The organism is Streptomyces sp. NPDC048434 (genome assembly GCF_043200375.1).
Lineage (GTDB): Bacteria > Actinomycetota > Actinomycetes > Streptomycetales > Streptomycetaceae > Streptomyces.
Window position 1 is genome coordinate 63,308 of record NZ_JBICXQ010000019.1, and the last position, 113,505, is coordinate 176,812.

Annotated in this window: 98 protein-coding genes, 1 tRNA gene and 3 pseudogenes (1 of these 102 running past the window's edge); 61 read left to right on the forward strand and 41 right to left on the reverse strand. The window is 71.2% G+C overall.

The annotated features are described in order from the left end of the window. Positions 1 to 140: 140 nt before the first annotated feature. Together ACGFWI_RS22615 and ACGFWI_RS22620 are read right to left on the reverse strand one after the other, a co-directional pair. Positions 141 to 1,049, reverse strand: a complete 909-nt coding sequence (locus ACGFWI_RS22615; RefSeq protein ID WP_393907785.1) for a helix-turn-helix domain-containing protein — start codon at positions 1,047 to 1,049, stop codon at positions 141 to 143. Positions 1,050 to 1,160: 111 nt separating this feature from the next. Next, positions 1,161 to 1,403 (reverse strand): DUF397 domain-containing protein, encoded by a 243-nt coding sequence (locus ACGFWI_RS22620; protein ID WP_393907786.1) that lies wholly within the window; start codon positions 1,401 to 1,403, stop codon positions 1,161 to 1,163. 195 nt (positions 1,404 to 1,598) lie between these two features. Between ACGFWI_RS22620 and ACGFWI_RS22625 the strand changes: the two genes are divergently transcribed. Together ACGFWI_RS22625 and ACGFWI_RS22630 are read left to right on the forward strand one after the other, a co-directional pair. Continuing rightward, positions 1,599 to 2,105: an ATP-binding protein gene (locus tag ACGFWI_RS22625; RefSeq protein ID WP_393907787.1), complete on the forward strand. Its 507-nt coding sequence runs from the start codon at positions 1,599 to 1,601 to the stop codon at positions 2,103 to 2,105. 112 nt (positions 2,106 to 2,217) lie between these two features. Further along, on the forward strand, positions 2,218 to 3,162 hold the full coding sequence (locus ACGFWI_RS22630) for a LysR family transcriptional regulator (RefSeq protein ID WP_393907788.1): 945 nt from the start codon (positions 2,218 to 2,220) through the stop codon (positions 3,160 to 3,162). A 119-nt stretch (positions 3,163 to 3,281) separates the two neighbouring features. On the opposite strand, the gene meaB is transcribed toward ACGFWI_RS22630, so the two are convergent. From meaB to ACGFWI_RS22645, 3 genes are read right to left on the reverse strand one after another with little or no spacing between them, the layout of a single operon-like run. Next, on the reverse strand, positions 3,282 to 4,289 hold the full coding sequence (gene meaB, locus ACGFWI_RS22635) for a methylmalonyl Co-A mutase-associated GTPase MeaB (RefSeq protein WP_393907789.1): 1,008 nt from the start codon (positions 4,287 to 4,289) through the stop codon (positions 3,282 to 3,284). A 10-nt stretch (positions 4,290 to 4,299) separates the two neighbouring features. Continuing rightward, complete coding sequence (scpA, locus tag ACGFWI_RS22640; RefSeq protein WP_393907790.1) at positions 4,300 to 6,531, reverse strand: methylmalonyl-CoA mutase; 2,232 nt, start codon at positions 6,529 to 6,531, stop codon at positions 4,300 to 4,302. Further along, positions 6,531 to 8,441: a methylmalonyl-CoA mutase family protein gene (locus ACGFWI_RS22645; RefSeq protein ID WP_393907791.1), complete on the reverse strand. Its 1,911-nt coding sequence runs from the start codon at positions 8,439 to 8,441 to the stop codon at positions 6,531 to 6,533. Before ACGFWI_RS22645 ends, scpA begins: the two co-directional genes overlap by 1 nt. A 221-nt stretch (positions 8,442 to 8,662) precedes the next feature. On the opposite strand from ACGFWI_RS22645, the gene ACGFWI_RS22650 reads away from it, so the two are divergent. Continuing rightward, positions 8,663 to 9,943 carry a DUF4185 domain-containing protein gene (locus ACGFWI_RS22650; RefSeq protein WP_393907792.1) on the forward strand — a complete coding sequence of 427 codons (1,281 nt, stop codon included), beginning with the start codon at positions 8,663 to 8,665 and terminating at the stop codon, positions 9,941 to 9,943. Positions 9,944 to 9,995: 52 nt separating this feature from the next. On the opposite strand, the gene ACGFWI_RS22655 is transcribed toward ACGFWI_RS22650, so the two are convergent. The 4 genes from ACGFWI_RS22655 to ACGFWI_RS22670 all read right to left on the reverse strand — a co-directional run bounded on the left by ACGFWI_RS22655 (position 9,996) and on the right by ACGFWI_RS22670 (position 13,504). After that, complete coding sequence (locus ACGFWI_RS22655) at positions 9,996 to 10,397, reverse strand: DUF1992 domain-containing protein (RefSeq protein WP_393907793.1); 402 nt, start codon at positions 10,395 to 10,397, stop codon at positions 9,996 to 9,998. Between the two features lie 118 nt (positions 10,398 to 10,515). Further along, positions 10,516 to 11,199: a hypothetical protein gene (locus ACGFWI_RS22660; protein ID WP_393907794.1), complete on the reverse strand. Its 684-nt coding sequence runs from the start codon at positions 11,197 to 11,199 to the stop codon at positions 10,516 to 10,518. After that, positions 11,196 to 12,800, reverse strand: a complete 1,605-nt coding sequence (locus tag ACGFWI_RS22665; RefSeq protein WP_393907795.1) for an ATP-binding protein — start codon at positions 12,798 to 12,800, stop codon at positions 11,196 to 11,198. Before ACGFWI_RS22665 ends, ACGFWI_RS22660 begins: the two co-directional genes overlap by 4 nt. Beyond that, complete coding sequence (locus ACGFWI_RS22670) at positions 12,797 to 13,504, reverse strand: response regulator (protein ID WP_393907796.1); 708 nt, start codon at positions 13,502 to 13,504, stop codon at positions 12,797 to 12,799. Before ACGFWI_RS22670 ends, ACGFWI_RS22665 begins: the two co-directional genes overlap by 4 nt. A 145-nt stretch (positions 13,505 to 13,649) precedes the next feature. Between ACGFWI_RS22670 and ACGFWI_RS22675 the strand changes: the two genes are divergently transcribed. Then, positions 13,650 to 14,423, forward strand: a complete 774-nt coding sequence (locus ACGFWI_RS22675) for a polysaccharide deacetylase family protein (RefSeq protein WP_393907797.1) — start codon at positions 13,650 to 13,652, stop codon at positions 14,421 to 14,423. A 157-nt stretch (positions 14,424 to 14,580) separates the two neighbouring features. Here ACGFWI_RS22675 and ACGFWI_RS22680 read toward each other — a convergent pair whose 3' ends face one another. The 3 genes from ACGFWI_RS22680 to ACGFWI_RS22690 all read right to left on the reverse strand — a co-directional run bounded on the left by ACGFWI_RS22680 (position 14,581) and on the right by ACGFWI_RS22690 (position 17,503). Beyond that, complete coding sequence (locus ACGFWI_RS22680; protein WP_393907798.1) at positions 14,581 to 14,994, reverse strand: SsgA family sporulation/cell division regulator; 414 nt, start codon at positions 14,992 to 14,994, stop codon at positions 14,581 to 14,583. Between the two features lie 344 nt (positions 14,995 to 15,338). Next, positions 15,339 to 16,988: a PH domain-containing protein gene (locus ACGFWI_RS22685; protein WP_393907799.1), complete on the reverse strand. Its 1,650-nt coding sequence runs from the start codon at positions 16,986 to 16,988 to the stop codon at positions 15,339 to 15,341. After that, positions 16,985 to 17,503, reverse strand: a complete 519-nt coding sequence (locus ACGFWI_RS22690) for a PH domain-containing protein (RefSeq protein WP_393907883.1) — start codon at positions 17,501 to 17,503, stop codon at positions 16,985 to 16,987. The genes ACGFWI_RS22685 and ACGFWI_RS22690 overlap by 4 nt, the downstream gene beginning before the upstream one ends. A gap of 131 nt (positions 17,504 to 17,634) precedes the next feature. On the opposite strand from ACGFWI_RS22690, the gene ACGFWI_RS22695 reads away from it, so the two are divergent. After that, positions 17,635 to 18,297, forward strand: a complete 663-nt coding sequence (locus ACGFWI_RS22695) for a TetR/AcrR family transcriptional regulator (protein WP_393907800.1) — start codon at positions 17,635 to 17,637, stop codon at positions 18,295 to 18,297. 150 nt (positions 18,298 to 18,447) lie between these two features. On the opposite strand, the gene ACGFWI_RS22700 is transcribed toward ACGFWI_RS22695, so the two are convergent. Further along, a complete protein-coding gene (locus ACGFWI_RS22700; RefSeq protein WP_393907801.1) occupies positions 18,448 to 18,861 on the reverse strand; it encodes an SsgA family sporulation/cell division regulator in 414 nt (137 codons plus the stop codon). Positions 18,862 to 19,383: 522 nt separating this feature from the next. Between ACGFWI_RS22700 and ACGFWI_RS22705 the strand changes: the two genes are divergently transcribed. Then, on the forward strand, positions 19,384 to 20,454 hold the full coding sequence (locus ACGFWI_RS22705) for a WD40/YVTN/BNR-like repeat-containing protein (RefSeq protein ID WP_393907802.1): 1,071 nt from the start codon (positions 19,384 to 19,386) through the stop codon (positions 20,452 to 20,454). Between the two features lie 392 nt (positions 20,455 to 20,846). Here the strand turns inward: ACGFWI_RS22705 and ACGFWI_RS22710 are convergent, their stop codons facing one another. Next, positions 20,847 to 21,353, reverse strand: coding sequence for a MarR family winged helix-turn-helix transcriptional regulator (locus ACGFWI_RS22710; protein WP_393907803.1), 507 nt, complete (start codon positions 21,351 to 21,353; stop codon positions 20,847 to 20,849). An 82-nt stretch (positions 21,354 to 21,435) separates the two neighbouring features. Further along, on the reverse strand, positions 21,436 to 23,139 hold the full coding sequence (locus ACGFWI_RS22715; protein WP_393907804.1) for an FUSC family protein: 1,704 nt from the start codon (positions 23,137 to 23,139) through the stop codon (positions 21,436 to 21,438). Between the two features lie 496 nt (positions 23,140 to 23,635). On the opposite strand from ACGFWI_RS22715, the gene ACGFWI_RS22720 reads away from it, so the two are divergent. Next, the gene (locus ACGFWI_RS22720) at positions 23,636 to 24,253 is read left to right on the forward strand and encodes a TetR/AcrR family transcriptional regulator (protein WP_393907805.1); all 618 of its coding nucleotides are present in this window, start codon (positions 23,636 to 23,638) and stop codon (positions 24,251 to 24,253) included. Between the two features lie 66 nt (positions 24,254 to 24,319). Here ACGFWI_RS22720 and ACGFWI_RS22725 read toward each other — a convergent pair whose 3' ends face one another. The 4 genes from ACGFWI_RS22725 to ACGFWI_RS22740 form a co-directional block, all read right to left on the reverse strand. After that, positions 24,320 to 24,631: a hypothetical protein gene (locus tag ACGFWI_RS22725; RefSeq protein WP_393907806.1), complete on the reverse strand. Its 312-nt coding sequence runs from the start codon at positions 24,629 to 24,631 to the stop codon at positions 24,320 to 24,322. Positions 24,632 to 25,190: 559 nt separating this feature from the next. Next, positions 25,191 to 25,994: a DeoR/GlpR family DNA-binding transcription regulator gene (locus ACGFWI_RS22730; RefSeq protein ID WP_393907807.1), complete on the reverse strand. Its 804-nt coding sequence runs from the start codon at positions 25,992 to 25,994 to the stop codon at positions 25,191 to 25,193. Between the two features lie 128 nt (positions 25,995 to 26,122). After that, positions 26,123 to 27,004 carry a ketose-bisphosphate aldolase gene (locus ACGFWI_RS22735; protein ID WP_393907808.1) on the reverse strand — a complete coding sequence of 294 codons (882 nt, stop codon included), beginning with the start codon at positions 27,002 to 27,004 and terminating at the stop codon, positions 26,123 to 26,125. Between the two features lie 53 nt (positions 27,005 to 27,057). After that, a complete protein-coding gene (locus tag ACGFWI_RS22740) occupies positions 27,058 to 27,963 on the reverse strand; it encodes an SIS domain-containing protein (protein ID WP_393907809.1) in 906 nt (301 codons plus the stop codon). 345 nt (positions 27,964 to 28,308) lie between these two features. On the opposite strand from ACGFWI_RS22740, the gene ACGFWI_RS22745 reads away from it, so the two are divergent. Further along, entirely contained in the window at positions 28,309 to 29,769 is a 1,461-nt protein-coding gene (locus tag ACGFWI_RS22745) for a sugar porter family MFS transporter (RefSeq protein WP_393907810.1), read from the forward strand. A 149-nt stretch (positions 29,770 to 29,918) separates the two neighbouring features. Here the strand turns inward: ACGFWI_RS22745 and ACGFWI_RS22750 are convergent, their stop codons facing one another. Together ACGFWI_RS22750 and ACGFWI_RS22755 are read right to left on the reverse strand one after the other, a co-directional pair. After that, positions 29,919 to 30,218: a YciI family protein gene (locus tag ACGFWI_RS22750; protein WP_393907811.1), complete on the reverse strand. Its 300-nt coding sequence runs from the start codon at positions 30,216 to 30,218 to the stop codon at positions 29,919 to 29,921. A gap of 170 nt (positions 30,219 to 30,388) precedes the next feature. Further along, positions 30,389 to 31,810 (reverse strand): amidase, encoded by a 1,422-nt coding sequence (locus ACGFWI_RS22755; RefSeq protein WP_393907812.1) that lies wholly within the window; start codon positions 31,808 to 31,810, stop codon positions 30,389 to 30,391. 219 nt (positions 31,811 to 32,029) lie between these two features. Between ACGFWI_RS22755 and ACGFWI_RS22760 the strand changes: the two genes are divergently transcribed. Next, positions 32,030 to 32,734 carry an endonuclease V gene (locus ACGFWI_RS22760; RefSeq protein WP_393907813.1) on the forward strand — a complete coding sequence of 235 codons (705 nt, stop codon included), beginning with the start codon at positions 32,030 to 32,032 and terminating at the stop codon, positions 32,732 to 32,734. Positions 32,735 to 32,782: 48 nt separating this feature from the next. Here the strand turns inward: ACGFWI_RS22760 and ACGFWI_RS22765 are convergent, their stop codons facing one another. Then, on the reverse strand, positions 32,783 to 33,970 hold the full coding sequence (locus ACGFWI_RS22765; protein WP_393907814.1) for a saccharopine dehydrogenase family protein: 1,188 nt from the start codon (positions 33,968 to 33,970) through the stop codon (positions 32,783 to 32,785). 363 nt (positions 33,971 to 34,333) lie between these two features. Here ACGFWI_RS22765 and ACGFWI_RS22770 point away from each other — a divergent pair, with 363 nt between their 5' ends. Next, positions 34,334 to 35,779 (forward strand): sialate:H+ symport family MFS transporter, encoded by a 1,446-nt coding sequence (locus ACGFWI_RS22770; RefSeq protein ID WP_393907884.1) that lies wholly within the window; start codon positions 34,334 to 34,336, stop codon positions 35,777 to 35,779. Positions 35,780 to 35,900: 121 nt separating this feature from the next. On the opposite strand, the gene ACGFWI_RS22775 is transcribed toward ACGFWI_RS22770, so the two are convergent. Beyond that, complete coding sequence (locus ACGFWI_RS22775; RefSeq protein WP_393907815.1) at positions 35,901 to 36,641, reverse strand: MgtC/SapB family protein; 741 nt, start codon at positions 36,639 to 36,641, stop codon at positions 35,901 to 35,903. A 159-nt stretch (positions 36,642 to 36,800) separates the two neighbouring features. On the opposite strand from ACGFWI_RS22775, the gene ACGFWI_RS22780 reads away from it, so the two are divergent. The 6 genes from ACGFWI_RS22780 to ACGFWI_RS22805 all read left to right on the forward strand — a co-directional run bounded on the left by ACGFWI_RS22780 (position 36,801) and on the right by ACGFWI_RS22805 (position 43,414). Next, entirely contained in the window at positions 36,801 to 37,181 is a 381-nt protein-coding gene (locus ACGFWI_RS22780) for an MmcQ/YjbR family DNA-binding protein (RefSeq protein ID WP_393907816.1), read from the forward strand. Positions 37,182 to 37,360: 179 nt separating this feature from the next. Beyond that, positions 37,361 to 38,545, forward strand: a complete 1,185-nt coding sequence (locus ACGFWI_RS22785; RefSeq protein ID WP_393907817.1) for a CaiB/BaiF CoA transferase family protein — start codon at positions 37,361 to 37,363, stop codon at positions 38,543 to 38,545. Then, positions 38,545 to 38,727: a hypothetical protein gene (locus tag ACGFWI_RS22790; RefSeq protein WP_393907818.1), complete on the forward strand. Its 183-nt coding sequence runs from the start codon at positions 38,545 to 38,547 to the stop codon at positions 38,725 to 38,727. Before ACGFWI_RS22785 ends, ACGFWI_RS22790 begins: the two co-directional genes overlap by 1 nt. A gap of 27 nt (positions 38,728 to 38,754) precedes the next feature. Beyond that, positions 38,755 to 39,897, forward strand: a complete 1,143-nt coding sequence (locus ACGFWI_RS22795; RefSeq protein WP_393907885.1) for an acyl-CoA dehydrogenase family protein — start codon at positions 38,755 to 38,757, stop codon at positions 39,895 to 39,897. A gap of 66 nt (positions 39,898 to 39,963) precedes the next feature. After that, the gene (locus ACGFWI_RS22800; RefSeq protein ID WP_393907819.1) at positions 39,964 to 41,178 is read left to right on the forward strand and encodes an acetyl-CoA C-acetyltransferase; all 1,215 of its coding nucleotides are present in this window, start codon (positions 39,964 to 39,966) and stop codon (positions 41,176 to 41,178) included. Positions 41,179 to 41,209: 31 nt separating this feature from the next. Further along, on the forward strand, positions 41,210 to 43,414 hold the full coding sequence (locus ACGFWI_RS22805) for a 3-hydroxyacyl-CoA dehydrogenase NAD-binding domain-containing protein (protein WP_393907820.1): 2,205 nt from the start codon (positions 41,210 to 41,212) through the stop codon (positions 43,412 to 43,414). Between the two features lie 36 nt (positions 43,415 to 43,450). On the opposite strand, the gene ACGFWI_RS22810 is transcribed toward ACGFWI_RS22805, so the two are convergent. Further along, the gene (locus ACGFWI_RS22810; RefSeq protein WP_393907821.1) at positions 43,451 to 44,209 is read right to left on the reverse strand and encodes a MerR family transcriptional regulator; all 759 of its coding nucleotides are present in this window, start codon (positions 44,207 to 44,209) and stop codon (positions 43,451 to 43,453) included. Positions 44,210 to 44,341: 132 nt separating this feature from the next. Here ACGFWI_RS22810 and ACGFWI_RS22815 point away from each other — a divergent pair, with 132 nt between their 5' ends. The 3 genes from ACGFWI_RS22815 (at position 44,342) to ACGFWI_RS22825 (ending at position 48,423) form a co-directional block, all read left to right on the forward strand. Beyond that, the gene (locus ACGFWI_RS22815) at positions 44,342 to 46,171 is read left to right on the forward strand and encodes an AMP-dependent synthetase/ligase (protein ID WP_393907822.1); all 1,830 of its coding nucleotides are present in this window, start codon (positions 44,342 to 44,344) and stop codon (positions 46,169 to 46,171) included. Between the two features lie 114 nt (positions 46,172 to 46,285). Next, positions 46,286 to 47,746, forward strand: a complete 1,461-nt coding sequence (locus tag ACGFWI_RS22820; protein ID WP_393907823.1) for an amino acid permease — start codon at positions 46,286 to 46,288, stop codon at positions 47,744 to 47,746. A 173-nt stretch (positions 47,747 to 47,919) separates the two neighbouring features. Further along, a complete protein-coding gene (locus ACGFWI_RS22825; RefSeq protein WP_393907824.1) occupies positions 47,920 to 48,423 on the forward strand; it encodes a macro domain-containing protein in 504 nt (167 codons plus the stop codon). Positions 48,424 to 48,457: 34 nt separating this feature from the next. Here ACGFWI_RS22825 and sph read toward each other — a convergent pair whose 3' ends face one another. Then, entirely contained in the window at positions 48,458 to 49,432 is a 975-nt protein-coding gene (gene sph / locus ACGFWI_RS22830) for a sphingomyelin phosphodiesterase (protein WP_393907825.1), read from the reverse strand. A 406-nt stretch (positions 49,433 to 49,838) separates the two neighbouring features. Here sph and ACGFWI_RS22835 point away from each other — a divergent pair, with 406 nt between their 5' ends. Further along, the gene (locus tag ACGFWI_RS22835) at positions 49,839 to 50,720 is read left to right on the forward strand and encodes an oxygenase MpaB family protein (RefSeq protein ID WP_393907826.1); all 882 of its coding nucleotides are present in this window, start codon (positions 49,839 to 49,841) and stop codon (positions 50,718 to 50,720) included. A 58-nt stretch (positions 50,721 to 50,778) separates the two neighbouring features. On the opposite strand, the gene ACGFWI_RS22840 is transcribed toward ACGFWI_RS22835, so the two are convergent. Continuing rightward, complete coding sequence (locus tag ACGFWI_RS22840) at positions 50,779 to 52,269, reverse strand: M1 family metallopeptidase (RefSeq protein WP_393907827.1); 1,491 nt, start codon at positions 52,267 to 52,269, stop codon at positions 50,779 to 50,781. A gap of 265 nt (positions 52,270 to 52,534) precedes the next feature. Here ACGFWI_RS22840 and ACGFWI_RS22845 point away from each other — a divergent pair, with 265 nt between their 5' ends. From ACGFWI_RS22845 to ACGFWI_RS22860, 4 genes are all read left to right on the forward strand, one after another. Further along, on the forward strand, positions 52,535 to 54,499 hold the full coding sequence (locus ACGFWI_RS22845) for a Xaa-Pro dipeptidyl-peptidase (RefSeq protein ID WP_393907828.1): 1,965 nt from the start codon (positions 52,535 to 52,537) through the stop codon (positions 54,497 to 54,499). An 80-nt stretch (positions 54,500 to 54,579) separates the two neighbouring features. Next, entirely contained in the window at positions 54,580 to 55,923 is a 1,344-nt protein-coding gene (locus ACGFWI_RS22850; RefSeq protein WP_393907829.1) for a M14 family metallocarboxypeptidase, read from the forward strand. Positions 55,924 to 56,001: 78 nt separating this feature from the next. Continuing rightward, a complete protein-coding gene (locus ACGFWI_RS22855; protein WP_393907886.1) occupies positions 56,002 to 57,699 on the forward strand; it encodes a BCCT family transporter in 1,698 nt (565 codons plus the stop codon). A gap of 414 nt (positions 57,700 to 58,113) precedes the next feature. After that, the gene (locus tag ACGFWI_RS22860) at positions 58,114 to 58,875 is read left to right on the forward strand and encodes a GNAT family N-acetyltransferase (protein ID WP_393907830.1); all 762 of its coding nucleotides are present in this window, start codon (positions 58,114 to 58,116) and stop codon (positions 58,873 to 58,875) included. Between the two features lie 157 nt (positions 58,876 to 59,032). On the opposite strand, the gene ACGFWI_RS22865 is transcribed toward ACGFWI_RS22860, so the two are convergent. Together ACGFWI_RS22865 and ACGFWI_RS22870 are read right to left on the reverse strand one after the other, a co-directional pair. Beyond that, positions 59,033 to 59,926, reverse strand: a complete 894-nt coding sequence (locus tag ACGFWI_RS22865; protein WP_393907831.1) for a D-alanyl-D-alanine carboxypeptidase family protein — start codon at positions 59,924 to 59,926, stop codon at positions 59,033 to 59,035. A 211-nt stretch (positions 59,927 to 60,137) separates the two neighbouring features. Then, a complete protein-coding gene (locus ACGFWI_RS22870) occupies positions 60,138 to 61,190 on the reverse strand; it encodes an FAD-dependent oxidoreductase (RefSeq protein ID WP_393907832.1) in 1,053 nt (350 codons plus the stop codon). 306 nt (positions 61,191 to 61,496) lie between these two features. Here ACGFWI_RS22870 and ACGFWI_RS22875 point away from each other — a divergent pair, with 306 nt between their 5' ends. Further along, complete coding sequence (locus tag ACGFWI_RS22875; RefSeq protein WP_393907833.1) at positions 61,497 to 62,060, forward strand: TrmH family RNA methyltransferase; 564 nt, start codon at positions 61,497 to 61,499, stop codon at positions 62,058 to 62,060. 186 nt (positions 62,061 to 62,246) lie between these two features. Beyond that, positions 62,247 to 64,256 (forward strand): FUSC family protein, encoded by a 2,010-nt coding sequence (locus tag ACGFWI_RS22880; protein WP_393907834.1) that lies wholly within the window; start codon positions 62,247 to 62,249, stop codon positions 64,254 to 64,256. A 200-nt stretch (positions 64,257 to 64,456) separates the two neighbouring features. Here ACGFWI_RS22880 and ACGFWI_RS22885 read toward each other — a convergent pair whose 3' ends face one another. After that, the gene (locus ACGFWI_RS22885) at positions 64,457 to 66,898 is read right to left on the reverse strand and encodes a Tex family protein (RefSeq protein ID WP_393907835.1); all 2,442 of its coding nucleotides are present in this window, start codon (positions 66,896 to 66,898) and stop codon (positions 64,457 to 64,459) included. A gap of 214 nt (positions 66,899 to 67,112) precedes the next feature. Continuing rightward, entirely contained in the window at positions 67,113 to 67,982 is an 870-nt protein-coding gene (locus ACGFWI_RS22890; RefSeq protein ID WP_393907836.1) for a hypothetical protein, read from the reverse strand. 145 nt (positions 67,983 to 68,127) lie between these two features. Between ACGFWI_RS22890 and ACGFWI_RS22895 the strand changes: the two are divergent. Then, positions 68,128 to 69,084 (forward strand): annotated as a pseudogene (locus ACGFWI_RS22895) (GlxA family transcriptional regulator); the annotation flags it as partial. Positions 69,085 to 69,155: 71 nt separating this feature from the next. After that, a complete protein-coding gene (locus ACGFWI_RS22900; RefSeq protein ID WP_393907837.1) occupies positions 69,156 to 69,800 on the forward strand; it encodes a DJ-1/PfpI family protein in 645 nt (214 codons plus the stop codon). A 65-nt stretch (positions 69,801 to 69,865) separates the two neighbouring features. Here ACGFWI_RS22900 and ACGFWI_RS22905 read toward each other — a convergent pair whose 3' ends face one another. Continuing rightward, positions 69,866 to 70,636 carry an enoyl-CoA hydratase/isomerase family protein gene (locus tag ACGFWI_RS22905; RefSeq protein ID WP_393907838.1) on the reverse strand — a complete coding sequence of 257 codons (771 nt, stop codon included), beginning with the start codon at positions 70,634 to 70,636 and terminating at the stop codon, positions 69,866 to 69,868. A gap of 55 nt (positions 70,637 to 70,691) precedes the next feature. Between ACGFWI_RS22905 and ACGFWI_RS22910 the strand changes: the two genes are divergently transcribed. The 3 genes from ACGFWI_RS22910 to ACGFWI_RS22920 all read left to right on the forward strand — a co-directional run bounded on the left by ACGFWI_RS22910 (position 70,692) and on the right by ACGFWI_RS22920 (position 73,320). Continuing rightward, entirely contained in the window at positions 70,692 to 72,350 is a 1,659-nt protein-coding gene (locus ACGFWI_RS22910; protein WP_393907839.1) for an ABC-F family ATP-binding cassette domain-containing protein, read from the forward strand. A 151-nt stretch (positions 72,351 to 72,501) separates the two neighbouring features. Next, positions 72,502 to 72,575 (forward strand) — tRNA-Met (locus ACGFWI_RS22915). A 253-nt stretch (positions 72,576 to 72,828) separates the two neighbouring features. Continuing rightward, entirely contained in the window at positions 72,829 to 73,320 is a 492-nt protein-coding gene (locus ACGFWI_RS22920; RefSeq protein WP_393907887.1) for an ATP-binding protein, read from the forward strand. Here the strand turns inward: ACGFWI_RS22920 and idi are convergent. Further along, on the reverse strand, positions 73,295 to 73,906 hold the full coding sequence (idi, locus tag ACGFWI_RS22925) for an isopentenyl-diphosphate Delta-isomerase (RefSeq protein ID WP_393907840.1): 612 nt from the start codon (positions 73,904 to 73,906) through the stop codon (positions 73,295 to 73,297). The two genes, ACGFWI_RS22920 and idi, sit on opposite strands and share 26 nt — an antisense overlap. A gap of 562 nt (positions 73,907 to 74,468) precedes the next feature. Here idi and ACGFWI_RS22930 point away from each other — a divergent pair. From ACGFWI_RS22930 to ACGFWI_RS23015, 18 genes and pseudogenes are all read left to right on the forward strand, one after another. Next, complete coding sequence (locus tag ACGFWI_RS22930) at positions 74,469 to 76,283, forward strand: DUF5941 domain-containing protein (protein WP_393907888.1); 1,815 nt, start codon at positions 74,469 to 74,471, stop codon at positions 76,281 to 76,283. After that, positions 76,280 to 77,017 (forward strand): sugar phosphate nucleotidyltransferase, encoded by a 738-nt coding sequence (locus ACGFWI_RS22935; protein WP_393907841.1) that lies wholly within the window; start codon positions 76,280 to 76,282, stop codon positions 77,015 to 77,017. Before ACGFWI_RS22930 ends, ACGFWI_RS22935 begins: the two co-directional genes overlap by 4 nt. Beyond that, entirely contained in the window at positions 77,005 to 78,066 is a 1,062-nt protein-coding gene (locus ACGFWI_RS22940; RefSeq protein WP_393907842.1) for an iron-containing alcohol dehydrogenase family protein, read from the forward strand. Before ACGFWI_RS22935 ends, ACGFWI_RS22940 begins: the two co-directional genes overlap by 13 nt. Next, positions 78,044 to 78,823, forward strand: a complete 780-nt coding sequence (locus ACGFWI_RS22945; protein WP_393907843.1) for a CDP-alcohol phosphatidyltransferase family protein — start codon at positions 78,044 to 78,046, stop codon at positions 78,821 to 78,823. The genes ACGFWI_RS22940 and ACGFWI_RS22945 overlap by 23 nt, the downstream gene beginning before the upstream one ends. 23 nt (positions 78,824 to 78,846) lie before the next feature. After that, positions 78,847 to 79,719 carry a glycosyltransferase family 2 protein gene (locus ACGFWI_RS22950; protein WP_393907844.1) on the forward strand — a complete coding sequence of 291 codons (873 nt, stop codon included), beginning with the start codon at positions 78,847 to 78,849 and terminating at the stop codon, positions 79,717 to 79,719. A gap of 78 nt (positions 79,720 to 79,797) precedes the next feature. Then, positions 79,798 to 80,727, forward strand: coding sequence for an ABC transporter permease (locus tag ACGFWI_RS22955; RefSeq protein ID WP_393907845.1), 930 nt, complete (start codon positions 79,798 to 79,800; stop codon positions 80,725 to 80,727). Beyond that, on the forward strand, positions 80,720 to 81,523 hold the full coding sequence (locus ACGFWI_RS22960; RefSeq protein WP_393907846.1) for an ABC transporter ATP-binding protein: 804 nt from the start codon (positions 80,720 to 80,722) through the stop codon (positions 81,521 to 81,523). The genes ACGFWI_RS22955 and ACGFWI_RS22960 overlap by 8 nt, the downstream gene beginning before the upstream one ends. 448 nt (positions 81,524 to 81,971) lie before the next feature. After that, positions 81,972 to 82,838: a squalene synthase HpnC gene (gene hpnC / locus ACGFWI_RS22965; protein ID WP_393907889.1), complete on the forward strand. Its 867-nt coding sequence runs from the start codon at positions 81,972 to 81,974 to the stop codon at positions 82,836 to 82,838. After that, complete coding sequence (gene hpnD, locus ACGFWI_RS22970; RefSeq protein WP_393907847.1) at positions 82,835 to 83,788, forward strand: presqualene diphosphate synthase HpnD; 954 nt, start codon at positions 82,835 to 82,837, stop codon at positions 83,786 to 83,788. Before hpnC ends, hpnD begins: the two co-directional genes overlap by 4 nt. Positions 83,789 to 83,888: 100 nt before the next feature. Further along, positions 83,889 to 85,346: a hydroxysqualene dehydroxylase HpnE gene (hpnE, locus tag ACGFWI_RS22975; protein ID WP_393907848.1), complete on the forward strand. Its 1,458-nt coding sequence runs from the start codon at positions 83,889 to 83,891 to the stop codon at positions 85,344 to 85,346. Between the two features lie 53 nt (positions 85,347 to 85,399). Then, positions 85,400 to 86,464: a polyprenyl synthetase family protein gene (locus tag ACGFWI_RS22980; RefSeq protein WP_393907849.1), complete on the forward strand. Its 1,065-nt coding sequence runs from the start codon at positions 85,400 to 85,402 to the stop codon at positions 86,462 to 86,464. 107 nt (positions 86,465 to 86,571) lie between these two features. After that, on the forward strand, positions 86,572 to 88,590 hold the full coding sequence (shc, locus tag ACGFWI_RS22985; protein ID WP_393907850.1) for a squalene--hopene cyclase: 2,019 nt from the start codon (positions 86,572 to 86,574) through the stop codon (positions 88,588 to 88,590). Continuing rightward, positions 88,590 to 89,258, forward strand: a complete 669-nt coding sequence (locus ACGFWI_RS22990; RefSeq protein WP_393907851.1) for a 1-hydroxy-2-methyl-2-butenyl 4-diphosphate reductase — start codon at positions 88,590 to 88,592, stop codon at positions 89,256 to 89,258. The genes shc and ACGFWI_RS22990 overlap by 1 nt, the downstream gene beginning before the upstream one ends. 5 nt (positions 89,259 to 89,263) lie before the next feature. Then, positions 89,264 to 90,289 carry an adenosyl-hopene transferase HpnH gene (hpnH, locus tag ACGFWI_RS22995; RefSeq protein ID WP_393907852.1) on the forward strand — a complete coding sequence of 342 codons (1,026 nt, stop codon included), beginning with the start codon at positions 89,264 to 89,266 and terminating at the stop codon, positions 90,287 to 90,289. 91 nt (positions 90,290 to 90,380) lie between these two features. Further along, positions 90,381 to 90,632, forward strand: a pseudogene (locus tag ACGFWI_RS23000) (transketolase C-terminal domain-containing protein); the annotation flags it as partial. After that, on the forward strand, positions 90,629 to 92,011 hold the full coding sequence (locus tag ACGFWI_RS23005) for an aspartate aminotransferase family protein (RefSeq protein WP_393907853.1): 1,383 nt from the start codon (positions 90,629 to 90,631) through the stop codon (positions 92,009 to 92,011). The pseudogene ACGFWI_RS23000 and the gene ACGFWI_RS23005, both read left to right, overlap by 4 nt. A gap of 19 nt (positions 92,012 to 92,030) precedes the next feature. Beyond that, complete coding sequence (locus ACGFWI_RS23010) at positions 92,031 to 92,159, forward strand: hypothetical protein (protein ID WP_393907854.1); 129 nt, start codon at positions 92,031 to 92,033, stop codon at positions 92,157 to 92,159. Positions 92,160 to 92,370: 211 nt separating this feature from the next. Continuing rightward, complete coding sequence (locus ACGFWI_RS23015; protein ID WP_393907855.1) at positions 92,371 to 92,610, forward strand: hypothetical protein; 240 nt, start codon at positions 92,371 to 92,373, stop codon at positions 92,608 to 92,610. Between the two features lie 15 nt (positions 92,611 to 92,625). On the opposite strand, the gene ACGFWI_RS23020 is transcribed toward ACGFWI_RS23015, so the two are convergent. After that, on the reverse strand, positions 92,626 to 93,435 hold the full coding sequence (locus ACGFWI_RS23020; protein ID WP_393907856.1) for a tyrosine-protein phosphatase: 810 nt from the start codon (positions 93,433 to 93,435) through the stop codon (positions 92,626 to 92,628). Positions 93,436 to 93,685: 250 nt separating this feature from the next. Here ACGFWI_RS23020 and ACGFWI_RS23025 point away from each other — a divergent pair, with 250 nt between their 5' ends. Then, positions 93,686 to 94,486 carry an SGNH/GDSL hydrolase family protein gene (locus ACGFWI_RS23025; RefSeq protein WP_393907857.1) on the forward strand — a complete coding sequence of 267 codons (801 nt, stop codon included), beginning with the start codon at positions 93,686 to 93,688 and terminating at the stop codon, positions 94,484 to 94,486. Between the two features lie 69 nt (positions 94,487 to 94,555). Here the strand turns inward: ACGFWI_RS23025 and ACGFWI_RS23030 are convergent, their stop codons facing one another. Next, entirely contained in the window at positions 94,556 to 95,017 is a 462-nt protein-coding gene (locus tag ACGFWI_RS23030) for an ATP-binding protein (RefSeq protein WP_393907858.1), read from the reverse strand. A gap of 137 nt (positions 95,018 to 95,154) precedes the next feature. On the opposite strand from ACGFWI_RS23030, the gene ACGFWI_RS23035 reads away from it, so the two are divergent. Genes ACGFWI_RS23035 through ACGFWI_RS23045 form a run of 3 tightly spaced genes read left to right on the forward strand, consistent with a single transcriptional unit; the run spans position 95,155 to position 97,205 of the window. Further along, entirely contained in the window at positions 95,155 to 96,021 is an 867-nt protein-coding gene (locus ACGFWI_RS23035; RefSeq protein WP_393907859.1) for a helix-turn-helix domain-containing protein, read from the forward strand. A gap of 3 nt (positions 96,022 to 96,024) precedes the next feature. Continuing rightward, complete coding sequence (locus ACGFWI_RS23040) at positions 96,025 to 96,303, forward strand: DUF397 domain-containing protein (protein ID WP_086718198.1); 279 nt, start codon at positions 96,025 to 96,027, stop codon at positions 96,301 to 96,303. Beyond that, positions 96,300 to 97,205 carry an SAM-dependent methyltransferase gene (locus tag ACGFWI_RS23045; RefSeq protein ID WP_393907860.1) on the forward strand — a complete coding sequence of 302 codons (906 nt, stop codon included), beginning with the start codon at positions 96,300 to 96,302 and terminating at the stop codon, positions 97,203 to 97,205. The genes ACGFWI_RS23040 and ACGFWI_RS23045 overlap by 4 nt, the downstream gene beginning before the upstream one ends. 30 nt (positions 97,206 to 97,235) lie before the next feature. Here ACGFWI_RS23045 and ACGFWI_RS23050 read toward each other — a convergent pair whose 3' ends face one another. Further along, positions 97,236 to 98,249 (reverse strand): carbohydrate kinase family protein, encoded by a 1,014-nt coding sequence (locus tag ACGFWI_RS23050; protein ID WP_393907861.1) that lies wholly within the window; start codon positions 98,247 to 98,249, stop codon positions 97,236 to 97,238. Positions 98,250 to 98,677: 428 nt separating this feature from the next. Here ACGFWI_RS23050 and ACGFWI_RS23055 point away from each other — a divergent pair, with 428 nt between their 5' ends. Together ACGFWI_RS23055 and ACGFWI_RS23060 are read left to right on the forward strand one after the other, a co-directional pair. Further along, on the forward strand, positions 98,678 to 100,084 hold the full coding sequence (locus tag ACGFWI_RS23055; protein WP_393907862.1) for an NAD(P)/FAD-dependent oxidoreductase: 1,407 nt from the start codon (positions 98,678 to 98,680) through the stop codon (positions 100,082 to 100,084). Positions 100,085 to 100,482: 398 nt separating this feature from the next. Continuing rightward, complete coding sequence (locus ACGFWI_RS23060) at positions 100,483 to 101,658, forward strand: MBL fold metallo-hydrolase (RefSeq protein WP_393907863.1); 1,176 nt, start codon at positions 100,483 to 100,485, stop codon at positions 101,656 to 101,658. Between the two features lie 195 nt (positions 101,659 to 101,853). Here ACGFWI_RS23060 and ACGFWI_RS23065 read toward each other — a convergent pair whose 3' ends face one another. From ACGFWI_RS23065 to ACGFWI_RS23080, 4 genes and pseudogenes are all read right to left on the reverse strand, one after another. Continuing rightward, positions 101,854 to 102,138 (reverse strand): DUF3817 domain-containing protein, encoded by a 285-nt coding sequence (locus ACGFWI_RS23065; RefSeq protein ID WP_393907864.1) that lies wholly within the window; start codon positions 102,136 to 102,138, stop codon positions 101,854 to 101,856. Continuing rightward, positions 102,135 to 102,386 (reverse strand): annotated as a pseudogene (locus ACGFWI_RS23070) (hypothetical protein); the annotation flags it as partial. The gene ACGFWI_RS23065 and the pseudogene ACGFWI_RS23070, both read right to left, overlap by 4 nt. 38 nt (positions 102,387 to 102,424) lie before the next feature. Continuing rightward, positions 102,425 to 102,730: a hypothetical protein gene (locus tag ACGFWI_RS23075; protein ID WP_393907865.1), complete on the reverse strand. Its 306-nt coding sequence runs from the start codon at positions 102,728 to 102,730 to the stop codon at positions 102,425 to 102,427. A gap of 139 nt (positions 102,731 to 102,869) precedes the next feature. Then, the gene (locus tag ACGFWI_RS23080; protein WP_393907866.1) at positions 102,870 to 103,553 is read right to left on the reverse strand and encodes a DJ-1/PfpI family protein; all 684 of its coding nucleotides are present in this window, start codon (positions 103,551 to 103,553) and stop codon (positions 102,870 to 102,872) included. Positions 103,554 to 103,782: 229 nt separating this feature from the next. Here ACGFWI_RS23080 and ACGFWI_RS23085 point away from each other — a divergent pair, with 229 nt between their 5' ends. The 6 genes from ACGFWI_RS23085 (at position 103,783) to ACGFWI_RS23110 (ending at position 109,218) form a co-directional block, all read left to right on the forward strand. After that, complete coding sequence (locus ACGFWI_RS23085) at positions 103,783 to 104,721, forward strand: GlxA family transcriptional regulator (RefSeq protein ID WP_393907867.1); 939 nt, start codon at positions 103,783 to 103,785, stop codon at positions 104,719 to 104,721. Between the two features lie 447 nt (positions 104,722 to 105,168). After that, positions 105,169 to 107,181: an ATP-binding protein gene (locus ACGFWI_RS23090; protein WP_393907868.1), complete on the forward strand. Its 2,013-nt coding sequence runs from the start codon at positions 105,169 to 105,171 to the stop codon at positions 107,179 to 107,181. Next, entirely contained in the window at positions 107,171 to 107,620 is a 450-nt protein-coding gene (locus ACGFWI_RS23095) for a roadblock/LC7 domain-containing protein (protein WP_393907869.1), read from the forward strand. Before ACGFWI_RS23090 ends, ACGFWI_RS23095 begins: the two co-directional genes overlap by 11 nt. A 2-nt stretch (positions 107,621 to 107,622) precedes the next feature. Then, a complete protein-coding gene (locus tag ACGFWI_RS23100) occupies positions 107,623 to 108,021 on the forward strand; it encodes a DUF742 domain-containing protein (protein ID WP_393907870.1) in 399 nt (132 codons plus the stop codon). Further along, positions 107,999 to 108,619 carry an ATP/GTP-binding protein gene (locus ACGFWI_RS23105; protein WP_393907871.1) on the forward strand — a complete coding sequence of 207 codons (621 nt, stop codon included), beginning with the start codon at positions 107,999 to 108,001 and terminating at the stop codon, positions 108,617 to 108,619. The genes ACGFWI_RS23100 and ACGFWI_RS23105 overlap by 23 nt, the downstream gene beginning before the upstream one ends. After that, positions 108,616 to 109,218 (forward strand): GAF domain-containing protein, encoded by a 603-nt coding sequence (locus ACGFWI_RS23110; protein WP_393907872.1) that lies wholly within the window; start codon positions 108,616 to 108,618, stop codon positions 109,216 to 109,218. The genes ACGFWI_RS23105 and ACGFWI_RS23110 overlap by 4 nt, the downstream gene beginning before the upstream one ends. Positions 109,219 to 109,348: 130 nt before the next feature. Here the strand turns inward: ACGFWI_RS23110 and ACGFWI_RS23115 are convergent, their stop codons facing one another. Both ACGFWI_RS23115 and ACGFWI_RS23120 read right to left on the reverse strand, forming a co-directional pair. Then, positions 109,349 to 110,671, reverse strand: coding sequence for an acyl-CoA dehydrogenase family protein (locus ACGFWI_RS23115; protein ID WP_393907873.1), 1,323 nt, complete (start codon positions 110,669 to 110,671; stop codon positions 109,349 to 109,351). Between the two features lie 299 nt (positions 110,672 to 110,970). Further along, a protein-coding gene (locus ACGFWI_RS23120) for an amidohydrolase family protein (protein ID WP_393907874.1) crosses the window boundary here: on the reverse strand, positions 110,971 to 113,505 show its 3' portion. 681 nt of this gene lie beyond the right edge of the window; the window shows 2,535 of its 3,216 coding nt (coding positions 682–3,216); its start codon lies beyond the right edge, outside the window; the stop codon is at positions 110,971 to 110,973.

Consider the following 113,505-nt stretch of genomic DNA (forward strand, 5'->3'; position numbering starts at 1 on the left):
CGCCCCCCCCCCCCCCCAACTTGTGTGTGTGGTTGGGGGGGGGGGGGGGGGGCGGGGGGGGCCGCCCCCCCCCCCCCCGGGGGGGGGGGGGGGCGCCCCCCCCCCCCCCCCCCCCCCCCGCTCCGTTGCCGTGTCGCGCGTCAGTTCTCCTGCTTGAGCAGCCGCTCCAGGATCGCCAGGGACTCGCGGGGCGACTCGGACTGTGCGCTGAGCCGGTCCATCACCGCGAGGTAACGGTCGACATCATCGCGCTTGTCCAGATAGAGCGCGCTGGTCAGCTGCTCCAGGTAGACGATGTCCGGCAGATCCGGCTCCTGGAACCGCAGAATCGTGATCGGACCACCGGCCGCCGCCAGTCCGCCGAGGCTGAACGGCGCGATCTGCAGCGTGACATTCGGCAGCTCGGCCATTTTCAACAGATGTCTGAGCTGACCCGCCATCACGTCCGGGCCGCCGAGCGGACGGCGCAGCGACGCCTCGTCGATCACGGCCCATACCCGCGGTGCATCCGGAACGGTCAGCAGCTCCTGACGCTGCACGCGCAGCTGCACCCGCCGATCGATCTCCTCCGGGGAGGACCGCGGATGACCGAGCTGCGCCACCGCACGGGCGTAGTCCGGGGTCTGCAACAGGCCCGGCACGAACTGGACTTCGTACGTACGGATCACCGAGGCAGCCTCTTCGAGACCGATGTGCGTCTCGAACCAGCCGGGCAGCACATCGTTGTACTGATGCCACCAACCCGGACTGCTGGTCTTGCGGGCCAGCTTGAGGAAGTCGGAGCGGATCGCGTCGTCCGTGACGTGGTAGAGCGTCAGCAGATCGGCGACATCCCGCTCCTTGCAGCTCACCCGGCCGAGCTCCAGGCGGCTGATCTTCGCGTGCGAACCGCGGATGGCGTCCCCGGCGGCCTCCCGGGTGATGCCCGCCCCTTCACGCAGCCGGCGAAGCTGGGTACCCAGCACGATACGCAGAACGGTCGGACCGCCCCGCGGATGCTCCAGATAGCGGCGCAGGGACGGATCGCTGCTCGGCTGCGCGGCGGTCATGCTGACTCCCCAGAGTGGTCGGGCGTGCGCCCAGTGTCCCACCGCCCCGCGCGGTTCGTACAGCCGGGGCGACTACCCGATCGACATATGCGCCAATTGCGCGGCGCACCGTCAGTGGCCGGCGATGAGGTCGTCGAAGTCACCGTCCTTGGCTCCCTGGACGAAAGCCACCATCTCGTCGCGGGTGTAGACGAGCGCCGGACCCGAGGTGAACCGGGAGTTGCGCACCGCCACCCCGCCGTCCGAAAGGACGGCCAGTTCCACGCAGTTGCCGCTGGGGTTGCTGCGTCGGCTCTTGCGCCAGACGGCGTCTTCGATGCTGGTCGCCTGCATGCCGTTGGTCACCGGCTCCATCACACTGCTCCCTTGCTGGAGGTCTCTCCTCCGACCGATCCCGAGCCTGCGATCACCTTGGCGTGAACGAGCCCCTGAGCGGCCGTCCTTACTGATGTAATTGCAGATGCACTTGCATCATGGGACGGCTGACGAGGATATTAGCTCTCCGAGGCAGTCCGGCCCAGCCCCGAAATCCCCCTCGCGGAGATGTTGATGACCACACATCCGGCAGAGACCGTGCACGACGCCCTCCGGGATGAACCGTGTGAGGACAACTGGTGGATGCCCTCCCCCGACGGCTTCGCCGCCTGCGCCCTCAGCGGCTCCGCACGCACCGTGCCGGAAGCCCGACGGTTCACCCGGGCGACTCTCGCCGGCTGGCAGACGTGTGCCGACGTGACCGATGACGTGACCCTGGTGGTCTCCGAACTCGTCAGCAACGCCCTGCGCTACGGCACCCAGGCCACCGGGGAGGGCGGTGCCCCCGACGCACCCGTCCCCTTCTGTGATGCCTGGCTCGCCCTGACCCGGCAGAACTCCACGGTGCTGTGTGCGGTCTCGGACGCCGGCCCCGGCGCGCCCGTCGTCAAGCCCCCGGATGCCCTGTCGGAATCCGGGCGCGGTCTGCATATCGTCGACCAGCTGAGCGATGCATGGGGCTGGACGGCGCCGGACCGGACCGGGAAGACGGTGTGGGCGACGGTCTCGATGCGCGGCTGAGGCAGGCCCGTAGGGACGTGGCGCCGGCCCGTACCCGCGGAACGGCGCGCGGTCCTGCCGTGTGTGACCATTCCCGGGTCGCCGTCACCCGAGCGGAAAGCCCGAGAAGCCGATGGATCTGCTGTCCCTGCGCTACTTCCGGGCGGTCGCGCGCCGGGAGCACATCAGCCGGGCCGCCGAGGAACTCCGGGTGGCCCAGCCCTCGGTGAGCCGGACGATCGCCCGGCTGGAGGCCGAGCTGGGCGTGCCGCTCTTCGACCGGCAGGGCCGCACCATCCGGCTCAACCGCTATGGCGCCGCGTTCCTGGCCCGGGTCGAGCGTGCGCTGGACGAACTGGACGACGCCCGCCGGGAGATGGCCGATGCCGCCGGGCTCGACGACGGCGGTGTCGCCGTCGCCGCCGAGACCCTGTTGCCCCTCACCGAACTGCTGGCCGGATTCCGCGCCGCCCACCCGGGTGTCACCGTCCGGTGCTCCCAGTCCACACCTGATGTGATGCGGGATCAGCTGCGGGCGCGGGAGGTGGACTTCTGCTTCGCCTCGCAGTCGCTGTCCGGGCCCGGTCTGGGCGCGGTGCGGCTGCTGCACGAGGAGGTGCTGCTCGCCGTGCCGGCCGGTCATCCGCTGGCCTTCCGGGAGCGCCTCACGGTGGCTGACATCGCCGATGAACCCTTCATCACCACCCGGGCGGGACACTGGCAACGAGCGCTGCTGGAGCGGCTGTTCGCCGGGATCGGACGCCGTCCGGTCATCTCCTGCGAGGGTGATGAGCCGGGCGCCACACACTTCCTGATCGCAGCCGGTCTCGGTATCGGCCTGATGCCCTCGCTCGCCCGCGCCGATCTCGATCGGGCGCCGCTCGCCTGGCTGCACCTCGACACCCCTGACTGCGTCCGGACCCTGAGCCTGGTCCGGCGCGAGGACAGCTATCTCTCCACTGCCGCCGCGCGGTTCCGTGACATGGCCGTCGCGCACTTCGCCGAGCGGGGACAACGCATCGCTGCGGCACGGGAGGTGGGGCCCTCGGTGGGGCAGCCGTCGCGGTCCGTCCGATAGAGGGACTCGACCGGTGGAGGCGCGGGCGCGGCGGCCGGCCGTGGCGCAGGGTCCCGGCGATGCCCGCCCGCCGCCGGGCGGGGGCCGGTACGGCGGCACCTCGCCCGGCCGCCCGTCCCCTATGCCTCGCCCGCCAGGCCGTTCCCGAGGCCGAACGCCTCCAGCAGTTGCTCGGCCGCCAGCGTCGCGGTGATCTCGCCGTCGCGCACCGCACGTTCGACACCGGGGCCCAGCCGGCGCACCTCGGGGTGTTCCTGGAGGCGGTCGATCAGCCGCTCACGCACCATCGACCAGGTCCATTCGACCTGCTGGGCGCGGCGCCGCTCGGCGAGTGCCCCGGTGGACTCCAGGAGGGTGCGATGCTGCTCCACCCGCTCCCAGACGCCCTTAAGGCCGGTGCCCTCGCGCGCACTGCAGGTCAGTACCGGGGGTGTCCAGGCCGCGTCCGGGGGCTGCAACAGCCGCAGCGCACCGGCCAGTTCACGGGCCGCGGAGCGGGCGTCCCGCTCGTGCGGGCCGTCGGCCTTGTTGACGGAGACCAGGTCCGCCAGCTCCAGCACGCCCTTCTTGATGCCCTGGAGCTGGTCGCCGGTGCGCGCCAGGGTCAGCAGCAGAAAGGTGTCGACCATGCCCGCGACGGTGGTCTCCGACTGGCCGACGCCGACCGTCTCCACCAGGACGACGTCGTAGCCCGCGGCCTCCATCACCACGATGGACTCCCTGGTGGCCCGCGCCACCCCGCCCAGCGTGCCGGACGTGGGGGAGGGGCGGACGAACGCCGCCGGGTCCGTCGCCAGCCGCTCCATCCGGGTCTTGTCGCCCAGGATGGAGCCGCCGGTACGGCTGGAGGACGGGTCGACGGCGAGCACCGCCACCCGGTGTCCGGCGCCGGTCAGCAGCGAGCCGAGCGCATCGATGAAGGTCGACTTGCCGACGCCCGGCACCCCGCTGATGCCCACTCTGCGGGCCGAGCCGGAGTACGGCAGCAGCTCGACCAGCAGCCGCTGGGCCGCCACCCGGTGGTCGGGGCGGGTGGACTCCACCAGGGTGACGGCGCGGGCGATCCAGGCCCTGGAGCCCGCGCGGACACCCTCGGCGTACCGTTCGACATCGATCGTCGCAGGCATGACCCCCCGCTCAGAGCTCGTGGCCGAGGACCGAGGCCAGGTCCCGCACCAGGTCGTGCGCTGCCTCCGGGATGACCGTGCCGGGCAGGAAGACCGCGGCGGCACCCATGTCGCGCAGCGGCTGGACGTCCTGTGGCGGGATCACCCCGCCCACCACGATCGTGATGTCCTCCCGCTCCTCCGCGGCCAGCGCCTCCCGCAGCGCGGGCACCAGCGTCAGATGCCCGGCCGCCAGCGAGGACACCCCGACGATATGGACGTCCGCCTCCACCGCCTGGCGGGCCACCTCGGCCGGCGTCTGGAACAGCGGGCCGACATCGACGTCGAAGCCCAGGTCGGCGAAGGCCGTGGCGATCACCTTCTGGCCGCGGTCATGGCCGTCCTGGCCCATCTTGGCCACCAGAATCCGGGGCCGGCGCCCCTCTGCGCGCTCGAACTCGGCCACCAGATCCCGGGTGCGCTCCACACCGGAGGAGGGGCCCGCTTCGTCTCGGTACACACCGGAGATCGTACGGATCTGGCCGGAGTGCCGTCCGTAGACCGACTCCAGGGCGTCCGAGATCTCGCCGACCGTCGCCATCGCACGGGCCGCGTCCACCGCCAGCGCCAGCAGATTGCCCTCCAGCCCCTCGCCGGGACCGGACTCGGCCGCCGCGGTCAGCGCCCGCAGCGCGTCCTGGCAGGCGTCCTCGTCGCGCTCGGCGCGCAGCCGCTGGAGCTTCTCGACCTGCTGGGCGCGCACCGAGGAGTTGTCGACCTTGAGGACGTCGATCTCCTCGTCGGTCTCCACCCGGTACTTGTTGACGCCGATCAGGGCTTGCCGCCCCGAGTCGATCCGCGCCTGGGTACGGGCCGCGGCCTCCTCGACGCGCAGCTTGGGGATGCCCGCGTCGATGGCCTTGGCCATCCCGCCGGCCGCCTCGACCTCCTCGATGTGCTGCCAGGCGCGCCGGGCCAGATCGTGGGTGAGCTTCTCGATGTAGGCGCTGCCGCCCCACGGGTCGATGACCCGGCAGGTGCCCGACTCCTGCTGCAGGAACAGCTGGGTGTTACGGGCGATACGGGCGGAGAAGTCGGTGGGCAGGGCCAGCGCCTCATCGAGGGCGTTGGTGTGCAGCGACTGGGTGTGGCCCTGGGTCGCCGCCATCGCCTCGACACACGTCCGCGTGACGTTGTTGAACACGTCCTGCGCGGTCAGCGACCAGCCCGAGGTCTGTGAATGGGTGCGCAGCGACAGGGACTTGGGGTTCTTCGGCTCGAAGCGCTGCACCAGGCGCGCCCACAGCAGCCGGGCCGCCCGCAGCTTGGCGATCTCCATGAAGAAGTTCATGCCGATCGCCCAGAAGAACGACAGCCGCGGCGCGAAGGAGTCCACATCCATGCCCGCCGCCATGCCCGCGCGCAGGTACTCCACCCCGTCGGCCAGGGTGTACGCCAGCTCCAGGTCGGCCGTCGCGCCCGCCTCTTGTATGTGGTAGCCGGAGATCGAGATGGAGTTGTAGCGCGGCATCTTCTGCGAGGTGTACGCGAAGATGTCGGAGATGATCCGCATCGAGGGCTGCGGCGGATAGATGTAGGTGTTGCGGACCATGAACTCCTTGAGGATGTCGTTCTGGATGGTCCCGGCCAGCTTCTCGGGCGGTACGCCCTGTTCCTCGGCGGCCACGATGTACAGCGCCAGCACCGGAAGCACCGCGCCGTTCATCGTCATCGACACGGTCATCTTGTCCAGCGGGATGCCCTCGAAGAGCTGCCGCATGTCGTAGATCGAGTCGATGGCGACGCCCGCCATGCCGACATCGCCGGTCACCCGCGGGTGGTCGCTGTCGTAGCCGCGGTGGGTGGGCAGGTCGAAGGCGACCGACAGGCCCTTCTGGCCGGCGGCGAGATTGCGCCGGTAGAAGGCGTTGGACTCCTCGGCGGTGGAGAAGCCGGCGTACTGCCGGATCGTCCAGGGCTGGTTGACGTACATCGTCGGGTACGGGCCGCGCAGATACGGCGTGATCCCCGGATACGTCCCCAGGAAGTCCAGACCGTCGAGGTCCGCCTCGGTGTACAGCGGCTTGACGTCGATGCCCTCCGGCGTCTCCCACGTCAGGTCCGCCACGCCCTTGCCGGTGGCCTGCGCCACGGCCGCGGCCCACTCCCCGGTGTCGCCGGCGGTGTCCGCCGCGACCGGCTTCCCCAGCTCGACCGTGCTGAAGTCCGGGATGGCGCCCGTCTGCTGTGTCGTGTCGTTCATCACGCCACCTCCATGACATCCAGGGCCGAGGACAGCACCTCGACCGCGTCGCAGCCCGCGAAGACGAAGGAGTCCACCCCGGCCGCTACGAATTCCTCCCGGCGCTCACCCGGCTTGCCGGCCAGGTGCACCCGCAGCGCCCCCGCCGACTTCAGCGCGGCCGCCACGGCCGCCGCCTGCTCGCCGTACACCGCATCGCTCGAACACAGACAGGCGATGCCTGCGCCACTGCGGGCGAACGCCTCGGCCACCGACTCCGCGTCCACCGACGCGGGCTCCTGCACCGTCTCGATGCCGCCCGCCTGGAACAGATTGGCGGCGAACGCCACCCGCGCGGTGTGGGCCGCGACCGGGCCCAGTGCGGCCAGGAAGACCTTCGGGCGGGCGCCGCTCGCCGCCAGCCGGGCATCGGAGCGCGACCGCAGCCGCTCGTAGTCGTCGTCCCTGCGCACCCGCGGCAGCCCTCCCCCGGACTCCGTCCGGGCGGACCGCCAGCCGATCGGCGCGGGTGCCGGCTCGCGGTGTACCGGCGGCTCGGCGAGATGGGGGAACTCGCTGACGCCGGTGATCGGTTCGCGCCGGTGCGCGAGGTCTTCGGCGCGACGCTCCCAGGTGCGGGCCAGCCGGCCGGCGATCATCCCGGAGCGCAGCGCCGCGGCCTGGCCGCCCGCGCCCTCGATCTCCTGGAACCAGGCCCAGGCCGCACGGGCCAGCTCGTCGGTGAGGCTCTCCACGTACCAGGAGCCGCCCGCCGGGTCGATCACCTTCGACAGATGCGACTCCTCCAGCAGCACGGACTGGGTGTTCCGGGCGATCCGGCGGGCGAACGCATCGGGCACGCCCAGCGCGGCATCGAACGGCAGCACCGTCACCGCGTCCGCGCCGCCCACGCCCGCGGACAGCCCGGCGACCGTGGTGCGCAGCATGTTCACCCACGGGTCCCGACGGGTCATCATCACCGTGGAGGTGACGGCGTGCTGGCGCTGCGCCGACGCGGCGGGCGAGGCCCCGCACACCTCGGCGACCCGTGCCCACAGCCGGCGGGCGGCGCGCAGCTTGGCGATCGTCAGGAACTGGTCCGCGGTGGCGGCATAGCGGAACTCCAGCTGCCGGCAGGCGTCGTCGATACCGAGACCGGCGTCCGTCAGCTGCCGCAGACAGGCGACGCCGGTGGCCAGCGAGGCGCCCAGCTCCTCGGCGGCCGAGCCGCCCGCCTCGTGGTACGGCAGCGCGTCGACGGCCAGCGCCCGGATGCCGGGCGCCTCGGTGGTGCAGCGTGTGGCCAGCCGGGCGGCGGACTCCCACTGGAGGCGCAGCTTGGCATCGTCGCCCGTACGGGCCAGCAGGCCGAGCGGGTCGGCGCCCAGGCAGCCGACCGCCTCGCTCAGCGGTGCGCCGGACGCGGCGTAGAGCCGCAGCAACTCCTCGGCGGCCGGCCGGAAATCGGCGCCCGCGTCCAGTACCACCGCGGCCAGGTCCAGATAGACACCGTCGAGCGCGCGCTCCAGGCCGTCCACCGGCACCCCGCCGTCGCCGACGGTCAGCCAGACCGAGGTGACGCCGTTCTCCAGGTCGGCCAGCACCGATTCATTGGCGCGCTGCGGATCGGTGTGGACATGGCGCTGGCGTACGTCCCACCCGGCCACGGTGGTGCCCTCGGGCCGGCCGGCCCGTACGAACGGCGGGAAGCCCGGATGGCCCAGGGCGGCCGTACCGTCCTCGGCGGTGTAGAGCGGGCGGATGCGGATGCCGTCCTGCAGATCGGTGGCGAGCGCGTCCTCGGCGGCGGTGCCCGTCGCCTCTGTGACGCCCGATTTGCGCAGCACGCCTTCGACGAGGAGCTGCCACTGCTCTCGATCGGCATCGGGGAAGGCGGAGGCCAGGGGGAGTTCGGGGGACTCGGCGGTCATGGCAGCAGGCTAGGCGAACGACCGTTAGCTGGAGCAGGGGCTCCAGCTGTGACGTTGCACTCGTTGACCTCTCATGGATCTTCATATTTATGCGCCGGAAGGGGCAGGTGGGGCGGTTCGGCCGTATGGCGCGGAGTCATCTTTTTCCGTAGGGATGCGCCTGCCGCGGGCCGTGTCAGGAGGATCAGTACCGTGGGTGCGGCACCCGACCGAGGAGCGCGATGTCCAAGGCGCCGATGATCCGCACCGCGGCCGTCGCCGCTCTGCTTCTCGCCGCCGTCGCCGTACTGCTGTGGGCGCTGCCACGGACCGCTCCTCCCGGCCGCGCCGCGCACTGCGGCGGGCGCCGGATCGCCTCCTGGTCCACCGATTCCCGGCATACCGCGGAATTCGCCCGTTATGGCGATGACAACGCCCGGGTGGACGACTGGACCGGCGGTGACGGCACTCACTCGGTGCGCCTGCCCGACGGCCGCACGCTCTGGCTCTTCTCCGACACCTTCCTCGACCGGATCCAGTCACCGCCCAACCCGCAAGGGGAGAAGCACCGTTGGCGCACCGCTGACAGCGGCGGCGCCCCGGTCCTGCGGCACAACTCCGCCGTGGTGATGTCCCGTTCGGGCCGGCTGGAGCGCACCCTGACCGGCGGCACCGCGGCCGCCCCCGGCCCGTTCTTCCCCGACCCGCCCGGCGGCGGCTGGCGCTGGCCGGTGCGCGCGAGCGTGGAGCCCCGTACGCCCGGCGCACACGAGAAGGTCGTCCGGGTGCTGCTGTGGAACCGTGCTCCCGGCACCGGGCCGTGGATCTTCGGGCTGCCACGTGCCACCGAAGTGGCCACGCTGTCGCTCCCCGGCCTGCGCCTGGAAGGCATCACGGAGACCGTCGGCCGGACCTCCGTCGCCGACCCGGGCCGACGCGTCCTCTACGGAGCGGCGGCGGTCCGCGACGGCGGCTGGACCTATCTCTTCGGCGCCGACGACCCGCCCTCGTCGCCGGCCTCCAGCGCCTATGTCGCACGGGTCCCCGGCGGGCGGCTCGCGGACCGCGGAAGCTGGCGGTTCTGGGACGGCGCCCACTGGCAGCGGCGGGCCGGGCGGGCCGGGCCGGTGCTGCGGGCCGGCGGCCGGCGCGGCGTCGGCAGCGCCTTCACCGTCGTACGTGACGGTCCGGCCTGGGTGCTGTTCACCATGGACACCGGGGGCGGCGGCGCGGCCGGGATGCGGGCGATCACCACCTACTGGTCCTGCTCACCCCACGGCCCCTGGCACGGGCCGAACGGCCGTCTCACCCCGCCCCGCCCGCCGGCCGCCGACCCGCAGTATGTCGCCGCCTACAACCCCCAGATACACCCCGAATTCACCGCGAACGGGGAGTTTCTGCTCAGCTACGACATCAATTGGCTCGGTCCGCCCGGCGTCCCGGCCGATCCCCGGCTCAACGGCGATGTGGAGCTCTACCGGCCGCGGTTCCTGCGGGTGCGGACCGGGCCCGTCGGGCGGTGACGGTGGCGCGGCGGGCGCGCCGCACCGGCCGGGCTCCCCGCGCGGTGTGGTGTCAACTCCCGTGTTCCGCACGCCACTTACGGGCCTCCTCGTCGATGTCGAACGGTGCGAGACGGAGCGGCGGGCCGTCGAGAGGCGTACGCAGCGCGGCGTGGATCCGATCGTTGACCGCGGTCAGGATGCGGCGCAGCGCGGCCTCGGTGGGGGCGTGGGCCGCCGTCTCCAGGGCGTCCTCGGCCTCCTTGCGCAGGGCGAGGCCGGGCGGCAGACAGGAGAGGTGCTCCCGGCTCATCTTGTCCTTGATCCACCACATCTCGTCATACGGCTGGTCGAGGTGGGGGAGGGGCTTGCCGGCACCGGAGAGACCGGCGAACTCGCCGCGCTCCGTCGCCTCGCGGATCTGTCTGTCGATCCAGGTCTCGAAGGTGACACCGGGGGGTTTGCGCTCGGTCATCGCGTCAGTCTCCCGAGGTTTCGGCGTCCGGCCGGCTCGCTCCTCCTCCGGCGCGGTGCGGGTGGGCGGCGGCCCGTCTCCACGGTAACTCGGGCCGGGCCCGTGGGGCCGGGACCGGTCAGCCCGTCGTGCCCGGGGGCGTGCCGGTCGGACCCGCGTCGGTCGGGCCCGAGCCGGTCCGGTTCGGGCCGGCCGTGCCGGTGCCGGTCGGGGTCGGTTCGACGACGGGGAAAGCGTTGTTGCCACCGCACACCATCGGGCCGACCCGGACGGTTTTGCTCACGAGGGTCACGGTGACCTCGCCCGACGGCCTGTTCCCGGGCACCCGGGCGTTGGCCGCGGTGCACACCAGCTGGTTCAGCGAGGCGGAGTCCAGCAGCTTGACGTCCATGGGCAGGGTGATCACGACGCTGCCCACACGGGTGGCGGCGGTCAGCGGGCCGGGGAACTTCGGCAGCACGCTGGACAGCCCGCGCATCCGCTCCGCGTGGTTCGGCCCCTTCATCAGCAACTCGATGGCCAGCTCCGGGTCGGCCGGCGCCTTCGCCCGCCGGGTCGCGGAGCGCAGGCCGGAGGGCCCATAGAAGAACAGCTGGACATCGGCCGCGGGCTGGCCCGGTGACTTCACGCCGGTGGCGGGCTCGCCGGCGTCGATGACATCGGTGGGCGCGATACCGCAGCCGGCCAGCGCACCGGCCAGTGCACCGGTGAGGATCCCGGCCAGCGCGCCGGTGAGCGCAACGGTCCACACCCGCCGGGCACGCGTCGTACGCAGGGCGTTCCGGGCGTTCATGGCGCTCATGCGTGGGTCTCTTTCCGGGCTTCGGAGCGTACGCCGCCCCGGTCGTCGTCCGCGGTCCGCTCCCCGGCCGCCCATGCGTCGTCCGGCGGGCCGGCGCTCCCGTCGGCCGCCGGCTCGGCCGCCTCCTCGTGGCGCAGCGGCAGATCCACCGTGAACACCGCACCGCCCCCGGGGGAGTTGGCGGCGCGCATGGAGCCGCCGTGCAGCCGTACGTTCTCCAGCGCGATGGCCAGGCCCAGGCCGCTGCCCTCCGAGCGCGCGCGGGCGGAGTCCGCCTTGTAGAAGCGGTCGAAGACATGCGGCAGGACCTCGGGATCGATGCCGGGGCCGCTGTCGGAGATCTCGATCAGCAGCCGGTCCGCGCCCGGCTCCGGGACGTGCAGCCGCACCCGGACCGGCTCGCCGCCGTGGTGCAGGGCATTGCCGACCAGGTTCGCGACCACGACATCGAGCCGCCGCGGATCGAGTCCGGCCCGTACGTCCGCCGGCAGCTCCGCCGTCACCCTCTTCTGCCAGGCCCTGGCCTGCAGGGTCTTGCGGATGGTCTCGCCGACATCCACCTCGTCCAGATGGAGCGCCGCGGCCCCCGCGTCGAACCGTGACACCTCCATCAGGTCCTCCACCATCCGCGCCAGCTTCCCGGTCTCCTGGCTGATCAGCCGGACCGCCGAGGCGGTGTCGGGGTCGAGGGAGTCGGCGTCCTCGTCGAGCACATCGGTGACCGCGGTCATCGCCGCCAGCGGTGTCCGCAGCTCGTGCGAGACATCGGCCGCGAACCGCCGGGAGTTGGCCTCCAGGCGGCGCAGCTCGGCCATGCTCTCCTCCAGCCGGGCCGCCATGTCGTTGAACGTCCGGGACAGATCCGCGATCTCATCGGCGCCCTTGACCTCCAGCCGGGTGTCCAGCTTGCCCTCGGCGATCCGACCGGCGGCCTGCCGCAGACCCCGTACGGGCCGCAGCACACCGCGCGCGGCGAGCAGCGCCAGGACCACCGTCAGCACCAGCACCGGCAGCGCGCCCCGCTGGGCGGCACTCACCAGTGCCTCGACGTTGGACTCCTCGGCGTTCAGCGGGAGTTGCGCAAAGATGGTCAGCGCGGAGGCCCGGCCGTCGGACTGCCGTACCGGCATCCCGATCATCAGCCAGGGATTCCCGCCGCGGTCCACCCGCTGGAAGGCCGGCACATGGCGCTTCTCCACCGACGCCTTGAGGCCGGCCGGTATCACGACATCGCCCCGCAGGCCGCCCTCGCCGCTGTCCCGTACGCCGCTGTAATGCACGGAAATATCCCATTCCCGGGACTTTCCGGAGCGCTCCAGCTGGACCCGCAGCGAGTCCAGATCGGCCTGGGACGGCGGCACCGGGAGCTCGGGTGCCAGCGAGTTCACCTGCGCCCGCAGGTCGTTGACCGCGATGTCCTGGGAGCGCTGCAGTATGGCGTTACGGGCTTCCTGGTAGGTCAGCAGAGCGGTGGTCAGTGCGCTGACGGCGGCCACCACCAGGAACCCCACGACGAGCCGGGCCCGCAGACCCCGCAGCAGCTGGGGGTTCCCCGGCCGCAGGCGGGGGAGGGCCGGCACCCGGCGGCCGGGGCGCTTCACAGGGGTCCGAAGCGATAGCCGAAGCCGCGCACGGTCTGGACGTAACGGGGGCTGCGCGGGGTGTCCTCTATTTTCGTCCGCAGCCGCATGACACAGGCGTCGACCAGCCGCGCATCGCCGTGGTAGCTGTGCTCCCACACGTGCTCCAGCAGCTGCTGGCGGCTGAAGACCTGCCCCGGGGTGGCGGACAGGAACAGCAGCAGCTTCATCTCCGAGGGGGCCAGCGCCAGATCCTGGCCGCCCTTGGCGACGACCAGACCGGCGCGGTCTATGGCCAGTTCGCCGTAGGTCTCGACCGGGGCGGGGCCCGGGTCCGCGGCGGCCGGTGTGCCATCGGCGGGCAGCGCGGTACGGCGCAGCACCGCGCGCATACGTGCTTCGAGGACCTCGCCGCGGGCCGGCTTGACGATGTAGTCGTCGGCGCCGGCCTCCAGGCCGAGCACCACATCGAGGTCGTCGCCACGGGCGGTGAGCATGATGATCGGCAGCTGCCGCTCGGTGCGGATCAGCCGGCAGACCTCGAAGCCGTCCTTGCCGGGGAGCATCAGATCCAGCAGCACGATGTCGGGGCGGAAGCCCGGCAGGACCTCCAGCCCCTCCTCGCCGCTGGCCGCGGCCGCCACTTCATGGCCGCGCCGCCGTAGGGCCAGGGACACTCCGTCCCGTACGGCGGCGTCGTCCTCGATCAGAAGTACACGTGGCATGGGTCCAGTATCAATAAGTTTCATGATGGATCCGTAACAGGAGCAGCCTGCCCGGACTCCGGTGCATCTCACGTGGTGCAAGGCGGTGCGCAACGCAGTCACCGCCGGTCGGTACGCACACGAGCACGGTAGGGACGGGGTCGGGATGGCACGGCGCTTCGGTATTGAGGGCGGCATCATCGGAGTGGCCGCGGCGGCGGTGGTTTCACTCGCGGTTGCGGGGACGCTCGCCTTCGGCAATTTCGGAGCCACTTCCCAGGCCGAGGCGGAAAGCGTCGGCTCCGGCAAGGCCAAGCGGGCGGCCCCTGTTGCCCCGGTCGACTCCTCCATCGTGCACGCCTCGGACCGCCCCGGCCGCAGCCTGAACATCACCATCGACGACGGCCCGGACCCGGTCTGGACCCCGAAGGTGCTCGCCGTGCTGAAGAAGCACAACGTCAAAGCGGTCTTCTGCATGATCGGCCCGCAGGCCAAGGCCCACCCGGACCTGGTCAAGCAGGTGGTGGCCGCGGGGCACAAGCTCTGCGACCACACCGTCAGCCACAACACCGGTATGGATCACCAGGCGCAGAGCTATCAGTCGCAGCAGATACTCGACGCGCAGAAGATGATCGAGGACGCGGCGGGCGGCGCACAGGTTGAGTACTACCGCGCCCCCGGCGGCGCCTTCACGCCCTACAGCCGGAAGCTGGCCGCGGAACACGGTATGCGGCCACTGGGCTGGAACGTCGACAGCAAGGACTTCGAGGGCGGCACCGTCGAGGGCATCGAGACGACGGTGCGCGGTGAACTCCCCAACGGGCCGACGGTCCTGTTCCACGACGGCGGCGGCGACCGCGCCCGGACCGTCGAGTCGATGGACCGGCTGCTGCCGTGGATGCAGCAGCAGGGCTACGGGTTCGGGTTTCCGAAGCGCTGAGACGAGAGCTGTCCGCGGTCGGTGACCGCCCTGTCGGACACCCCGGGGCCTGTCCGTCACCGACCTGCCGGACAGGCCCCGGGGTGTGCCGTCGTCTCCCGGCTCACCGGGGCGACGGCCTCCTCCCCGGCCGCACACCGTGTGCGGCGCGCCGGCCTCACGCCGCGCCGAACAACTCCGCGAGGCCGTGGTCCATGCCGAGGTGCGCCGGCTCGCTGCCCGCGGGCACGGCCTTGTAGGAGCGGGCGAGGAACAGCCGGACGTCCGAGGTCTTCAACTGGACCATGGCGATGCCCTCCTGCGCGTGGAACTCCATCACCGTGCGGTCCGGGCCGGACGGCCGCACCCGTACGTCGCCCCGCCCGGCCGGTGTCCGAAGCCCCTCGTCGAGCAGCTCCCGGGCGAACGCCCAGTCCACCGCGCAGCCGTCCAGCGAGATCTCCGGCGGGAAGAACATCCGTACCGCCAGCGGATCGGCGGGCGCATAGTGCAGCACCGCCGGCACCGCATGCGGGCCGAAGGTGGTGGCGATGAGGCGAACCTGGACGGCTTGGTCGATGACGGTGTTCATCGCGCTGCTCCCCTTACGGCGGTCGGGTCTTGGGCAATGGCTCGTCCATTAGGACGGTGTGCCCGCGCTCGCCGTGCACGCGACATGTGTGTGATGTTTCTCATGTTGTCGAGGGCTTGTCCGGCTGTCCGCGCGAGGCGGGTGCGGAGCTGTCCCTCTCCCTGACCGCCGGGTCGCGAGCGGCGCTGCCTTCGGCACCGGCCCGGCTCCCGGGAGCCCCGTCCTCCGCGGACCGGGTCCGCCGCACTCCGAGCGAGCCGTCAAGGGTGGTGCGACCGGCGCGGGCACGGCGTACGATCCGGCCGGCAGGCGCAGCGCAGGCCGCGGGTGAAGTGCCCCTGCCGCTACGGCAGTCGCTGTTCCGGAAGCTGATCCGGCGCCCCGGGGTGGCTCAGGAACTCCTCCAGGAGCCCCGGGGCCGCCGCCGCGGCGAACGCCGGGGCCTCGGTGGCCGCGAGGTCCGGGATGCGATAGCCGTCCTCGCCCGCCGCGACCGCGGCGGTGAGCGTGACCAGGCCGGCCCTGCGGGTGAACGGCGAGGTCGAGAACGTCCAGGCGGCAATGGCCTCGCGCTGGAGGGCGAGGGTGTCGCGGCTGAAGGTGCCCGAGCGGGCGACCAGATACGGGCCGTGTACGCCGTGCCCCAGACTGCGGTACGCGTCCCGGGCCAGCCACAACACGCACACCGTGGTGACCACCGCATAGATCCAGGCGCAGTGCAGCAGCACGGGGGTGAACGCCGCGCCGAGACCGGCGAGGACGGCGGTGCCGGGCAGTACCGCCCACAGCAGTCCGCGCACCCGGCGCCGGCGAAGGGCGCCACGGGGGTGCGGTGTCAGCGCCGCCGGTGACGCGCTCCCCGGGAAGGGCGACCGCAGGGCGCCGCCCGCCACCCGCAGCGCCTCCGGGCGGGGTGCCGGGGGCAGCAGCCCGCTGCGCTTGCGGTTCTCCTCACGGTTGCCCAGACCGCCCGCCACCGCGCGCACCAGCGCCCCGCCACCGGCCCGCAGCAGCAGCGGTTCGCGCAGCAACACCCCGCGCAGCCGCGCCCGTTCGATGGTGACCGAGCGGGTGGTGAACAGGCCACGGTGCACCCGCAGCGTGCGCGTGTCGGTCCACTCCAGGCAGTAGTTCCACCAGTTCTCGATGTACAGGGCGACGGCGCCGACCGAGCCGAGGGCGAGGATGACGAGCAGCGCCGCCGGGACCGTCAGCCAGAGGGCGCTTGCGCCGAACTCGGTGAACGCGCGCTGGACGAAGCCGAGTTTCCAGGCCTTGATGCCGATGCCGTCCAGGACCCGGTAGGCCGAACCGGCCACCACGAACACCCCGCCGATGACCCAGAAGGTGAGCGGCGCATACCGCAGCCAGCGCCAGCTGATCCGGGCCACCACGGGGTCGTTCGTGGCCGCCTCGGCATCCGCGTGGGCGAGCAGTTCGGCGCGCAGCCGTTCCGCCTCCGGGACCGTGAGTGCCTCCAGCGACAGTTCGCTGCGGCCGTCCCCCGAGCCCGCCGTGCCGGCCCGCAGCACGGTGACCCCCAGCAGCCGGTGCAGCGGTGACGCGGTCAGATCGACGGTGCGGATGCGGTGCAGCGGCACACTGCGCAGCCGCCGGGTCAGCAGCCCGCTGCGTATGTCGAGGGTGAGGGAGGCGTGCCCGTGGCCGCCGTCGGCAGCGCCCGCGTCCGGACTCCCGTGGAGGGCGACACGGAACTCCGTACGGGCCCAGCGGATCAGGCCGATCGTGGTGACGACGGCGAACGAGACGGCGATGGCGGCGAGTGTGACCCAGGCCCCGGTGGTGATCCGGCCTCCGGTGGCCAGCGCCGTCAGCGCCAGCGAACCGAGCGGTGCCGCCATCCATCCGCAGTGCACCAGAAGCGTGCGCGGATCCAGCCGCCGCCACTGGGCCGTTCCGGACGCGGTGATGGCAGGCGCACCCGGTATGTCACGGTCCATGCCCGGTACTTCGGGCTTTCGTGGCGCGCTCATGCGGCATCACCCGGTACGTCCTGCGCCGCCTCGCCGATCCGTCGGGACAGCTCCTCGGCGTCCGCGTCGGACAACCCCGCGATCTTGATGTCGCCCGCGGTGGAGGCGGTGGTGACGGTCACCGTCGCCAGCCCGTACCGCCGTTGCAGGGGCCCGCGCACGGTGTCCACCGTCTGCACCCGGGTCAGCGGCGCGATCCGTCGCTTCTGCCAGAACCAGCCGCCCGCCGCGTAGACCGCGCTCCCGCCCAGCTCCCAGGCGTGCACCGCATACCGCCACCGCGGCATGACCACGAGATAGCCGACGGCCGGCAGCACCAGCACGACCAGCAGCAACGGGCCCAGCCACGGCAGCGCGCCCGGGAAGAAGAGAAGCGACAGGACCGCCATGGCGAGTGCGGTGAGCAGCATCGGACCGCTGAGTGTCAGCAGCGCCTGGACGGTCCACCAGCGGCGGGCCCGCGGATCGACTCGATGGCGGGGTGGGCGCAGCAGGGGGGCGGCGTGCTCGGGCATCAGGTCACCGGTTTCCAAGTCAAGCGTATTGAGTAGCGATACGTTATAACGGTACAAGCGACTTGTAAAAGCGGGCCGGGAACCGAGCCGGAGCCGCGACAGGGGTCGCGCACTGCAGAGGGAGGTCATCCGTGCCCAAGAAGGTGGACCACGAAGCCCGGCGCCAGGAGATCTCCGAGGCGCTCTGGCGGATCGCGAGCACCCGCGGGCTGGACGGCGCGAGCCTGCGCGATGTCGCCGCGGAGGCCGGGATCTCGCTCGGCCGCCTGCAGCACTACTTCCGCACCAGGGACGAGATGCTCCTCTTCGCCCTGCGGCACATCAACCGGCTCGCCGCGGACCGGATCCGCACCCGCATCGAGGCGCTGACCGAGGAGCCGACGCCCCGTGAGGTACTGCGCGCCTGCCTGTCGGGCATGCTGCCGCTGGATGACAGGAGCCGTACCGGACTGCTGGTCGGCGCCGCCTACTTCGCCCGCGCCGTGCACGACGAGACCCTGCGCGCCGAGGCCGAGAACGGCATCCCCCAGCTCCGCGCCTTCTTCGCCGACCAGTTGCGGCTGGCCGCGGACCGTGGCGAGCTGCCGCCGGAACGCGCCACCGAGGACGAGGCGATGCTGCTGATCAGCATGGCTGACGGGCTCGCCACCTACGTCCTGCTGGGTGTGCACGACCCCGGGACCGCGCTACGGCTGCTGGATCTGCAGCTGGCGCACCTCTTCGGGGCGGGCCGCCCGGCGGACACACCGGCGCCGCCCGGCATCGGGTCCGCTGCGGCAGCCGCGTCCGGGTAGGCCAGGCGCCGCCTTCGTCCGCCGGTGGCCGCCCGGCACCGGCGGCGGAGCGGGCGTGAGCGGAACGCGCACCCGAACTGACCGGTGCCACCGCCGCGGTGGAGCGCCCCTCACCCTCGGCGCCCGCACCTCCGCCCTCACGGGCGAGCCCTATGCCTCGCGCAACAGAGCGGCGAGATCGGCCTCGACATCCAGATGTCCCGCCTCATCGCCCTGCGCGACGACCTGGTACGACCGGGTCAGAAAGGTCCGCAGCTCCCGGGTGTCGAACTGCACCACCGCCATGCCTCCGACGGCGTGGAACTCCACCACCACGGCCTCGGCGTCGTACGGCCAGATCTGCACATCGCCCGACCCGGCCGGCCCGTACAGGCCCTCCTCCAGCAGATCCCGCCCGAACGTCCACACCACCTCCGCCCCGTCCAGCGACGCGGCGGGCGGAAAGACCAAACGCACCGCGAACGGATCGGCACGGTCATAACGCAGGCTCGCCGGAATCACCTGCGACCGGGGAGCGGTCGCGATGAGACGGGCCTGAACGGCTTGTTCGATGACGCTGGACATCGCCGGCTCCCTTGCATTCGGTGCGGATCGTTGGGCCTTTGGTCACTAGGACGCGTAGGCCGTCGTGCCAGGTGCATTGGATTCCTACGTGACGTGCATCACGGGCCTTTGAATATGCGTATATGCCCTCTTTCTTGTGCGCCCGGAGTGAGTGATCGGCCGTCGGACGCTTGATGTGATGGGTCGTCAGGCGTGTCGGCGTGCGGTCGCTGCGCCGTGATCCCGACTTCACGGGCCGCCGAGGGCTCTTGTTGCCGAGGGTTCTCGTTGCCGGTTGCCGGTTGCCGATCCCGGGGAGCGGGAGCGGGGTGGGCGGTGGCGTCGGCGGCGGTGGGCGGTGGTCTGGACGGCGCGGTCGGGCTGGGCTAGCTTCCAGCCCACAACCAGAGCGGGGTGGGGCGATTGCGGCGCACGGGGCGCTTGTTGTGCGGGGACTCGGACAGGGACACGAGACGGGCACTGCGCACCCGCAGGGCTCGGCAGCGGACGGCGCTGGCCGCCGGTGCGGCGGCGTTCGCCGCGATGGCAGCCGGGCCGGCGGCCGCGGCGGGGGCGAGTTCGCTCCCGGCGGCACCGGCTTCAGCCGGCGAGCCGGTATCGGCGGCATCGCTCACCGTCCCGCACGCCGGCTGGCGGCTCAAGGACAGTGGTAGCACCGCCCGTTTCCGCGGCCTGGCGACCGTCAGCCGTACGACCGCCTGGGTCGCCGGTACGGCGGGCACCGTGCTGCGCAGCCACGACGGCGGCAAGCACTGGAGCGACATCTCCCCACCCGGTGCCGGGGCGCTGGAGTTCCGCGACATCGAGGCGCTCGACGCACGTCGCGCGGTCGTCCTCGCGATCGGCGAGGGGGAGGCCTCGCGGGTCTTCCGCACCGACGATGCCGGCGCCACCTGGACCGAAAGCTTCCGCAACACCGATCCTCGTGCCTTCTACGACTGCCTGACCTTCTTCGACCGCCGGCATGGCATCGCACTCAGCGATCCCGTCGACGGCAAGTACCGCATCCTGTCCACCACGGACGGCGGCCGCAGTTGGCGCGTACTGCCGTCGAAGGGCATGCCGCCGGCCCAGAAGGGCGAAGCCGCGTTCGCCGCCAGTGGCCAGTGCCTGGTCTCCGCCGGCGGCCGTGATGCCTGGATCGCGACCGGTGGCGCGGCCACCTCCCGCGTCCTGCACACCGCCGACCGCGGCCGCACCTGGTCGGTCACCGACACCCCCATACCGGCGGGTGACCCGGCCCGTGGCGTCTTCGCGCTCGCCGTCCGCGACCGCACCCACGCCCTCGCCGTCGGCGGCGACTACCGCCCCGACCAGCCTTCGCCGCGGGCCGCCGCGGTCAGCGATGACGCCGGCGCCACCTGGACCCCGGCCGCCGAACCCCCCAAGGCCTACCGCTCCGGCGCCGCCTGGCTCCCGCACTCCCGGCGCCTCGCCGTGGCGGTCGGCCCGTCCGGCAGCGATCTGACACTCGACGGCGGCCACACCTGGCACACCTTCGACAAGGGTTCGTACGACACCGTCGACTGCGCCCCTGACCTGGGCTGCTGGGCCGCGGGCGAGCAGGGGCGGATCGCACGGCTGGAGCCGTGACGGCGGGTCTGACGTCGAGCCTGGCGTCGGGCCTGACGGCACGGGCGACGTCGGCGGACGGCGCAGGCGCAAAGGCAGCCCGGCGCACGGTGACGGGCGGTGGAGGGGCCGAGGGAGCCTGGTGAGTCGAAGAGCGGGCTGAGGAAGGGGCCGGGCAGGCCGGGGTGGCGGACGGACGTGGTTCCGGGCCGGCTGACGGCCTGCGTCGGCCGGGTTCGCGGTTCGCGTTGAGGGGCGCGGTCCGTGTGTGGGGGGCCGCTTCACCGGACGTGGTTCTGCTTCACCGGGCCGTGGGCCGTGGGCCGTGTGGGGGTTCCGCTTCACCGGGCCGCTGTCCGCATGCGGCGGCTCTCCGCTTCACCGGGCCGCTCTCCCACCCCGGATCGCCGTCCTCACTCCATCAGGCTGCCGAGCCTTCCCTCCAGTACCACCAGCAACTCGCCCAACGCCGCGGAGAGTTCCTCCTGACGCTGATCGCCGATGCCGTCGAGCAGCGCCGCCTCGTACCGCAGCTGTTCGGGCAGCAGCCGGTCGATGATCTCGCGTCCCTCGTCGGTGAGCGAGAGATGTGCGACGCGGCGGTCCCGGCCGTCGGGGCGGCGGGCGATCAGTCCGCGCTCCTCCAGCTGCCGTACGCGTTTGGTCACCGCGGCGCCGGACGCAAAGGTCTCGCGGGCCACCCGCCCGGGGGTCAGCTCACGGTCCATCCGGCGCAAGGTGCCGAGGATGTCGAACTCGGGACGGGTGAGTCCGGCCGTCCGTAGTGGAGCATCGGCCGCCTGCTGCAGCAGTGCGGAACAGCGGTTGAGCCGCCCGATCACCGCTATCGGGCTGGTGTCCAGCCCTGGGTGCACCTGCTGCCACTGGCGCAGCACCCCCGCGACGATGTCCTCGGTCACCCGCACACTCCTCTCGGCCATGTCGTACGCCCCCAATTGTGCCTGCCGCGGTGCGGGCCGCCGCGCCGGGCGGGCGCGCGGGTCAGGCGGCCGGTACCGGTGCCGAGAGCTGCCGGACGAGCCCGGCCAGCGCGCGGTGCCCCTGCTGCTCGGCATGGGCGATCCGCTCCTCGGGAAGGGCGCGCTGCCACCACTCGCCGGCCGCCACCTCCACGGCTTCGCGGAGCTCGACCAGCCCCCCGGCCAGCCGGTCACGGGCCCAGCCGGTCTCCCGGGCACCGTCCGCACCGGGTGCGGTCCCCGCCGCGAGCAGCCGCAAGGCGCTGGCCTCCGCGGCCGCAACCCGCCCGAGGGCGACCTCGATACGGTCGGCGGCCCGCCGGTTGGTGACCAGGACGCAGCAGGCCAGCCCCACCGCCGCGCCCATCACGGTGTCGATCCAGCGGTCGGCGATCAGCGTGCCGGCCGGCAGCCGATTGCCGAATTCGGTCAGCAGCAGCGCCATCGGTGTGACGCACACCGAGCCGAGCCAGTAATTACGGGTGATGCAGGCCTCCGCGCCGAACTGGAAGGCCAGCGCCAGCGCGATCATCGCGAGCTCCCCGAGGTGCATCAGCGGCAGCAGCGCGGTGCAGAGCAGCAGACCGAGCAGATTGCCGAGGGTCCGTTGCAGCGCCCGCTGCCAGGAGAGTGTGGTGTTGGCCTGGTAGATCGAGGCCGCGGTGACCACGGCCCAATACGGGTGCCCGACGCCGACGGCCATCGATCCCCAGCCCGCCAGCACACACCCGACGGCGACCCGCGCGCCGATGGGCAACAGCGGTGACCCGGGCGCGAGCCGGGCGAGCACCGCCCGTGCCCCGCGCGGACGACCGGGCGCGGGCCGCCGCGGCTCCCGCGCCTCGTCAGCGACGCCCACCAGCTCCTCGGCCTGGGCGGCCGAGAGGACAACCCGGGGCAGCGGCCGCCCGCTACGCAGCTCACGCGCCCAGGCGCCGAGCCGCTCGGCTTCGGCCGCCGCGGACCGGGCATCGTGTCCCAGCACTGACTCGGCCCGCACCAGCAGTCGTTCGAGCCCTGCCTGCGCGGCGGCCCTCGCCGGGGTGCGCGCCGTGACCAGAAACAGTGTGTGCCAGGCGACGTTCACGGCGGCCGCAGCGGTATGGCGTGCGTGCGCCACATCGGGGGGCTCCATACCGGGGGGCTCCATGCCGGCCGGTTCCACGCCGGCGGAGCCCGGGTCCGTACGCAGCAGCGCCACCGCGGCCTCCAGCGCGCGAGCGACGGCGATCCGCTCCGGCCCCTGCGGGCGTCTCAGCGCCGGTGCCATGCAGACCAGCCAGGCGAGTCCTCCGGCGCCGAGCGCCAGCGCCATGTGCAGGGGCACCTCGCCGAGGCGCTGCGGCACGAAGAAGGCCGAGGCGGCGATGAACGTCAGGATGAGATTCCCCGGCGGGCCGATACGCGTGGCATCACAGACCATCTTGTGGACCGCGGCCATCAGCGAGGCGAACACGACGAGCAGCGCGGTCGAGGTGGTCAGCGAGGCGGCGGTCAGCGCGATGCCGAGGCCGGCGACCATTCCGAGCACCACCCACGACAGGGTGCGGGCGCGGGCGGCGTACGGCAGACCGTGCGCGTACAGGGCGCACATCGCGCCGGCCGAGGTGTACAGGATTAGATCCAGCCGGCCCACGGCGCACAACGCAAGATCGGGGATCGCCAGCGCCGCCACCGCGCTGAGTGCCGGTTTGTGCCAGATATCGACGGGCCGGCGCAGTCGCACGGTGCTCCTGATGGGCAAGGGCCTGGCGCGCACCGCGCTTCCCGGCGCGATGCGCGCGCTTTTCGCGGACGACCTGGCATGTTTCCCCATGACGAGAAGATTAGCAGGTGTTTTACTCGTGAAATTACGTGCCAAATATGCGCCGGTCGCGCCCGGGGGGCAGGGAGCCGCGCAAGGAACCGCGAACCGGGCTCCATGTAAGGAAGACGGCAACCGGGCCGTTCAAGGGAGACGGCAGTCGGAATCGGCCGTGCAAGGACGACGGCAGCCGGAACCAGGCCGTGCAGGGACGACTGCGGTCGGACCCGGCCTCGCAGCAAAGAAGGCAAAAGGGGACGGCGGAGAGGACGGGAGCGGGGCGACGCAGAGGGAGGTGGTGAGGAGGCGGAGGCGGAGGCGACGGGAGACGCGGCGGTGCGGGGTGCCGGCAGGGCCCCCAGCCAAGGGCGGCAGCGTGGGGCGGGAGGGAACTGGCAGAGGGGGCCACAATAGCCAGGTGCCAGCCGCCAAGAAGAAGACGACGACCGCGAACGCGTCACCGGAGCGCCGCCGCGAACTGCTCAACATCGCGGCGGAGGTATTCGCCGCACACGGCTACAACGCCACCACCGTCCGCCGCATCGCGGACGAGGCGGGGATGCTCGCGGGCAGCCTCTACTACCACTTCGATTCCAAGGAATCGATGCTGGACGAGATCCTGTCCAGCTTCCTGACCGAGCTGTGGGACGGCTATGACGCCGTACTCGCCGCCGGGCTCGGCCCCAGAGAGACCATCGAAGCCCTGGTCACCGAGTCCTTCCGGGAGATCGACCGGCACCGCGCGGCCGTCGCCATCTACCAGAAGGAGTCCAGGCACCTCGCCGTCCAGCCCCGCTTCGGCTATCTCGCCGACTCCCAGCAGAAGTTCGAAAAGGCCTGGCTGGGCACACTGGAACGAGGCGTGGCCGACGGAGTCTTCCGAGCCGACCTCGACATCCGGCTCACCTACCGCTTCGTCCGCGACACCGTCTGGGTCGCGGCGAGCTGGTACCGGCCGGGCGGACAGCACAGTCCCGAGGAGATCGCTCGCCAGTACCTCTCCATGGTGCTGGACGGTATCGCCGTACGCGCCTGACCCGACCCGGCAGGGGGCGCAGCCCGGGACGTACCGGTCAAGCTCCAGCGCCCTACCGGCGGCCGCTCAGCAGGAAGTGTTCCGCACGTACAGGGCCCGCGACGCCCAGGTCGTGCCGTAGCGGACGTCCTTCGTCGCACCCTTCGGCAGGCTGCCGTGGGGGTCGCGCTGATGTGGGACGACGATGGTGAAGCATGCGGTCCGCTGGCTGCACAGATTCGTCATGCGGACGTAGCGCTGGTGGCCCTTGTTGAAGTACTTCCGCACCACCACGCAGTGCGGCGCCCGGTCGGCCGCGGCCGCGGTCGAGGCGCTGGTCATTGTCAGAGAGGCGCTGCACGCCACCGCTGCCAGCGCTATGGCCATGATCTTCCGCACGTAATCTCCCCCGCTGGAAAACTTGGATTCCCCCGCGAAGCCCACGCTGGGTTCGCACGTTCATTCCCCATTGTCCATACCCGCCCAAGGAAAATCAGCCCCGGGGGCCACACGGGGACACAAGCGCGACATAAGAGCAGCCCTTTCGGAACCGTGTCGGGTGGAACCGGCCGAGCCGAACGGGGCTGGGGGGAGCCGGCCGGGCTGGGCGGAGCCGGCCAAGCCGAACCGGGACGGGCGGAACCGGCCGAGAGGCACGGACCGCGCGAGACGGGCTGAGCGGGACGGGCCGAGCGGGACCGACCGTGCCGGACGGACCGACCGTGCCGGACCGACCGAGCGGGCCGGGCGGAACCGACCGTGGCGCGAGCGGGTCGGGTCGGGCGAGACAGGCCCAGCGGGCCGGGCCGGCTGGGGTCGGAGCAGGCCGGACCGGACGGCTACCCCGCGGGGGCGCGGTGGCCGCTCCCGTTGCCGACTGCCGACCCGGCTGCCTGGTGTCGATTCTCGGCTGTCGGCTGGCGGCCTCCGATTGTCGCTGTCGGCTGCCGGCCGGATGTCACTCGCCGGCGGACGGGCGTGCCGCCACCACTCTCAGTCCCCGGTCCGCGAATTCACGGCGGGTTGCCTCCTTCGCTCCGTTGTCCGTGATGAACGTGTCGAAGACATCCGCGTCACCGACCCGGGCGAAGCAGCGCTCGCCGATCTTCGATGAGTCCGCGACGACCACGGCACGCCGTGCACGCTCGGCCATGAGGCGGTTGACCCGGGCCTCCGCCTCGTCGTGCACCGTGGCCCCCATCACGGGGTCCACGCCGTTGGCGCCGATGAACGCGATATCGATGGAGATCTGTTGCAGCACCAACTCACTGAACGGGCCCACCAGTTCAAATGATCGCGAGTGTGCCACCCCGCCGGTGAGCACGATCTTGATCTGCGGCCGCACAGCCAGCTCATTGGCGATGTTGAGGGAGTTGGTGACAATCGTCAGATGCGGTTGCGGGCCGGCCTCCGCGAAATCCGGACGGGTGGCAAGCACCCGGGCGATCGCCGTGGTCGTCGTGCCACCGCTCAGCCCGACCACATCGCCCCGCTCGACCAGCTTGGCCGCGGACTGTGCCACTGCCTCCTTCTCCACTGACCGGTGAGCATGCTTGTAACGGATGGGTAGGTCGTACGCCACCGAGCTGAGCACCGCCCCGCCCCGGGTGCGGGTCAGCAACTGCTGCTCGGCCAGGGCGTCCATGTCGCGCCGCATCGTGGCGGCCGAGACCTCCAGTTCGGTCGCCGCCTCCTCGACGTCCATCCGGCCTCGGTCGCCGAGCAGCTCAAGCAGTGCGTTCATCCGTTCATGGCGCTTCATAGCGCGAGCCTAATTCGTCTCAGCGGGCCACGGTAACGCGCCGTAGGCGCCCTCGTAATTCCACCGCTGCGGACCGTCCGGACCGCCGTGACGAAGCGCCGCCGGGGCGGTGACCGCCCGCTGCTGTCTCACCCCCGGGCCGGCGCCTGGGCTACGTACTGGCCCGGAACCGTCGCCTGAGTGCCCAGCAGGTCCAGCAGTCTCGCCGCTTCCTCGGCCACCGCCTCACGGGCGGGCTTGAGGTACTTCCGGGAGTCGACGAGCGAGGGGTCGGCGCCCAGTGTGTGCCGTATCGAGTGGGTGAAGACGGAGACGAGATGAGTGGAGATGTTGATCTTCGTCATTCCGGCGGCGATGGCTCGCCGCAGCTCGTCGTCAGGCACTCCGGATGAGCCGTGCAGGACCAGCGGCACCGGCAGTGCGGTGTGCAGCGCCGCGATGAGGTCCTTGTCCAGTACGGCCGTGCGCTCGTGCATCGCATGTGAGGAACCGACGGCCACGGCGAGAGCGTCCACCCCTGTCGCGCGGACAAAGGCCAGGGCCTCGTCAGGGTCCGTGCGTACCCCTGGCGCATGGACGCCGTCCTTGCCGCCGACCTCGCCGAGTTCCGCCTCGACATAGGCGCCACGGTCATGGCACCAGGCGGTGAGTTCGGCGGTGGCGGCCACGTTCTCTTTGTACGGAAGCGCGGAGGCATCGACCATGACGGAGCCCACCCCGGCGGCGATGCCCTGATGGACCAGCTCCGCATCGGTGATGTGGTCGAGGTGCACCGCGATCGGGGCCGTGGAGCCCTCGGCGAGGGCGAGGGTGGCGCGGGTGAGGGGCAGCAGGCTGCCGTGGTAGCGGATGCAGTTCTCGCTGATCTGCAGGATCAACGGGATGTCGGTGCGCTCGGCGGCGGTGACGAGCGCCTCGGCGGTCTCCAGATGGATGACGTTGAAGGCCGCGGCACCGACCCGTGCCTCCTGCGCGGCGTCGACGATCGATGAGGTCGGAACGAGGGGCATCGGATGCTGACTCCCTTGCGTACGAGGCTGATTGAGGTGGGGGGGCGGGGTGTCTACGAGGCGGCCGGCGTTTCGAGCATCACCGAGCGGGTCAGGCCGCGGGGATTGTCCGGGTCCAGGCCGCGGGCGCGGGCCCGCTCCAGGGCCACCCGCTGGACCAGCACCAGATCGGCCAGCGGATCGCGCGCATGGCACACAAAGCGCGCACCGGTCCGCAGCACATCGGCCTCCAGGCCGTCCGGTGCCTGACCGAACAGCCAGGTCACCCGGCCGGGCGCGGCTATCGCAATCGGACCGTGGCGGTACTCCATCGCGGGGTAGGACTCGGTCCAACTCAGCGATGCCTCCCGCATCTTGAGCGCAGCCTCATTGGCCAGACCGAACGTCCAGCCCGTCCCGAGGAAGGAGAACTGCTCGGCGTCCACCCATTCCTTCTCCACCGGTGCGGCCAGCGCCTCCTGCGCATCGGTCACCGCTCGGGAGATGTCCTCACCCAGATGCGCACGCAGCAGCGTCAGTGCCGTCGTCGCGAAGCGGGTCTGCACCACCGACCTCTCATCGGCGAAAGGAAGCGCGACCGTCTCGTCGGAGACCGCGACCGCCGGCGTCTCGGGGTCCCCGATGACCGTCACCGTCGGGATCCGCCCCTTGACGGCATCGAGTACGCGCAACACCTCGGTCGTGGTGCCGGACCGGCTGATCGCGACCACCGCGTCATAGTCGCGGTCGCCGCCGAGGAACGCCTCGGAGGCGGCGAAGGGGTCCGTCACCCCCTGTCCGGCCGCCTCGCGCAGCGCCGCATACGACTGCGCCATGAACCATGAGGTGCCGCAGCCGACGACGGCCACCCGCTGTCCGGCCTTGGGCAGCGGGCCCGCGGCCGCACCGATCCGCGCGGCCTCCCGCCAGGTCTCCGGCTGACTGTGCAGCTCCTGCTCCATGTACGAGATCTCGCTCATGGCCCACCCTCCCGTGATGCGCTTGCGCTCATTGTTCTGCGTGAAACTGCAATATTTGCTTTCGTTGCAAGCGACTGTACGCAGAAAATTCGCAGGACTCCATCCCTCGAACGAGTGTCTGCTCCAGAGAGGGGAGGTTAGGTGGTGGCTGGGCAGGAGCTCGGTTGTGGTTCCGCCGGAGGTGGCCGTGGAGTGGCTGTGGCGTGGCCGCGAGGCGGCGGCAGCGCTTCGAGAATCTGTTGACAGCTGCGCGAAAGGCGCCGAATACTTGCAAGATCAGTCACTAGCTCTGTCACGCAGCTCCGTCATGCAGTAAGGCCCGCTCCGCCGTACAAAGGACTTCCCATGTCCATTGCCACGCTCTCCGCGACGCCCCCGCCGCCGTCACCCAGGACCGCACTCCGCACCGGCAGGCGGTTCGCGCTCACCGGCGCCGTCGTCGGCGTCATCTACGGCTACGACACCGGCAGCATCTCCGGTGCCCTGGTGTTCCTGAGCAAGGACTTTCATCTCACCGAGGCCGAAAAAGGCCTGGTCAACAGCATCTTGGTGTTCGGCTCCATCGTGGGCGCGCTGATCGGCGGCAAACTCGCCGACGCGCTGGGCCGCAGGGCGGCGATGCTGATCGTGGCCGGCTCGTACGCCGTATTCGTCGCGCTCTCCGCCTTCGCGCCCAACGTCGTCGTGCTGGACATCGTCCGCTTCCTGCTCGGCATCGCCATCGGCATCTCGATCGTCGCCGCCCCGCTCTATGTCGCCGAGTCGACCCCGGCACGTATCCGCGGAGCCTCCGTCGCCGCGTACCAAGTGGCCACGGTCGCGGGCATCGTCATCACATACTTCGTCAACTGGGGCCTGTCCGGCGGCGGCCACTGGCGCTGGATGCTCGGCCTCTCCGCGATCCCCGCGGCACTCGTCCTGATCCCGTTGCTCAGGCTGCCGGACACCCCGCGCTGGTACGTCCTCAAGGGGCAAACGGAACGAGCCGTCGAGGTCATGGCCATGACCGACCCGGACGTCGATCCGCGCGGGGAGGTCGCCGTCGTGGCCTCCGCGCTCGCCGAGGAGAGCGGCGGATCGGCGCGCTCCTTGTTGCGCAAGCCGTACGCCCGTGCCGCGCTCTTCGTCGTCGGCCTCGGGTTCTTCTGCCAGATCACCGGCATCAATGCCGTGACGTACTACAGCCCGCAGATCTTCGAGGAGATGGGCTTCACCGGCAACGGCCAGAACTTCCTGCTGCCGTCCTTCGTCCAGCTCGCCTCACTGGCCGCGACCGTGCTCGCCATCCTCATCATCGACCGGATCGGCCGCCGGGTGGTGCTGCTGTGCGGAATCGGCACGATGGTCGCGATGCTCGCCGTCCTGACCGCGGTCTTCGCCAGGGGCGAGCTGCACGGCGCCACGACCTGGGTGGGCTTCGCCGCCATTCTGCTGTTCACCGCCGCCTTCAACTTCGGCTTCGGATCGCTGATCTGGGTCTATGCGAGCGAGGCCTTCCCCGCCCAGCTGCGTTCGACGGGGGCCTCGGTGATGCTCACCGCCGACCTGGTCGCCAATCTCCTGATCGCCCAGTTCTTCCCCTCCCTGATGACCTGGGCGGGTGCGGCCCGGACATTCGCGGGCCTCGGCGTCCTCGCGCTGGTCGCACTGGTCTTCGCCGCCGCCACCGCGCCCGAGACCAAGGGGCGTCAGCTGGAGGAAATCCACGACTACTGGCGCAATGGGGGACGCTGGCCCGCGCCGCCCGCTCCCGTAAGCTCCGGCCCGCTCAGTGGTTCAGCGGTGCCGCCGACGACGACTTCGTAGTGCCGGGGCGGGAACGTTTGCTGAGCTGACGGACAGGTACGAGTGCTCCGCCCGCCCCTCAGGGCGGCGGGCCGGGCCGTGGCAGGAGTACTGAAGACGGCGCCCGGACTGCCGGATCGCCGGTGGTCCGGGCCGGAGGGGACGATTCCTCAGGACGGCAGCTGTTCCCGGTACTGCTCCAGAGCCGGGGCGGTCGTCGTCGCCACGAACTCCGTGATCCGGTACTCGCACACCCCGGCGAGGGTGAACGGGTCCTGGGCCACCATCCGCTCGACGGTCGCACGGTCCGGCCCTGCGGCGAGAATCACGCCCCCGTCACGCGGGACCTTACGGCCGGCGGCGATGAAATGCCCGGCGGCGTACTCCTTCCGCAGCCACTCCACATGCTCCTGAAGGACGGCGCCGACGCGTTCGAGGGGCGCGGTGTAGGTCAGTTCCAGTACGAACATAGCTGCAATATAGACGAGGCATCAGGTGGTGGGCGTCGCCTACTCCTGGAGAGGAATGCGCAGGCCAGGGGGATGGGCGACGTGCCTCTCCGGCTGCTGCGGCGATCCGCTCCGGGAACGTCCCGAGGTTCTGGAGTGCCGCGAACACAAGGGCCAGGACGTCGGGAAGATCAGGCCGTGGACAGGTCCGGGCGGCGCCGCCCGTGCCGCGTCGCGCTCTCGTACGCGTGCCCGGCCCGGAGGACGGCGAGATCCGCGCGCGGCGCACCGACAAACTGCAGTCCCACGGGCAGCCCGCCCGGAGTGAACCCCGCGGGCACCGAAAGGGCGGGTACGCCGAGTACGGAGATGAGGTAGGCGGACCGCATCCAGTCCAGATACGAGTGTGTGGGCCGGCCCGCGACCTCCCGCGGATACTCCAGCTCCGCATCGAACGGCGTCACTTGGCTGACCGGGGCGAGGAGCAGGTCGTACCGGGAGAAGAAGTCCAGTATGCCGAGGTAGAGCCGACTGCGGGTCGCGGTGGCGGTGTTGAGGTCGGCCACGCTCAGCCGGCGGCCCTGCTCGATGTTCTGGACGATGCTGGGCTTGAGGGCCTGCCGGTCGGAGTCGAGCAGGTCGCCGAGCGCTAGGTCGAAGCTGTGCGCCCGCAGCGTACGAAAGGCTTCGTCGGCCCCTGTGAGGTCCGGGCAGGCGGTGTCGACACGGCAGCCGAGCTCCTCCAGGACCCTCAACTGGGGCTCCAGTACGGCGAGTACGTCCGCGTCGGCGGGAGCGCAGCCCCCGAGATCGGGCGTCCAGGCGACACGCAGGCCGCGCACCGCGCGCTCGAGCGGCACGCGGAACGCCTCGCCGGGGGTCTCCAGACTGATCGGGCAGCGCGGATCCGGACCGGCCATCGCCGACAGCAACAGCGCGGTGTCGGCGACGGTCCGCCCCATCGGGCCGGGGACCGACAGGGTGTCCCAGAGGTTGCCGCGGGGATGCCGGGGAACGCGGCCCGGCGTCGGCCGCAGCCCGACGACATTGCAGAAGGACGCAGGGTTGCGCAGTGAGCCGCCCATGTCACTGCCGTCGGCGAGGGGTTGCAGCCCGGCGGCGAGTGCCGCGGCGGCGCCTCCGCTGCTGCCGCCCGCCGAACGTGTGATGTCGTACGGATTGCGGGTGGTGCCGAAGACCGGGTTGAAGGTGTGCGAACCGGCGGCGAACTCGGGCACGTTGGTCTTGCCGAGGCGGATGGCGCCGGCCCGCTGCAGCCTGTCGACCAGCAGGTCGTCCTCGTCGGGAATGTGGTCGGCGAAGAGCGGTGAGCCGTGTGTGGTGCGCATTCCGCGGGTGAGATGAGTGTCCTTGAACGCGATCGGGAGTCCGTGCAGAGGAGGGACGGCCGTGCCCCGGGCGAGGCGTTCGTCGGCGCGCGAGGCCGCGGCGAGCGCGCCCTCGGGGTCGAGGGTGACGAGGGCGTTGACGGCCGGATTGACCTGTTCGATGCGGTCCAGATGAGCCTGTACGACCTCGCGGGCGGAGATATCGCGGCGGCGCAACCGGGCGGCGAGGTCGATGGCATCGAGTTGGTGGAGCGCGTCGGACATGAAGACCTCTGGAGGTTTCAGGGAAGCGAGCTACCGGTGGCGGTGAACGAGGGGGCCGCTCGGGGCCCGCCCCCGCCCGCTTCGGCGGCACCGACTGCGTGGTCAGCGGGGTCCGGGTTCATGCTCTCCAAGGTACCCAGCGCCACTGACAGTGAGTCGTGAGCCGGTCCGTCCGACCGGCCGGGGCTCGATCACGGGTTCGGTAGCGTGGTCGTCACCATGGACACTCCCGGAATGATCTCCTGCGCCGACGAACTGCGGCACTGGCCGGCCGACGAAGACCAGGCGCGCGCCGTCCAGGACCGGTTGCGGCCCTACGTCCGGCTCGATGAACCCGGCCCGGAACCAGGGTTCGAGGGCACTGTCGTCGGGGTGGATGTCGCCTACGACGACACACGCGATGTCGTCGCGGCTGCCGCCGTCGCGCTGGACGCCCGTACACGCGCCGTCGTCGACGAGGCCACCGCCGTCGGGCAGATCTCCTTCCCGTACGTCCCCGGACTGCTCGCCTTCCGCGAGATTCCCACCGTGCTCGACGCGCTCGCCCGTCTCGCCCGCACCCCTGACCTCGTGGTCTGCGACGGTTACGGGCTGGCGCACCCGCGCCGTTTCGGGCTCGCCAGCCATCTGGGGGTGCTGACCGGGCTGCCCACCATCGGCGTCGCCAAGAACCCCTTCACCTTCCGGTACGAAGCTCCCGGGCCGGACCGCGGCGACACCTCTCCTCTGCTGGACGGCGCCGAGGAGGTGGGACGTGCGCTGCGTACCCAAAAGGGCGTCAAGCCGGTCTTCGTCTCCGTGGGGCACCGCATCGACCTCGAACGCGCCTGCGCGCAGACCCTCCACCTGGCAGCGCACTACCGGCTTCCCGAGACGACCCGGGCCGCGGACTCGCTGTGCCGGAGGGCGCTCGCCGGCGCCTGATCCGCGGGGCCGGGGCGACGATCCGCGCGGCCGGGGCGCGGAGCCGGGCTACTCCTGGACGACGCGGAACGTGATGCCCGCATCCTGGAGGCGGGCCGTCAGCGCGTCCCCCATGGCGACCGCGGTCGTCACCTGGCCGGCCGTCTCCGGCAGGTCGTCGAAGGCCAGGCTGAGCGCCGACTCGGCGAGCATCTTCGCCGTCTCCTCGTAGCCGGGGTCACCGCCCGAGACCTCGGTGACCAGGCGTTTGCCGCCGCCGGAGGCGACGAAGCGCACCGTGAACCAGCTGCGCGCGCGCCGCTCGGGGCTCGGCCCGTCGCCCGGCTCCAGACGCCGCGACAACCAGCGTCGCGCGGGCGGCACCTGGGCGAGCGCGCACAGGGCCCCCGCCCCCAGAGCCCCGCCGACGGCGATCGGCAGCCGCCGTACGCCTGCGTAGTGGCGATAGCGGAAGTCGGGTCCGTAGCGGTCCAGCGCGGCGGCCGAGCGGGCGATGATCTGCGGGTCGAGGGTCGGCAAGGGCACACCCCAGGTGCGCGTTTCACCGCTCCTGAGGGGCGGTCCGAACGGCGCCCGCACCGTCCGGCCGGCCGGCCGCGGTTCGGTCCGCTGCCGCTCGCGGGCGGCCCGCACCATGGCGACCGGCCGCGATGCGGCGGTCAGCGCGGAGGCCAGAGTGCCGCCGGAAAACGTCGCGTTGGTGCGTACGAAGCCGTCGATGCGTACGGGGACGCCTTCGGGGAGGAGCCCCACCGTGAAGAGGACCCCCAGGTCGTGCGGGACGGAGTCGAATCCGCCGGCGTGCACGAGGCAGGCACCGGAGGCGCGGGCCGTCGCGTCATGGCGCACGTACATCCGGTCGATGAACTCCGACTCACCGGTCAGATCGACATAGTCGGTGCCGGCCGCGGCGCAGGCGGCTACCAGCGGCTCACCGTGGATCAGATACGGGCCGACGGTCGACACCAGCACCCGGCTACCGGCGGCGAGGGCGCGCAGCGAGTCCGGATCGCCGCTGTCGGCCCGCAGCAGCGGCAGGTCGGCACAGGCCGGGTCGATTTTCGTCAGCCGGTCGCGCAGCTGCTCCAGTTTGGCGGTGCTGCGCCCGGCCAGCGCCCAGCGGCAGCCCTCGGGGGCATGTTCGGCCAGATAGGCGGCGGTGAGTGCGCCCGCGAAACCGGTCGCGCCGTAGAGGACGAGGTCGTGGGCCCGTCCGGAGGTGTCCTGCCGTCGCATCGTGCGTCCTCTCGACCGCCCACCGGGCATGGAGTCCGGACCTTAGGCAGGCGCCGTCGCCCCCGTCAACGACCGGTCACGGCCGTCGCCTTGGCCGCTCCGTGGGTGACATGGAGTGTGCCGTGCAGTCTTGACAGGGCGTCGTGGCAGGTCCAGATTCACCGATGGCATCGATGACGTAGGACGTCCAATGTCTGGACTGCCCCGAGCACCCGCCCAGCGGCTGCCCTTCGACGATGCCGCGAACCGAACCGTCCGCCGACTGCTGGAGGAGGCCGGGTAGCTGTGACGACGCGTCCCGCGGACCCCCGTGACCAACGACAGCGCTGGTGGCAGGAGGTCACCACCGGCCAGTGGAAGGCGATGTTCGCCGCCTGGATCGGCTATCTCCTCGACGGCTTCGACTTCGTCCTGATCACGCTGGTGCTGACCGAAATCGCCGACGAGTTCCATCTGAGCACCGCCACCGCCGCCTCGCTGATCTCCGGCGCCTTCATCACCCGGTGGCTGGGCGGCGCCGTACTGGGCGCGATGGGTGACCGTTACGGCCGCAAGGCCGCCATGGTCACCAGCATCCTGCTCTACTCGCTCGGTACCTTCGCCTGCGGCTTCGCCTGGGGCTACACCAGCCTGTTCGTCGCCCGGCTGGTGATCGGCCTGGGCATGGCGGGGGAGTACAGCGCCAGTGTGACGTATGTGCTGGAGAGCTGGCCCGTCCGATGGCGCAACCGCGCCTCCGGGTTCCTTATCTCCGGTTACGCGGGCGGCACCGTCCTCGCGGCCGAGCTCTACACATGGGTGGTCCCCCACGGGGGCTGGCGCTGGATGTTCTGGATCGGCGTACTGCCCGTCCTGGTCGCCCTCTGGGTGCGCAGATCGCTGCCGGAGGCCGGTGACTGGCAGCGGCAGATCGGCGCCGCCACTCCCACGGAAGAGGAACGCCCCCATCCCTTCCGGCCGTTGTTCACCGGCCGTATCCGGCCCTGGGTCAACACGGCACTGGCGGCGGCGGCCTCGGCCGCGCTGTTCTGCGTCTTCACGCCCGTCGGCGCGGGATCCGTGCCAGCGCTGTCCGTCGTCGCTGCGCTGTGCCTGACGGCATTCGCCGCGCAGCTCGGGGGCCGTCGCGGGTGGCTGCTGTACGTGGCCCTGATGGCGACGGTGTTCTGCGCCTTCCTCTACAGCTGGCCGATCCAGGCCCTGCTGCCCACCTACCTCAAGACCGACCTCGGCTACGCCCCCGGGCAGGTCGCCGACGTGATGTTCTACGCCGGCTTCGGCACCATGGCGGGCTGCTGGCTGGCGGGCTTCGTCGGTGACCGGCTCGGTACCCGGCGCGCCTATGCGTGCACCCTGCTGGCCTCCCTCGCCTTCGTCTTCCCGGTCTTCGCGGTGCAGGACAGCCTGCCGGCGCTCGGCGTGCTGGTCTTCGGGCTGCTCGCGCTCAGCCAGGGCATCTCCGGCATCCTGCCGAAGTACATCGCCGGCCACTTCCCCACCGCCACCCGCGCGGCCTCTCTGGGCTTCGTCTACAACGTCGGGGCCCTGGGCGGGGCGGTGGCACCCGTCCTCGGAGCCCGTCTGGCCGAAGGCATGTCCCTGGGACGGGCACTGGCCGTGCTCACCTTCGGGCTGACGCTCGTGGTCATCATCCTGGTGGGCGGCAATGTCCCACAGCGGCTGGGCCGGCTCGTGGACCGTCAGGCGCCCGACGACCACCTGGTGCCGGAGGCCGGGGGAGCGGGGGCGCTGCCCGCGGGGGAGGCGCCCGGCGCCGCTCCGGAGGAGGTGTCGCCGGAGCCGTCGTAGCGGTGCTTCCACCGGATGTCAGGCCGTACGGGTCCAGGGCCGGGCCATGGCGTAGCGGCCCCGGTGGCCGCTCCGAAGGACACGGGCGGTGGGCCGCCCGTCCGGCGCGGAGGCCGTTTTCTCACTCCGTACCGTCGTCCTGGCGTCCCAGCGACACCGCCCGCACCCCTGCCAGCTCGGACAGCGTCTCGATCAGCGGGTGTGCGGAAGCGGTCCCCTCCAGACGGAGCAGTACCTCGGCCGGGGCGCCTGGCTCGTCCGTGCCGGTCTCCACCTGGACGTCGGTCATCCGGAAGCCGCTGTCGGTACATATCTGCCATATCCGCCCCAGCAGTCCGTGCTCCGCGCGGTAGTTGACGCGCAGTTCGATACGGGCCAACGACGGCCGCGAGGTGATCCGGTCCGACAGCTTCGAGAAGCCGCGGACGACGAGGAAGTGCACCGCCGTCGCGCCGGCGGCCAACAGCGGCAGGCCGCCGCCGCAGGCCATGCCGATGGCGCAGGTCAGCCAGATGGTGGCGGCAGTCGTCAGGCCCCGGACCGCGTCCTTCTTGACGAAGATGAGGCCGCCGCCGATGAAGCCGATGCCCGAGACGACCTGTGCGGCGACCCGGGACGGGTCGAGCGACACGCCGTCCGTACCCAGCAGTGAACCGAAACCATGGATCGACACCTCCATGAACAGTGCGCTGCCCACCCCGACGAGCGTGTGCGTGCGCAGGCCGGCGCTCTTCTGTCTCGCCTCGCGCTCCAGGCCGATCAGTGAGGACAGGAGCAGTGCTATCGCCAGCTCGGTGAACTGGCGTAGCCCCTGACCGCTGTGGAAGTCGAACAGCGCGGTGGCGAGTTGCGGGGCAGACATGACGGCAATTGTCCCTCGGCCGGCCCGGCGCCCGGCGCTCCGCGGGCCGTTGTCAGTGGTCGCCGTTAGCGTGGAATGCGTTGGCCGGCCCGCGCGTGACGAGCGTGGCGGGACGGCACCGCGGGCGGTGTCGTACGGGGGACGGATGTGGAGGAGCGCATGGCGAAGGCGGCGGATCCGGCGGGCGTGCGGGAGCGGGTGCGCGCGTTCGCGCTCGGGCTTCCCGGGGCCGTGGAGGAGTTCCCCTGGGGCGAGAGCGTCATCAAGGTCAACAAGAAGGTCTTCGTCTTCCTCGGCGTCGACGACGGCGGCCATCCGCTCGGGGTCACGCTGAAACTGAAGGATCCCGAGGCGCATGCCCATGCGCTGACCTCGCCCGGCGCCCAGCCCGCGGGCTACGGCCTGGGCAGGTCCGGATGGGTGCGGGTCCCCCTGGCGGAGCAAGGCGCGCCGCCGGCCGAGCTGCTCTGCGACTGGGCGGAGGAGTCCTATCGCGTCATAGCCCCCAAGAAGCTCATCGCCGAGCTCGACGGGGGATAGCGGCGCAGCGGCAGCAGGCGCGCAAAGGCCCGTGACGGCGATGGCAGTTGAGCATCGTCGGCGCGGGCCTTTTCCGCAGCTGCCACTCGGCACGGGGGGGCTTGTGGAAAGTGGAACACGTTCTTAACATCACGAGTGTTACATCAGAAGTGTCACAGTGCGGAAAGGCATGGGGCGCGATGACGGAGTCAGGGAACGGCCCGCTGACCGGGGTGCGGGTGGTCGAACTCGCGGGCATCGGCCCCGGCCCGTTCGCCGCCATGCTCCTGGCCGACCTCGGCGCCGATGTCGTCCGCGTCGACCGGCCCGGCGGCCCGGGGCTGGGCATCGATCCGGCCTGCGACATCACCAACCGCAACAAACGCTCCGTGCTGGTGGACCTCAAGAGTCCCGACGGGGTGGCGCAGGTCCTCGAACTGGTCGAGCGCGCCGATGTGCTGGTCGAGGGGTACCGCCCCGGGGTGGCCGAGCGACTGGGGGTGGGCCCCGAGGAGTGCCTGGCGCGCAACCCCCGGCTGGTCTACGGCCGGATGACGGGCTGGGGGCAGCAGGGCCCGCTCGCCGGCACCGCCGGGCACGACATCGGCTATATCGCCATCACGGGTGCCCTGGGCATGATCGGCCCGCCCGACGGCCCGCCCGCCGTCCCCGCAAATCTCCTCGGTGACTACGCCGGCGGTTCCCTCTACCTCGTCATCGGCGTCCTCGCCGCCCTCCAGCACGCCCGCACCGAGGGCGGAACGGGCCAGGTCGTGGACGCCGCCATCGTCGACGGCACGGCGCATCTGACGGCGATGATCCACGGCATGCTGGCGGCCGGCGGCTGGCAGGACCGGCGCAGCGCGAATCTGCTCGACGGCGGGGCGCCCTTCTACGGCGCCTACGAGACCGCCGACGGCGGCTATATGGCGGTCGGCGCGCTGGAGAAGCGGTTCTACGGAGAATTCGTCCGGCTGCTCGGTATCGAGGAGGAGGCCCCCAGCCGCGACGACCTCGCCGCCTGGGGCGAGCTGCGCACCGCCATCGCCGCCCGCTTCCGGACCCGTACCCGCGAGGAGTGGACGGCGGTCTTCGCGGAGTCCGACGCCTGTGTGGCGCCGGTGCTCTCCCTGCGCGAGGCCCCGCAGCACCCGCATCTCGCCGCCCGCGGCACGTTCGTCGAGCACAGCGGGCTCACCCAGCCCGCGCCCGCGCCGCGCTTTTCGCGCACTCCGGGCGCGGTGCGCAGGCCTCCCGCGCAGCCCGGCGCGGACTCCGCGGAGATCGCCCGTGACTGGCAGATTCCCGGCCTCCTCGCCCCGCTCCCCGCCGACGCCCCGTCCGCCGGCCCGGGTCGTACCGAGCAGAAGGACACGGCCGGCTGATGGCACCCGCGACCACGCGCCCGTACGCGGCCGGCCCGCGTCATGCAGCCGAAGAGGCCGCCGCCTTCCTCCCGGGGAAGGCCGGCGAGCTGTGGGGCGGCCCGCTCGCCGAGGGCGCCCGGCGCGATCCCGCGGGGCCGGAGCCCGCCGAGCTGACCGAGACCGTCAAGAACCGGCTCTGAGGAGGGCCCACAGAGATGACCGCGCAGATGAAGCGCCAGATCTTCACCGAGGACCACGAGGCCTTCCGCAAGGTCGTACGGACCTTCCTCGCCAAGGAAGTGACGCCGCATTACGAGCAGTGGGAGAAGGACGGCATCGTCAGCCGGGACGCCTGGCGGGCGGCCGGCAAGCAGGGCCTGTTGGGGATGGCGGTTCCCGAGGAGTACGGCGGGGGCGGACAGCCCGACTTCCGCTACAGCGCGGTGCTGGCCGAGGAATTCACCCGGGCGGGCGCGGCCGGGCTGGCCGTGGGCCTGCACAACGACATCATCGGCCCCTATCTGACGACCCTCGGCACCGAGGAGCAGAAGCGCCGCTGGCTGCCCGGCTTCTGCAGCGGCGAGATCATCACCGCCATCGCGATGACCGAGCCCGGTGCGGGCTCCGACCTGCAGGGCATCCGCACCCACGCCGAGGACGCGGGCGACCACTGGATCCTCAACGGCTCCAAGACCTTCATCTCCAACGGCATCCTCGCCGACCTGGTCATCGTCGTGGCCAGGACGACACCGGAAGGCGGGGCGCACGGCCTGAGCCTGCTGGTCGTCGAGCGTGGCACGGCGGGCTTCGAGCGCGGCCGCAACCTCGAAAAGATCGGGCAGAAGTCCCAGGACACCGCCGAGCTGTTCTTCCACGACGTGCGCGTCCCCAAGGAAAACCTGCTCGGCGAGCTCAACGGCGCATTCGTCCATCTGATGACCCATCTCGCGCAGGAGCGGATGGGCATCGCCGTCGCCGGTATCGCCGCCGCCGAATACCTGCTGGAGATCACCAGCGAGTACGTCAAGGAGCGCGAGGCGTTCGGACGGCCGCTGGCCAAGCTCCAGCACATCCGCTTCGAGATAGCCGAGATGGCCACCGAATGCGCCGTCACCCGCGCGTTCCTCGACCGCTGTATCGCCGACCACTCCGCCGGCGAACTGGACGCGGTGCATGCCTCGATGGCCAAGTGGTGGGCGACCGAACTCCAAAAGCGCGTCGCCGACCGCTGTCTGCAACTGCATGGCGGCTACGGCTATATGGCGGAATACCGCGTGGCCAAGGCCTTCACCGACGGCCGTATCCAGACGATCTACGGAGGGACCACCGAGATCATGAAGGAGATCATCGGCCGCTCCCTGCTCGGCTGACCCCGGACCGGCCCCGGTCCCCACCCGCTGCTCCTGCCTCCACCCTCATGCGAAAGGCTTGTTGACTTGAGTACCGAAGCGTACGTATACGACGCGGTCCGCACCCCGCGCGGCCGCGGCAAGGCCACTGGCGCACTGCACGGCACCAAGCCGATCGACCTGGTCGTCGGCCTGATCCACGAAGTGCGCCGGCGCTTCCCCGGGCTCGACCCGGCCGCCATCGACGACATCGTGCTCGGTGTCGTCGGACCGGTCGGCGACCAGGGCTCCGACATCGCCCGGATCGCGGCGATCGCCGCGGGGCTGCCCGACACCGTGGCCGGTGTACAGGAGAACCGCTTCTGTGCCTCGGGCCTGGAGGCCGTCAACATGGCCGCCGCCAAGGTGCGTTCGGGCTGGGAGGACCTGGTCCTGGCGGGCGGCGTCGAATCCATGTCGCGGGTCCCGATGGCCTCCGACGGCGGCGCCTGGTTCGCCGACCCGATGACCAACTTCGACACCGGCTTCGTCCCGCAGGGCATCGGCGCCGACCTCATCGCCACGATCGAGGGCTACACCCGCCGGGATGTCGACGAATTCGCCGCGCTCTCCCAGGAGCGCGCCGCCGAGGCCTGGAAGGACGGCCGCTTCGACCGCTCCGTCGTCCCGGTGCGGGACCGCAACGGCCTGGTCGTCCTCGACCACGACGAGCACATGCGCCCCGGCACCACCGCCGACTCCCTGGCCGGTCTCAAGCCGTCCTTCGCCACCATCGGTGACGCGGGCGGCTTCGACGCGGTCGCCCTGCAGAAGTACCACTGGGTCGAGCAGATCGACCACGTCCACCACGCCGGCAACGCCTCCGGGATCGTGGACGGCGCGGCGCTCGTCGCCATCGGCTCAAAGGAGGTCGGTGAACGCTACGGCCTCACCCCGCGGGCCCGTATCCTCTCCGCGGCGGTCTCCGGCTCCGAGCCGACGATCATGCTCACCGGCCCCGCGCCCGCCAGCCGCAAGGCCCTCGCCAAGGCCGGGCTGACCATCGACGACATCGACCTGGTCGAGATCAATGAGGCCTTCGCCGCCGTCGTGCTGCGCTTCGTCAAGGACATGGGCCTGAGCCTGGACAAGGTCAATGTCAACGGCGGCGCCATCGCCCTGGGGCACCCCCTCGGCGCCACCGGCGCGATGATCCTCGGCACCCTGATCGACGAGCTGGAGCGGCAGGACAAGCGCTACGGCCTGGCCACCCTCTGTGTCGGCGGCGGTATGGGCATCGCCACCGTCGTCGAGCGCCTCTGACCCTCGTCCCACCCACCACGGAGTACGCACCATGAGTGAATCCGCTGCTTTGTCGACCATTCGCTGGGAACAGGACGAGACCGGCATCGTCACCCTGGTCCTGGACGACCCGGACCAGTCCGCCAACACCATGAACAACGCCTTCAAAACCTCCCTCACCGCGGTCGCCGACCGCCTGGAGGCCGAGAAGGACAGCATCCGCGGCATCATCTTCACCTCCGCCAAGAAGACCTTCTTCGCCGGCGGCGACCTGCGCGACCTGATCGCCGTCACCCCCGACAAGGCCCAGCAGGCTTTCGAGTCGGGCAACGGCATCAAGCGCGACCTGCGCCGTATCGAGACCCTCGGCAAGCCCGTCGTCGCTGCGGTCAACGGCGCGGCGCTGGGCGGCGGTTACGAGATCGCGCTCGCCTGCCATCACCGCGTCGCCCTCGACACCCCCGGGACCAAGATCGGTCTGCCCGAGGTCACCCTCGGCCTGCTGCCCGCCGCCGGCGGTGTCACCCGTACGGTCCGGCTGCTCGGCATCGCCGACGCACTGCTGAAGGTGCTGCTCCAGGGCACCCAGTACAACGCCACCCGCGCCAAGGACGCCGGGCTGATCCACGACGTCGCCGCCACCCCCGAGGAACTGCTCGCCAAGGCCCGTGCCTTCATCGAGGAGCACCCCGAGTCCCAGCAGCCCTGGGACGTCAAGGGCTACCGCATCCCCGGCGGCACACCCGCCCAGCCGAAGTTCGCGGCCAACCTCCCGGCGTTCCCCGCCAACCTCAAGAAGCAGCTGGCCGGCGCGCCGTACCCCGCCCCGCGCAACATCCTCGCCGCGGCGGTGGAGGGCTCCCAGGTCGACTTCGAGACCGCGCAGACCATCGAGGCGCGCTACTTCGTCGAGCTGGTGACCGGCCAGGTCTCCAAGAACATGATCCAGGCGTTCTTCTTCGACCTGCAGGCCGTCAACTCCGGCGCCAACCGGCCCAAGGACATCACGCCCCACAAGGTCGAGAAGGTCGCGGTCCTCGGCGCCGGCATGATGGGCGCGGGCATCGCCTACTCCTGTGCCAGGGCCGGGATGCAGGTCGTCCTGAAGGACATCACCGTGGAGGCGGCGCAGAAGGGCAAGGCGTACGCGGAGGGGCTGCTCGACAAGGCGCTCTCCCGGGGCCGTACGACCGAGCAGAAGCGCGATGAGCTGCTGGCGCGCATCACGCCCACCGCCGAGCCGGCCGACCTCGCGGGCTGTGACGCCGTCATCGAGGCGGTCTTCGAGGACGTCGCGCTCAAGCACAAGGTGTTCAAGGAGATCCAGCACATCGTCGGGCCCGACGCGCTGCTGTGCTCCAACACCTCCACCCTGCCCATCACGCTGCTGGCCGAAGGCGTCGAGCGCGACCAGGACTTCATCGGCCTGCACTTCTTCTCGCCGGTCGACAAGATGCCGCTGGTGGAGATCATCAAGGGGGAGCGGACCGGCGACGAGGCGCTGGCCCGGGCCTTCGACCTGGTCCGCCAGATCAAGAAGACCCCGATCGTCGTCAACGACTCGCGTGGCTTCTTCACCTCCCGCGTCATCGGCCACTTCATCAACGAAGGTGTGGCGATGATCGGCGAGGGCCTCGACCCGGTCTCCGTCGAGCAGGCCGCGGCCCAGGCCGGCTACCCGGCCAAGGTGCTGTCCCTGATGGACGAACTGACCCTCACCCTGCCGCGCAAGATCCGGGAGGAGACCAGGCGAGCGGTCGAGGAGACCGGCGGCAGCTGGCAGCCGCACCCGGCCGACGAGGTCATCGACCGGATGGTCGACGAGTTCGGCCGCCCCGGCCGCAGCGGCGGCGGCGGCTTCTACGAGTACGGCGATGACGGCAAGCGCACCGGTCTGTGGCCCGGTCTGCGCGAGCACTTCACCAAGAAGGACGTCACGATCCCGTTCCTCGACATGCAGGAGCGGATGCTCTTCTCCGAGGCGCTGGACACCGTCCGCTGCTTCGAGGAGGGCGTGCTCACCTCCGTCGCCGACGCCAACATCGGCTCCATCTTCGGCATCGGCTTCCCGGGCTGGACCGGCGGTGTGATCCAGTACATCAACGGCTACCAGGGTGGGCCGGGGCGGGAGGAACGCGTCGGCCTGCCCGGATTCGTGGCCCGCGCCCGCGAGCTGCAGGAGGCCTATGGAGACCGGTTCGCGCCGTCCGCGCTGCTGGTCGAAAAGGCCGGGAAGGGCGAGAAGTTCAGCGACTGACCGGTCATGGGGGCGGGCCCGGCCGGCCCGCCCCCGTCACCCCTGGGACATGTGGTCCCCCTGACGCGTGTCGCCCTCTTTGGCGAACGACTCCCGCAGCTCCTGCCTCATCGACCGCTGGAAGGCGGTGACCAGTGCCTGCACCACCATCGGCTGCATATGGGCCGAGAGCGACTTCATCCGTGCCATCTCCTCCTCGTCCGGCCCGCCGTCCCGGTACGGTTCCCATACCTCGTCCTTGAAGAGCCGGCTGAGCTCGCGGGCCGCCGAGCGGGTGTGCTCGATGACGACGGTGCGCGCCGCGATGATGGTCTCCAGCGCGATCGGGACGTCCAGCAGCCGGGCGCCCAGGTGCAGCAGCCCCGGGTCGACCCGGAAGACCTGCGGGTCATCGGTCCGTACGAGCACACTCATGGCCGCCAGCCGGTCCAGATCCTCCTCGGTCAGCCCCCGGCCGACCCGGCGCTCCAGCTGGTCCCGGGTGGCGTCCTCCGCCTTGTCCGGAATCCAACTCGCCACCAGCGCCCGGTGGATGGCCAGGTCCTGGGCGCTCAGATCCGGGGGCAGCTGCTCCAGATAGCGTTCGATCGCGGAGAGCGTCAGGCCCTGGTGCTGGAGCTCCTCGATGAGTGCGAGCCGCGAGAGGTGGTCGGGTCCGTAGCGGCCGACCCGGCGCGGACCGATCTCCGGAGGCGGCAGCAGGCCACGCGTGCTGTAGAAGCGGATCGTGCGGACGGTGACGCCGGCGCGGGCGGCCAGTTCGTCGACCGTCAGGTCCGTGGCGGGCTCCATCATGTTCAACAGTATTGCTGTCTCACCACTCCTGTGAAACCTTCTGAACCGTTCTGCCCCCTTCTTCGCCGCCCAGCGCCGCGGCCGGGCTCCGGGTACGGTCCGCAGTCACGCGTACATCATCGGGAGGCCGCCGTGACCACGACCCTGCGTATGCCCGGTGCGCCGGACGAACTCACCCTCCCTGCCCTGTTGTTGCGCAACGCCGAGGACCACGGAGAACTGCCGGCGCTCTCCTGGCGTGACACCGGCGCCGGCGGCTGGCACACGCTCAGCTGGGCCGAGGTGCGGCGCAGGGTCGCCGAGCTGGCCGCCGGGTACCAATCGCTCGGCGTACGGCGCGGCGAGATCGTCCTCCTGATGATGGGCAACCGCCCCGAGCACTGGCTCAGCGACCTCGCGCTGGTGCACCTCGGAGCGGTTCCGGTGACCGTGTACGGCACGGCGGCGCCCGAACAGATCGCCCATATCGTCCGGCACAGCAGGGCCCGCCTGGCCGTCCTGGAGGGTGCGCGCGAGCTCGCGCGCTGGGAGCCGCTGCTCGACGACACCACCGCCCGCCTGGACACGCTGGTGATCGTCGATGGGGAGGGCACCGGGGCGGACGGCCGACACGAGACCTTCGCGGCGCTGGCCGGGCGGGGCGCCGAGCGGTACGACCCCGCGGCCTTCGAAGAAACCTGGCGGCAGGCGGACGCGGCCGACGCGCTGACCGTCGTCTACACCTCCGGCACCACCGGCGACCCCAAGGGCGTCGTGGTCAGCCATCGCAATGTGCTGCTCAATGCGCTGGCGCTGGACGCCGTGGTGGAGCTGCCCGATCACGCTGAGCACCTCTGCTACCTCCCCCTCGCGCATATCGCCGAGCGGATGCTCGGGCTCTACCTCCCGGTCTTCCGTGCCTCGCACGTCTACCTCTGCGCGGATCCGGCCGTGGTGGCGCAGACCGCGCGTGAGCTGCATCCGGCGCAGTTCTTCGGCGTACCGCGGGTCTGGGAGAAGCTGGCGGCATCGGTGCGGGCGGTGTGCGCGCAGCTCCCCGAGGAGCGGCGGGCGGCCGTCGACGCGGCGGGCGAGCGTGCCCGCGCGTTCCTCGCGTGCCAGGAGCGCGGCGAGCGCCCGTCCGCCGCGCTGGCGGGCGCCTACGCCGAGGCCAGAGCCGAGGTGCTCGACCCGCTGCTGGCGGCGGCCGGCTTCGACCGGCTGGTGTGGGCGGCCAGTGCCGCGGCGCCGATGCCGCCGGAGGTGGTGCGGTTCTGGGCCGGTCTGGGCATCGTGGTCATGGATGCCTGGGGGCTGACCGAGACGACGGGGGTGTCCACGACGAACGGGCCGGGTGCCTTCCGGCTGGGCTCGGTCGGCCGCCCGATCGACGGTGTGGAGGTGCGGACGGCGGCGGACGGGGAGATCGAGGTCCGGGGGCGGACGGTGTGCGAGGGGTATCTGCGGGCCGACGGGTCCGTGGAGCCGGCGACCGACGCCGACGGCTGGTTTGCGACGGGCGATCTCGGCCGGGTCGACGAGGACGGCTTCCTCTGGCTGACCGATCGCAAGAAGGAAATGATCGTGACGTCGACGGGCAGGAACATCTCGCCCGCACTCGTCGAGAACGCCCTCAAGGAGCACCCGCTCATCGGTCAGGCGCTGGTGCACGGCGACGGCCACGCGTATCTCGTCGCGTTGCTGGTCCTGGACGCGGAGCTGGCTCCCGCCTGGGCGGCGCGGCACGGCATCGAGGGGACCCTGCGGGAGATTGCCGGGCATCCGGAGGTGCGCGCGGAGGCCGAGCGGGCCGTCGCGGCGGCCAACACCCACCTCAATCGGACCGAACAGGTCAAGAAGTTCTGGTTGCTGGGCGAGGAGTGGGGTCCGGAATCGGGTGAACTGACGCCTTCCTTGAAACTACGTCGTCGGGTAATTCGTGACAAATACGGACAAATCTTGGATGGCCTGTACACCCTGTGATCTTGCCCACAGACGGGGGAGCGGTCTTCAGGGAAGGTGTGCCGTCGGCCGTCCGCGCGATCCGCGGGATCGGCAATCGCTCAAGCGCCTCCCCGAAAGCGAGATGCACCACCAGTGAGCACAGAAACCGTCACCGAGACAGCCCACAGGTCACCTGACGGGGGGAGCGGCGCGCAGCAGGATGCCGGCGACGCGGGCTACAGCAAGGGCCTCAAGGGCCGGCACATCAACATGATCGCCATCGGCGGAGCCATCGGCACCGGCCTGTTCCTGGGCGCCGGTGGCCGTCTGCACTCCGCCGGACCCGCGCTGGCCATTGCCTATGCCGTCTGCGGCCTCTTCGCTTTCTTCGTCGTACGGGCCCTGGGCGAGCTGGTGCTGCACCGCCCGTCGTCGGGTTCGTTCGTCTCCTACGCCCGCGAGTTCCTGGGCGAGAAGGGCGCCTACGTCGCCGGCTGGATGTATGTCGTCAACTGGTCGACGACCGGTATCGCCGACATCACCGCGATCGCGCTCTACACCCACTACTGGAGCCTGTTCACGGATATCCCGCAGTGGGTCATGGCGATGATCGCGCTGGCGGTCGTGCTGACGGTGAACCTGATCTCGGTGAAGATCTTCGGTGAGCTGGAGTTCTGGTTCGCGATCATCAAGGTCGCGGCGCTGGTCGCCTTCATGTTCATCGGCATCTTCCTGCTGGCCACCCAGCACCCGGTCGCCGGGCACACGCCAGGGACGGACCTGCTCACCAGCCACGGCGGCCTCTTCCCGACCGGCCTGCTGCCGGTGGTGATCGTGCTCCAGGGTGTGGTCTTCGCCTACTCCGCGGTGGAGCTGGTCGGTGTGACCGCCGGTGAGACCGGCGAGCCGGAGAAGGTCGTGCCCAAGGCCGTCAACTCCATCATGTGGCGGGTGGGCGTCTTCTACGTCGGCTCGGTGGTCCTGCTGGCCATGCTGCTGCCGTGGAACAAGTACACCGGCGGCGAGAGCCCCTTCGTCACGGTGCTGTCCAACGTCGGTGTGCCGGCGGCGGGCGATGTGATGAACCTCGTGGTGCTGACCGCGGCGATGTCCAGCCTGAACTCCGGGCTCTACTCGACCGGCCGCATCCTGCGCTCCATGTCGATGGCGGGCTCCGCGCCCAGGTTCGCCGGCCTGATGAACCGCAACCAGGTGCCGTACGGCGGCATCATGCTCACCTCCGCGGTGTGTGTGCTGGGTGTCGGGCTCAACTACGTCATGCCGGGCGAGGCGTTCGAGATCGTGCTGAACATCGCGGCGCTGGGCATCATCAGCACCTGGTGCACGATCATGGTCTGCCACATGGTGTTCGTGCGGCGGTCGAAGGAGGGCCTGGTCGAGCGCCCGCGCTTCCGGCTTCCCGGCACCCCGGTCACCGATATCGCCACCATCGCCTTCCTGCTCGGTGTCATCGTGCTGATGTGGTTCGACGACGGTGTCGGCCGGCAGACCGTGATGCTGATCCCGGTCCTCGCCGTGGCGCTGGTCGCCGGCTGGTTCGCGGTCCGCGGCCGGGTCAGCCGGATCGCCCAGGAACGCGAGCTGTCGAAGTAGTCCCACAGGGGCGAACGCCTGCGGGATCAAGGGCGGTTGCGGAGGCCGGAAGGCTTCCGTGGCCGCCCTTTCGCGTCAGTGGCAGCGGCGGGCGGCGGGCGGCGGGCGGTGCGCGGCGACGGTCCGGTCTCGCCGCCCGGCCGATTGTCAGTGCCCGCCCTTACCGTGGATCCATGACTGAGAACACGGGGATCTCATGCATCGCATCGCGGATCTCATACGTCAAGGGGGACGCCACCGCGCCGCAGGGCAAGGGCGTCAAGGTGATCACGCATATCTGCAACGACCTGGGCGGCTGGGGCAAGGGCTTTGTGCTGGCGCTCTCCCGCCGCTGGCCGGAGCCGGAGGCCGCCTACCGCCGGTGGCACCGCGAGCGTGCGCGGAACGACTTCGGGCTGGGCGCGGCACAGTTCGTCCAGGTCGCCGACCGCCTCTGGGTGGCCAATGTCATCGGCCAGCGGGGGATCCGCACGGGCAGCAAGGGCGTCCCGGTGAGGTACGAAGCCATCGACGCCGGCCTGGTCCGGGTCGCGGACCGGGCCCGGGAGCTCGGGGCGTCCGTCCATATGCCGCGGATCGGCTGCGGCCTGGCGGGAGGGACGTGGTCCCGGGTGGAGCCGCTGATATCCGAGCGGCTCACCCGGCGCGGCATACCGGTGACGGTCTACGACCACTGAACTCCCCACCCGTCGACCGCAGTACGGCAGTGGCTCAGCCGCCGATCAGCGGATAGTGATCGGAGAGATTGGTGTAGGTGTAGTCCTTGCCCCAGCTGGAGACCGTCCAGGGTGCCGACTCCTCCTTGACCACGGTGTTCTGCCATCCGGCGGGCCGGGCGTGGCCGTTGCGGTGCAGGACGTAGTCCAGATCCTCGCGGGCGTCGTTCGGGTAGCGGTCCTTCGCGATGGAGTTTTCCCGGGTGTCGAAGGAGTAGGGGTGGCCCGTGCGGCTGTCGGCGGGCGCCAGGTCGGCGTTGCGCAGCAGTGCGTCGTACTCGGCGCCGTGTGAGTCGATGTTCAGATCGCCGGCGACCATCACTTCTTCGTCCGCCGGGATGTTCTTGGCGTCCAGGAAGGCGTCCATCTCCTTGAGCTGCTTGGCGCGGTCCGCGGCCGCCTCCCCCGGCTTGCAGCCCGAGTCGGTGGACTGGGTGTGGGTGCCGACCACATGCACCTTGGTGCCGTTGACGTCCAACACCGCATAGACGAAGCCCTTGTTGGAGAAGTAGTCCGAACCGCAGGCGTCCTTGTAGACGTACTGCTCCTTGCGCAGCACCGGCCATTTGCTCAGCAGCGTCACCCCGCCGTCCTCCGGGGTGACGGCGGAGTAGGCGCCGCCGGTGGCGTCCCAGCCGCTCCTGCTCCGGCCCACCACCGGGGTCTGGTGCGGATACTGCGCCGCGGCCGCGGCTTTCAGCGCCTCGGAGGAGGAATTGTCGAATGCTTCCTGGAGCACGACGACGTCATTGCCCTGGAAGAAGCCGGCGGCCGTGATCGCCTGGGCGCGGTGGTCCTGGCCCCAGTTGGGGTAGAGGTTCTTGCTCATGAGGAAGGTGTTGTAGCTGAGCACCTTCAGATGGGGGGTGGTGGCAGCCGACGCGGACGGGGCGGCAGCGGCCGCGGTGACAGCGGCGAGGGCCGTGGCGATTGCGGCGATCCGGGACGTGCGCAACGCTGAGTGCGACACTGAATCTCCCTATGGGGGTGGGGACTTGATCCGGTGACGCTCATCCAATCAGCTGGGGTTACTTCCAGGTAACCTCCTGGAGGGTGCGAGATGGACAGGCCGAAGCTCTTGCCGGTGACGCCGCGCCGGTTTTCGCGGGCGCCGCCCTGGCCGGAGCGTCCGAACGAGCCGGCCGGCGGACGCAGGGCTCGCGCTCGCGGTCATGATCGACCCTGCCGCCGAGGGTGTCGAGGCGGGCCGGGGCGGCCGGGGCGTGCGGGTGCCGGGGGAGCGGTGGTCGGCGCCGGGGCCTGCCCAGAGCCCGGCGGATCACTGCGGCGCCATGCTTCGCGGACGGAAGCGGATACCGGTCCGGACCACCCCCGTATCCGTCGACCGCCGGAGGCGCCGTATCATGATTAATGACATGAATACGGTAAAAAATGACCCAAACCCCCCGCCGGTCGGAGGCGTGCTCTGGTCGATGGTCGGGGACATCCGCATGCTGCTGACGCTGCCGCCCGCGCTGACCATGCAGGTCGCACACCCGGCCGTGGGTGCCGGTGTGGACGAGCACTCCGTGTTCCGTACGGACCCGTGGGGTCGCGGGGAGCGGTCGCTGACCTCGCTGCAGCTGTGGGTGTACGGAGGCGAGGGCGCGGCCGCGGAGGGGCGCCGGCTGCGGCAGCTGCACAGGACCATCCAGGGCACCGACGCACACGGCCGCAAATACCACGCGCTCACCCCCGCCTACTACGCCTGGGTGCATGCCACCGGCTACCCGGTCTTCCGGCACGCGCAGCACTATCTCGGCCGCCCCTTCACCGAGGCGCAGGAGCGGCAGCTGTATGCGGAGTGGCTCCAGGTCGGCCGGATCCTGGGCATCCACGACCGCGATATGCCGCAGACCGTCGAGGAGTTCTGGCCGTACTACCAGAAGGTGCTCGACAACGTACTCGAAGCGACCGTCGTGGTACAGGAGTTGGTGGCGACGGACCCGGCGCTGCCGGTCCCGGACCGCGGCCCGCGGTGGGTGCGGCTGCTCCTCCGGCTGACCTGGCCGTGGCTGTGCCCGCGGTTCGCCCGCTTCCGGCGCTTCGTCACGATCGGGCTGATGCCGCCGGAGGCCCGGCGCGCCATCGGGCTGGAGTGGACGGACGCAGAGGAGCGTCGGCTGCGCCGCTTCGGGCTGATCGTCCGCGCCGTGGTCCCAGTGCTGCCGGAGCGACTGCGCTTCTTCCCGATCGCGCGCCGGGCGCGCCGGGCGGCGCGCGGGCAGGCGGAACGAAGGCGGCCGGAGCCGGGGTGACCACCCCGGCTCCGGCCGGATCGCTTCCCGGGCACCGCGGCGGTGCCCGGCTGCCGGATCAGTGCCGGTGCACGTCGTGCGTGGCGGCCGCGATCTGCTTCCACGACTTGGGCTCGGCGACCGGCGCCTGCCCCGCGCCGAACGCCTGCCTGCCCGCGCCCGCCGCCGGCTTGGACGGCTGGAACAGCCAGGTGTCGAAGAACCCGGCCAGCTTCTTGCCGGACTTCTTCTCGGCGAACTTCACAAAGTCGGCCACCGAGGCATTGCCGTACTTGTTCTCCGTGGGCCAGGACTTGAGGATGCCGAAGAAGACCTTGTCGCCGACCTTGTTGCGGAGTGCCTGGAGGGCCAGCGCGCCACGGTCGTAGACGGCGTCGTCGAACTGGTTCTCCGCGCCCGGGTTGCCCGGCTTGACCTTCCAGAACGGGTCGTTGGCCGGGTGCTGGGCGTAGACATAGTCCGCCAGCTCCTGAGCGGTGCCCTCGCCCTCCTTCTCCGACCACAGCCACTGACTGTAGGAGGCGAAGCCCTCGTTGATCCAGATGTCCTTCCAGTCCTTGAGCGAGACGCTGTCGCCGTACCACTGGTGGGCCAGCTCATGCACCACGACGGAGACGTTCGTACCGCGGTCGAAGGCCTTCTCGCCGTAGAACGGACGGGTCTGGGTCTCCAGCGCGTAGTGAGCCGGCACGTTCGGCACATAGCCGCCCACCGCATTGAACGGGTAGGGGCCGAAGACGCTCTCCAGCCACTCGGTGGCCTCGGTGGTGCGCTCGATGCTGGCCCGCGCCGAGCCCGCGTTCGCGCCGAGGTCCTTGCTGACGGCGTTGATCACCGGCAGCCCGTTCGCGGTCTTGTCGGTGGTGATGTCGAACTTGCCGATGGCCAGCGTCGTGAGGTACGTCGCCTGCGGCTTGTCCGAACGCCAGTTGTAGCGCGTCCAGCCCAGCTCGGAGGCCTGCGAGGCCAGTACGCCGTTGCTCAGCGCCTGGGTGCCGTCCGGGACCGCCACCGAGATGTCGTAGGTCGCCTTGTCGGTGGGGTGGTCGTTGCTCGGGAACCACCACACGGCGGCGTCCGGCTCCTGCGCCACCACACCGCCGTCGGGCGTACGGGCCCAGGCGCTGAAGTTGTCGATCTTCAGCTCGGAGGGCTTGCCCGCATAGCGCACGACGACGCTGATCTGCCGGCCCTTCTCCAGCGGTGTGGCCGGAGTGACCTCCAGCTCGTGCTTGCCGGACCTGGCGAAGGAAGCCTTCTTGCCGTTGACCCGGATCTCACTGACCTTGAGGCCGAAGTCCAGGTTGAAGCGCGACAGATCCTGAGTGGTCTTGGCGAGCAGTGTCGCCGTGCCCTCCAACAGGTCCGTCTTCGGCTGGTACTTGAGGCGCAGGTCGTAGTGGGAAACGTCGTATCCGCCGTTTCCGCTCTCGGGGTAGTAGGTGTCGCCCACGCCCGGAGCGCCCGGGGTGAAGTCGGCCGCGGAGGCTGGGATCGCCAGCAGCAGGCTGAGTGCGACTGCACCCGGGACCAGGAGTCTGTGACGCACGAGTCCTCCAACTCGTAGGGGGATGGCTCTTGTCAGACCCTATGTACTGCGACGGCGCGGCGTCATGTACATGGCCTCATCTGACACATGACCGACATGAACCACCAACCGGCCCCGTCGACCGGTCGTATCGAGCCGGCGGGGCTCCTCGCCGGCGCCGTCCCCGATGTGCGCCCTCCGGTGCTGCCCTCCGCCGTGACCGTGGTTGCCGGGGTTCCGGACGGGGCTCTTACGTACGGGAGTTGAGCCGCGCTACCGTCCGCCCGTGACGAATCCTGCGCGGATCCCCCGCACCCCCTTCACCGTGCTCGTGCTGGCGGCGGTCGCCGCCCTGCTGTCCGCCCTGATCGGACCGGCCGCCGCGCAGGCGGCGCCCCGTGAGAGCAGACCCGTCTACTCCTACGACCACGCGATACGCGAATCGGTCTGGGTGGACACACGGCTCGACGGCGACGCGGACGGGAGGACCGACCGCGTCGCCGTCGACATAGTGCGGCCCGCCGAACCCGCGCAGCAGGGGCGCCGGATTCCCGTGATCATGGACGCCAGCCCGTACTACTCCTGCTGTGGACGCGGTAACGAGAGCCAGAAGAAGACCTACGACGACCACGGCCGGCCCGTCCAGTTCCCGCTCTACTACGACAACTACTTCGTGCCGCGCGGCTATGCGACGGTCCTCGTCGACCTCGCGGGCACCAACCGCTCGGACGGCTGCATCGACGTCGGCGGCCGCTCCGACATCGGATCGGCCAAGGCCGTCGTCGACTGGCTCGGCGGCAGAGGCCGCGCCTATACCGCCCGTACGGGAGGCAAACCCGTCAGCGCCGGCTGGTCCAACGGCAGTACCGGCATGATCGGCAAGAGCTGGGACGCCACCATCGCCAACGGTGTCGCGGCCACCGGCGTCAAGGGCTTGAAGACCATCGTCCCGATCGCCGGTATCTCGTCCTGGTACGACTACTACTTCGCCAAGGGGGCCCCGCTCTACGACTCGGGCCCCGAAACCCTCGCGGATCTGGTCAACAGCCCCGACGCACACAAGCGCTGTGCCGCGGTGCAGAAGAAGCTCGCCGACGGTGCGCCGCGCAACGGCGACTGGACCGGCCTGTGGACCGAGCGCGACTATGTGCGCCACGCGGACAAGGTCCGGGCCAGCGTCTTCATGGTGCACGGGATGCAGGACCTCAACGTCCGCACCCGGCACGCCGGGCAGTGGTGGGACGCGCTCGCCCGGCACGGCGTCGAACGCAAGGTCTGGCTCTCCCAGACGGGGCATGTCGACCCCTTCGACTACCGCCGCGGGGACTGGGTCACCACCCTGCACCACTGGTTCGACCACTATCTGATGGGCTACGACAACGGCATCGACGGCGCCCCGATGGCCGACATCGAGCGTTCCCCCGGCACCTGGTCCACCGACCCGCAGTGGCCCGCTCCCGGCACCCGGGCCACCACTCTGCGGCCGCGCGCCGGCACCGCACCCGGCGTCGGCGTCCTGGGTACCGCCAAGGCGCCGCCCGGCGCGACCGCTGCCTTCACCGACGACCCGAAGCTGAGCGAGGCCGACTGGGCGGCCCGGATCGATGAACCGACGCCCGCCAAGGCCGGGTTCAGCACCGCCCCGCTGCGCGCACCGCTGCGGCTGTCCGGCTCCGGCAAGGTGAGGGTGACCGCCACCCCGAGCACCTCGACCGCCCATCTCTCCGCCGTCCTGGTGGACCTCGGGCCCGACACCATCCGCAACTACGCGGCCGACGGCGAGGGCATCACCACCCTCGACAAGCGCACCTGCTGGGGCGCCGGAACCCCGGGCGACACCGGCTGCTTCAAGGAGACCGCGGCCGACCCCCAGAAGGTCGGGTACACCGTCTTCAGCCGCGGCTGGGCCGACCTCGGCAACTACGCCGACGCCCACAAGGGCCGCCCGCTCACCCCGGGCAAGCGCTACACCATCACCCTGGATCTGGCCGCGAGCGATCACGTCGTGCCCGCCGGACACCGGCTCGCGCTCATCGTGGCCGGAACCGACGCCGGCCTGATCGACCCGCCCGCGTCCACGCCGAAGCTCACCCTCGATCTGTCCCGCACCTCTGCCGAACTGCCGCTGACCGGCGGCGCCCCGGCCTTCGCGCGAGCCACCACGGGCGCGTCCCGGCATCCGGCCGGCGCCCCGCCGCTGGACGGTATCGCCCCGCCGCGTTCGATCAGCCGGATGCCGGCCGGGGGATGACCGCCCAGGGGCCGCCCACCGCGGGCGGCCCCGCCCGGCCCCCCTCACCGCCACCGCTCACCCAAGGGAGGCACCACCTCGTGATATCCCGCTCCCGCCGCCTGTCCCTAGGGGCGGTGGCCATCGGACTGACGGCCACCCTCGGCGCGACCCTGCCGGCCTCCCTCGCCCGCGCGACCGGAACCCCCGTACCCCGTACGGGATTCGAGACCAGCCACGGTGCCCGTTGGACCAGCGGGGCCGAGGAGCAGAAGTTCCTCACCACCGTCGACCGCGCATCGGCCCGTGTGCGGATGGACCGGATCGGCACCACGAAGCGGGGCCGCCCGCTCCGGCTCGTCAGGATCGGTGCCCCGGCCCCCGAGCGCCCGGCGGACGTCCGCCGTGGCAACTCCGTGCTGCTGATCTGCTCCCAGCACGGCGACGAACCCTCCGGACGCGAGGCGTGTCTGAGCACCGTCCGTAACCTCGCCTACGCCAAGGATCCGGCCACCCGGCGGTTCCTGGCGCACACCAGCGTGCTGGTCGTCCCGACCGCCAACCCCGACGGCCGGGCCGCGGACACCCGTGGCAACTCCGACGGCGTCGACATCAACCGCGATCACCTCGCCCTCAAGACCGCCGAGGCCCGCGCGATGGCCGCCGTGATCCGCGACTACCGCCCCGACACCCTCTACGACCTGCACGAATACGGTCCCACCGTGCCGTATTACATGAAGGACCTGCTGTCACTGTGGCCCCGCAACCTCAACACCGCGGACGGGGTGCACCGCGAGGCCACCGCGCTCTCCCGGGACTTCGTCGAACCCGCTGTCCACCGGGCCGGATTCACCACCGGCGTCTACGGCATCTGGACCGACCCGGAGACCGGTGACCCCGTCAAGCAGGTCGCGGGCGACGGCCAGGAGCGGATTCTGCGCAACACCGCCGGGGTGAAGGGCTCGGTCGGACTGCTCGTCGAAACCCGGGTCGACGCCCTCACCGCCGCAGAGAAGGCCGACCCCGCCCGCAACAACCGGCGCCGGGTGGACTCCCAGCTGGCCGCGCTGCACGGCGCGTTCACCTTCTTCGACCGGCACCGCCCGCACATCGAGGCGGCCACCACCGCCGCCCGGCTCGCCGGTTACACCGACCGCGGTCCGGTCTACCTCGGCGGCGCGGACAACGAACCCGCGGGCGAGGGACAGATCCTGTCCGACCCGCCCTGCGCCTACCACCTCGACGCGGCACAATTCGCGCAGGTCAAGGACGAGTTGGCGCTGCACGGAGTGCTCTGGAAGCGGGACCGGGACGGCGTCGTCGTACCGCTGCGCCAGCCGCTGCGGAAGCTCATCCCGCTGCTGTTGGACCAGCGGGCCGGTTATCACCTTACGGTCGCGACGCCCTTGAACGTCTGCCGTCATGTGGTAGGGGGTAACGGGTAAGGAAAATATGGCCCATTGAAAGGTTGACGCGTGTCGGAGACAGTCAAAGAAACCGGAGACGGGGGTGGCACGCCATCCCTGGCAGATCTTCCCGTGGATCCGCGGCTGACCGGGCCCCCGCAGACCGACCGTGTGGTCTTCGGCGTGACCGCGTTGCTCACCCTCGCCTTCATCGCCTGGGGAGCGACCTCCACCGAATCACTCAAGAACGTCTCGACATCCCTGCTGAACTGGGTGATCGACAACGGGGGCTGGGCGTTCGTGCTCTCCGCCTCCGGCTTTGTGATCTTTGCGATCTGGCTGGCCGTCAGCAAATACGGCCGGATCACGCTCGGCAAGGAGGGCGAGGAGCCCGAATTCCGCACCGTGTCATGGATCGCGATGATGTTCAGCGCGGGCATGGGTATCGGCCTGATGTTCTACGGCGTCAGTGAGCCACTGGGGCACTTCGCCACACCACCGCCGGGGACCGATCCCAAGGATGCCGCCCAGGCGATGGACACCGCGATGGCGACCACGATGTTCCACTGGACGCTGCACCCGTGGGCCATCTACGCGGTCGTGGGGCTGGCCATCGCCTACTCCTGCTTCCGGCGGGGGAGGCGGCAGACGGTAAGCGCGGTGTTCACCCCCCTGATCGGCACCCGGCGGGCGAACGGCTGGGGCGGCCAGGTCATCGACATCCTGGCCATCTTCGCCACCCTCTTCGGCTCCGCGGCCTCGCTCGGGCTCGGCGCGCTGCAGATCGGCAGCGGCCTCAAGGTGCTCGGCTGGATGGACAGCGTCAGCACCAGCCTGCTGGTCGTCATCATCACCGTGCTGACCATCGCGTTCATCCTGTCCGCGGTCTCCGGCATCGCCAAGGGCGTCCAGATGCTGTCCAACATCAATATGGTGCTGGCGGTGATCCTGGCGGCCTTCGTGTTCGTGGTCGGGCCGACCATCCTCATCCTCAACCTGGTGCCGACCTCCCTCGGCTCGTTCATCGGCGAGCTGCCGCAGCTGGCGGGCCGTACGGAGGCCAGCAGCGGCGCCGATGTCGGCAGCTGGCTGCGCAGCTGGACGGTGTTCTACTGGGCGTGGTGGATCTCCTGGACGCCCTTTGTGGGCATGTTCATCGCCCGGATCAGCCGTGGCCGCACGATCCGTCAGTTCATCGGCGGCGTGATCCTCGTACCGAGTGTGGTCAGCCTGGCGTGGTTCGCGGTCTTCGGCGGCTCGGCCATGAAGCTCCAGGACTCCAAGCAGCTCAACGGGTCGAGCACTTCCGAAGGCCAGCTCTTCGACGTGCTGCACCAGTACCCGCTCGCCACGGTCATGAGCGTTCTGGTCATGATCCTGGTCGGCATCTTCTTCGTGTCCGGCGCCGATGCCGCGTCCATCGTCATGGGAACCCTCTCGCAGAAGGGCACCTTCGAGCCGACCCGGCTTGTGGTGATCTTCTGGGGAGTGGTGACCGGCGCGGTCGCCGCGATCATGCTGCTGATCGGCGGCGGCTCGGGCGACGCCCTGACCGGACTGCAGAATCTGACGATCCTGGTCGCGGTGCCGTTCATGGTCGTGATGATCACCATGTGCTGGGCGCTGATGCGCGATCTGCGCAGCGACCCGCTGATCGTGCGCGGCCAGAAGGGCGAAGAGGCCGTCGAGATGGCCGTCATCGCGGGCCATGAACAGTACGACGGTGACTTCGAGTTTCAGATCGGGCCGGGCGGCAACGGGAACGGTGGCGACGTCGGGGACGACGCCCGCGCCGAGAGCCGGAGCGACGGCTAGGCACGACGCTTTGACGGGCTGTCCACTTGACCGGATGTGTCTGGCCGGTGAGCGGTCACGAGGTGGTCCCGAGGCGCAGGTGAGGGGCCGGCCGGACGCGGTGTCCGGCCGGCCCTTCTGGCTGCGTGCGTCGTCCGCGGTTCCGCACCGATCCGGCGCGTCCCGGCAGTGCCGCCGGCCGCCGGGGCCCGCGCCACGGCGTGCTTCGCCGCCTCCGGCCGGTGATCGTTTCGGGGTGCGGGCGCGGATTTGCCCCGGCCCGGGGGCGGTGTGCCACAGTGGGCCGTCCCGGTCGGCCGGGCGCGCGTATGCGCAGCCGCTGCCGGGCTCCCCCTGTACCCAGATGGACGGATTCCGGTCGCGCCTGCGCGTGTGTCCGGACCGTTCGCCTCCCCCTTTACTTCTCAGCGAGCGATGCAGGCAACGACTCTTCTCCCCCGGACCGCAGACCTGTTCGACCAGGGCCTGGAGCGGCAGGCCGGCGCGGCGCTGCTGCGCTTCGGTGCCGCGCGGCGGCGTCCGGCCGGCCGGATCAGCTGGTCGGGCCAGGGCGCCGCCGCCTGGCTCGACGATGCCCGCGGGCATCTGTGGTGCGTCGGCGAACCGGATCCCGCCGCCGGACTCGTGCTGCGTGCCGCGCAGGGCCGGCCCGAACAGGTGCGGGAGTTCACCGGGCCGCGCGGCACCGCCTGCCAGGTCGGGCGGCATCTGCCGGTGACCGATGTCGTGGCATGGGTCTTCCGCTGGACGATGGAGGAGCCGCCCGTACACCCCGCGGAGGAGCGGGTGGTCACCCTCGACGCGTCCCACCACGGGGAACTGCTCGGCTTCCTCAGCGAGCACAGCCCGGCCCACTCCACCGGCCCGGGGTCCTGCGACGTCAGTCTGTGGGCCGGGATCCGCGGCACGGACGGGCAGCTGGTGGCCTGCGGCGCCCTGAGCAGTCTGCGGGACAGCGGCGCTCCGCTGATGGCGTCCGTCGCGACGGACGCCCGCCAGCGCGGTCAGGGGCTCGGCGCGGCCCTGACCTCGTGGCTGACGCGGTACGCGGTACGCCACCACGGCTTCTGCACGCTGTGGCAGCTCGCGGACAACACTCCCGCCGAACGGCTCTACGACCGTCTCGGCTACCGCAACGAGGACCCCTGTGTGTCGGCGCGTATCGCCACCAACTGACCGGTGGCCTTCCGGCTCGTCCTCGTGCGGAGCCGGCGCGGCGTCGCCCGCCCGGGGAGATACCGGCGGGATGGCCGGGCGGGGACGGCGCAATGGCGAAGGGGCCTGCTCGCGGCCGGATGGCTGTGCGCAGGCCCCTCGTCGGTACCAGGTGGAGCTACTTCTTGAAGCCGTAGTCCATCAGCTTCTTCGCGTCCGCGGTGCGGTTGACCACCGAGGAGGAGGCCAGGACCGTGCCGATGACCGTCTTGCCGCCCCGGGTGGCGGCGAAGACCAGGCAGTACTTGGCCTCCGGACCCGAGCCGGTCTTGACGCCGATGGTGCCCGAGTAGCTGCCGAGCAGCGCGTTGGTGTTCTCCCACGACATGTAGCGGTAGCCACCGCTCTTCGTCGAGACCTTCTGCTTGGTCGACTTCGTCTTCACGACCGTACGGAAGGTGGAGTACTTCATCGCACTGCCGGCCAGCTTGGTCAGGTCGCGCGGCGTCGAGTAGTTCGCGCCCTTCCCGATGCCGTCGAACGAGTCGAAGTGCGTGTTCTTCAGGCCGAGGGACTTGGCGGTGGAGTTCATCTTGCCGATGAACGACTTCACGCGCGCGGCCCGGGTGGAGCCGCTGCCGAACTTGTCGGCGAGCGCGTAGGCCGCGTCGCAGCCGGACGGGAGCATCAGCCCGTACAGCAGCTGGCGGACGGTGACCTTGTCGCCGACGATCAGCTTGGCCGAGGAGGCCCAGTCGTTGTCGACGATGTAGTCGCTGTACGCCTTCTGAACCGTGACCTTGGAATCCAGGTTGAGGTTCGCCTGCGCAAGCACCACCCGAGCCGTCATGATCTTGGTGGTGGAGCCGGTGGACCGACGGGTGTCTGCGGCCTTGGTGAAGAGGCTCTTCCCCGTGCCGTTGTTCATCACGAAGCCGCCCTTGGCGACGATCGTGGGGGTCTTGAGCGTCGCGGCCTGCGCCGGAGCGATGAACGCCCCGGCCGTCAGGACGGCTCCCGCGGTGACGACAACCGCGGATGCGCGACGAATGCCCCTTTTGCCGTTTTTCAAAATATATACTCCAAATGCCCCTGCAGTGCGGCCATATGGGAATGCCGCTTGCTCATGAGACGCACGAGACAGGTGAATGGATGCGCCCCATGAGCGGCAACTTCATCTCGTCGGCCACCGATTCACAAGTGCGAGGCGGATTTCGAGCGGGCGGTGGGCGGCGTCGCGCGGACCTGCGCCGGGCGCCATGGCCGGGCGGGCGCCGCCGCAGTCACCGGCCGGGCGGTCCGTCACCCTCCCGCAGGGTCCGTACCCTCCGCAGCACCTCGTCCGCGCACCCCCACGACACGGTCACCCCCGCACCACCGTGCCCGTAGTTGTGGACGCACGGGGTGCCGCCGGGCAGCCGCTCCACCGCCAGTCGCACCGCCGGGCGGGCCGGACGCAGCCCCACCTTGTGCTCCAGGACCCGGGCCCGCGCCAGCTCCGGGAAGCGCCGCGCGCAGCGCGCCACGATCGCCTCCGCCACCGCCGGATCGGGCTCCCGCGACCAGGCGTTCTCCCGCGCCGTCCCGCCCAGCACCACGCCGTAGGGCTGCGGCAGCACATAGGCCGTCTCGGCCGAACCCGTGTCGGCGGACACAAACCACTGCTCGACACCGGGGTTCTCCACGATCACCACCTGCCCCTGGACCGGATGGACGTCCGGATCGGGGACGAGCGCACGCGCGCCCAGCCCCGAGCAGTTCACCACCACGTCAGCGGCCCGGCCGGCCTCCGCCAGCGACGTGACCTCGCGCCGCTCCACGGTCCCGCCCGCGGCCGTCAACCGCTGCTCCAGATAACGGAGATGGGCCGGCATATCGACCAGGGGAGTGCGGGCCCGCCACCCCGACGCGTACCCCTCGGGGAGTTCCTCCGCGCTCGCCCGCCGCAACCCGGGCACCGCGTCGTACCAGGCGGCCAGACCGTCGTCGGCGCCGTCGTCCGGGCCCTGCCGCCCGTCGTCCGGGCCCTGCCGCCCGCCGTCCCTCGCGTCCGTCATCGTGCCCGTCACCATCCGGGCGCCCGTCTCCTGTGGCCGCTGTGCGAGTGCCGCGAGTACCTGGAAGGACCGTACGGACCACCGCACCGCCCGCTCATGGGGCCGGATGCGGTACGGCCAGCACAGTCCGCCGGCCACCGCCGATGTCGTCCCGCCCGCCGCGTCCCGGCTCACCACCCGCACCCGGTGCCCGTCCTCCGCCAGCGCGATCGCCGACGTCAGCCCGATCACGCCACCGCCGACCACGCATACATCCACGTCACCTGTGTACATCGCCATGGCGGGACGCTAACGGGTGGGGCGGGAGCCGGCGAGGGTGCGGACCAAGGACGGGGGGTGCTCGGCCGGAAGAGCCGGAAGAGCCGGAAAACCGGAAGGCCGGAAAAGGGGAGGACGCGTGGGGAGCGGCGGCCTAGCATGGTGCGGCCGTGCCCGGACCGGGGACGGCTTCGGAGAAGTGCCGGACCGGGTGACGGTGCGGCCGACGATGGCCCGGGCGCGCCGCCAAGCGCCGTAGACGATGCAGATGTTGCCGCAGGACTCCCCTGCCACCACGAGGTTCCGGAGGGACGCCTCCGCCGGACGATGAGCGGCCACACGCGACGCACGGGGTCCGCTCCCGTGCCGTCGGCCGCGCCCGCCATCCGTACGCGCACCCGTGGCGAACTCCGCCGCTCCCGGCGGCCGCGCGCCCACTCGTGCTGGGACCACCTCTACGCCGCTCCGCTGTGGCCGCTGCACGGCGCCAACCTCGGCACCCTGCTGCGCACCTGCGACGCGGTCGGCGCCTGTCTGACCGTGCCGCGGTTCTCCTGGGTGCCCGAGGCGCTGGAGCGCGGCAACACGCTGCGCAGACCTGCCTGTGTGCACTGGACCGGTGATCCGTTGGGCTGGCTGGAGCGGCAGCGCGAACGGGGGCTGCGGGTGGTGGGCGTGGAACTCGCCGAGGAGGCGGTACGGCTGGCGGATCTGCCGGCGGCGCGGGAGCCGACGGTGATGGTCCTGGGGCATGAGCAGCACGGGATTCCGCCCGAGGCACTGGACCTGCTGGACGAGGTGGTGGAGATCCCGATGGTCGGGACCGGCGCCAGCCTGAATGTGTCGGTGGCGGGGTCGCTGGTGCTGTACCGGCTTGCGGGGCTGCTGTGAGCGGGTGGCGGGCGGCGGGTGCGTACGGGACGGAGCCATCTCCGCGCCGGGCGTTCGTGATCTTGAGGTAACCCCGCGGCAGTGGTGTGGACAAGCCCCGACCTTAGGCTGGTAGCAGCACCGTCGGCCGATGTCGCCCCTCGGATCCCGTTTTCCACCGTCCGTACGCGTCGTCTGAGGAGTCCCATGCTCCGCGCGCAGCGCGCCGTGCCCGCCTGGCTGGCCCACCCCTTCCGCTGGCAGCGGCTGCCCGTGCCCTGGGCGGCGGTGGCCCGCGGTGCGCTGTGCGCGGGACCGCTGCTCGGCGCGGGCATCGCGACCGGCCACCCGGCGCCCGGCGTCCTGACCGGTCTCGGCTCCATGCTGGCGGGCGTCAACGACCGACCCGGCACCCGGCGCACCGGCATCGTCCATATCGGTCTGCCCGCTCTCGCCTCGGCGTTCGGCATGCTGATCGGTGCCTCGCTGCAGACGGCCGATGCGGGCTGGTGGATCGTTCCGGCGCTGTTCGCCGTCGGCTTCGTCTCCGGCGCGGGCAGCGTGGCCGGGCCGGTGCGCTCCAACGCCGGGATGCAGATGCTGGCCACCACCATCCTGGGTGCCGGGATGCCGCTGCCCGGGGCGCCCTGGGCGAAGGCCCTCCTCGTCCTCGCCGGCTTCCTGTGGCTGCTCCTGCTGCGGCTCGTACTGCGCTCGCCTCGCCCCGCGGGCGGTGCGCTCAGCGGCGAGCGGGCGGCGGTCGCCACGGTCTTCGAGGCGCTCGCCGATGCCCTGGGCGCGGCCGGCGGATCCGGTGCCGAGCCCGCCAGGCGCCGGCTCACCGCCGCGCTGGACCGCGCCGACGAGGCCCTGCGGCTGCGCCGGCTCACCAGCGGGCTGCTGCGCCGTCCCGCCCGTACGGAAGAACTCCTGCTCACCGAGCGGTTCGCCGCGGCCACCGCGCTGTGCGAGGCCAGCGTCGCGCTGCTGTGGGAGGCCCGCCCGCTGCCGTCCCGGGTGGCGGAGAGCCCCCGCCGGTTCGCCGATGCCTTGCGCACCGGGCGGTCCCCGGGCCGGTTGTCCGCCCCGGAGACCAGTACGGCCGCGCGCGGCGCCTTCGACCAGGCGTTGCTGGACGCCGCGGTCGCGTTCGCCCGCCGGGAGCCGCTGTCCCCGGCACCGGGACAGCCGGCACCGGACCCCGCCGTCCGTCCCGCCTGGGTGACCGTTTCCGGGTCCGTGCTCCGCTGGACGCTGGCTGCCGTCGGGGGGCGGACTCGGCGCGGGCGCAGCCTGTTCGGTCCCGCCGGGCGGGACTACGGCCTGCGGGTCGCCGTCTGCATCGCCGCGAGCGCCGCCGTGGCCCTGCTGCTGCGCCCCGAGCACTGGTACTGGCTGCCGGCGACCACCACCTTCCTCGTCAAGCCGGACCTGGGCCCGCTCTTCTCCCGTACGGTCAACCGCTTCGCCGGGACCGTCGCCGGTGTGCTGCTCTTCGCCGGGGCGGGGCTGGTGCTGACCGGTTCGTGGTGGCCCGCGCTGGTGGCGGGCGCGGGCGGCGCGCTGCTGCCGTTCGCCACCCGGCACTTCGCGCTCCAGACCGTGGCGATCACCCTCATGGTGCTGTCGTTCGTCTACGCCAGCGGCGCCACGGAGGCCGCCGCCGAGCGGGTCGTCGACACCTCCATCGCCTGCGGCATCGTGCTGATCGTCGGGCATCTGCCACGGCTCGCCGACCCACGCCGCCGGGTCGGCCATCGCGTCACCTCGGCGCTGGGCAGCACCGAGGAGTTCCTCCGGCACGTCCTGGAGGCGGAACCGGGCGCGGACCCCACCCGGCGGCTGGCGCTGCGCCGCACCGCCTACCGGGCGCTGGGGGAGGCCAGGGCGGCAGCGGAGACCGCCGGGGCCGAACTCCTCGCCGCCCGGGACCGCAACCCCGACTGGCTGACCGTCGTCACCGCGGCCGAACGCATCGTGGACGCCGCGACCGCCTGCGCGGTACGCCTGGACCACGGCGCCCACCGCCCGAGCGTGGCCGAGGCCGAACGGCTGTGCCAGGCGCTGTCCGCGATGGCCGACGCCCTGGAGGACCCGCGCCGCGAGCCCGCCGCCGGACTGCAGGGCCCCGATCTGCGCCCGGTTCCGGACTGCGCCACGCTCACGGACGTGGCGGCGGAACTGGAGCGCATACGCGGCTATGCGGGCGCGTCCTGAACCGGAGGTGCGCCTTGAACCCGAGGTGCGCCGCGCCCGCGGGGCGCCGGGGGCGCGGCGTCAAGGACATGCGGGCAGGGTGACCGAGCCGTGGACCTCGTCCACGCAATGCGGCAGCGGGCAGCCGACGGCACCGCCGGCTGCCCGCACCCACTCCGTTCCGGCGGCGGCGGGCGCCCGGCCCGCTGCCGCCGCATCCGTCAGCGGCCGCCGCGCTCCTTGCCCAGAAGCCCGGCCCGCCGCAGGGCATCCGCCATCGCGTCGTTGGCCGGCCCGGCGTCGCGGCTGCCCCGGCGGTCACCGGCGCGCTGCCCGCCGCCGCCCTGCCGCTGCCGCGGCGCGCCGCTCCGGCCGCCCTCACGCGGTCCCCGGCCACCGCCCGAGCCTCCCGAGCCGCCCCGGCGCTCGCCGCCGCCCGTCGCCGCAGCGCCCTTGCCGTGCTCGTCGTCCAGCCGCAGCGTCAGCGAGATCCGCTTCCGCGGAATGTCGACATCGAGCACCTTGACCCGCACGATGTCGCCCGGCTTCACCACATCCCGCGGGTCCTTGACGAAGGTCTTCGACATCGCGGAGACATGCACCAGACCGTCCTGATGGACGCCCACGTCCACGAACGCCCCGAAGGCGGCGACATTGGTCACCACGCCCTCCAGGAGCATCCCCGGCTGCAGATCGCCGATCTTCTCCACGCCCTCCTTGAAGGTCGCGGTCTTGAAGACCGGACGCGGGTCGCGGCCCGGCTTCTCCAGCTCCTGCAGGATGTCGCTCACCGTCGGCAGACCGAACGAGTCGTCGACGAAGTCCGCGGCCTGCAGCGTGCGCAGCACCGTCGTGTTGCCGAGCAGCGAACCGACCTCGGTGTCCGCCGACTTCACCATCCGGCGCACCACGGGGTACGCCTCCGGGTGCACGCTGGAGGCGTCCAGCGGGTCGTCGCCGCCCCGGATCCGCAGGAAGCCCGCGCACTGCTCGTACGCCTTCGGGCCGAGCCGCGCCACGTCCTTGAGGGCCTTACGGGAGCGGAACGGCCCGTTGCTGTCCCGGTGCGTCACGATGTTCTCCGCGAGGCCGGAGCCGATGCCCGACACCCGCGAAAGCAGCGGCGCGGAGGCGGTGTTGACGTCCACGCCGACGCCGTTCACACAGTCCTCGACCACCGCGTCCAGCGAGCGCGACAGCTTCACCTCGGACAGATCGTGCTGGTACTGCCCGACGCCGATCGACTTCGGGTCGATCTTGACCAGCTCGGCCAGCGGGTCCTGCAGCCGGCGGGCGATGGACACCGCGCCCCGCAGCGACACATCCAGCTCGGGCAGCTCCTGCGAGGCGAACGCGGAGGCGGAGTACACCGAGGCGCCGGCCTCGGACACCATCACCTTTGTGAGCTTCAGCTCCGGCTGGGCGGCGATCAGATCGGTCGCCAGCTTGTCGGTCTCGCGGGAGGCGGTGCCGTTGCCGATCGCGATCAGCTCGACATCGTGTTCGCGGGCCAGCTTCGCCAGCGTGGCCAGCGAGGCGTCCCACTTCTGCTGCGGTACATGGGGGTAGATGGTCTCCGTGGCGGCCACCTTGCCGGTCGCGTCCACGACGGCGACCTTCACGCCCGTACGGAAACCGGGGTCCAGGCCCATCGTGGCGCGCGTACCGGCGGGCGCCGCCAGCAGCAGATCGCGCAGATTCGACGCGAAGACCCGCACCGCCTCGTCCTCGGCGGCCTGCCGCAGCCGCAGCCGCAGATCGATCCCCAGGTGCACCTGGACGCGCGTGCGCCAGGCCCAACGGACCGTGTCCTGCAGCCACTTGTCACCCGGACGGCCCCGGTCCGTGATCCCGAAGCGGTGCGCGATGGACCGCTCGTACGCGCTGGGGCCCTCGGCGGCGGCCGACGGGTCCTCCGGCTCCAGGGCGAGATCGAGGACCTCCTCCTTCTCGCCGCGGAACATCGCCAGCACCCGGTGCGAGGGCAGCTCGGTGAACGGCTCGGTGAAGTCGAAGTAGTCGGCGAACTTCGCGCCGGCCTCCTCCTTGCCCTCGCGCACCTTCGCCGCGACCCGCCCGCGCGACCACATGCGTTCGCGCAGCTCGCCGATCAGATCCGCGTCCTCGCCGAACCGCTCGGTCAGGATGGCCCGCGCGCCCTCCAGGGCGGCGGCCGGATCGGCGACGCCCTTGTCGGCGTCCACGAACGCCGCGGCGGCCGTGGACGGCTCCACCGAAGGGTCGCTCAACAGCCCGTCGGCGAGCGGCTCCAGGCCCGCCTCCCGCGCGATCTGGGCCTTGGTGCGCCGCTTGGGCTTGAACGGGAGGTAGATGTCCTCCAGCCGCGCCTTGGAGTCGGCACCGCGGATCTGCGCCTCCAGGGCGGCGTCCAGCTTGCCCTGGGACCGTACGGACTCCAGGATCGCGGTCCGCCGCTCCTCCAGCTCCCGCAGATAGCGCAGCCGCTCCTCCAGCGAGCGCAGCTGCGCATCGTCGAGCGTCTCGGTGGCTTCCTTGCGGTAGCGCGCGATGAACGGGACCGTCGAGCCACCGTCGAGCAGTTCGACCGCGGCCTTCACCTGCCGCTCCTTGACGCCGAGCTCCCCGGCGATCCTCGCTTCGATGGACCCGAGGGTCCCGATGGGCTCAGTGGATGCCGTCACGTTGATCCTGACCCGCCTTCCAGCGCTTGCTTGAGCCTGCATTGTGCCGGTTGGCGGGCCGGACTGTCGCACCGCCCAGCCGTCACGGGGTGTCCGCGAAGTCCCCGCGTCCGCGCGCGGGCCGGGAGGGGCGTCGCGGCCCCCGGCTCCGGGGCGGGAGAAGGCGCCTCCGCACCCCGGGGGCCCGAGGGCTTTCCCGCGCTACGGACGGGCCTTACTTGCCGAACAGCGCCGCGGGGAACGCCCCGGCGTTCATGGCGGCGGTGGTGAAGCCGGTCGCCAGCTCGGTGAGCCGGGCCACGCCCTCGGCGCCCAGGTGCTCGTACGGCGCCCGGTCCAGCCGGTCCGTCGTACGCTCCAGATCCTTGCGCAGCTGGACACCGGCCTCGGTCAACTCGCTCTCGGCGTCCAGGAGGCCACGGGTCCGCAGCCGCTCCTGAGCCGCGCCCCAGTGCTCCTCCGTCCAGCCCCGGGTCGCCATGATGCCCTGGTAGCTCATCCCGCGGCCGCTGGCGGTGTGGCTGACCAGCGCTTCCAGCCCGTCCAGTTCGGCGTCGAGCAGCGCCAGCAGGTGGCCGTCGCCGCGGTGTTCGCGCAGCAGGGTCGCGGCGTGCCAGTAGGCCAGGTGCGGGGCGTCCGGCACCGGCAGGTCGGCGTGCGCGGCGTACAGCGGCCGGGCCTGGCGGGTGCAGCCCTCGGTGGCGCGCAGCGCCAGCCGCGCCGCCTCCGCCATCTCCGGCGACTCGACGGCCTCCGGCCCGAGCAGCCGCCGCAGCGTCGCGTCCACGGCGCGCAGCCGGGCGTCCAGCACGGCCTGCGGCGTGGTGACCGTCCAGACCTGCGGGACGTGCTGGGTGATCAGTTCGTGATTGAAGTTGTAGAAGGTGGCCGTGATGGTGCCGGGGCCCACCGCACCCATGGCAGCGCCCCGGCAGGCGAAGTAACCGGCGCTGCGGTTCTCGATGCCGGCCCTGGCCATCTCCGCGGAGAGCTCCGGCGCGAAGTAGTGCGTCGAGTGGAACGGGTTGACGACGTTGTGGCAGGTACGGCCCGCCTGCTCGGACAGTGCGCTGGAAGAGGTCATACCAGGCAGGTTACCGACCCGTCGGTATGGAGGTGATTGCAGGGCACCGGACGACTGCCGGACCCCGGCTGCCGACCCCGCGATGGCAGGAAAGGTGGGAGATCCGTCGTTGCCGCCCTCGCCGCCGCTGCCCAGGATGGAGGACATGGAACAGCGCGAGGTACTCGTCGTTCTCTTCGACGGGGTGCAGGCTCTCGACGTCTCCGGGCCGGTCGAGGTCTTCCACGGGGCGGCCCAGGGAGTCCCGGGCGCCTACCGGATCCGCACCGCCGCCCTGGAGGGCGCCCCGGTCCGCACCACCAGCGGGCTGACCCTCGTCCCCGACAGCACCCTCGCCGCCGCCGGGGCGCCGCACACGCTGCTGGTGCCCGGCGGCCAGGGAACCCGTGACCCCGACCCCCGGCTGATCGACTGGCTGCGCGGCAACGCCCACCGCGCCCGGCGGAAGGTCTCGGTGTGCAGCGGCGCGCTGCTGCTGGCCGAGGCCGGTCTGCTGGACGGCCGCCGCGCGACGACCCACTGGATGCTCTGCGACACGCTCGCCGAACGGTTCCCCGCGGTGCATGTCGAACCCGAGCCGATCTACGTACGGGACGGCGATCTGGCCACCTCCGCGGGCGTGACGGCCGGGATCGACCTCGCGCTGGCCCTGGTGGAGGAGGATTTCGGCCGGGACCTCGCGCTGGCCATCGCCCGGCACCTGGTCGTGTTTCTGCGGCGGCCGGGCAACCAGACCCAGTTCAGCGCCCAGCTCGCCGTGCAGACCGCCCAGCGCAGACCGCTGCGCGACGTGCAGCAGTGGATCACCGAGAATCCGGCGGCTGACCTGTCCGTCGACGCCCTCGCGGAGCGCGCACGTCTCTCCCCGCGGCACTTCGCCCGTGCGTTCCGCGACGAGGTGGGCATGACACCGGGGCGCTATGTCGACCGGGTGCGGCTGGAGGCGGCCCGCCGGCATCTGGAGGACACCGTCGACGGCATCGAGCAGGTGTCGCGGCGCTGTGGCTACGGCACCCCCGAGGCGATGCGCCGCGCCTTCCTCCGTGTCCTGGGCGCCTCCCCGGCCGAATACCGCCGCCGCTTCCGGACCGCCGGCCCCCCCCGTGCCCTCGGCCTGAACCCCGCCGACCGCAACGACACCGGGCCGGCGCCACCTCTACCGACAGGAACCCCATGCAGCTCGCGATCCTTCTCTACGACCGCTTCACCACGCTGGACGCCATCGGTCCCTACGAAACCCTCAGCCGGCTGCCGGGGGCGGAGACGGTGTTCGTCGGCGAGCGCACCGGCCCGTACCGCAATGAGCTCGGTTCGCTCGGGCTGGTCGCTGACGCCGCGCTGGAGGAGGTCACCGCACCGGACATCCTCGTCGTGCCCGGCGGCCCGGGGCAGCGGGCGCACATGGCGGACGGACCGGTGCACGAGTGGATCCGGGCCGTGGACGCAGGCACCACCTGGACCACTTCGGTGTGCACCGGATCGCTGATCCTGGGCGCCGCCGGCCTCCTCAAGGGGCGCCGGGCGACCTCCCACTGGCTCGCGCTGGACCAGCTCCTGGCGCTGGGGGCCGAGCCGACCGGGGAGCGGGTGGTCGTCGACGGCAAGTACGTCACGGCGGCCGGCGTCTCGTCCGGCATCGACATGGGGCTGACGCTGGCCGGCCGGATCGCCGGGGACACCGTGGCCCAGGCGATCCAGCTGGGCATCGAATACGACCCGCAGCCGCCCTATGACGCGGGCTCCCCGGACAAGGCGCCGGCCGAGGTCACCGCGATGCTGCGGGAGCGCAGCCGGTTCCTGCTGGCCGGGGAGGAGTGAGCGGCCGTCCCACGGGAGCCGCGCAGGCCTGACCCGGCGGGGCCCGTGCAAGACCCGCCCCGCTGTCAGCCCGTGGGCCAGGTGAAGCGCGGCGCCCTGCGCTCCAGGAAGGCGGCGGCACCCTCCGCGATGTCGCCGCTCGCCCGCGCCTGCGCGGCCCAGTAAGCGCCGCGCTCCTCGGCCTCGGCCGGCGGTACGTCCCACGTCCCGTCGGCCAGCTCCTTCGCCGCGGTCTGCGTCAGCAGTGACCGGCTCGCCAGTACGGCCGAGAACTCCGCCACCCGCTTGCCCAGCTCGCCCTCGGCCAGCACCTCGTCGACGAGGCCCGTACGCAGCGCCCGCGCACAGTCGATCAACTCACCGGAGAACAACAGGTACTTGGCGGTGGACAACCCGGCCAGCCGGACCAGCCGCCGGGTGGCGGCCGCCGGATAGGCGACCGCCAGCTTGGCCGGCGTCACCCCGAACAGCGCGCCCTCCTCCGCGAACCGCAGATCGCAGGCGGCCGCCAGCTGGGTGCCGCCGCCCACGCAGTAGCCGCGTATGGCCGCCAGCGTCGGTCCGGGGAACGCCGCCAGCGCCTCCTCGGCCGCTGCCGCCAGACCCTGTGACGCACCCGCCGGATCCCGCAGCGATCCGATGTCGGCGCCCGCGCAGAACGTCCCGCCCTCGCCGGTGAGCACCAGCGACCGGACGGAACGGTCCGCCGCCAGCCGCTCCAGCAGCGGCGGCAGATCCCGCCACATCTGGACGGTCATCGCATTCCGCTTGCCGGTATTGCTGATGGTGACGGTCGCTGTGCCGTCGCTGACATGCGTCTTCAGACCGGGTTCCATGCTCCGGATATTAGAGCGACCGCCGCGGACCGGGCCCGATACGATCGGCGGCCTGATGTCAGCAACTCTTGTCGCCAAAGACCTCGCCGCCGGCCACGGCGAGCGCGTCCTGTTCTCCGGCCTCGATCTGGTCGTCGCCCCCGGCGATGTGGTCGGCCTCGTCGGCGCCAACGGCGCCGGCAAGTCCACGCTGCTGCGCCTGCTGGCCGGCCTGGACACCCCGGAGGACGGCAAACTCTCGCTCAGCCCGCCCACCGCCACGGTCGGCCACCTCCCCCAGGAACCCGACCGCCGCCCGGGAGAGACCGTACGGGCCTTCTTCGCCCGCCGTACGGGCGTGACCGACGCCCAGCTCGCCCTGGACACGGCCACCCAGGCGCTGGTCGACGAGCGGCCCGGCGCGGACGACGCCTATGCCACGGCGCTGGAGCGCTGGCTCGCGCTGGGCGCGGCCGACCTGGACGAGCGCGCCGAGGAGACCGCCGAGCAGCTCGGCCTGGCCATCGGCCTCGACCAGCCGATGACGACGCTCTCCGGCGGCCAGGCCGCCCGTGCCTCGCTCGCCTCCCTGCTGCTCTCCCGTTACGACATCTTCCTGCTGGACGAGCCGACCAACGACCTCGACCTGGACGGTCTGCAACGCCTGGAGTCCTTCGTCTCGGGACTGCGCGCCGGCACCGTCCTGGTCAGCCACGACCGCGAGTTCCTGACCCGCACGGTCACCCGCGTCGTCGAACTCGACCTCGCCCAGCAGCAGGTCAACACCTACGGCGGTGGCTACACCTCCTACCTGGAGGAGCGCGAACGGGCCCGGCGTCATGCGCGTGAGCAGTACGAGGAGTTCGCCGACACCAAGTCCGCCCTGGAGACCCGGGCGCACACCCAGCGCAACTGGATGGAGAAGGGCGTCAAGAACGCCCGCCGCAAGGCTCCCGACAACGACAAGATCAGCCGCAAGGGCCGGGTGGAGGCCACCGAGAAGCAGGCCGCCAAGGCCAAGCAGACCCAGCGTCTGATCGAGCGGCTCGATGTCGTCGAGGAACCGCGCAAGGAGTGGGAGCTGCGGATGGAGATCGCCGCCGCGCCCCGCGCCGGCGCGGTCGTGGCCACCCTCCGCGGCGCCGGCGTCCGGCGCGGCGACTTCCGCTTCGGCCCGGTGGACCTGCAGATCGACTGGGCGGACCGGGTCGCCATCACGGGCCCCAACGGCTCCGGCAAGTCGACCCTGCTCGCCGCCCTCCTCGGCCGGCTCCCGCTGGACACGGGGCACGCCGTCCTGGGCCCCGGCGTGGTGGTCGGCGAGATCGACCAGGCGCGCGGCCGGCTCTTCGGCGCACACGGCCTGGGCGACCAGCCGCTGATGGATGCCTTCCGGGCCTGTGTCCCCGATCTGCCGCCGGCCGATGTCCGCACCCTGCTGGCGAAGTTCGGGCTCAAGGCGGCGCATGTGCTGCGCCCCGCGCGCACCCTGTCACCGGGGGAGCGGACCCGTGCCGCGCTGGCTCTCCTCCAGGGCCGCGGGGTCAATCTCCTCGTCCTGGACGAGCCGACCAACCACCTCGATCTGCCGGCCATCGAACAGCTGGAGTCCGCGCTCGCCTCGTACCCGGGCACCCTGCTGCTGGTCACGCACGACCGCCGGATGCTCGAAGCGGTGCACACCACCCGCCGTATCGAGGTCGACAGTGGACGGATCACCGACCGGGCGCTGTGAGCCAGGGCGGGCGCGTCGCCCGGGATCAGGGGGTACGCGGACGGACCACCGCCCCGACCCCGTGCACACACCGGATCCGGGGGCCCGCGGCACCCGTGATGATCATCGATTTGGTCCTGGGGCGGCCGCCCCGTAGTGTGGTGTTCACCGACGCGGGGTGGAGCAGCTCGGTAGCTCGCTGGGCTCATAACCCAGAGGTCGCAGGTTCAAATCCTGTCCCCGCTACTGAAACAGCGCAGCAGGCCCGGTGCCCAGGCACCGGGCCTGCTGCGCTGTGCACCCCCGGGGACACCGCCGCGAGGCGCGGGGACCGCAGGAGGCCACCCCGGGGAAGTCCGCGAACAACCCTCAAAAGGAACAGGACCGGTCGACGGGCCGCTCGAATCACTCGCCATCGGCCATAAGGCGTCGATAAGCGCTTACTTGCGTTCAGCTGGCCGGTCCGGACCAACGGATTCTCAACACTCTTCCTGTGAGGATGCCTTCCGGACCCCCTGCAGAACCCCCCGAAGAGCTGGCCTCCCCGCTCGCGTACGAAGGTGTCTGGCGGTTCACCGCCCCGGCACTGGAGGCTTCGGTGCCGCAGGCACGTCACGCGGTCCGGGATCTGCTCGACGAACAGCGTGTGCCCGTGGCCGCCGAGATCATGGACGGCCTGTTGCTCATCGTCTCCGAACTCGTCACCAACGCCGTCCGGCACGCCGCCCTGCTCTCGCCCCAGATCGCCGTCCAGGTCACCATCGGGGCGAACTGGCTACGGGTCGCGGTCGAGGACAACCACCCCTACCGCCCCAAGGCACTGGAGGCGGAACAGGGTGATGTCGGCGGCCGCGGCCTGTGGCTCGTCAAGACGCTCACCGCGGAGGCGGGCGGCAAGTGCGACGTCGAGAACACGAGGAACGGCGGCAAGGCCATCTGGGCCGAGCTGCCGCTCATCCCGCTCGCTACCAGCCCGCCGACCCTCCGGTGAGCTCGCGCACCGCCGGACGCGCCGCGTCCAGCACGGTCATGAACCATGCGGAGAACGGCGCCTCCGCATGCCGCTCGGCCAGCTCCTCCGGCGTCACGAACGCGATCTCGCCGATCTCCTCGGGGTCGGGCGCCGGCTCGGCCCGCACCAGCCCGACGAACAGGTGGTTGTACTCCTGCTCCACGAGGCCGGAGGCCGGGTCGGGGTGGTTGTAACGCACCGTGCCCGCCTCGGCCAGCAGGGCGGGCGCCAGGCCCAGCTCCTCCGAGGTCCGCCGGGCCGCTGCCACGAACGGTGCCTCGCCGGGATACGGGTGGCCGCAGCAGGTGTTGGACCACACACCGGGGGAGTGGTACTTCCCCAGCGCCCGGCGCTGCAGCAGCAGCCGCCCCTTCTCGTCGAAGAGGAACACGGAGAACGCGCGGTGCAGCTGCCCGGGGGGCTGGTGGGCCGCGAGCTTCTCTTCGGTGCCGATCGTCGTACCGTCCTCGTCGACCAGCTCCAGCATGATCGGTTCGGCGGTGCCGCCCGGTGTGCTCACCGCCGGGTACCCGGCGGTCTGTCCGTTGGCAGGTGTGATCGGCATGCCCATCCTTGTCGTCGGTCTTCGACGCCAAGTCTGCCCTAGCCGGGTCCGCATCACAGGCAGACCGGGTGCGCGGCGCCACATGCCGGCGCACCGCTCCCGCAGTGCGCCCGGCCGTGAGATGGTCCACACCCGCTGCCGCGTCCGTCGCCCCCGACGCGGAGAGTGCCGCGCGCCCCGGTGACATCACCGGCGGACGGTGACCGCCCTCCCGGACCTGGGATGGCTCTCGCCACACCTGCCCCGGCACAACCCGCCCGCGCTGTGACCAGCCCTCTCATAACCGGCACCGGTTGGGGGACCGGGTCCGCAGGCCAGTTGTTCATGCGCCACCTGATCCACCATGATGATCGCGGCAGGCGCAGCCGTCGGTCACTCGATCGTGCGGTGAATGCGCGGTGAACGGCCGCATCCGGCGATCCGATAGCCTCTGCCGACGTGCCACCCCAGCCTTCCGGGCGCCAGGTGTGCCACGCCCGCTGCCCGGGTAGTTCGTATCGAATGCGGAACCGACTGCGAACCGGCCCGTGCTGCCTTGTCAGCATCCAAGGAGTGAGTTCGTCTGTCGACCGCCATCCTCACCGGTACGCCGGTCGCCGGGTCGCCGCTCGAAGCCGACCTGCGCACGCTGGGCTTTGACGTCCGTACGGCGAACGATCCCGCCTCCGCGGCCGAGCTGCTCGCCGCGGTGCCCGCACAGGAGCGGGTCGCCGTTGTCGACCCCCGCTTCGTCGGTCATCTGCACGCCCTGCGGCTCGCGCTGACCGACCCCCGCTTCCCCGCCGTGGCCGTGCCGGGCGCGCTCACCGCGCAGCCCGAGGCGCGCGCCGCGCTGGCCCGTGCGGTCGGCAGGATCCCGGTCGGCGCCGGCACCGCCCACCTCACGGACGTGCTGACCGAGACCCTCACCGAGTCCCTGGACAACGACGACATCGGTCTGCACCGCGTCGAGCTCGGCAGCCTGGTTGCCACCGTCGCGCTCACCCCGGCACAGCGCGAGGACGCGCGGGAGGCCGTCGCCGCCGTCGACGACGAGGCCGTACGGCTGCGCACCGCCGTGAAGTCCCGCGACGGGTTCTTCACGACCTACTGCATCAGCCCGTACTCCCGCTACCTCGCCCGCTGGTGCGCGCGCCGCGGGTTCACCCCCAACCAGGTCACCACCGCGTCCCTGCTCACCGCGCTGATCGCGGCCGGCTGCGCGGCCACCGGAACCCGCGGCGGCTTCATCGCGGCCGGCCTCCTGCTGCTGTTCTCCTTCGTCCTGGACTGCACCGACGGGCAGCTCGCCCGCTACTCCCTGCAGTACTCGACGATGGGCGCCTGGCTCGATGCCACCTTCGACCGGGCCAAGGAGTACGCGTACTACGCGGGCCTGGCCCTGGGCGCGGCGCGCGGCGGAGACGACGTATGGGCGCTGGCGCTGGGCGCGATGGTGCTGCAGACCTGCCGCCATGTCGTCGACTTCTCCTTCAACGAGGCGAATCACGATGCCGCGGGTGCGGCCGGCAACACCAGCCCCACCGCGGCGCTCTCCGACCGGCTCGACAGCGTCGGCTGGACGGTCTGGGTGCGCCGCATGATCGTGCTGCCCATCGGCGAGCGCTGGGCCATGATCGCGGTGCTCACCGCCTTCACCACCCCGCGCATCGTCTTCTACGCGCTGCTCATCGGCTGCGCACTGGCCGCCTGCTACACCACGGCAGGACGGGTGCTGCGCTCGCTGACCCGCCGGGCCCGCCGCACCGACCGTGCCGCCCGGGCGCTGGCTGACCTCGCCGACTCCGGGCCGCTCGCCGAGCTGATCGCCGGCAGTGCCCGCGGCCGCGGCCGTACCGGTTCCTTCCTGGCGCCCGTCATGGCGTTTCTCTCAGCCGCCGTGCTGCTGGTCTGGGTGATTTTCCAGGACGACCCCGCGTCCTGGCTCACCGTCGGCGTCGCCGTCTGCTCCGCGCTGCTGGCCGGCGCGGCGGTGGCACGGCCCCTCAAGGGAGCCCTTGACTGGCTGGTGCCGCCCTTCTTCCGGGCCGGCGAGTACACCACTGTTCTGGTCCTGGCGGCCCGGTCGGATGTGCCCGGAGCGCTGCCCGCGGCGTTCGGGCTGGTCGCGGCCGTCGCCTACCATCACTACGACACGGTCTACCGCATCCGCGGTGGCACCGGAGCCCCTCCGCGGTGGCTGGTCCGGGCGACCGGCGGACATGAGGGACGGATCATCGTGGTCACCGTCCTCGCCGCCCTGTTGTCCCCCACAGATTTCACAATCGCGCTGACGGCCCTTGCTGTGGTCCTGGCGCTGCTGGTGCTCATCGAGAGCATCCGCTTCTGGGTGTCCTCCCAAGCACCCGCCGTACACGATGAAGGAGAACCCGCATGATCGGCCTCGTGCTGGCTGCCGGCGCCGGACGGCGTCTGCGCCCCTACACCGACACCCTGCCCAAGGCACTGGTGCCGGTCGATGGGGACACGACCATCCTCGACCTGACCCTCGGCAACTTCGCCGAGATCGGCCTGACCGAGGTCGCGATCATCGTCGGCTACCGGAAGGAAGCCGTCTACGAGCGCAAGGAGGCCCTGGAGCAGAAGTACGGCCTCAAGCTCACCCTCATCGACAACGACAAGGCCGAGGAGTGGAACAACGCCTACTCCCTGTGGTGCGGTCGTGACGCCATCAAGCACGATGTGATCCTCGCCAACGGCGACACCGTGCACCCGGTCTCCGTCGAGAAGACCCTGCTCGCCGCCCGCGGCAACGGCCAGAAGATCATCCTCGCGCTGGACACCGTCAAGCAGCTCGCCGACGAGGAGATGAAGGTCATCGTGGACCCCGCCAAGGGCGTCCAGAAGATCACCAAGCTGATGGACCCGGCCGAGGCGACCGGTGAGTACATCGGCCTCACCCTCATCGAGGGCTCGGCCGCCGAGGAGCTGGCCGACGCCCTGAAGACCACCTTCGAGCGGGACCCCGACCTCTACTACGAGGACGGCTACCAGGAGCTCGTCAACCGCGGCTTCAAGGTGGACGTGGCCCCGATCGGCGACGTCAAGTGGGTCGAGATCGACAACCACGACGACCTGGCGAAGGGCCGTGACATCGCATGCCAGTACTGACCCGCCTCATTCCGTCCCCGGTCGTCGTTGACATCAACGCCGGCGCTCTGGACGACCTGGCGGGTCTGCTGGCCGATCAGCGCATCTCCGCGTCCGGCAAGCTCGCCATCGCGATCAGCGGCGGCTCGGGGGCACGGCTGCGCGAGCGGCTGTCGCCCGCACTGCCCGGCGCCGACTGGTACGAGGTCGGCGGCGGCACCCTGGACGAGGCGATCAAGCTCGGCGACGCCATGAAGAAGGGGCACTACGACGCGGTCGTGGGCCTCGGCGGCGGCAAGATCATCGATTGTGCGAAGTACGCCGCCGCGCGGATCGGTCTGCCGCTGGTCGCCGTGGCGACGAACCTGTCGCACGACGGCCTGTGCTCGCCGGTCGCCACCCTCGACAACGACGCGGGCCGTGGCTCCTACGGTGTCCCGAACCCGATCGCCGTGGTGATCGACCTCGACATCATCCGTGAGGCCCCGGTCCGGTTCGTCCGCTCCGGCATCGGTGACGCGATCTCCAACATCTCCGCGGTCGCGGACTGGGAGCTCTCGCACCGGGAGACCGGCGAGGCGATCGACGGGCTGGCCGCCGCCATGGCACGCCAGGCCGGCGAGGCCGTGCTGCGGCACCCCGGCGGGGTCGGCGACGACGCCTTCCTCCAGGTGCTGGCCGAGGGCCTGGTCCTGACCGGCATCTCGATGTCGGTGGCCGGTGACAGCCGTCCGGCGTCCGGCGCCTGCCACGAGATCAACCACGCGCTCGACATCCTCTACCCCAAGCGCGCCGCGAGCCACGGCGAACAGTGCGGTCTCGCCGCCGCCTTCGCCACGCATCTGCGCGGGGACAAGGAGACCCGTGACCTGATGGTCGCGGTGCTGCGCAGGCACGGCCTGCCGGTCACGCCGGACGAGATCGGCTTCACCGACGAGGAATTCGTCCAGGCCGTCGAGTACGCACCCAAGACCCGCCCCGGGCGCTACACCATCCTGGAGCACCTCGACCTGTCCACCGACCAGATCAGGGACGCTTACGCCGACTATGCACAAGCCGTCAGTAGCTGAACTCCGCCCGGTCGTGCACCCCGCGGGTGTCAAGGACCGGCGCAGCGGTGAGCACTGGGCAGGTCGCCTCTACATGCGGGAAATCTCGCTGCGCTGCGACAGGTACCTGGTGAACACCAGGATCACGCCCAACCAGCTCACCTATCTGATGACCGTCGCGGGCGTCCTGGCCGCCCCGGCCCTGCTGGTGCCGGGGATCTGGGGCGCCGTCCTCGGCGTGGTCATGGTCCAGCTCTACCTGCTGCTGGACTGCGTCGACGGCGAGATCGCCCGCTGGCGGAAGCAGTTCTCGCTCAGCGGCGTCTACCTGGACCGCGTCGGCGCCTACCTGTGCGACGCCGCGGTCCTGCTGGGCTTCGGTCTGCGGGCCGCCGACCTGTGGGGCTCCGGGCGCATCGACTGGCTGTGGGCCTTCCTCGGTACTCTCGCCGCCCTCGGTGCCATCCTGATCAAGGCCGAGACCGACCTCGTCGGCGTCGCCCGTCACCAGGGCGGGCTGCCGCCGGTCAAGGAGGCGGCGTCCGAGCCGCGCTCGTCCGGTATGGCGCTGGCCCGCAAGGCCGCCGCGGCGCTGCAGTTCCACCGGCTCGTCCTCGGGGTCGAGGCGTCCCTGCTCATCCTGGTCCTGGCGATCCTCGACCAGGTCAGGGGAGACCTGTTCTTCACGCGTCTCGGCGTGGCCGTGCTCGCCGGTATCGCGATCGTCCAGACGCTGCTCCACCTCGTGTCCATCCTCGCCTCCAGCAGGCTCAAGTGACGGGGGCCGAGGTGGGTAGGAGCATGCGGCTCGGTGCGGTTGTCCTGACCATGGGCAACCGCCCCGAGGAGCTGCGCGCGCTGCTGGACTCGGTCGCCAAGCAGGAGGGCGACCCGATCGACATCGCGGTCGTCGGCAACGGTTCGCCGCTGCCCGAGCTCCCCGAGGGCGTCCGGACCGTCGAGCTGCCGGAGAACGTCGGCATCCCGGCCGGCCGCAATGTCGGCATCGAGGCGTTCGGCCCCGGCGGCAGCGAGGTCGATGTGCTGCTCTTCCTCGATGACGACGGGCTGCTGGCCAGGGAGGACACCGCGGAGCTGTGCCGGCAGGCCTTCGCCGCCGACTCCGAGCTCGGCATCATCAGCTTCCGGATCGCCGACCCGGACACGGGCGAGACCCAGCGCCGTCATGTGCCGCGGCTGCGGGCCTCGGACCCCCTGCGCTCGTCGCGGGTCACCACCTTCCTCGGTGGTGCGAACGCGGTCCGTACGCATGTGTTCGAGGAGGTCGGCGGGCTGCCCGACGACTTCTTCTACGCCCACGAGGAGACCGATCTGGCCTGGCGGGCGCTGGACGCCGGCTGGCAGATCGACTACCGCTCGGACATGGTGCTCTTCCATCCGACGACGGCGCCGGCCCGGCATGCGGTCTACCACCGGATGGTGGCCCGTAACCGTGTGTGGCTGGCCCGGCGCAATCTCCCCGCCCTGCTGGTTCCGGTCTATCTCGGTGTCTGGTTGCTGCTCACCCTCGCCCGCCGGCCGTCGCGACCGGCGCTGCGGGCCTGGCTGGGCGGCTTCAAGGAGGGCTGGGTGACCCCGTGCGGTCCCAGGCGCCCCATGAAGTGGGCTACCGTTTGGCGACTGACCCGACTGGGCCGCCCTCCCGTCATCTGACAAGCTCGTATCTGAGAGCATCAGGCGCGAACCGGGGCGTGGCCCCGGCAGCGCACCTTGAGGACGAAAGTGTCAACTGTGAGCGAGACCACGCACGACAGTGCGGTCGCCATGAGTGCCCCGCCATCTTCCGATGAGGGGCTCACTCCTGCCCAGCGGGCCCAGAAGTACGGGCTCTCGCAGAGCGGGGCCCGCCCCGGCCTCCCCGAGTACGTCCGGGAGCTGTGGGACCGGCGGCATTTCATCTCCGCGTTCGCCAGCGCCAAGCTGACGGCGCAGTACAGCCAGGCCAAGCTGGGACAGGTCTGGCAGGTGGCGACGCCGCTGCTGAACGCGCTCGTGTACTACTTGATCTTCGGTCTCCTGATCGGCACGAGGAAGGGCGTACCCGACTTCGTCCCGTTCCTGGTGACCGGCGTCTTCATCTTCACCTTCACCCAGAGCTCGGTGATGGCCGGTACCCGGGCGATCTCCGGCAATCTCGGCCTGGTGCGGGCGCTGCACTTCCCGCGCGCCTGCCTGCCGATCTCGTTCTGCCTGATGCAGCTCCAGCAGCTCTTGTTCTCCATGGGCGTGCTGGTGATCATCCTGCTCGGCTTCGGGCAGGTCCCGACCTGGTCGTGGCTGCTGGTCTTCCCGGCGCTGACGTTGCAGTTCATCTTCAACACGGGCCTGGCGATGGCCATGGCGCGGCTGGGGTCGAAGACCCCGGACCTGGCGCAGCTGATGCCCTTCATCATGCGGACGTGGATGTATGCGTCCGGCGTGATGTTCAGCATCGATCTGATCCTCAAGGGCAAGGACGTCCCCGCCTTCGTGGAGGTGCTGCTCAACGCCAACCCGGCCGCCGTGTACATCGACCTGATGCGCTTCGCGCTGATCGACAGCTTCACCGCCGCCAAACTGCCGCCCCATGTGTGGGCGTTCGCCGGCGGCTGGGCGCTGCTGATGGGCGTGGTCGGCTTTGTGTACTTCTGGAAGGCTGAGGAGCGGTACGGACGTGGCTGAGCAGAGAAACGGCATCGAGCCGACGAAGGCCGCCGAGGCCCGCATCCCGACGGTGATCGCGGACGATCTGCACATCGTCTACCGGGTCTACGGCACCGGCGCGGGCAGGGGCAGTGCCACCGCCGCGCTGAACCGCATCGTGCGCCGCAAGCCCTCCACGGGCGTGCGCGAGGTGCATGCGGTCAAGGGCGTCTCCTTCACCGCCTACCGCGGTGAGTCGATCGGTCTGATCGGCTCCAACGGCTCGGGCAAGTCGACGCTGCTCAAGGCCGTCGCCGGCCTGCTGCCCGCCGAGCGCGGCAAGGTCTACACCCACGGCCAGCCCTCGCTGCTGGGCGTGAACGCGGCGCTGATGAACGACCTGACCGGCGAGAAGAACGTCGTCCTCGGCGGCCTGGCCATGGGCATGAGCCGTGAGCAGGTGCGGGAGCGCTACGACGGCATCGTCGACTTCTCCGGCATCAACGAGAAGGGCGACTTCATCTCGCTGCCGATGCGCACCTACTCCTCCGGCATGGCGGCCCGGCTGCGGTTCTCCATCGCCGCGGCCAAGGACCACGACGTGCTGATGATCGACGAGGCGCTGGCCACCGGCGACCGCAGCTTCCAGAAGCGCTCCGAGGCCCGCATCCGTGAGCTGCGCAAGGAAGCCGGCACGGTCTTCCTCGTCAGCCACAACAACAAGTCGATCCGCGACACCTGCGACCGGACCCTGTGGCTGGAGCGTGGCGAGCTGCTGATGGACGGCCCGACGGACGAAGTGATCAAGGCGTACGAAAAGGAGACGGGCAAATAGTCCGTCCCGCACCCGAAGGCCTCCGTGAGTCCGCCTCGCGGGGGCCTTCGGCGTGACGCGAGGGTCAACTCCGTTGGCGCCGGGAATAGTTCGGATCTAAAGGACGTTCACCGGATTGTTGCCTCGGGCTTCGGTACCCCCTCGGACGCGGACGAGATGTACGGCGTAAGCTGTACGGGTGCCGAACAGCACAAGTGGTATATGTCGGGCAATGCTCACCCAAGCGGGGGATAAGGGCTCGATTGGGCGCGTCGCTCGCTGCGGCGTGTCCGAAATAGGATGTTTTAGCTTGGCGGTGTAGAACGGGAGACGTGACGGCAATGGCTACTGGTTCGCTCCGGCACCGAAATGCGCCGGGCAGCCCCCGGTGAGCCGAGACAACGAGCAGGCGCGTCGCGCCTTCCTCCGAAGGGGGGCGGCGGGTGACGTGCGGGAGCAGACGCGCACCGTGCTCGAACAGGCCGCACACGAGAACTTCCCCGTCGCGCCGTTCTTTCTGCCCCGCGCCTGGCGGACCGATCTGATGGCCGTCTACGGCTTCGCCCGGCTCGTCGACGACATCGGCGACGGCGATCTCGCGCCCGGCGGCGGCGATGCCGTACTCCTCGGGCTCGACCGCGCACAGTACGACGACCGGCCCGCGCTGCTGGACGCACTCGAAGCGGACCTGCACCGCGTTTTCGGCGACCGCGCTCCCGGCCCCGGGCATCCGCTGCTGCGCCGCCTCGGCCCGACCGTCCGCCGCTGTGCGCTGACCCCCGAGCCGTTCCTCGATCTCATCGAGGCCAACCGGCAGGACCAGCGGGTGAGCCGCTACGGCACCTACGACGACCTGGCCGCCTACTGCGAGCTGTCCGCCAACCCCGTCGGCCGGCTCGTCCTCGCCATCACCGGCACCGCGAGCCCCGAGCGCCTCCGCCACTCCGACGCGGTCTGTACCGCCCTCCAGATCGTCGAACACGTCCAGGACGTGGCCGAGGACCTGGGGCGCGACCGTATCTACCTCCCGGCCGAGGACATGAAACGTTTTGCGGTCAACGAGGCGGATCTGGCCGCGCCGAGCGGGGGCGCATCGGTGCGCGCGCTGATCGCCTACGAGGCCGAACGCGCCCGTGAGCTGCTGAATGAAGGCGCCCCGCTGGTGGGTAGCGTCCACGGCAGACTCAAGCTGCTGCTGGCCGGTTTCGTGGCCGGCGGACGCGCTGCACTCCAGGCGGTCGCGGCCGCCGATTACGACGTACTCCCTGGACCGCCCAAGCCGACCAAGCTCAGCCTGCTGCGCGAGGTGGGGGCGACATTGCGAAGAGAGGGGTGAGTCGGACCGTGGAGGCAACTGCACACGCGTCCGCGCCGGTGCTCGCTGCGTACCGCTACTGCGAGGCCATCACCGGGCAGCAGGCACGAAACTTCGCCTACGGGATCCGGCTGCTGCCGACCGACAAGCGGCAGGCCATGTCGGCGCTCTACGCCTTCTCCCGCCGGGTCGACGACATCGGCGACGGCACCCTGGAGCCCGCCGCCAAACAAGGGCGGCTGGAGGACACCCGGGCGCTGCTGGCGCGCATCAAGGACGGCCGGATCGACGAGGACGACACCGACCCGGTGGCCGTCGCGCTGTCCGACGCCGCCCGACGCTTCCCGCTGCCGCTGGACGGTCTCGACGAGCTGATCGACGGCGTGCTGATGGATGTGCGCGGCGAGACCTACGAGACCTGGGACGAGCTGAGGGGCTACTGCCGCTGTGTCGCCGGCGCCATCGGCCGGCTCTCGCTGGGCGTGTTCGGTACCGTACCGGGCGCGCAGGACGCCGACCGCGCCTCCGAGTACGCCGACACCCTCGGCCTGGCCCTGCAACTGACCAACATTCTCAGGGACGTTCGCGAGGACGCCGGGAACAGCCGGACGTACCTCCCCGCCGAGGACCTCGCCAAGTTCGGCTGCGCGGCCGGCTTCGAGCGGCCCGTGCCGCCGCCCGGCTCCGACTTCACCGGCCTGGTGCACTTCGAGGTGCAACGTGCCCGCGCGCTGTTCGCCGAGGGCTTCCGGCTGCTTCCGATGCTCGACCGGCGCAGCGGCGCCTGCGTGGCCGCGATGGCCGGCATCTACCACCGGCTGCTGACCCGGATCGCCGCCGACCCCGAGGCGGTGCTGCGCGGCCGGGTCTCGCTGCCCGGCCGGGAGAAGGCCTTCGTCGCGGTGCGCGGGCTGTCCGGGCTCGACGCGCGGGCGATCGGCCGCCGGGAGTCCGTCCGGAGGCGCGGATGATGCACCGGGCGGCGCACGACAGCGGTGACCCCGCGTCAGCGCGGCGGGCAACCCTCCCGGGGGTGGCTGCGTCCCTGACAGCAGTACGGGGGGAGAGCACATGACATCGGGAGCCATGCGGCCCGAACGGCGGCACGACCTGCCGTCCGGCCGCCCTGCAGGGGCGGCCGCGGTGGTCATCGGCGGCGGTCTCGCGGGCACCACCGCGGCGCTCGCACTGGCCGACGCGGGGCTGCGGGTCACCCTTGTCGAGAGCCGGCCCCGTCTCGGTGGGCTGGTCTTCTCCTTCCGCCGTGAATCCGACATCGGCGAGCTGTCCGTCGACAACGGCCAGCATGTCTATCTGCGCTGCTGCACCGCCTACAGCCGGCTGCTGGAGCGGCTCGACGCCGCGCATCTGGTGCCCCTCCAGGACCGTATGGACGTGCCCGTACTCGACGCCGACCGGATGCGGCTCGGCCGGCTGCGCCGCACCGCGCTCCCCGTACCGCTGCACCTCGCCCGGAGCCTGGCCGGCTACCCGCACCTCTCGCCCGTCGAGCGGGCCGGGGTCGTCCGCGCCACCCTCGCGCTCAAGGGTCTCGACCCGGCCGACCCCGCGCTGGACGGGCTGGACTTCGGCAGCTGGCTGCGCCGCTACGGCCAGTCCGCCCGCGCCGTCGAGGCGCTGTGGGACCTGGTCGGCATCGCCACCCTCAACGCCCGCGCCGATGACGCCTCGATGGGCCTGGCCGCCAAGGTCTTCAAGACCGGACTGCTGTCCGCGCCCGGCGCCGCGGACATCGGCTGGTCCCGTGTCCCCCTCGGCGACGTCCACGACGACCTTGCCCGCACGGCCCTGGGGAAGGCCGGGGTACGCATCGCCCTGCGCACCCGCGCCGGGGCGATCACGCGCGGCGACGACGGCTGGCAGGTCACGGTGGAGAACGGCCCGCACGGCAGTGAGCGGCTGGCGGCCGACACCGTCGTCCTCGCCGTACCGCAGCGCGAGGCCCACACCCTGCTGCCCGACGGGACGCTGGACGGCAAGGACCGGCTGCTGGACATCGGCACGGCCCCGATCCTCAACCTCCATGTCGTCTACGACCGCAAGGTGCTGCGCCGCCCCTTCTTCGCCGCGGTCGGCTCCCCGGTCCAGTGGGTCTTCGACCGCACCGACGCCTCAGGGTTGACGCGCATCGCCGGCCAGGAGCGCAGCCAGTATCTGGCGGTCTCGCAGTCCGCCGCGCAGGAGGAGATCGACCAGCCCGTCGCCAAGCTCCGCGCCCGCTATCTGCCCGAGCTGGAGCGGCTGCTGCCGGCCGCCCGGGGCGCCAGGATCCACGACTTCTTCGTCACCCGCGAGCGCACCGCGACCTTTGCGCCCGCCCCGGGCGTCGGCAGGCTCCGCCCCGCCGCCCGCACTCAATCCCCCGGCCTGTTCCTGGCCGGTGCGTGGACCGCCACCGGGTGGCCCGCGACCATGGAAAGCGCTGTTCGCAGCGGCACTGCCGCCGCTCGCGAGGCACTCACCGAACTCGGCTTCCCCCAGGGCCAGTTGCCTCAGGAGGCGGCATGACTACGAGTACGAGCGCTCGCACGAGCACGAGCATCGGAAACAGAGGAGAAACCGTGAATCCGGCTTCCCCAGCTATCGACACCGAGAGCGTCACCGCGCTGCTGGAGCGCGGACGGACACTCGCCACTCCCGTGCTGCGTGCCGCCGTGGACCGGCTCGCTCCTCCCATGGACACCGTCGCCGCTTACCACTTCGGCTGGATCGACGCCGAGGGCCGCCCCACCACGGGCGACAGCGGCAAGGCCGTACGCCCCGCGCTCGCCCTGCTGTCGGCCGAGGCCGCCGGCGCGGCCCCCGAGGTCGGTATCCCCGGCGCGGTCGCCGTCGAGCTGGTGCACAACTTCTCGCTGTTGCACGACGACCTCATGGACGGTGACGAGCAGCGCAGGCACCGCGACACCGTCTGGAAGGTGCACGGCCCCGCGCAGGCCATCCTCGTCGGCGACGCGCTGTTCGCGCTCGCCAACGAAATACTGCTGGAGCTTGGCACGGTCGACGCCGGCCGTGCCACCCGCCGGCTCACCCTGGCCTCCCGCAAACTGATCGACGGTCAGGCCCAGGACATCTCCTACGAGCACCGCGAGCGGGTCACCGTCGAGGAGTGCCTGGAGATGGAGGGCAACAAGACCGGCGCGCTGCTGGCCTGCGCCGTCTCCATCGGTGCGGTCCTCGGCGGCGCCGACGACCACACCGCGGACACGCTCGAAAGGTACGGCTACCACCTCGGCCTCGCCTTCCAGGCCGTCGACGATCTGCTCGGCATCTGGGGCGACCCGGACGCCACCGGCAAGCGGCCCTGGAGCGACCTGCGCCAGCGCAAGAAGTCACTGCCGGTCGTCGCCGCGCTGGCCGCCGGCGGCCCGGCCTCCGAGCGTCTCGCCCAGATCCTGGCGGCCGACGCGAAGAAGACCGAGACCGAGATTGCCGACTTCACCGAGGAAGAGTTCGCCTCCCGCGCGGCTCTCATCGAGGAGGCCGGCGGCCGCGAGTGGACCTCCCAGGAGGCCCGCCGCCAGCACGCCACCGCCATTTCCGCGCTGGATGAGATCGACATGCCGGAAAAGGTCCGCGCCCAGCTCGTCGCACTTGCGGACTTTGTCGTTGTACGAGAGAGATGATCGCCATCGACACCGAATAGATCGCAGTCGCCGGCCGGTGCCATCCGGGCACCGGCCGACGGAATCCCTGAGCACGCTTTTCACAGTTCACTGCAGAAGGGGAAGCCATGACAGCGACGACCGACGGAAGCACCGGAGCGCTGCCGCCCCGGGCCCCCTCGGCCAGCGATGCCACCGCTGAGACAACCGGAAAAGCGCCACCCACGCGTACCGCCGTACGGCAGGACACGGCGGACGCCGCCCGGCACGCGACCGCACGCGCCACGGACCATCTGCTCTCCGTCCAGGACCCCGCCGGATGGTGGAAGGGCGACCTCGAGACCAACGTCACGATGGACGCCGAAGATCTGCTGCTCCGTCAATTCCTGGGCATCCAGGACCCGAAGCTCACCGAGGCCGCGGCCCGTCACATCCGCGGTGAGCAGTGCGCGGACGGCACCTGGGCCACCTTCCACGGCGGGCCCGGCGAACTCTCCGCCACCATCGAGGCCTATGTCGCCCTGCGTCTCGCCGGGGACGAGCCGGACGCACCCCACATGGCCAGGGCCTCCGCATGGGTGCGCGAGCAGGGCGGGGTCGCCGCGGCCCGGGTCTTCACCCGCATCTGGCTGGCCCTCTTCGGCTGGTGGAAGTGGGACGACCTGCCCGAACTGCCCCCGGAGCTCCTCTACTTCCCCAAGTGGTTCCCGCTCAACATCTATGACTTCGGATGCTGGGCGCGGCAGACCATAGTGCCGCTGACCATCGTCTCGGCGAAACGCCCGGTGCGCCCGGCGCCGTTCGGCCTCGACGAGCTGCACATCGATCCGCGCCGCCCCAACCCGCCGCGGCCGCTCGCCCCCGCCACCAGTTGGGACGGTCTCTTCCAGCGCCTCGACAAGGCGCTGCACCTCTACCACAAGGTTGCCTTCGGCAAGTTGCGCGGCGCCGCGATGCGCTCCGCCGCCCGCTGGATCATCGAGCGGCAGGAGAACGACGGCTGCTGGGGCGGCATCCAGCCCCCCGCCGTCTACTCCATCATCGCCCTGCACCTCCTCGGCTACGACCTCGACCACCCCGTGCTGCGCACCGGCCTGGCCTCCCTCGACCGCTTCGCCGTCTGGCGCGACGACGGTGCCCGCATGATCGAGGCCTGCCAGTCCCCGGTCTGGGACACCTGTCTGGCCACCATCGCGCTCGCCGACGCCGGACTGCCCGCCGACCACCCGCGGCTGGTCAAGGCCGTCGACTGGATGCTCGCCGAGCAGATCGACCGGCCCGGCGACTGGAGTGTGAAGCGGCCCCAACTCACCTCCGGGGGCTGGTCGTTCGAGTTCGACAACGACAATTACCCGGACATCGACGACACCGCCGAGGTGGTGCTCGCGCTGCGCCGCGTCAAGCACCCCGATCCACAGCGGGTCGAGGCCGCGGTGGGCCGCGCGGTGCGCTGGAACTTCGGTATGCAGTCCAAGAACGGGGCCTGGGGCGCCTTCGACGTCGACAACACCAGCCCGTTCCCCAACCGCCTGCCGTTCTGTGACTTCGGGGAGGTCATCGACCCGCCGTCGGCCGATGTCACCGCCCATGTCGTCGAGATGCTCGCCGACGTCGGCCGCACCCACGACCCGCGCACCCGCCGCGGCATCGCCTGGCTGCTGGCCGAACAGGAGCCCAGCGGTGCCTGGTTCGGCCGCTGGGGCACCAACTACATCTACGGCACGGGCTCGGTGCTTCCGGCGCTCGCCGCCGCCGGAATCCCCGCGTCGCACCCAGCGGTGCGCCGGGCGGTGCTCTGGTTGGAGCGGGTGCAGAACGACGACGGCGGCTGGGGCGAGGACCAGCGCTCCTACCAGGACAAGGAGCGGTGGGCGGGGCGCGGCGCCTCGACCGCCTCCCAGACCGCGTGGGCGCTGATGGCGCTGCTCGCGGCCGGTGAACGGGACAGCGAGGCGGTACGCCGCGGAGTGCGCTGGCTGACCGGGACCCAGCGCGAGGACGGGTCCTGGGACGAGCCGTACTTCACCGGCACGGGCTTCCCGTGGGACTTCTCCATCAACTACCACCTCTACCGACAGGTCTTCCCGCTGACCGCCCTCGGCCGCTACCTCAACGGGGGACCGGTCGCCGCGCCGGTGGGGTCCTGATGCCGGCGCGGCCCCCCACGGACGCGGACCCGCCCCTGCTGGTCGCCTGCGCGCTCGGCATCGAGCGGTTCGCGCTGCGCGGTGGTGGCCGCGGGGGAGCGGCGGCAGAAGCCGGTCCACGGCTGGTCACGCTCCGTACCGGCATGGGTCCGCAGGCGGCCGAACGCGCCCTCACCAAAGCGCTGAGTGAGGGCTCGGTCACCGAACGTTCCCCCGTCGTCGCCAGTGGCTTCTGCGCCGGCCTCGCCCCCGGGATGCGCCCCGGGGACGTGGTCGTCGCCGAGGCCACCCGCGATCACCACGCGGACGCACCGGAGACGCTCTGCCGCGACAACGGCCCGCTGCTACGGGCCCTGCGGCAGCGTGGTCTGACCGTGCACAGCGGGCTGCTGTGCGGCTCCGACCACGTCGTACGCGGCGCTGAGCGGGCCGAGCTGCATGCCGCCGGCGCGGTCGCGGTGGACATGGAATCCGCCGCGACACTCCGCGCGGCCCGGCACGCCGGCAGCCGTCCGGTTGCGGCCGTCCGGGTGGTCGTGGACGCTCCAGAACATGAACTCGTACGCATCGGCACGGTGCGCGGTGGAATATCAGCCTTCCGAGTGCTGCGCTCCGTACTTCCTGTTTTCTACGAATGGCACCGTTCTTTGCTGCTCCCCTGGAGGTGAGCCAGATGGCTATGCCGCTCCGTCAGTCCATCCGGGTCGGGACCTATCTTTTTGAACAGAAGATGATCCGCCGGCGTGAGAAGTTCCCGCTCATCGTCGAGCTGGAACCGCTCTTTGCGTGCAACCTGAAATGCGAGGGCTGCGGGAAGATCCAGCATCCGGCGGGCGTGCTCAAGCAGCGCATGCCGGTGGCGCAGGCAGTAGGTGCGGTCCTGGAGTCCGGCGCCCCGATGGTTTCCATCGCCGGTGGCGAGCCCTTGATGCACCCGCAGATCGACGAGATCGTGCGGCAGTTGGTGGCCAAGCGGAAGTATGTCTTCCTGTGCACCAACGCGATGTTGCTGCGCAAGACGATCGACAAATTCACGCCCTCGTCGTATTTCGCGTTCGCGGTGCACATCGACGGGCTGCGTGAACGGCACGACGAATCCGTCGCGAAGGAAGGCGTGTTCGACGAGGCGGTGGCGGCGATCAAGGAGGCCAAGCGGCGCGGTTTCCGGGTCACCACCAACTCCACGTTCTTCAACACCGACACCCCGCAGACCATCATCGAGGTCCTCGACTTCCTCAATGACGATCTGCAGGTCGACGAAATGATGCTGTCGCCCGCCTATGCCTACGAGAAGGCGCCCGACCAGGAGCACTTCCTCGGAGTGGAGCAGACCAGGGAGCTGTTCAAGAAGGCCTTCGCCGGCGGCAACCGGCGCCGCTGGCGGCTCAACCACAGCCCGCTCTTCCTGGACTTCCTGGAGGGCAAGGTGGACTTCCCGTGCACGGCGTGGGCGATCCCCAACTACTCGCTGTTCGGCTGGCAGCGCCCCTGCTACCTCATGAGCGACGGGTACGTCCCGACGTACCGGGAACTCATCGACGACACCGACTGGGAGAAGTACGGACGCGGCAAGGACCCACGCTGCGCCAACTGCATGGCGCACTGCGGCTACGAGCCGACCGCCGTCCTCGCCACCATGGGGTCGCTGAAGGAGTCCCTCCGGGCGGCCAAGGAGACCGTCGCAGGCAACCGCGGGTGACCGTTGGCCAGAGGTGAGCCCGCGGTACCGGGGCTCACCGGCGTCCCGGTCCGGCCCGGCTCATGCGCCGTACACCGCGCATGAGCCGGGCCCCCGGCTCGCCGCGGAGCGCGCCATGGTGGTGGTCGTCGAGGACAACTGCCGGACCGGGGGCGTGGGTTCGGCGGTCGCCCAGGCCCTGCGGGACGCCGGCGTGGACGTGCCGCTGCGCACCGTCGGCATCCCCGAGCAGTTTCTGGCCCATGCCAAGCGCGGTGAGCTGCCGGCCGACCTCGGCCGCACCCCGGCCGAGACCGCCGGGCGGATCAGCGCCGCGCCGGCCCGTAAGGAGAGCCATTCGTGACCGGATTCGATCTGACCGAACTGCTCGCCGCGCGCGGCGGCGAACGCTACGAACTGCACGCCCGCCATCTCAACCACCAACTCCCGCGCATGCTGCACACCATCGGCTTCGACAAGGTCTACGAGCGGGCCGAGGGCGCCTACTTCTGGGACGCCGACGGCCAGGACTACCTGGACATGCTCGCGGGATTCGGGGTGATGGGCCTCGGCCGGCACCACCCCGTCGTCCGCAAGGCGCTGCACGACGTCCTGGACGCCGAGCTCCCCGATCTCACCCGCTTCGACTGCCAGCCGCTGCCCGGCCTGCTCGCCGAGAAACTGCTGAGCCATGCGCCGCACCTCGACCGGGTCTTCTTCGGCAACAGCGGCACCGAAGCCGTCGAGACCGCCCTGAAGTTCGCCCGCTACGCCACCGGCAGACCGCGCATCCTCTACTGCACCCATGCCTTCCACGGCCTGACCACCGGCTCGCTCTCCGTCAACGGTGAGGACGGCTTCCGGGACGGCTTCGCCCCGCTGCTGCCGGACACCGCCGTCGAGATGGGCGATCTGGACGCGCTGGAGCGGGAGTTGAAGCGCGGCGATGTGGCGGGGTTCGTGGTCGAACCGATCCAGGGCAAGGGCGTCCACGCGGCCCCGCCCGGATATCTGCCCGCCGCACAGGAGTTGCTGCACCGGCACAAGGCCCTGCTGATCGCCGACGAGGTGCAGACCGGCCTCGGCCGCACCGGCGACTTCTTCGCCTATCAGCACGAGGCCGGTGTGGAGCCCGATCTGGTGTGTGTGGCGAAGGCGCTGTCCGGCGGCTATGTCCCGGTCGGTGCGACCCTCGGCAAGGACTGGATCTTCAAGAAGGTCTACTCGTCCATGGACCGGGTGCTGGTGCACTCCGCCAGCTTCGGCGCCAACGCGCAGGCGATGGCGGCCGGCCTGGCGGTGCTCTCGGTGATGGAGGACGAGCAGATCGTCGCGGGCGCCCGGGACACCGGCGAGCTGCTGCGCTCCCGGCTCGCCGCGCTGGTCGACAAGTACGAGCTGCTGCATGACGTACGGGGCCGCGGCCTGATGATCGGCATCGAGTTCGGCCGCCCCAAGTCGCTCGGTCTGCGCAGCCGCTGGACGATGCTGCAGGCGGCCCGCAAGGGGCTGTTCGCGCAGATGGTCGTGGTGCCGCTGCTGCAGCGGCACCGCATCCTGACCCAGGTCTCCGGCGACCATCTCGAAGTCATTAAGCTGATTCCGCCGCTGGTCATCGGCGAGCGGGAAGTGGACCGTTTCGTCGAGGCGTTCACGGCCGTCATGGACGACGCCCACGGGGGCGGCGGCCTGATGTGGGACTTCGGGCGCACGCTGGTCAAGCAGGCGGTCGCCAACCGCTGACAACGCAGGTGGGGGATCGATGGTCGCCGCGACGACGGCGCGGGCCGTCAATGAGATGACGGCCCGCTGGGCGCGCGAAACGGTGGGGGAGCGGGGTACGGTCCTGACCGCGGCCGGTGTCTGGCCGCTGCTGGCGCTGCTCGCCTGACCGGCCGCCGGGCCCGCCCGCAAGGAGCTCGCCGAAGCCCTCGGCACCGACGCGGAGCACGCCGTACGCGAAGGCGGCGAGCTGCTGGCCGCGCTGGCGGCGGCGGACGGCGTCGATGCCGCGGTGGCGCTGTGGGCCCGGCGCGCCCTTGCGCTGCGCCCCGCATGGGCTCGCCACCGCCTCCGATCGCTCTCGCGGACACTTTCCCGGTATGAGCGCGCAGCCGCTCGCGGTGTCGGACGCCCGTCAGACGGCGACCGCGGCCTTCGGGGCGCTGGGCTTCCGGGCGGCCGCGGTCACGGTGATGCCCGTCCCCATGGGCTCCGTGCCCCCGCCCCCGCCGTACCGCGCGCAGCAGATCTCGGCCCGCTACGACCGGCCCTTCGGCTTCCTCGCCGTCCACCGGGCCTCGGGTCTGGTGCTGGTCGCGGGGTGGGTCACGGAACCCTGAGCGGGCTGTCCGGTGTCAGTCCGTCAGCAGCTGGGCACGCAGCCGCTCGCGGGTGGCGGGCGCCAGCTTCAGGCCGTCGGTGAGGTACTTCTCCGTGGAGCCCCAGGTCTGCTCGATCGCGTCGTAGGCGGCCGCGAGGTAGTCGGTGTGCGCTCCGAACAGCGGCGCGAGCAGCTCCATGACCTCCTGCGACATCCCGACCGCGGAGTTGTCGGAGCGACGGATCTTGTAGCGCCGGTGGGGATCGTTGGACTTGAGGTAGTCCGCCTCGATGGCGTCCCGCTCCACACCGACCGCGAGCAGGGTCACGGCGACGGAGAGGCCCGCGCGGTCCTTGCCGGCCGCACAGTGCATCAGCGCCGGGACGCTGTTGTCGGCGAGCGCATTGAGCACCCTGCTGTGGTCTTCGGTGCGGGTGGTGACGATGTGGCGGTAGGTCGTGGCCATACGGGCCGCGGCCTTGCCGTCGCCGAGCGAGGAGCGCAGCTGGTCCAGCTCACCGTCGCGCACCATCGCCCAGAATTCCGCGCCGTCGGCCGGGTCGGTGAGCGGGATGTTCACGTTGCGCACGCCGGGCAGCGTGACATCGGGGCCTTCCAGCTTGATGTCCGAGGCATTGCGGAAGTCGAAGATGGTGTGCAGCCCGAGGCCGGCCAGAAACGCGGCGTCCGCCTCGGTCGCGTGGGCGAGGTGGCCACTGCGGAACAGCCGTCCCTCCCGTACGCGACGCCCGTCCACGGTCGGCAGTCCGCCCACATCGCGGAAGTTGCGGACCTCCGTGAGTTCGGGCTGGGCCTGTGGGACCTGCGGCGTCTGCTGCGTCACGGGCGCTCCTCGGGTTCGTTCGCCGACGCCGCTCCTCGGCGAGGCGGGGCACCTCCGACGATACGACATTGGTGCAATAGGCAATCAGGTCGCAACGGACGCACCACGATGCGCGACGAAGCACCGGGGACAGGGCGTGATCGATCCTTATTCCAACTTGACAAGAATTTGACCTGGTGGCATTAATCACCCCTCGTCAACCCTTGGTTACGGTGGCGTAGGTCACTTCTTGAGGTGAATTATGTCCTGAGTGGCAGACGATTCGAAGTACCTCAGTAACGGCGCTCACGGCGCCATCGGGTCGTACGCAGCCGTCGGGGACAGCTTCACAGAGGGGGTCGGGGATCCCGGCCCTGACGGGGCGTACATCGGTTGGGCGGACCGGCTGGCGGTCCTTCTCTCGGACCAGCAGGCCGAGGGGGACTTCCGCTATGCGAACCTCGCGGTCAGGGGGCGACTCCTGGACCAGATCGTCGAGGAGCAGGTGCCCCGGGCGAAGGAGCTCGCCCCCGCCCTTGTGACGTTCTGTGCCGGCGGCAATGACATCCTGCGGCCGGGCTCGGACCCGGACGCGGTCGCCGAGCGCTATGAGGCGGCGGTCGCCGATCTGCGGAAGGAGGTCGGCGCGGTCCTGCTCTGTACCGGCTTCGACACCCGCGGCGTCCCCGTCCTCAAACATCTGCGCGGCAAGATCGCCACGTACACGGCGCACGTCCGGGCCATCGCGGACCGGCACGACTGCCCGGTCCTGGATCTGTGGTCGCTGAAGTCGGTGCAGGACCGACGGGCGTGGAGCAAGGACCGGCTGCATCTGTCCGCCGACGGGCACACCCGGGTGGCGCTGCGCGCGGGGCAGGTGCTCGGGCTGCGGGTGCCGGCCGACCCGGACCAGCCGTGGCCGCCGGAGGCGGAGCGCTCGGCCGCCGAGGCGCGGCGGGACAACATCCACTGGGCGCGGGAGCACCTCGTTCCGTGGATCGGGCGCCGGCTGCGCGGGGAGTCGTCCGGTGACCATGTCGAGCCCAAGCGGCCCGATCTGCTGCCGCTCTAGGGCGGCCGGGGCCCGTCCGTGGCCCAAGGCATGCAGGAGGCCCCGTTTCCGCCGATGCGGAGCGGGGCCTCAGTGTGCGAGCGAGGAGTACGGAAGGTCCGCCCAGACGACCCGGCCCTGACCGCTGTCGGCGGGCCGCGATCCCCAGCTTTCGGACAGCGCGCCGACGAGGAAGAGCCCTCGTCCGCACTCCTTGTCCACGCTGCCGGGCTGGACGTGCGGCGCCGAATCCTCCGGGCCGCCCTGGTCCGTGATCTCTATGCGTATGTGCGCCCCGAAGAGGGCGAGTTCGCAGCCGATCTTCTCGCTGTCGGTGTGCCGTATCGCGTTGGTGAACAGCTCGGAGACCACCAACTCCACGTCGTCGCGGACTTGTTGATCCGCGCCCCACTCGCGCAGCAGCGCACTGGCGCGTCTGCGCGCCTCGGGCACGGACGTGCGTCGCGCCGGCAAGTGGAACGCGTCCTGCGGGTACTGGGCGACAAAGCCGCCACAGCGCCCTAACGAAGGAGCGTTGTTGGAGGAAGCCACGTCGTAACTATGTGCGATGCCCATCACCGATGGCAAGGATCACTCTGCAATTTGCAGAATCGTAAGGTGCAGTCTGTTCGTGCTACTGACGGCATGACACACTGCTGAACACTGATGTCAGTTGGAGGCGATCGGACGTGGCGGACCCACGGTCGGCAGGTGCGCCGACCGTCCTGCGGGTGGTGCTCGGCAAGCGACTGCAGGACCTGCGCGAGAAAGCGGGACTCTCCTTCGAACGGGCCGCCGCGGCCCTTGATGTGACCCACGCCACGATACGACGCATGGAAAAGGCCGAGGTCGGCCTCAAACTCCCCTACGTCGAGAAGCTGCTGGCGACCTACGGCGTCACCGACGAGGACGAGATCGAGGGCTTTCTCTCCCTCGCGCGCGAGGCCAACAAACCCGGCTGGTGGCACCGGTTCCGGGACGTCCTTCCCGAGTGGTTCAGCGCATTCGTCAGCCTGGAGAGCGAAGCCAACCTCATCCGGGCCTACCAACCGCATTACATCCCCGGGCTGTTGCAGACCGAGGACTACGCCGCTGCCGTCCTGCGGGCCGGTATGCCGCACGCCTCCGCGGCGGACATCGACCGCATCGTCGCACTGCGCATGGAGCGGCAGTCCCTGCTGACCCGTGACCATGCACCGATGCTGTGGGTGGTCCTGGACGAGACCGTGCTGCGGCGGCCGATCGGCGGGTCCGGGGTGATGCGCGACCAGATCACCCGGCTGATGGAGGCCACCGCACTGCCGAACGTCCGGCTGCAGGTCATGCCCTTCGCCGCGGGCCCGCACCCCGCCATGTACGGCCCCTTCCACATTTTCCGCTTCCCGATTCCGGAACTCCCGGACATCGCCTACGCGGAAAGCCTCGTCGGAGCCGTGTACTTCGACCAGCGCAACGACGTCTCGCAGTTCCTGGAGGCCCTGGACCGGATGTGTGCGCAGGCCGCGCCGGCACATACCACCGAGGCCATTCTGGGTGGCTTTCGCAAGGAGATCTGAACCATGGATCGCATACGCATCTACAACGGCATGCCCGCCAAAGAACTGGGCACTGAGGGCTGGCACAAGCCGTGGAGCGGCGGAAACGGCGGCGAGTGCGTCGAGGCCATGCGGCTGGGCGACGGCCGGATCGCGCTGCGCCAGTCGACCGACCCGGACGGCCCGGCTTTGATCTATACCCACCACGAAATGGTGAGTTTCATCGAGGGTGCGAAGGCCGGCCACGCCGACTTCCTGCTCGCGGCCGCGCCGGGCCGGCGCACCGAACGGAGGACGGCATGAGTCGGCAGGACATATCCGAGGGGGCACCGGACGGCGAGGTCCCGGAGGTCGGACCGTACGTCCAGGGGCCGGAGCACTCGGGCTTCTCGGTCGAGGAGATCGACACCAGCCGGCCGCACCCGGCCCGGATGTACGACTACTACCTCGGCGGCTGGGACAACTACGAGGTCGACCGGGTGGCCGCGGAGCGCGTCATCGAGGTCCACCCCCAGGTACGGCTCAGCGCCCGCGCCAACCGCGCATTTCTGCGGCGGGCGGTGCGCGAACTGGTCACCGGCGGCATCCGCCAGATCATCGACATCGGCACCGGCATCCCCACCTCGCCGAACACCCATGAGGTGGCCCGGGAGACCGCTCCCGACACCCGTGTCGTGTACGTCGACAACGACCCGATCGTCGCCACCCACGCCGGGGCCCGGCTGACCAACACCGAACGCACCGGATTCGTGCTCGGCGATGTCCGCGACCCCAAGGCGGTGCTGGACCACCCCACCGTCCGGGAACTGATCGACTTCGACCGGCCGGTGGCGCTGCTGCTGGTTGCCGTACTCCACTTCATCCAGGAGGACGAGGATCCCGCCGGGCTCATCGCGGCCCTCGCCGACGCGCTCCCCGCGGGCAGCCATCTCGTCCTGTCGCATGCGACCGGCGAGCCCTATGAGGCCTATGAGGGGGGCCGCACGGACGAGCAGGCGCGCGACGGCGTCGTGAACGTCTACAAGAGCGCCACCGCCACCCTCAATCTGCGGTCGAAGGCCGAGATCGAGCCGCTCTTCGGACCGTTCACCCTGCTGGAGCCGGGCGTGGTACGGGCACCTCTGTGGCGGCCGGACGGCGCGGTGCCGAGCGCGGAGGATCTCAACAACACCGTTTTCTACGGCGGGGTGGGCCGCAAGGGCTGACCGGCCGGGCCCGCCGGCCCGGCCGGAGGCCTACGCGCCTGCGCGGGACACCCGGGCGTCCGGCGGACCCGGAAGCCGCTGCCCGTCACCGGGTGGTGCGGTGGCGGTGGCCGGCGCCGTCTTGGTGCGGGCCGGGTGCAGATCTTCCGGTGTGGCGAGGCGGGTGTGGGTGCCCGGCGAGGTGCACGCATACGCTCCCGCGACGGCGCCCAGGCGCGCGCACTCCTCAAGATCCCGGCCCGCCATCCGGCCGTAGAGGAAGCCGCAGGTGAAGGCGTCGCCCGCGCCGTTGCTGTCCACGACGGGACCGGGCGGGACCGCGGCCGGCACCAGGCGTGGGGTGCGGTCGTCGGCGCTGAGGAGGTAGGCGCCGCCCGCCCCGGCCGTCGCGATCACTGCCTCGGCACGTCCCTCGTGCAGGATCTCCCGCATGACGGAGCCGATCCGTTCGCCCGCCCCGGCCGTACTGAGAAATACCAGGTCCGAGCGGAGCGCGAACTCCCGATGATGGTCCGTCAGCCCGTCCCAGTCGTGCAGGTCCGTGGAGACGGGGAGGCCCAGGGCCTCGATGTCGTCGTACAGAAAACGCGCGAAGTGCATGATCGACAGATGGACGTGCCGGGCGCGCCGCAGCGGCGGGAGGTAGTGCTCGGGCGGCATCCGCAGATCGAGCGGGTCACGGCCGTCGTAGAACGACATCCGACGGCCGTCGGAGGCCACGAGGTTGACGGCACGCCGGGTGCCGTGCGGTGAGATCAGCGGCCGGAAGTCGACGCCCGTACCGGCCAGTCGCTCACGGACCAGACTGCCCGGATGGTCGTCGCCGAGGAAATCCACGAATCCCGTGGTGAGCCCGAGTGCCGCGCAGCCGAGCGCGACGCCGGTGCCGGTGTGACCCGCCCCTTCGTGAAGCGGCGGGACCGCGTAGGAGTCGGCGAGCGGTACGGGCAGCGCGCCGACCGACACGATGGTGTCCACGCCCGACCCGCCGACGACGAGCACGTCATAGGAGTCATACGGCTCAGAAACCTGCTGGAATGTCACAAGCGTCCCTGAATCCCTTGCTGATGAGACGAATCCCTTGCTGGTGGAACCGTTTGCGGACGACGTGCGTCCGCTGCCGGGAGTCTAGACGCACGCCCGGCTCATCACGGGATGTCAGGGACTCCGGTGACGCGAGGGAGCAAAGGACTCATAAGAAGCCGGCGTCGATGATCTGTGGCCGGTGAGGGACGGGCGAGGAAGCGAGGTCGGCCGGGAGCGCCGGTATGCCGCCCCGAGTCGGTTGACGGAAAGGGCCGTTGACACGGCCTGTGAAGGCACTGAAGCCTGAGGGCCGTCAGTGATCAGGTTCCGCGGACGACGAGCGGAAACCTGGCATGGCGTACGGCCCCGGTATGGCGAGCGGGCCCGGGGACAGGAACGAACGGGTCGTCGGCGGTCGGACGGGCCGGCGGGGGAGCGAGGCGGACATGGCAGAGCACTCCGATGGCGGGCGCACCGCGATCGTGATCGGCGGCGGGCTGGCCGGGATGCTGGCCGTCACCGCCCTGGTCGGACAGGTCGACACCATCACCGTCGTCGAGCGCGACCGCTACCCGGAGGGGCACGCCTTCCGTAAGGGCGTACCGCAGGCCCGTCATCTGCACATCCTGCTCAGCGGTGGCCGGCGCGCACTGGAGGAACTGCTGCCCGGCACGGTCGCCGCGCTCAACGAGGCGGGCGCACGCAGCCTGTATCTGCCGCGCGATCTGCTCACCCGCACCCCCACGGGCTGGCAGCGCCGCTTCGACGAGCGCCGGCATCTCACGCTGAGCGTCACCCGTCCGGTGCTGGACGCGGTCGTACGGGAGCAGGTGCTGCGGGCCGTCGCCGGCTCGGCCACCCGGGTGGAGGTCCTGGAGGCGACCGAGGCCATCGGGCTGACCGGGGACGCCGGCCGGGTGACCGGGGTACGCGTCCGGCCGCGGGGCGGCGAGCCGGGCGGGCGGCTCGAACGGGAGCTGCCGGCCGCGCTCGTGGTGGACGCCTCGGGCCGCACTTCCCGCACGCCCCAGTGGTACGCCGAACTGGGCCGGCCCGCGCCGCAGGAAGAGACCGTGGACGCGGGGCTGGCCTACGCCACCCGGTTGTACCGGCCCAAGGACCCGGCCACCGCGCCCGACGCGGGCGTCAATGTGCCCGGCTGGCCCGAGTGCCCGCGTGGCGCCGCGTATGTGCCGGTCGAGGACGGCAAGTGGCTGCTGACGCTGTCCGGTGTGCGGGGCCACCACCCGCCGATGGACGCGGCGGAGTTCACCGCCTTCGCCGCCACCATCGGCGACCCGTACGTCCATGAACTGCTCGGCCGGGCCGAGCCGCTCTCGCCGGTGCACGGCTTCCGCGATACCTGCAACCGCCGCCGCCACTACGAGCGGTCCGGCGCCCTCCCCGAGGGATTCCTCGTCCTGGGGGACGCCGGCTGCACCTTCAACCCCGTATACGGGCAGGGCATGTCGGTCGCCGCACTCGGCGCGCTGGCCGTGCGCAGCACGCTCGCCGACGGCGGAGGTCTGCGCCCCGGGGTCACCGCCGAGGCGCAGCGGGCGGTGGCCCGCGCCGCGGAACCCGCCTGGCTCGTCGCGGTCGGCGCGGACCGCCCGTACGCGAACCCCGACGCCACCAAGGCGGGTCTCGGGGAGCGGCTGACCACGTGGTACATCGACCGGCTCTCCGCCCGTGCCGCCATCGACCCCGTCGTCGGGGCGGCCTTCCGGGACGTCTTCTGCCTCACCGCGCCGCCCGCCCGTCTCTTCGCCCCGCAGATCTTTCTGCGCACGGTCTTTCTGCCCCGCCGCCCCGGCCTCCCCAGCCCGCCCGCGGTCGTCGAAGGGGTGTGAGCCCGCCGGGGGACGGGCTGCGTCCGCGCTCCGGTGGCCGCCGCGCGCCCGCGGGACGGCACACCGCGCGTGCACGGGCCGGCACACCCGACGCCCGCGCCCGTAAGCCGCCGCCCCGGCACTCGGCCGCCCGCGGGGGAGCGCCTCCGCGGCCCGCTCCAACGGACGCGTCCGGGTTGCCGGACCGGGAGGGGCCTGCCACAGCCCCCCGGGGAAAGGTCACACCCGTCCCCGGAATGTCACGGCCGGTCGCGCCGTTTGTATCTGCGGGTGATGGTGTGGAGAGTCCGGGTGTCGTGGTGCGGAAACCGTACGGCGGCGCCGTGTGGCGCGGCGTACCGGAACCCGCCGCTCACGCGGCCCGTTCTCTTCGCGACTGCCCCGACCATGGAGGTGCCGTGACCGGTTCCAGACCTCGTCGCACTCGACTTTCCGCGCTGCGCCCCGCGGCCTTCGGCGCCGTGCCCACCGGGGAGCGGCTGGCCAGGATACGCAGGTCGCCGCAGTTCGTGGACGGCCAGTTCCGCAATCCGGCGGCGACCAGGCAGCTGCTCCATGGCTCCGCGCTGCCGATGATGCGTACCCAGCTGAGTCGGGAGGGGCGGCGGCGCCGGGCGCCGGTCGGCCGGATTCCGGTGTACCGTCCGACCGCCGCTGACGGGACGGAGCCGCCGGCCTCCGGGCTGCGGCTCACCTGGATGGGTCATTCGAGTGTGCTGGCCGAGGTGGACGGGCAGCGGGTGCTCTTCGACCCGGTCTGGGGCGAGCGCTGTTCGCCGTTCACCTGGGCCGGACCCAAGCGGTTGCACCCGGTGCCCATCGCGCTGGACGAGCTGGAGCCGGTCGATGTAGTGGTGATCTCCCACGACCACTACGACCATCTCGACCTGCCGACGGTCCAGGGCCTGACCGGCACCGGCGCGGCCTTCGTCGTGCCGCTCGGCGTCGGTGCCACCCTGGAATTCTGGGGCGTGCCCGCGGAGCGGATCACCGAGCTCGACTGGCACGAGTCCACCCGCGTCGGCGCACTGACCCTCACGGCCACCCCCGCCCAGCACTTCTGCGGCCGCGGTCTGCGCGGCCCGCAGTACACCCTGTGGGCCTCCTGGGTGGTCGCGGGCCCCGACCACCGGATCTTCCACAGCGGCGACACCGGCTACTTCCCCGGCTTCACGGAGATCGGCGCGGCGCACGGCCCGTTCGATGCGACGATGATCCAGATCGGCGCGTACAGCGACTTCTGGCCGGACATCCACATGGACCCCGAGCAGGGGGTTCAGTCGCACCTCGACCTCCAGGGCGGAGAGCCCGACGGCGTGCTGGTGCCGATCCACTGGGGCACGTTCAACCTCGCACCGCACCCGTGGGCGGAGCCCGCCGAGTGGACCCTGACCGCCGCCCGGAAGGCCGGGGTCACCAGCGCCCACCCCCGGCCGGGCGAGCCGTTCGAGCCCGCCGATCCCCCGGCCGTCTATCCGTGGTGGAGGGCGATCGCCGTGCCTCCCGCCCATGGATGGCCGGTATGGCCGCCGGCGGTTTCCCCCTCCGACGTGGACCTCGTCGCGGACCGGTGAGGCCGCGGGGGACGACGGCCTCCGGCGTGTGCCGCAGGCCTTGATGGCCGGAGCCCGCACGCCGGGCACCGCTTCGGCCGGGCCCGGCTCCGCGCACCGGCCGGGGGTCTCTGCGGACAGCGCATCCGCGAACCGGTGGTCCAGCGGCCCGACTTGCGATGGACGTCCCACTGTCCCGATGGCGCGGTGACGCCTCTACGGGAGACCGCGCCGGAGGGCCGGACCCCTCGTGCGGTCGATCCGGCGGCGTGCGAGGAGCCCGCCGATGCCGGGGATGACGGCGGCCGCCTTCGCCGTGCTGTCGGCACTGTCGTGACGCCATGCCGCGATCACGACGAACAGGTAGGCGCAGCCGTGGAGCGGCCCCATCAGGGCGGACAGGGGTTTGAGGTGGACGGTGGCGAGGTTGGCCGGCAGCACGATCAGTGAAACGAATTCGACGGGGGCGGCCGGCCACAGAGGGCGTGCGCGTATGCTCACGCTCCCGTGGTGGAGCCGGGCCTGATGATCATCAGGACGGTGACGGTCGCCCACAGCAGGTTGAAGAGGCCGGTGAGCATCGCCAGCGCGGGGGCGGCGCGTTGATCGGGAATCAGGGAGCCGGGGTGGTTCGCCGCCGCCTCGACCGCGCCGAGGGCGCTGTCCTGGCGGGGCAGGACGAGCAGCGCCAGGATCGCGGCGGCGCCCGCGGTGAGGGCGAGGGAAGCGATCAGCCAGGCGCTGCGCAGCGCAAGGAAGAGCTTTGTCACGGTGCGTGGTCCTCGGTTCAGCTGGTGCGGCGTCGGCCGGTGACCTTGGAGGCGGGCAGACGGCCGGCCCGGGAGGTGCCGGACAGGGTGTCGCCGTCGACGGTCACGGCGAAGGACAGGTTCAGGCGCAGCGGCTTGGTGATCGACTGCTTCCAGGTGAGTCGGCTGCCGTCCAGGGCCACGTCACGCAGCGGAAGGTGTTCTCCGGTGCCGTGCGCGGTGCCGGTCAGTGAGCCGTCCTCCGCGGCGCGGAGGTCCGTGACGGCCTTGATCCTGCCGATGGGGGTGGAGATGTTCAGATCCCAGGTGCCTTCGACGGACATATGTGCGGTCTTCCTCGGTGGGTGAGGCCGCCCTGTTGGCGGGCTTGGGGGTGGGCTGTTGGCAGCGGGACTGCGGGGGAGGGGCTGCTGGATGCCCAACTCCCTTGGATATGCAGCGAGTTGAAAGGTTCGAGTGGGCTCACGGAGTTGTCGGCGTCGGTCCCTGGTCGCGCCAGACGACGCCACGGCGCTCATGGGCGAACAGCTCCTCGACGGCGTGGGCGACCTTGGGCCCCACCTCGCGCTCCAGCAGGTAGAGGCCCAGGTCCAGGCCGGACGTCACGCCGGCGCCGGTGACCAGATCGCCGTCGTCGACCACGCGGGCCCGCACCGCATGCACACCCGTGGCGTCCAGCAGGTCCAGGCCGAGGTGATGGGTCGTCGCACGGCGTCCCTCCAGAAGCCCGGCCATGGCCAGGACGAGCGAGCCGCCGCACACCGCGCCGACCGTCAGTCCGGACCGGTCCATGGCGGCCTTCAGCAGGGAAGGCAGGCTCGTCCGCAGCGTGCGGCCCAGCAGTACGGGGATGGAGTCCTCCGGTGTCCGGTCGCCGGTGTCCTCGTCGGGCACCTCTCCCGGCTCCCCGGCGCGGCCCGAGGCGCCGGGCACCACGATGAGGTCGGCCCGCTCCGGATCGAGGCCGGCCGTGGCCCGTAGCGCCAACTCGCCTGTCCCGCTGACCACTTCACGCGGCCCTTCGGCGGAGACCAGCTCCACGCTCACCGCGCCGCCGGAGGCGGCACCTCCGGCGTGCAGGACCTCATAGGGGGCGATGACATCGAGCGGATCGAAGCCGTCGAACAGGACGATCTGAGCGTGCATGGGCGTTCCTTCGGGGCGGAGACGACCGGGTCCGTACCGGGTTCACCACCGAAGCTAATCCGACCTGCCCGCACGCCCCAGTGGCATTACCGACAACAGTCAACGGGATCCCGCCAAGCCCTTCAGGGGGCAATTGAGCAGGAAGAATGTTCTCTCACCCGCTTACGGTGACCACCCGCTGGAGCTGGTGAGCGGTGGCGGAATCTCGGTGAGTGGGTAACTTATGGCCATGCATACCGTCGCCGTCCTCGCCCTCGACAAGGTGATCCCCTTCGATCTCTCCACCCCGATCGAGGTCTTCACCCGCACGCGCCTGCCGGACGGCCGTGCCGGCTACCAGGTCCGCGTCTGCGCCGAGCGGCCGGAGGTCGATGCGGGTGCGTTCACTCTGCGGGCGCCATGGGGACTGGCGGGGCTGACGGACGCGGACACCGTCATCGTCCCGGGCACCGCCGACCCGGCCGCCCCGCTCCCGCCCGCCGTCCACGACGCGCTGAACGCGGCCGCCGCCAACGGCACCCGTATCGCCTCCATCTGCTCGGGCACCTTCCCCCTGGCCGCTTCCGGGCTGCTCGCCGGGATGCGCGCCACCACCCACTGGGCGGCGGCCGGCATGCTGGCCGCCGCCCACCCGGACATCGAGGTCGACCCCGATGTCCTCTACGTCGACAACGGGCAGATCCTCACCTCCGCGGGCGCCGCCGCCGGACTCGACCTGTGTCTGCATCTGATCCGCCGCGACTACGGCTCGGCCGTCGCCGCCGACGCCGCCAGATTGTCCGTCATGCCCCTGGAACGAGAGGGCGGACAGGCCCAGTTCATCGTCCAGCCCTATCCGTCCACACCCCGCGGGTCCGCGCTCGAACCACTGCTCACCTGGCTGCAGGACAACCTGGCCCGCGATCTCGCCCTGGCCGACATCGCCGTCCGGGCGGACACCAGCACCCGGACCCTGATGCGCCGCTTTCGCGAACAGACCGGCACCACGCCGCTCCAGTGGCTGCAGCGCGCCCGTGTCCGCCAGGCGCAGCATCTGCTCGAAACCACCACGCACTCGGTCGAACGCATCGGCGCCCAGGTCGGCTTCGGCTCATCCACCGCCTTCCGCGACCGCTTCAAACGCACCACCGGTGTCAGTCCTCAGACCTACCGCCGCACCTTCCGCTGAGCGCCCCGGCGTACCGGCGCGAGGGACGACCCCGGCCCCGCCGGGCAAGCCCCGCCCGCCCGTCGGCCGGCAGGTCGTGGAGCGGTGGTGGTGAGCCGTGGTGGTGCGCCGTTGTCCTGCCGCGCTCGTGCCGGGGTGGCCGAACGCCCCGGCGTGCGTCAGGTCCACGAGCGCCGCCCGCGAGCTTCGAAAGAGGTTCCTCTGGATTCCTCAACTCGCCTTCCTTGAACGGTAGTTCGTATTGTTTCGTACTGACGTACGCGTGGCGCCCACTCAGGGAGGTGGCGAGGGGTAGCGAAACCCCGAAGTGGGTCCGAACCCCACCCGTGCAACAACTAGCGTGCGTGCTCCGCGAACTGCCAACGGCCGATCCGGAGGGCGCCGATGCCTACCGCATTCCCCCAGGGGACCCAGACGTCCCAGGAGGCTCAGAGATCCCCAGGGCCCTTGGGTTCCCCGGGGGTCGCCCCCGTCCCTGCTTCCGCCCGGCGGCGAGAGCGTGAGGGCGGACGACACGGCCGGGCCTCGTTCCCCGAGTCGGCCGCCGACTCGGCGATACGGGCCCGTCTGGTCAGGCTCGCCGCCGTCCCCTGCCTCCTCGTCGCCGTGCTCTGCACGGCCGTCGCCGCCTTCGTCGTGCAGGCGGGCGGCGCCCGGCTCACCGGTCGTGAGTGGGTGGTGCTGTGCGGTGGTCTCGCCCTGGTCTGCGTGATCGTGCTCACCGCGAGCGCCGCCGCCAACGCCGAGGCCCGTGCGGCCGTCACCCGTTACGCCCGGCTGCGCCAGGTCTGCGCCCGCAGCCAGTCCGACCTGTATGACCTGCTGGACCGCGTCCGGCAGGGCGAATGGATCCAGCGTCGCGAGCCCGAACAGGGCCTCGTGCCCATCGGTGACACGCTCGATCTGCTCGCCCACGAGGTGGCCGCCGCGGGCCGGGCCGCCGAGTGCGCCGTCATCGACGCGGTCGCCATCGCCCGCAGCAACGCCAGCGGCAGCGAGCAGAAGGTCGAGGTCTTCGTGAACCTCGCCCGTCGTCTGCAGTCCCTGGTGCACCGGGAGATCGAGCTGCTGGACGAGCTGGAGAACCAGGTCGAGGACCCGGACCTGCTCAAGGGCCTGTTCCACGTCGACCACCTGGCCACCCGGATCCGCCGGCACGCCGAGAACCTCGCCGTGCTCGGCGGCGCCATCTCGCGCCGCCAGTGGAGCCGCCCGGTGTCCATGACCGAGGTGCTGCGCTCCTCGATCGCCGAGGTCGAGCAGTACCCGAGGATCAAGCTGGTGCCGCCGATCGAGGGCACCCTGCGCGGACATGCCGTCGCCGACGTCATCCACCTGCTCGCCGAACTCGTGGAGAACGCGTCGATCTACTCCGCCCCGCAGACCTCGGTGCTGCTGCGGGCCCAGCTCGTCACCGCCGGTCTCGCGGTCGAGGTCGAGGACCGCGGACTGGGCATGTCGGCGGACGAGCAGTCGCGGATGAACGCCCTGCTGGCCGACCCCGAACATGTCGACGTCGCCGAGCTGTTGAGCGACGGCCGGATCGGACTGTTCGTGGTCTCCTCGCTCGCCCGGCGGCACGGCATCGTGGTCCGGCTGCAGAGCAATATCTACGGCGGCGTGCAGGCCGTGCTGATCGTGCCGCAGGAGCTGCTCGGTGAGGATGCGGCCGACGGGGACTCGGGCGAAGCGGATGCGCCGCGCGCCGGATCACCGGACAACGACCCGGCACGCGAGCACGACGGGGGATACGACGGCGGTTTCGTCCACGACCGTGACGGCGGCCATGGGTCTCACGACCGCCATGGACCGCACGACCACAGGGAGCGGCACGACCGCCATGACCCCGGCCGGCAGACCGTGGCCATCCCCCGCCCCGCTCCGGCCCCCGATCACGCGCTGGACATGGCCCCGCGCGGCTACGGCGACCGTTCGGCCTCGGTCCCGGCCCCGCTGCCCGTCGCCGCGGACACCGATCCCGATTCCGGCGCCGCTCGGCGTCGGCTGGTCCGCGCATCGGGCGTCCACACCCCTGAAGTCCAGATGCCCGACGCGCAGATGCCCGAGCCGTACCTCCCTGATGCCGCCCCGGCCGACCCCGGCCCGGTCGTGCTCCCGCCCGCGCCGCCGGCCGTGGACAACAACGCCCGCCCGCGGCTGCCCCGGCGGCGTAAGCAGACGCATCTCGTGCCCGAGCTGCGCGGCGACCCCGTCCTGCCGTCCACGACACCCCGCACGGGGCCGGAGCCCGAACACGACCCCGGCCTGATGGCGGCCTTCCGGCGCGGCTTCAGCCTCGCCGACGACATCTACGCCGGCGACACCGCCGGCGGTAACGGCAGCACCCCGGCCCAGGGCGGCGACACCAGCAGCCCGGTCGGCAACGACCTGCTCTACGAACGTGACCACGATGCCCCGATGGCCCGCCCCCGAGGAGACGACCGCAACCATGGTGAGTGATGTGCGTGCGCAGGCGCATTCGCAGCTGCAGGGAGGCCAGCACACCGATCTGTCCTGGCTGCTGACCGGGCTCGTCCAGCGGGTGCCGCACGCCCGGAGCGCGCTGCTGCTGTCCTCGGACGGCCTGGTCAAGGCTGCCCATGGCTTCGACCCGGACAGCGCCGACCACATGGCCGCCCTGTCCTCCGGCCTCTACTCCCTCGCCCGCAGCGCCGGTGTGCGCTTCGGGGAGGGCGACGACGTCCTGCAGGTCGTGGTCGAGCTGGAGTCCACCTTCCTGTTCGTCTCCACGGCCGGATCGGGCGCGTGCCTCGCCGTGCTCGCCGCCCGCGAGGCCGATGTGGCGGTGCTGGGCTACGAGATGTCGATGCTGGTCAAGAGCGTCCGGTCGTATCTGTCCACCCCCGCGCGCCAACAGACGCCCGCGGGCGGTCGTTGACCATGACCGTGCGTCGCCGACGGCGGCAGGGCGGCGAACCGTGGTACGACGACGCGGCGGGCCGGCTGGTCCGCCCGTACACCGTCAGCAACGGCCGGACCCGCCCGACGGCGCACTTCGACCTGCTGACCATGGTGATGGCCACCGGCCGACGGCCCGTCTCCTGCCAGGGCCCCGACTACGCCCAGGTGCTGGGGCTGTGCTGCGGGCCGGTCTCCGTCGCTGAGATCGCCGCCCACATAAGGCTGCCCGCCGTGGTCACCAAAGTGCTCCTCGCCGACCTCGTCGACTGCGGGGCGCTCACCGCGCGGGCCCCCGCAGCCGTTTCGGCAGGGGCCGCGTCCCGTACCGACCGAGCCCTGCTGGAGGCGGTGCTGAATGGACTTCGCAAACGACTGTGACCCCCACACCCAGGGGGACCCCTCGACCGACCTCTTCCCCACCGCGCTCAAAATCCTGGTCGCGGGGGGCTTCGGGGTCGGCAAGACGACCTTTGTCGGCGCGGTGAGCGAGATCGAGCCGCTCAGTACAGAAGAGCTCCTCACCCAGATCAGCGTCGGGACGGACGATCTGGCGGGCGTCGAGAACAAGGACACCACCACCGTCGCCATGGACTTCGGCCGGATCACGCTCAGTCCCGCGCACATCCTCTATCTCTTCGGGACGCCGGGGCAGCAGCGCTTCTGGTTCATGTGGGACGAGTTGTCCAACGGGGCGCTCGGCGCGGTGATCCTCGCCGACACCCGGCGCCTGGACCAGTGCTTCGGCGCCGTGGACTTCTTCGAGCGGCGCGGTATCCAATTCATCGTCGCGGTCAACGAGTTCGACGGTTCCTTTCACTACGAGCCGGACGAGGTCCGCACCGCCATGGACATCTCCCCTGACGTCCCCGTCGTGCTCTGCGACGCCCGCCAGTGCAGCTCGGCCACCCAAGTCCTGGTATCGCTCGTCCAGCATCTGCTCACCCCCGCCCTCGCCGCGACCCCGGAGCTGCCATGAACCACCCCGCCTCCCGTGTCCCCTACATCTCCTACGACCCCACGCGCCATCTGCTGCTCACTCCGCAGGACGACGAGGCCCCGGCGCGGGTCGCCCGGCTGCGCGCCCTGGGAATCGGCGAATCCCCGCTGCCCGCGTTCGACGAGTTCGCGCGCAAGCTCGCCCGGACCACCCGGGCGCCGTACTCGATGGTCAACTTCATCGACGAGCGACGGCAGTACTTCGCCGGTCTCTACACGCCCGCCCAGGACCAGGCCGTCGAGCTGGGACCGGCGCCCGCCAGCGCCCAGCCGGGCCGGGTGATGGACCGCGACCACGGGTACTGCCCGCATGTCATCGTCCGCCGGAAAGCCCTGGTGCTGGAGGACGTCTGCGACTATCCGCGGTTCGCCGGCAACCCCGTCGTGGACGAGATCGGTATCCGCTCCTACCTCGGTGCGCCGCTGATCGACCGTACGGGGATGGCGCTGGGCACCGTCTGTGTCGTGGACCTCGAACCGCGCCCCTGGGGGCGGGAGGGGCTGGAGACCATCAAAGCGATGGCCGCCGAACTCGTCGAGCAGATCCATCGCATGGAGAAACAGCAGAGCGACGTCTGAGGCAGCTTCCCCTGGTCCGGACCCCGGCCCCGGTGCCCGGCGCGGACGGCCCTTGAGCCGGACGGCCGGCCCGGGGCCGCGGCATCGGCTCCGGGCCGATGACCGCGAGCCCCGGGCCGGAGCCTGCCGCTCATCTGGGGCGGGCGAACCATGAGCGCTGGCGCACCGGACCGGTGCGCTGGCCCGGGACCGTGGCGGTGGCGTCCTGGCCCCGTCCGGGGGCCGGGCCGTCCGCGGGGGCGTCGCCCTCCTCCGGCCACTCCGAGGGCTCCAGCCGCAGCAGCTCGGCGAGCCTGCTGGACCACTCGCCCTGCGCCCGCCCCAGGGCCAATTCGCCCAGGCGCAGCAGCTGGATATCGGAGGTGCCGGCCGGCGCGAAGATGTGGTGGGCGTCCCGCAGGAAGCGCTCCACCGGCCGGTCGGTGAACAGCCCGCACGCGGCATGGATGTCCATCGCGTCACGCGCCGACTCCAGCGCCGACTCCACATTGACCAGCTTGGCGTTCATCAGCTCCGCGTCGCACGGCAGCCCCTGGTCCAGCAGATGCACCGCGTGGTACGCGGACAGCCGGGACAGCAGCAGCCGCGACTGGATGCGTCCCAGCTTGAGCTTGATGTTGCCGAGGTCCGCCAGCGGTTTGCCGTAGCGCTGCCGCTCGGCGCAGAACGCCGTGGTTTCTTCCAGCACCGCCTGATGGATGCCCAGTGATACGGCGGTCAGATTGGGCCGCCCGTACAGCACGCTGGAGGAGTACGCGACCGACAGCCCGTCGCCCTCGCGGCCCAGCAGATTTGCCGCCGGGATGCGGCAGTTGTCGAAGAACAGCTCGCCGAAGCTGAAGCCGTGCAGCCCCATCGCGGGCTGCTGCGGCCCGACCCGGAAGCCGGGTCTGTCGGACTCGACGAGAAACGCCGACAGGCCCTTGGAGCCCTCGCCGGTGCGGACGACCACACCGTGCAGATCGCCGACATGGCTGTTGCCGACATAGATCTTCCGGCCGTTGAGGAGGTACTCGTCGCCGTCGCGGACCGCGGTGGAGGTCATGCCCAGCACATGGCCGCCGGACTGCGGTTCGGTGACCGCGATGGTCGGCAGGCACTCGCCGGAGGCTATGGCCGGCAGCCAGGTCTTCTTCTGCTCCTCGTTGCCGAAGTGGACGATCTTCGCGACGCCCAGCTGCGACGCCTGCACCATGGCGCCCATCGCGGCGCTCACCCGGGAGATCTCCTCGATGATCAGGGTCTTGGCGACATGCCCGGCGCCCATCCCGCCGTATGCGCGGTGCACGGTCGCGCCTATCCAGCCCTGCCGCGCGATCAGGCGCGAGAGGTCATGGCAAACGGAACGGTTCGCCTCCATCTCCGCCACCCTGGGGCGGACCTCCCTCTCGGCGAACTCCCGCACCTGGTGCCGGAGTACCTCATGCCGCTGGTCGGTGAAGTAGCGATGCAAGACGAGCCCCTCCTTCGCGATCTCCCCCGTGCTGGTCGCATCTCGCCCCTGGGCGGCACCGGCGGTGCCGCCCACAGCGAACGTTCCGGAAAGTGATCTTTCGCTTACCCCGTGCAATACCCGTTGGCATACCTACTGCAGGGCGCATAAAACATCAACTGGGTGCATTTAAGTGAAGAGTTGAAGTGCGGAGCAGCTGTGCACCACCCCCAGTTCCGGAATGCGGATGGCGCGGTTCCGAAGGCCCCGGAACCGCGCCACCCCACGCCTCCCGCCCCGCCACGGCGGGTTGGGGCGCGTCAGTGCGAGACGTCGCAGCAGGACTCGCGACGCTGCTGCCGGCCCACCTCCAGCCAGTCGGTGCCGGCCGGCCGCAGGGAGCGGGTGGTGGCGGGCGCCGGGAAGGAGTCGGTCAACTGCCGCTGTGCGAAGAGCCGTCCGCCGCGCAGCACCGCGGAGGTCCGCACCAGCGAGTCGAAGTCCTGGAACGGATCGCCGTCCACCAGCGTCATATCGCCGAGCTTGCCGACCTCCAGCGTCCCCAGATCCCGTTCCGCGCCGAACACCCGGGCGGGCAGTGCGGTCGCGGTGCGCAGCGTCCGGCTCACACTGAGACCGCCGCGGTGCAGCGCCCGCAGGCACAGGTGCAGGCCCAGCCCCACCGGCGCGAGCGGCTGGTCCGTGCCCAGCGCGACCAGTCCGCCGCCGTCCAGCACCCGCCGGTAGAAGCCGACCTCGGTCTCGATGTCGGCCAGCTGCGCCGGGGTGGGGCGATGCCCGGCGTTCTCCCGTACGACCGCGGTGTCCCAGGGCGGCATCAGCCGGGCCACCCGCACATCGTCCGCCAGCGCCGGATCGTCACCGAGCAGCGCGGCGGCCGAGAACGGAGTGGCGAGGAGGTGGAAGTCGGTGCCGGTGTAGACCTCCTCCACGTCCTGGTAGGCGCGCCCGGAGCCGCTGACGGCGTGACCGAACTCCAGTCGCTGGGTCGCTTGCAGATGGGTCGTCAGGTCCTGTCCCAGCTGAAGGCCCGGCGTGAGCAGATGGCTGCCGGACCGGACCCCGAGCCGCTGGTGGGCGAAGCGCGCGGCCTCCGCCATCACCCAGCCCGGCGCCCGTACGTAGGTCTTGACGAAGTCCCAGTCGAGGGCCGCGCCGCGCTCCAGTGAGCGGCGCAGTCCCGCGCGGGTGCGGTGTGCCCGCCCCATGCTGTACGCGACCCGGCCGCCGTCCAGCAGCTCTCCGCAGGTCAGCAGGCGCGGCCCGGCAAGCACACCGGCCGCCACGGCCTCCCGGATGCGGGCCTGTTCATAGGAGAAGCCCCCGCAGGAGACCGCGGTGGTGATGCCGTAGGCGAGCTGCAGCGCGGTCTGCCGCCCGCCGTAGGTCGTCTGCCACGGGTGGGTGTGCGCGTCCCACAGGCCGGGCAGCACGGTCTGGCCGGAGGCGTCCACCCGCCGGGCCGCGCCGGGCCGGGACGGGCGGTGTGCTTCCACGGCCGTGATCCGCCCGTCCCGCACCACCACATCGACGTCCTCCCGCACCTCGTCGCCGGTGCCGTCCCAGAACCGGCCCGCGTGGACCACGGTGTCCGGGGCGCGCGAGGGGCGGTGCCCGAGGGACAGCGGGACGGTCCGTGCCGCGTCGCCGGACACCCCGGTCAGCCGCAGCTTCCCGGCCGAGAGGTACAGCAGCGTGCCGGAGTCCCCGGACCACGACGGATGGTCGGCGCTCTCCTCGGTCAGCTGCCGCGGCGCACCGTCCGGCGTACCGTCGGGCCGCACCGGCAGCACCCACAGCGCGGACTCGGCGATCACGGCCAGCCAGTGCCCGTCGGGCGACCACACGGGCCCGGAGTCATAGCGGTCGGCGACCGAGACATGCTCGGCGACCGGGTACAGCCGGTCCTTTCCGGTCTCGGCGTCGACGATCCTGATGACGTTGTAGCCCTCGCGGAAGCGGCGGTTGAGGCGGTTGCGGTCGCAGTACGCCAGATAGCGCCCGTCCGGTGACCAGCTGGGGCGGCCGGGCAGCCCGCCGGCGCCCATCGGCGCGGCCAGCACCTTCTCCGTGCCGTCGGACAGCGTCCGTACGATGAGGTTTCCGGACATGTCCAGCGCGGCCAGCCGTCCGCCGTCCGGTGACAGTGCGGGCTGCACCCGGCCGCCGGTGGCCAGCACCGTCTCCTCGCCGGAGGCGATATCGCGGCGACGCACCGCGAACAGCCCGTCGCGGTCGTCCGCATAGAGCAGCGCGCGCCCGTCGCGGGACCAGCTCGGCGCCAGGATGTAACGGGTGGCGTCGGCCCGGACGATCCTGCGTGGCGTGCCGCCACCCGAAGTGGAGGCCAGCCAGAGGGAGTTGAGTGCGGCGAAGGCGACCTTGCGGCCGTCGGGCGAGAGCGCGGGCAGATGTACTCCGCGCAGCGGGCCCGCCGCCGTCCGTTCGAAGCCGTAGTCCTTGACGCGGTAGTGGGGGCGGTCCAGCGGCAGCCGCGCGGTGAACGGGATGGTCTCGGCACGCTGCGGGGCATCGGCCCGGACGATCCGGAACTGCCCGCCGACCGTCAGCAGCAGCTCGTCCCGCGAGACCCAGCGCGGCGGCACCGGCTCCACATCGCCGTCGACCGCGACCCGCACCCCGTCCACCACCAGCGTGCAGGTGGGGCCCGGATAGTCCGTGGTCCGCAGATAGGCGAGCCGCCCCGTGGGGGACAGTGCCGGCACCATCACCTGCGCGGTCGCCGTCTCGGTGTGCTCGGTGCGCACCGAGCCCCGGCCGTCGGCCGGTACGGAGGCGACGGTACGGGAGACCAGCGCCGCGCCCGCCACCTG

What these genes read in the sequence shown, in the direction of transcription:
- ACGFWI_RS22750 (WP_393907811.1), bottom strand. Translation starts at nt 30,218, where the DNA reads ATGTTCGTACTGGAACTGACCTACACCGCGCCCCTCGAACGCGTCGGC.
- ACGFWI_RS22745 (WP_393907810.1), top strand. Translation starts at nt 28,309, where the DNA reads ATGTCCATTGCCACGCTCTCCGCGACGCCCCCGCCGCCGTCACCCAGG.
- ACGFWI_RS22950 (WP_393907844.1), top strand. Translation starts at nt 78,847, where the DNA reads ATGCGGCTCGGTGCGGTTGTCCTGACCATGGGCAACCGCCCCGAGGAG.
- ACGFWI_RS22690 (WP_393907883.1), bottom strand. Translation starts at nt 17,503, where the DNA reads ATGCCCGAGCACGCCGCCCCCCTGCTGCGCCCACCCCGCCATCGAGTC.
- ACGFWI_RS22910 (WP_393907839.1), top strand. Translation starts at nt 70,692, where the DNA reads ATGTCAGCAACTCTTGTCGCCAAAGACCTCGCCGCCGGCCACGGCGAG.
- ACGFWI_RS22700 (WP_393907801.1), bottom strand. Translation starts at nt 18,861, where the DNA reads ATGTCCAGCGTCATCGAACAAGCCGTTCAGGCCCGTCTCATCGCGACC.
- ACGFWI_RS22920 (WP_393907887.1), top strand. Translation starts at nt 72,829, where the DNA reads ATGCCTTCCGGACCCCCTGCAGAACCCCCCGAAGAGCTGGCCTCCCCG.
- ACGFWI_RS23080 (WP_393907866.1), bottom strand. Translation starts at nt 103,553, where the DNA reads ATGCACGCTCAGATCGTCCTGTTCGACGGCTTCGATCCGCTCGATGTC.
- hpnE (WP_393907848.1), top strand. Translation starts at nt 83,889, where the DNA reads ATGACATCGGGAGCCATGCGGCCCGAACGGCGGCACGACCTGCCGTCC.
- ACGFWI_RS22880 (WP_393907834.1), top strand. Translation starts at nt 62,247, where the DNA reads ATGCTCCGCGCGCAGCGCGCCGTGCCCGCCTGGCTGGCCCACCCCTTC.
- hpnH (WP_393907852.1), top strand. Translation starts at nt 89,264, where the DNA reads ATGGCTATGCCGCTCCGTCAGTCCATCCGGGTCGGGACCTATCTTTTT.
- ACGFWI_RS22890 (WP_393907836.1), bottom strand. Translation starts at nt 67,982, where the DNA reads ATGACCTCTTCCAGCGCACTGTCCGAGCAGGCGGGCCGTACCTGCCAC.
- ACGFWI_RS23055 (WP_393907862.1), top strand. Translation starts at nt 98,678, where the DNA reads ATGGCAGAGCACTCCGATGGCGGGCGCACCGCGATCGTGATCGGCGGC.
- ACGFWI_RS23075 (WP_393907865.1), bottom strand. Translation starts at nt 102,730, where the DNA reads ATGTCCGTCGAAGGCACCTGGGATCTGAACATCTCCACCCCCATCGGC.
- ACGFWI_RS22780 (WP_393907816.1), top strand. Translation starts at nt 36,801, where the DNA reads ATGGCGAAGGCGGCGGATCCGGCGGGCGTGCGGGAGCGGGTGCGCGCG.
- ACGFWI_RS22645 (WP_393907791.1), bottom strand. Translation starts at nt 8,441, where the DNA reads ATGACCGCCGAGTCCCCCGAACTCCCCCTGGCCTCCGCCTTCCCCGAT.
- ACGFWI_RS22835 (WP_393907826.1), top strand. Translation starts at nt 49,839, where the DNA reads ATGAATACGGTAAAAAATGACCCAAACCCCCCGCCGGTCGGAGGCGTG.
- ACGFWI_RS22935 (WP_393907841.1), top strand. Translation starts at nt 76,280, where the DNA reads ATGATCGGCCTCGTGCTGGCTGCCGGCGCCGGACGGCGTCTGCGCCCC.
- ACGFWI_RS23100 (WP_393907870.1), top strand. Translation starts at nt 107,623, where the DNA reads ATGACCGTGCGTCGCCGACGGCGGCAGGGCGGCGAACCGTGGTACGAC.
- ACGFWI_RS22660 (WP_393907794.1), bottom strand. Translation starts at nt 11,199, where the DNA reads ATGAGCGCCATGAACGCCCGGAACGCCCTGCGTACGACGCGTGCCCGG.
- ACGFWI_RS22675 (WP_393907797.1), top strand. Translation starts at nt 13,650, where the DNA reads ATGGCACGGCGCTTCGGTATTGAGGGCGGCATCATCGGAGTGGCCGCG.
- ACGFWI_RS23095 (WP_393907869.1), top strand. Translation starts at nt 107,171, where the DNA reads ATGGTGAGTGATGTGCGTGCGCAGGCGCATTCGCAGCTGCAGGGAGGC.
- ACGFWI_RS23105 (WP_393907871.1), top strand. Translation starts at nt 107,999, where the DNA reads ATGGACTTCGCAAACGACTGTGACCCCCACACCCAGGGGGACCCCTCG.
- idi (WP_393907840.1), bottom strand. Translation starts at nt 73,906, where the DNA reads ATGCCGATCACACCTGCCAACGGACAGACCGCCGGGTACCCGGCGGTG.
- ACGFWI_RS23010 (WP_393907854.1), top strand. Translation starts at nt 92,031, where the DNA reads ATGGTCGCCGCGACGACGGCGCGGGCCGTCAATGAGATGACGGCCCGC.
- ACGFWI_RS22775 (WP_393907815.1), bottom strand. Translation starts at nt 36,641, where the DNA reads ATGTCTGCCCCGCAACTCGCCACCGCGCTGTTCGACTTCCACAGCGGT.
- ACGFWI_RS22790 (WP_393907818.1), top strand. Translation starts at nt 38,545, where the DNA reads ATGGCACCCGCGACCACGCGCCCGTACGCGGCCGGCCCGCGTCATGCA.
- ACGFWI_RS22785 (WP_393907817.1), top strand. Translation starts at nt 37,361, where the DNA reads ATGACGGAGTCAGGGAACGGCCCGCTGACCGGGGTGCGGGTGGTCGAA.
- ACGFWI_RS22625 (WP_393907787.1), top strand. Translation starts at nt 1,599, where the DNA reads ATGACCACACATCCGGCAGAGACCGTGCACGACGCCCTCCGGGATGAA.
- ACGFWI_RS22940 (WP_393907842.1), top strand. Translation starts at nt 77,005, where the DNA reads ATGCCAGTACTGACCCGCCTCATTCCGTCCCCGGTCGTCGTTGACATC.
- ACGFWI_RS22900 (WP_393907837.1), top strand. Translation starts at nt 69,156, where the DNA reads ATGCAGCTCGCGATCCTTCTCTACGACCGCTTCACCACGCTGGACGCC.
- ACGFWI_RS23045 (WP_393907860.1), top strand. Translation starts at nt 96,300, where the DNA reads ATGAGTCGGCAGGACATATCCGAGGGGGCACCGGACGGCGAGGTCCCG.
- ACGFWI_RS22905 (WP_393907838.1), bottom strand. Translation starts at nt 70,636, where the DNA reads ATGGAACCCGGTCTGAAGACGCATGTCAGCGACGGCACAGCGACCGTC.
- shc (WP_393907850.1), top strand. Translation starts at nt 86,572, where the DNA reads ATGACAGCGACGACCGACGGAAGCACCGGAGCGCTGCCGCCCCGGGCC.
- ACGFWI_RS22740 (WP_393907809.1), bottom strand. Translation starts at nt 27,963, where the DNA reads ATGAGCGAGATCTCGTACATGGAGCAGGAGCTGCACAGTCAGCCGGAG.
- ACGFWI_RS23040 (WP_086718198.1), top strand. Translation starts at nt 96,025, where the DNA reads ATGGATCGCATACGCATCTACAACGGCATGCCCGCCAAAGAACTGGGC.
- ACGFWI_RS22990 (WP_393907851.1), top strand. Translation starts at nt 88,590, where the DNA reads ATGCCGGCGCGGCCCCCCACGGACGCGGACCCGCCCCTGCTGGTCGCC.
- ACGFWI_RS22705 (WP_393907802.1), top strand. Translation starts at nt 19,384, where the DNA reads ATGGCAGCCGGGCCGGCGGCCGCGGCGGGGGCGAGTTCGCTCCCGGCG.
- ACGFWI_RS22655 (WP_393907793.1), bottom strand. Translation starts at nt 10,397, where the DNA reads ATGACCGAGCGCAAACCCCCCGGTGTCACCTTCGAGACCTGGATCGAC.
- ACGFWI_RS22870 (WP_393907832.1), bottom strand. Translation starts at nt 61,190, where the DNA reads ATGGCGATGTACACAGGTGACGTGGATGTATGCGTGGTCGGCGGTGGC.
- ACGFWI_RS22875 (WP_393907833.1), top strand. Translation starts at nt 61,497, where the DNA reads ATGAGCGGCCACACGCGACGCACGGGGTCCGCTCCCGTGCCGTCGGCC.
- ACGFWI_RS22620 (WP_393907786.1), bottom strand. Translation starts at nt 1,403, where the DNA reads ATGGAGCCGGTGACCAACGGCATGCAGGCGACCAGCATCGAAGACGCC.
- ACGFWI_RS22860 (WP_393907830.1), top strand. Translation starts at nt 58,114, where the DNA reads ATGCAGGCAACGACTCTTCTCCCCCGGACCGCAGACCTGTTCGACCAG.
- ACGFWI_RS22765 (WP_393907814.1), bottom strand. Translation starts at nt 33,970, where the DNA reads ATGCGACGGCAGGACACCTCCGGACGGGCCCACGACCTCGTCCTCTAC.
- ACGFWI_RS22825 (WP_393907824.1), top strand. Translation starts at nt 47,920, where the DNA reads ATGACTGAGAACACGGGGATCTCATGCATCGCATCGCGGATCTCATAC.
- ACGFWI_RS22670 (WP_393907796.1), bottom strand. Translation starts at nt 13,504, where the DNA reads ATGCCACGTGTACTTCTGATCGAGGACGACGCCGCCGTACGGGACGGA.
- ACGFWI_RS22735 (WP_393907808.1), bottom strand. Translation starts at nt 27,004, where the DNA reads ATGCCCCTCGTTCCGACCTCATCGATCGTCGACGCCGCGCAGGAGGCA.
- ACGFWI_RS22770 (WP_393907884.1), top strand. Translation starts at nt 34,334, where the DNA reads ATGTTCGCCGCCTGGATCGGCTATCTCCTCGACGGCTTCGACTTCGTC.
- ACGFWI_RS23015 (WP_393907855.1), top strand. Translation starts at nt 92,371, where the DNA reads ATGAGCGCGCAGCCGCTCGCGGTGTCGGACGCCCGTCAGACGGCGACC.
- meaB (WP_393907789.1), bottom strand. Translation starts at nt 4,289, where the DNA reads ATGCCTGCGACGATCGATGTCGAACGGTACGCCGAGGGTGTCCGCGCG.
- ACGFWI_RS22680 (WP_393907798.1), bottom strand. Translation starts at nt 14,994, where the DNA reads ATGAACACCGTCATCGACCAAGCCGTCCAGGTTCGCCTCATCGCCACC.
- ACGFWI_RS22630 (WP_393907788.1), top strand. Translation starts at nt 2,218, where the DNA reads ATGGATCTGCTGTCCCTGCGCTACTTCCGGGCGGTCGCGCGCCGGGAG.
- ACGFWI_RS22755 (WP_393907812.1), bottom strand. Translation starts at nt 31,810, where the DNA reads ATGTCCGACGCGCTCCACCAACTCGATGCCATCGACCTCGCCGCCCGG.
- ACGFWI_RS22730 (WP_393907807.1), bottom strand. Translation starts at nt 25,994, where the DNA reads ATGAAGCGCCATGAACGGATGAACGCACTGCTTGAGCTGCTCGGCGAC.
- ACGFWI_RS23085 (WP_393907867.1), top strand. Translation starts at nt 103,783, where the DNA reads ATGCATACCGTCGCCGTCCTCGCCCTCGACAAGGTGATCCCCTTCGAT.
- ACGFWI_RS22810 (WP_393907821.1), bottom strand. Translation starts at nt 44,209, where the DNA reads ATGATGGAGCCCGCCACGGACCTGACGGTCGACGAACTGGCCGCCCGC.
- ACGFWI_RS22805 (WP_393907820.1), top strand. Translation starts at nt 41,210, where the DNA reads ATGAGTGAATCCGCTGCTTTGTCGACCATTCGCTGGGAACAGGACGAG.
- scpA (WP_393907790.1), bottom strand. Translation starts at nt 6,531, where the DNA reads ATGAACGACACGACACAGCAGACGGGCGCCATCCCGGACTTCAGCACG.
- ACGFWI_RS22760 (WP_393907813.1), top strand. Translation starts at nt 32,030, where the DNA reads ATGGACACTCCCGGAATGATCTCCTGCGCCGACGAACTGCGGCACTGG.
- ACGFWI_RS22795 (WP_393907885.1), top strand. Translation starts at nt 38,755, where the DNA reads ATGAAGCGCCAGATCTTCACCGAGGACCACGAGGCCTTCCGCAAGGTC.
- ACGFWI_RS23110 (WP_393907872.1), top strand. Translation starts at nt 108,616, where the DNA reads ATGAACCACCCCGCCTCCCGTGTCCCCTACATCTCCTACGACCCCACG.
- ACGFWI_RS22945 (WP_393907843.1), top strand. Translation starts at nt 78,044, where the DNA reads ATGCACAAGCCGTCAGTAGCTGAACTCCGCCCGGTCGTGCACCCCGCG.
- ACGFWI_RS22615 (WP_393907785.1), bottom strand. Translation starts at nt 1,049, where the DNA reads ATGACCGCCGCGCAGCCGAGCAGCGATCCGTCCCTGCGCCGCTATCTG.
- ACGFWI_RS22650 (WP_393907792.1), top strand. Translation starts at nt 8,663, where the DNA reads ATGTCCAAGGCGCCGATGATCCGCACCGCGGCCGTCGCCGCTCTGCTT.
- ACGFWI_RS22685 (WP_393907799.1), bottom strand. Translation starts at nt 16,988, where the DNA reads ATGAGCGCGCCACGAAAGCCCGAAGTACCGGGCATGGACCGTGACATA.